At 69.0% G+C, this 115343-nt stretch carries 105 protein-coding genes and 4 pseudogenes (2 of these 109 running past the window's edge); 72 read left to right on the top strand and 37 right to left on the bottom strand.

Going from position 1 to position 115343, the window contains the following annotated elements; all coding sequences use genetic code 11:
* Both OG413_RS13420 and dacB read right to left on the bottom strand, forming a co-directional pair.
* Positions 1-929, bottom strand: partial view of a zinc-dependent metalloprotease gene (locus OG413_RS13420; RefSeq protein ID WP_266805400.1) — the 5' portion only. Its footprint begins 208 nt before the window's first position; the window shows 929 of its 1137 coding nt (coding positions 1-929); its start codon is at positions 927-929; its stop codon lies beyond the left edge, outside the window.
* A gap of 49 nt (positions 930-978) precedes the next feature.
* Positions 979-2478 carry a D-alanyl-D-alanine carboxypeptidase/D-alanyl-D-alanine-endopeptidase gene (gene dacB / locus OG413_RS13415; protein WP_266805398.1) on the bottom strand — a complete coding sequence of 500 codons (1500 nt, stop codon included), beginning with the start codon at positions 2476-2478 and terminating at the stop codon, positions 979-981.
* 86 nt (positions 2479-2564) lie between these two features.
* Here dacB and OG413_RS13410 point away from each other — a divergent pair, with 86 nt between their 5' ends.
* Complete coding sequence (locus tag OG413_RS13410) at positions 2565-3059, top strand: inorganic diphosphatase (protein WP_003968257.1); 495 nt, start codon at positions 2565-2567, stop codon at positions 3057-3059.
* Positions 3060-3274: 215 nt separating this feature from the next.
* On the top strand, positions 3275-5005 hold the full coding sequence (locus tag OG413_RS13405; RefSeq protein WP_266805397.1) for a threonine/serine exporter ThrE family protein: 1731 nt from the start codon (positions 3275-3277) through the stop codon (positions 5003-5005).
* A gap of 93 nt (positions 5006-5098) precedes the next feature.
* Here OG413_RS13405 and OG413_RS13400 read toward each other — a convergent pair whose 3' ends face one another.
* A complete protein-coding gene (locus OG413_RS13400; RefSeq protein ID WP_266805396.1) occupies positions 5099-5812 on the bottom strand; it encodes a DedA family protein in 714 nt (237 codons plus the stop codon).
* 146 nt (positions 5813-5958) lie between these two features.
* Between OG413_RS13400 and OG413_RS13395 the strand changes: the two genes are divergently transcribed.
* The 3 genes from OG413_RS13395 to OG413_RS13385 all read left to right on the top strand — a co-directional run bounded on the left by OG413_RS13395 (position 5959) and on the right by OG413_RS13385 (position 9402).
* Complete coding sequence (locus tag OG413_RS13395; protein WP_266805394.1) at positions 5959-6324, top strand: YbjQ family protein; 366 nt, start codon at positions 5959-5961, stop codon at positions 6322-6324.
* Positions 6325-6457: 133 nt separating this feature from the next.
* Positions 6458-7738 carry an ion channel protein gene (locus tag OG413_RS13390; protein WP_266805392.1) on the top strand — a complete coding sequence of 427 codons (1281 nt, stop codon included), beginning with the start codon at positions 6458-6460 and terminating at the stop codon, positions 7736-7738.
* 236 nt (positions 7739-7974) lie between these two features.
* On the top strand, positions 7975-9402 hold the full coding sequence (locus OG413_RS13385) for a glutamate decarboxylase (protein ID WP_266805391.1): 1428 nt from the start codon (positions 7975-7977) through the stop codon (positions 9400-9402).
* A gap of 76 nt (positions 9403-9478) precedes the next feature.
* On the opposite strand, the gene OG413_RS13380 is transcribed toward OG413_RS13385, so the two are convergent.
* The 5 genes from OG413_RS13380 to OG413_RS13360 form a co-directional block, all read right to left on the bottom strand.
* A complete protein-coding gene (locus OG413_RS13380) occupies positions 9479-10225 on the bottom strand; it encodes an ABC transporter permease (protein WP_266810117.1) in 747 nt (248 codons plus the stop codon).
* A gap of 179 nt (positions 10226-10404) precedes the next feature.
* Positions 10405-11355 carry an ATP-binding cassette domain-containing protein gene (locus OG413_RS13375; RefSeq protein ID WP_323137853.1) on the bottom strand — a complete coding sequence of 317 codons (951 nt, stop codon included), beginning with the start codon at positions 11353-11355 and terminating at the stop codon, positions 10405-10407.
* A 74-nt stretch (positions 11356-11429) separates the two neighbouring features.
* A complete protein-coding gene (locus OG413_RS13370) occupies positions 11430-12071 on the bottom strand; it encodes a PadR family transcriptional regulator (protein ID WP_266805390.1) in 642 nt (213 codons plus the stop codon).
* Positions 12072-12238: 167 nt separating this feature from the next.
* Positions 12239-13696 carry an aldehyde dehydrogenase family protein gene (locus OG413_RS13365; protein WP_266805388.1) on the bottom strand — a complete coding sequence of 486 codons (1458 nt, stop codon included), beginning with the start codon at positions 13694-13696 and terminating at the stop codon, positions 12239-12241.
* 58 nt (positions 13697-13754) lie between these two features.
* On the bottom strand, positions 13755-14636 hold the full coding sequence (locus tag OG413_RS13360; RefSeq protein WP_266805386.1) for a helix-turn-helix transcriptional regulator: 882 nt from the start codon (positions 14634-14636) through the stop codon (positions 13755-13757).
* Positions 14637-14973: 337 nt separating this feature from the next.
* Here OG413_RS13360 and OG413_RS13355 point away from each other — a divergent pair, with 337 nt between their 5' ends.
* Positions 14974-15516, top strand: a complete 543-nt coding sequence (locus OG413_RS13355) for an ATP-binding protein (protein WP_266805384.1) — start codon at positions 14974-14976, stop codon at positions 15514-15516.
* Between the two features lie 133 nt (positions 15517-15649).
* Here the strand turns inward: OG413_RS13355 and OG413_RS13350 are convergent, their stop codons facing one another.
* Positions 15650-15892, bottom strand: coding sequence for a DUF397 domain-containing protein (locus tag OG413_RS13350; protein ID WP_073719577.1), 243 nt, complete (start codon positions 15890-15892; stop codon positions 15650-15652).
* A gap of 251 nt (positions 15893-16143) precedes the next feature.
* On the opposite strand from OG413_RS13350, the gene OG413_RS13345 reads away from it, so the two are divergent.
* Complete coding sequence (locus tag OG413_RS13345) at positions 16144-16641, top strand: hypothetical protein (protein ID WP_266805379.1); 498 nt, start codon at positions 16144-16146, stop codon at positions 16639-16641.
* Between the two features lie 158 nt (positions 16642-16799).
* Here the strand turns inward: OG413_RS13345 and OG413_RS13340 are convergent, their stop codons facing one another.
* The 3 genes from OG413_RS13340 to OG413_RS13330 form a co-directional block, all read right to left on the bottom strand.
* Complete coding sequence (locus OG413_RS13340; RefSeq protein WP_266805378.1) at positions 16800-19100, bottom strand: FUSC family protein; 2301 nt, start codon at positions 19098-19100, stop codon at positions 16800-16802.
* Positions 19101-19136: 36 nt separating this feature from the next.
* Positions 19137-20324, bottom strand: coding sequence for a DUF2786 domain-containing protein (locus OG413_RS13335; protein ID WP_266805376.1), 1188 nt, complete (start codon positions 20322-20324; stop codon positions 19137-19139).
* A gap of 303 nt (positions 20325-20627) precedes the next feature.
* Complete coding sequence (locus OG413_RS13330; protein ID WP_266805375.1) at positions 20628-21542, bottom strand: NADP-dependent oxidoreductase; 915 nt, start codon at positions 21540-21542, stop codon at positions 20628-20630.
* 95 nt (positions 21543-21637) lie between these two features.
* On the opposite strand from OG413_RS13330, the gene OG413_RS13325 reads away from it, so the two are divergent.
* Positions 21638-23368, top strand: coding sequence for a bifunctional 3'-5' exonuclease/DNA polymerase (locus OG413_RS13325; protein WP_266805373.1), 1731 nt, complete (start codon positions 21638-21640; stop codon positions 23366-23368).
* A 21-nt stretch (positions 23369-23389) separates the two neighbouring features.
* Here the strand turns inward: OG413_RS13325 and OG413_RS13320 are convergent, their stop codons facing one another.
* The 4 genes from OG413_RS13320 to OG413_RS13305 form a co-directional block, all read right to left on the bottom strand.
* Complete coding sequence (locus OG413_RS13320) at positions 23390-24202, bottom strand: hypothetical protein (protein ID WP_266805371.1); 813 nt, start codon at positions 24200-24202, stop codon at positions 23390-23392.
* Between the two features lie 104 nt (positions 24203-24306).
* Positions 24307-24816 carry a SigE family RNA polymerase sigma factor gene (locus OG413_RS13315; protein ID WP_266805369.1) on the bottom strand — a complete coding sequence of 170 codons (510 nt, stop codon included), beginning with the start codon at positions 24814-24816 and terminating at the stop codon, positions 24307-24309.
* A gap of 167 nt (positions 24817-24983) precedes the next feature.
* Positions 24984-25826 (bottom strand): carbohydrate-binding protein, encoded by an 843-nt coding sequence (locus tag OG413_RS13310; RefSeq protein WP_266805367.1) that lies wholly within the window; start codon positions 25824-25826, stop codon positions 24984-24986.
* Positions 25827-26001: 175 nt separating this feature from the next.
* Positions 26002-27366, bottom strand: coding sequence for a carbohydrate-binding protein (locus OG413_RS13305; protein WP_266805365.1), 1365 nt, complete (start codon positions 27364-27366; stop codon positions 26002-26004).
* A gap of 277 nt (positions 27367-27643) precedes the next feature.
* Here OG413_RS13305 and OG413_RS13300 point away from each other — a divergent pair, with 277 nt between their 5' ends.
* Positions 27644-28429: a phosphotransferase gene (locus tag OG413_RS13300; protein ID WP_266805363.1), complete on the top strand. Its 786-nt coding sequence runs from the start codon at positions 27644-27646 to the stop codon at positions 28427-28429.
* A gap of 161 nt (positions 28430-28590) precedes the next feature.
* Here OG413_RS13300 and OG413_RS13295 read toward each other — a convergent pair whose 3' ends face one another.
* The 3 genes from OG413_RS13295 to OG413_RS13285 form a co-directional block, all read right to left on the bottom strand.
* Positions 28591-29475, bottom strand: a complete 885-nt coding sequence (locus OG413_RS13295) for a sulfurtransferase (protein WP_266810114.1) — start codon at positions 29473-29475, stop codon at positions 28591-28593.
* A 363-nt stretch (positions 29476-29838) separates the two neighbouring features.
* A complete protein-coding gene (locus tag OG413_RS13290) occupies positions 29839-32334 on the bottom strand; it encodes an ABC transporter permease (RefSeq protein ID WP_266805361.1) in 2496 nt (831 codons plus the stop codon).
* On the bottom strand, positions 32328-33062 hold the full coding sequence (locus tag OG413_RS13285; RefSeq protein ID WP_266805359.1) for an ABC transporter ATP-binding protein: 735 nt from the start codon (positions 33060-33062) through the stop codon (positions 32328-32330). The genes OG413_RS13290 and OG413_RS13285 overlap by 7 nt, the downstream gene beginning before the upstream one ends.
* Positions 33063-33432: 370 nt before the next feature.
* Here OG413_RS13285 and OG413_RS13280 point away from each other — a divergent pair, with 370 nt between their 5' ends.
* The 10 genes and pseudogenes from OG413_RS13280 (at position 33433) to OG413_RS13235 (ending at position 50431) form a co-directional block, all read left to right on the top strand.
* Positions 33433-34197, top strand: a complete 765-nt coding sequence (locus OG413_RS13280) for an alpha/beta fold hydrolase (RefSeq protein WP_323137852.1) — start codon at positions 33433-33435, stop codon at positions 34195-34197.
* Positions 34198-34499: 302 nt separating this feature from the next.
* Positions 34500-35786, top strand: a complete 1287-nt coding sequence (locus OG413_RS13275) for a sensor domain-containing protein (protein ID WP_266805358.1) — start codon at positions 34500-34502, stop codon at positions 35784-35786.
* Positions 35786-36430: a response regulator transcription factor gene (locus OG413_RS13270; RefSeq protein ID WP_266805357.1), complete on the top strand. Its 645-nt coding sequence runs from the start codon at positions 35786-35788 to the stop codon at positions 36428-36430. Before OG413_RS13275 ends, OG413_RS13270 begins: the two co-directional genes overlap by 1 nt.
* A 476-nt stretch (positions 36431-36906) precedes the next feature.
* Positions 36907-37851, top strand: a complete 945-nt coding sequence (locus OG413_RS13265) for an ABC transporter ATP-binding protein (RefSeq protein WP_266805356.1) — start codon at positions 36907-36909, stop codon at positions 37849-37851.
* Positions 37848-38816 carry an ABC transporter permease gene (locus tag OG413_RS13260; RefSeq protein ID WP_266805355.1) on the top strand — a complete coding sequence of 323 codons (969 nt, stop codon included), beginning with the start codon at positions 37848-37850 and terminating at the stop codon, positions 38814-38816. Before OG413_RS13265 ends, OG413_RS13260 begins: the two co-directional genes overlap by 4 nt.
* 45 nt (positions 38817-38861) lie before the next feature.
* A complete protein-coding gene (locus OG413_RS13255) occupies positions 38862-39266 on the top strand; it encodes a GntR family transcriptional regulator (RefSeq protein WP_266805354.1) in 405 nt (134 codons plus the stop codon).
* A gap of 192 nt (positions 39267-39458) precedes the next feature.
* Positions 39459-40823, top strand: a complete 1365-nt coding sequence (locus OG413_RS13250; RefSeq protein ID WP_266805353.1) for a deoxyribodipyrimidine photo-lyase — start codon at positions 39459-39461, stop codon at positions 40821-40823.
* 1261 nt (positions 40824-42084) lie between these two features.
* Positions 42085-47382: an ATP-binding protein gene (locus OG413_RS13245; RefSeq protein WP_266805351.1), complete on the top strand. Its 5298-nt coding sequence runs from the start codon at positions 42085-42087 to the stop codon at positions 47380-47382.
* A 34-nt stretch (positions 47383-47416) separates the two neighbouring features.
* Positions 47417-47605 (top strand): annotated as a pseudogene (locus OG413_RS13240) (IS5/IS1182 family transposase); the annotation flags it as partial.
* A gap of 1218 nt (positions 47606-48823) precedes the next feature.
* Positions 48824-50431: a DGQHR domain-containing protein gene (locus tag OG413_RS13235; protein ID WP_266805349.1), complete on the top strand. Its 1608-nt coding sequence runs from the start codon at positions 48824-48826 to the stop codon at positions 50429-50431.
* Positions 50432-50873: 442 nt separating this feature from the next.
* Here the strand turns inward: OG413_RS13235 and OG413_RS47110 are convergent, their stop codons facing one another.
* On the bottom strand, positions 50874-51707 hold the full coding sequence (locus OG413_RS47110; RefSeq protein ID WP_353962287.1) for a helix-turn-helix transcriptional regulator: 834 nt from the start codon (positions 51705-51707) through the stop codon (positions 50874-50876).
* 12 nt (positions 51708-51719) lie between these two features.
* Positions 51720-51908, bottom strand: a complete 189-nt coding sequence (locus OG413_RS13230; RefSeq protein WP_266805347.1) for a hypothetical protein — start codon at positions 51906-51908, stop codon at positions 51720-51722.
* Between the two features lie 885 nt (positions 51909-52793).
* Here OG413_RS13230 and OG413_RS13225 point away from each other — a divergent pair.
* Both OG413_RS13225 and OG413_RS13220 read left to right on the top strand, forming a co-directional pair.
* Complete coding sequence (locus tag OG413_RS13225) at positions 52794-52979, top strand: hypothetical protein (RefSeq protein ID WP_266805345.1); 186 nt, start codon at positions 52794-52796, stop codon at positions 52977-52979.
* 252 nt (positions 52980-53231) lie between these two features.
* The gene (locus tag OG413_RS13220; RefSeq protein WP_266810110.1) at positions 53232-54671 is read left to right on the top strand and encodes a DNA phosphorothioation-associated putative methyltransferase; all 1440 of its coding nucleotides are present in this window, start codon (positions 53232-53234) and stop codon (positions 54669-54671) included.
* A gap of 4 nt (positions 54672-54675) precedes the next feature.
* Here the strand turns inward: OG413_RS13220 and dndA are convergent, their stop codons facing one another.
* Entirely contained in the window at positions 54676-55818 is a 1143-nt protein-coding gene (gene dndA, locus OG413_RS13215) for a cysteine desulfurase DndA (protein WP_266805344.1), read from the bottom strand.
* Between the two features lie 77 nt (positions 55819-55895).
* On the opposite strand from dndA, the gene dndB reads away from it, so the two are divergent.
* From dndB to OG413_RS13175, 8 genes are all read left to right on the top strand, one after another.
* The gene (dndB, locus tag OG413_RS13210) at positions 55896-57023 is read left to right on the top strand and encodes a DNA sulfur modification protein DndB (protein ID WP_266805342.1); all 1128 of its coding nucleotides are present in this window, start codon (positions 55896-55898) and stop codon (positions 57021-57023) included.
* Positions 57020-58513: a DNA phosphorothioation system sulfurtransferase DndC gene (gene dndC / locus OG413_RS13205; RefSeq protein WP_266805340.1), complete on the top strand. Its 1494-nt coding sequence runs from the start codon at positions 57020-57022 to the stop codon at positions 58511-58513. The genes dndB and dndC overlap by 4 nt, the downstream gene beginning before the upstream one ends.
* Positions 58500-60491, top strand: coding sequence for a DNA sulfur modification protein DndD (gene dndD / locus OG413_RS13200; protein ID WP_266805338.1), 1992 nt, complete (start codon positions 58500-58502; stop codon positions 60489-60491). Before dndC ends, dndD begins: the two co-directional genes overlap by 14 nt.
* Positions 60481-60858, top strand: coding sequence for a DNA sulfur modification protein DndE (gene dndE, locus OG413_RS13195; RefSeq protein WP_266805336.1), 378 nt, complete (start codon positions 60481-60483; stop codon positions 60856-60858). Before dndD ends, dndE begins: the two co-directional genes overlap by 11 nt.
* A gap of 359 nt (positions 60859-61217) precedes the next feature.
* Entirely contained in the window at positions 61218-61688 is a 471-nt protein-coding gene (locus OG413_RS13190; RefSeq protein ID WP_266805334.1) for a hypothetical protein, read from the top strand.
* Positions 61689-62073: 385 nt separating this feature from the next.
* Positions 62074-63816, top strand: coding sequence for an ATP-binding protein (locus OG413_RS13185; RefSeq protein ID WP_266805332.1), 1743 nt, complete (start codon positions 62074-62076; stop codon positions 63814-63816).
* Between the two features lie 220 nt (positions 63817-64036).
* Positions 64037-66205, top strand: a complete 2169-nt coding sequence (locus tag OG413_RS13180; RefSeq protein WP_266805330.1) for a DNA sulfur modification protein DndB — start codon at positions 64037-64039, stop codon at positions 66203-66205.
* 270 nt (positions 66206-66475) lie between these two features.
* Positions 66476-67411 carry a DUF5655 domain-containing protein gene (locus tag OG413_RS13175; RefSeq protein WP_266805328.1) on the top strand — a complete coding sequence of 312 codons (936 nt, stop codon included), beginning with the start codon at positions 66476-66478 and terminating at the stop codon, positions 67409-67411.
* A 96-nt stretch (positions 67412-67507) separates the two neighbouring features.
* Here OG413_RS13175 and OG413_RS13170 read toward each other — a convergent pair whose 3' ends face one another.
* Entirely contained in the window at positions 67508-68254 is a 747-nt protein-coding gene (locus OG413_RS13170; protein WP_266805326.1) for a site-specific DNA-methyltransferase, read from the bottom strand.
* A gap of 578 nt (positions 68255-68832) precedes the next feature.
* On the opposite strand from OG413_RS13170, the gene OG413_RS13165 reads away from it, so the two are divergent.
* The 21 genes and pseudogenes from OG413_RS13165 to OG413_RS13065 all read left to right on the top strand — a co-directional run bounded on the left by OG413_RS13165 (position 68833) and on the right by OG413_RS13065 (position 91692).
* A complete protein-coding gene (locus tag OG413_RS13165) occupies positions 68833-69978 on the top strand; it encodes a C40 family peptidase (protein WP_266805325.1) in 1146 nt (381 codons plus the stop codon).
* Between the two features lie 86 nt (positions 69979-70064).
* Positions 70065-70373, top strand: coding sequence for a DUF6112 family protein (locus OG413_RS13160; RefSeq protein WP_266805323.1), 309 nt, complete (start codon positions 70065-70067; stop codon positions 70371-70373).
* Entirely contained in the window at positions 70373-71062 is a 690-nt protein-coding gene (locus tag OG413_RS13155) for a hypothetical protein (RefSeq protein WP_266805321.1), read from the top strand. The genes OG413_RS13160 and OG413_RS13155 overlap by 1 nt, the downstream gene beginning before the upstream one ends.
* A 27-nt stretch (positions 71063-71089) precedes the next feature.
* Positions 71090-72478 (top strand): ATP-binding protein, encoded by a 1389-nt coding sequence (locus tag OG413_RS13150; RefSeq protein ID WP_266805319.1) that lies wholly within the window; start codon positions 71090-71092, stop codon positions 72476-72478.
* Between the two features lie 143 nt (positions 72479-72621).
* A complete protein-coding gene (locus tag OG413_RS13145; RefSeq protein ID WP_266805317.1) occupies positions 72622-74094 on the top strand; it encodes an SCO6880 family protein in 1473 nt (490 codons plus the stop codon).
* Positions 74095-74128: 34 nt separating this feature from the next.
* Positions 74129-74581, top strand: coding sequence for a DUF6238 family protein (locus OG413_RS13140; protein WP_266805315.1), 453 nt, complete (start codon positions 74129-74131; stop codon positions 74579-74581).
* A gap of 26 nt (positions 74582-74607) precedes the next feature.
* A complete protein-coding gene (locus tag OG413_RS13135; RefSeq protein WP_266805314.1) occupies positions 74608-76107 on the top strand; it encodes an ATP-binding protein in 1500 nt (499 codons plus the stop codon).
* A 33-nt stretch (positions 76108-76140) separates the two neighbouring features.
* Positions 76141-76611: a hypothetical protein gene (locus OG413_RS13130; protein ID WP_266805313.1), complete on the top strand. Its 471-nt coding sequence runs from the start codon at positions 76141-76143 to the stop codon at positions 76609-76611.
* 91 nt (positions 76612-76702) lie between these two features.
* Positions 76703-77335 (top strand): hypothetical protein, encoded by a 633-nt coding sequence (locus OG413_RS13125; protein WP_266810108.1) that lies wholly within the window; start codon positions 76703-76705, stop codon positions 77333-77335.
* Positions 77336-78148: 813 nt separating this feature from the next.
* Complete coding sequence (locus OG413_RS13120; protein ID WP_266805311.1) at positions 78149-78919, top strand: hypothetical protein; 771 nt, start codon at positions 78149-78151, stop codon at positions 78917-78919.
* Positions 78920-79024: 105 nt separating this feature from the next.
* Entirely contained in the window at positions 79025-79246 is a 222-nt protein-coding gene (locus OG413_RS13115) for a hypothetical protein (RefSeq protein ID WP_266810106.1), read from the top strand.
* 193 nt (positions 79247-79439) lie between these two features.
* Positions 79440-80582 carry an AAA family ATPase gene (locus OG413_RS13110; protein ID WP_266810105.1) on the top strand — a complete coding sequence of 381 codons (1143 nt, stop codon included), beginning with the start codon at positions 79440-79442 and terminating at the stop codon, positions 80580-80582.
* The gene (locus tag OG413_RS13105) at positions 80579-82378 is read left to right on the top strand and encodes a hypothetical protein (protein WP_266805309.1); all 1800 of its coding nucleotides are present in this window, start codon (positions 80579-80581) and stop codon (positions 82376-82378) included. Before OG413_RS13110 ends, OG413_RS13105 begins: the two co-directional genes overlap by 4 nt.
* 208 nt (positions 82379-82586) lie before the next feature.
* Complete coding sequence (locus OG413_RS13100; RefSeq protein WP_266805307.1) at positions 82587-83078, top strand: hypothetical protein; 492 nt, start codon at positions 82587-82589, stop codon at positions 83076-83078.
* 59 nt (positions 83079-83137) lie between these two features.
* The gene (locus OG413_RS13095; protein WP_266805305.1) at positions 83138-83647 is read left to right on the top strand and encodes a hypothetical protein; all 510 of its coding nucleotides are present in this window, start codon (positions 83138-83140) and stop codon (positions 83645-83647) included.
* 115 nt (positions 83648-83762) lie between these two features.
* The gene (locus OG413_RS13090) at positions 83763-85040 is read left to right on the top strand and encodes a hypothetical protein (RefSeq protein ID WP_266805304.1); all 1278 of its coding nucleotides are present in this window, start codon (positions 83763-83765) and stop codon (positions 85038-85040) included.
* A gap of 5 nt (positions 85041-85045) precedes the next feature.
* Positions 85046-86305, top strand: a complete 1260-nt coding sequence (locus tag OG413_RS13085) for an MFS transporter (protein WP_266805303.1) — start codon at positions 85046-85048, stop codon at positions 86303-86305.
* Positions 86306-86375: 70 nt separating this feature from the next.
* A complete protein-coding gene (locus OG413_RS13080) occupies positions 86376-87608 on the top strand; it encodes an acetyl-CoA carboxylase biotin carboxylase subunit family protein (protein ID WP_266805301.1) in 1233 nt (410 codons plus the stop codon).
* A gap of 128 nt (positions 87609-87736) precedes the next feature.
* On the top strand, positions 87737-88402 hold the full coding sequence (locus OG413_RS13075; RefSeq protein WP_266805300.1) for a hypothetical protein: 666 nt from the start codon (positions 87737-87739) through the stop codon (positions 88400-88402).
* A 108-nt stretch (positions 88403-88510) separates the two neighbouring features.
* A pseudogene (locus OG413_RS13070) lies at positions 88511-90299 on the top strand (type IV secretory system conjugative DNA transfer family protein).
* 223 nt (positions 90300-90522) lie between these two features.
* Positions 90523-91692: a DnaB-like helicase N-terminal domain-containing protein gene (locus OG413_RS13065; RefSeq protein WP_266805298.1), complete on the top strand. Its 1170-nt coding sequence runs from the start codon at positions 90523-90525 to the stop codon at positions 91690-91692.
* A gap of 93 nt (positions 91693-91785) precedes the next feature.
* Here the strand turns inward: OG413_RS13065 and OG413_RS13060 are convergent, their stop codons facing one another.
* On the bottom strand, positions 91786-92061 hold the full coding sequence (locus OG413_RS13060; protein ID WP_266805297.1) for a hypothetical protein: 276 nt from the start codon (positions 92059-92061) through the stop codon (positions 91786-91788).
* A 16-nt stretch (positions 92062-92077) separates the two neighbouring features.
* On the opposite strand from OG413_RS13060, the pseudogene OG413_RS46925 reads away from it, so the two are divergent.
* The 11 genes and pseudogenes from OG413_RS46925 to OG413_RS13005 all read left to right on the top strand — a co-directional run.
* Positions 92078-92503: pseudogene (locus tag OG413_RS46925) on the top strand (hypothetical protein); the annotation flags it as partial.
* Between the two features lie 115 nt (positions 92504-92618).
* Positions 92619-92879, top strand: a pseudogene (locus OG413_RS13050) (DNA cytosine methyltransferase); the annotation flags it as partial.
* 294 nt (positions 92880-93173) lie between these two features.
* On the top strand, positions 93174-93518 hold the full coding sequence (locus OG413_RS13045; protein ID WP_266805296.1) for a hypothetical protein: 345 nt from the start codon (positions 93174-93176) through the stop codon (positions 93516-93518).
* 93 nt (positions 93519-93611) lie between these two features.
* A complete protein-coding gene (locus OG413_RS13040) occupies positions 93612-94211 on the top strand; it encodes a DUF4913 domain-containing protein (RefSeq protein WP_266805294.1) in 600 nt (199 codons plus the stop codon).
* Positions 94208-94975 carry a glycosyl hydrolase gene (locus OG413_RS13035; protein ID WP_266805293.1) on the top strand — a complete coding sequence of 256 codons (768 nt, stop codon included), beginning with the start codon at positions 94208-94210 and terminating at the stop codon, positions 94973-94975. The genes OG413_RS13040 and OG413_RS13035 overlap by 4 nt, the downstream gene beginning before the upstream one ends.
* Positions 94972-95448, top strand: a complete 477-nt coding sequence (locus OG413_RS13030; RefSeq protein ID WP_266805292.1) for a hypothetical protein — start codon at positions 94972-94974, stop codon at positions 95446-95448. Before OG413_RS13035 ends, OG413_RS13030 begins: the two co-directional genes overlap by 4 nt.
* The gene (locus tag OG413_RS13025; RefSeq protein ID WP_266805290.1) at positions 95445-96113 is read left to right on the top strand and encodes a hypothetical protein; all 669 of its coding nucleotides are present in this window, start codon (positions 95445-95447) and stop codon (positions 96111-96113) included. Before OG413_RS13030 ends, OG413_RS13025 begins: the two co-directional genes overlap by 4 nt.
* Positions 96110-96937, top strand: coding sequence for a large ATP-binding protein (locus tag OG413_RS13020; protein WP_266805289.1), 828 nt, complete (start codon positions 96110-96112; stop codon positions 96935-96937). Before OG413_RS13025 ends, OG413_RS13020 begins: the two co-directional genes overlap by 4 nt.
* Positions 96938-96960: 23 nt before the next feature.
* Positions 96961-97503 (top strand): hypothetical protein, encoded by a 543-nt coding sequence (locus OG413_RS13015; protein WP_266805288.1) that lies wholly within the window; start codon positions 96961-96963, stop codon positions 97501-97503.
* A gap of 56 nt (positions 97504-97559) precedes the next feature.
* On the top strand, positions 97560-98405 hold the full coding sequence (locus OG413_RS13010; protein ID WP_266805287.1) for a helix-turn-helix domain-containing protein: 846 nt from the start codon (positions 97560-97562) through the stop codon (positions 98403-98405).
* 713 nt (positions 98406-99118) lie between these two features.
* Positions 99119-99607 carry a hypothetical protein gene (locus OG413_RS13005; protein ID WP_266805285.1) on the top strand — a complete coding sequence of 163 codons (489 nt, stop codon included), beginning with the start codon at positions 99119-99121 and terminating at the stop codon, positions 99605-99607.
* A gap of 3 nt (positions 99608-99610) precedes the next feature.
* Here the strand turns inward: OG413_RS13005 and OG413_RS13000 are convergent, their stop codons facing one another.
* Positions 99611-99877: a hypothetical protein gene (locus OG413_RS13000; protein ID WP_266805283.1), complete on the bottom strand. Its 267-nt coding sequence runs from the start codon at positions 99875-99877 to the stop codon at positions 99611-99613.
* A gap of 219 nt (positions 99878-100096) precedes the next feature.
* Between OG413_RS13000 and OG413_RS12995 the strand changes: the two genes are divergently transcribed.
* The 7 genes from OG413_RS12995 to OG413_RS12965 all read left to right on the top strand — a co-directional run bounded on the left by OG413_RS12995 (position 100097) and on the right by OG413_RS12965 (position 102356).
* Positions 100097-100444, top strand: a complete 348-nt coding sequence (locus tag OG413_RS12995; RefSeq protein ID WP_266805281.1) for a DUF317 domain-containing protein — start codon at positions 100097-100099, stop codon at positions 100442-100444.
* 30 nt (positions 100445-100474) lie between these two features.
* Positions 100475-100735 (top strand): hypothetical protein, encoded by a 261-nt coding sequence (locus OG413_RS12990; RefSeq protein WP_266805279.1) that lies wholly within the window; start codon positions 100475-100477, stop codon positions 100733-100735.
* A 52-nt stretch (positions 100736-100787) separates the two neighbouring features.
* Complete coding sequence (locus OG413_RS12985; RefSeq protein WP_266805277.1) at positions 100788-101000, top strand: hypothetical protein; 213 nt, start codon at positions 100788-100790, stop codon at positions 100998-101000.
* A 91-nt stretch (positions 101001-101091) separates the two neighbouring features.
* On the top strand, positions 101092-101421 hold the full coding sequence (locus OG413_RS12980) for an esterase (protein WP_266805275.1): 330 nt from the start codon (positions 101092-101094) through the stop codon (positions 101419-101421).
* Positions 101422-101525: 104 nt separating this feature from the next.
* Positions 101526-101777 (top strand): MarR family transcriptional regulator, encoded by a 252-nt coding sequence (locus tag OG413_RS12975; protein WP_266805273.1) that lies wholly within the window; start codon positions 101526-101528, stop codon positions 101775-101777.
* The gene (locus OG413_RS12970) at positions 101774-102097 is read left to right on the top strand and encodes a hypothetical protein (protein WP_266805271.1); all 324 of its coding nucleotides are present in this window, start codon (positions 101774-101776) and stop codon (positions 102095-102097) included. Before OG413_RS12975 ends, OG413_RS12970 begins: the two co-directional genes overlap by 4 nt.
* Before the next feature lie 28 nt (positions 102098-102125).
* Positions 102126-102356: a hypothetical protein gene (locus OG413_RS12965; RefSeq protein ID WP_266805269.1), complete on the top strand. Its 231-nt coding sequence runs from the start codon at positions 102126-102128 to the stop codon at positions 102354-102356.
* A 73-nt stretch (positions 102357-102429) separates the two neighbouring features.
* Here the strand turns inward: OG413_RS12965 and OG413_RS12960 are convergent, their stop codons facing one another.
* The 9 genes from OG413_RS12960 to OG413_RS12920 form a co-directional block, all read right to left on the bottom strand.
* Positions 102430-102834, bottom strand: a complete 405-nt coding sequence (locus tag OG413_RS12960) for a hypothetical protein (RefSeq protein ID WP_266805267.1) — start codon at positions 102832-102834, stop codon at positions 102430-102432.
* A 107-nt stretch (positions 102835-102941) separates the two neighbouring features.
* Entirely contained in the window at positions 102942-104711 is a 1770-nt protein-coding gene (locus OG413_RS12955) for a relaxase/mobilization nuclease domain-containing protein (protein ID WP_266805265.1), read from the bottom strand.
* Positions 104711-105178 (bottom strand): MobC family plasmid mobilization relaxosome protein, encoded by a 468-nt coding sequence (locus OG413_RS12950; protein ID WP_266805263.1) that lies wholly within the window; start codon positions 105176-105178, stop codon positions 104711-104713. The genes OG413_RS12955 and OG413_RS12950 overlap by 1 nt, the downstream gene beginning before the upstream one ends.
* A gap of 194 nt (positions 105179-105372) precedes the next feature.
* On the bottom strand, positions 105373-105597 hold the full coding sequence (locus tag OG413_RS12945) for a hypothetical protein (protein ID WP_266805261.1): 225 nt from the start codon (positions 105595-105597) through the stop codon (positions 105373-105375).
* A gap of 101 nt (positions 105598-105698) precedes the next feature.
* Positions 105699-106760 (bottom strand): DUF2637 domain-containing protein, encoded by a 1062-nt coding sequence (locus OG413_RS12940; protein ID WP_266805259.1) that lies wholly within the window; start codon positions 106758-106760, stop codon positions 105699-105701.
* The gene (locus OG413_RS12935; RefSeq protein ID WP_266805257.1) at positions 106757-107323 is read right to left on the bottom strand and encodes a WhiB family transcriptional regulator; all 567 of its coding nucleotides are present in this window, start codon (positions 107321-107323) and stop codon (positions 106757-106759) included. The genes OG413_RS12940 and OG413_RS12935 overlap by 4 nt, the downstream gene beginning before the upstream one ends.
* A 117-nt stretch (positions 107324-107440) precedes the next feature.
* Positions 107441-108148, bottom strand: a complete 708-nt coding sequence (locus OG413_RS12930; protein ID WP_266805255.1) for an ATP-binding protein — start codon at positions 108146-108148, stop codon at positions 107441-107443.
* Positions 108148-109167 (bottom strand): hypothetical protein, encoded by a 1020-nt coding sequence (locus tag OG413_RS12925; protein ID WP_266805253.1) that lies wholly within the window; start codon positions 109165-109167, stop codon positions 108148-108150. The genes OG413_RS12930 and OG413_RS12925 overlap by 1 nt, the downstream gene beginning before the upstream one ends.
* Position 109168: 1 nt before the next feature.
* Entirely contained in the window at positions 109169-109495 is a 327-nt protein-coding gene (locus tag OG413_RS12920; RefSeq protein ID WP_266805251.1) for a transcriptional regulator, read from the bottom strand.
* A gap of 570 nt (positions 109496-110065) precedes the next feature.
* On the opposite strand from OG413_RS12920, the gene OG413_RS12915 reads away from it, so the two are divergent.
* Entirely contained in the window at positions 110066-110941 is an 876-nt protein-coding gene (locus OG413_RS12915; RefSeq protein ID WP_266805249.1) for a helix-turn-helix transcriptional regulator, read from the top strand.
* Between the two features lie 220 nt (positions 110942-111161).
* On the opposite strand, the gene OG413_RS12910 is transcribed toward OG413_RS12915, so the two are convergent.
* Together OG413_RS12910 and OG413_RS12905 are read right to left on the bottom strand one after the other, a co-directional pair.
* Positions 111162-111788: an HAD-IA family hydrolase gene (locus tag OG413_RS12910; RefSeq protein WP_266805247.1), complete on the bottom strand. Its 627-nt coding sequence runs from the start codon at positions 111786-111788 to the stop codon at positions 111162-111164.
* Between the two features lie 247 nt (positions 111789-112035).
* Entirely contained in the window at positions 112036-113271 is a 1236-nt protein-coding gene (locus tag OG413_RS12905) for an MAB_1171c family putative transporter (RefSeq protein WP_266805245.1), read from the bottom strand.
* Positions 113272-113611: 340 nt separating this feature from the next.
* On the opposite strand from OG413_RS12905, the gene OG413_RS12900 reads away from it, so the two are divergent.
* Positions 113612-113947: a hypothetical protein gene (locus OG413_RS12900; protein WP_266805244.1), complete on the top strand. Its 336-nt coding sequence runs from the start codon at positions 113612-113614 to the stop codon at positions 113945-113947.
* A 477-nt stretch (positions 113948-114424) separates the two neighbouring features.
* Positions 114425-114931 (top strand): restriction endonuclease, encoded by a 507-nt coding sequence (locus OG413_RS12895; RefSeq protein ID WP_266805242.1) that lies wholly within the window; start codon positions 114425-114427, stop codon positions 114929-114931.
* Here OG413_RS12895 and OG413_RS12890 read toward each other — a convergent pair.
* Entirely contained in the window at positions 114904-115062 is a 159-nt protein-coding gene (locus tag OG413_RS12890; protein WP_266805240.1) for a hypothetical protein, read from the bottom strand. The genes OG413_RS12895 and OG413_RS12890 overlap by 28 nt on opposite strands.
* Before the next feature lie 106 nt (positions 115063-115168).
* On the opposite strand from OG413_RS12890, the gene OG413_RS12885 reads away from it, so the two are divergent.
* On the top strand, positions 115169-115343 hold the beginning of the coding sequence (locus OG413_RS12885; RefSeq protein ID WP_266805239.1) for a hypothetical protein. The gene runs 341 nt beyond the window's last position; only the first 175 of its 516 coding nucleotides appear in the window; its start codon is at positions 115169-115171; its stop codon lies beyond the right edge, outside the window.

Below are 115343 nucleotides of genomic sequence, written 5' to 3'. Positions count from 1 at the left end.
AGGCGGCCCGCCCCGTTCGCCCTGCGCTGCTGGAACTTCTCGCGGATCTCGCCGACGGAGCCGACCACCTCGGGGCCGACACCGTCCATCACGAAGTCCGCGTGCCCTTCGAGCAGCGACATCACGGCGGTGAGACGGCCGAGGGTCTCGCGCTGACCGGGCGTCTGCACGATCTCGACGAGACTGCGTCCGCCCTCCTCGCCCTGCTCGCCCTCGGGGCGGCTGCCGCCGGACAGGGACTGGGCGGCCTCGCGCAGCCGCTCCAGGACGGTCACCGGGTCGACGTCGGTCTCGTCGAGGAACGACTGGATCTCGCCCCGCAGATGGTCGCGGAGCCAGGGCACACCGGTGAACTGGGTGCGGTGGGTCTCCTCGTGGAGGGCCACCCAGAGCCTGAAGTCGTGCGGGTCGACGTCCAGTTCGCGCTCGACGTGGACGATGTTGGGGGCGACCAGCAGCAGTCGGCCGCCGCCGGTCGCGGAGCCGGGCAGTTCACGGGTGGCCGGGGCGAACGTCTCGTACTGGCCGAGGATGCGGGAGGCCAGGAACGACAGCAGCATGCCCAGTTCGACGCCGGTCACCTTGCCGCCGACCGCGCCGAGGACGGCACCGCCGGGGCCGCCGCCGCGCCGGTCCTGCATCTTCTCCAGGAGGGGACGGAGCAGCTCGCGGAAGCCCGCGACGTTGGCCTTGATCCAGCCCGCCCGGTCCACGACCAGGACGGGGGTGTCCTCCGGCTGGGTCCCTTCCGGAATCATCCGGGTGAACCCGCGTACGTGTTCCTCCGAGGCCCTGGCATGCCGGCGCAGCTCCGCGACGACGGCGCGGGCCTCCTCGCGGCTGATGTCGGGGCCCGGCCGCACAAGTCGGGTCGCGGTCGCGACCGCGAGTTTCCAGTCGACCATCTCGGCACCACCGATGCTCGTCATGCGCCAACCGTACGTGAGGCGGGCGCGCGGTGGTGGGGTGTCGCACCGCTCATCGGGTCTTCCCGGTGAGCGCGGTGGCCAGGGCGTCGAGGGCCGGCTCGGCCTCGGCGGCGGACGGGGTGCCCGACGCCAGGAAGGCGAACGCGAGGAGCCGCCCCTGGTGGTCGAGGACCGTTCCGGCGAGGGCGTTGACGCCGGTGAGGGTGCCGGTCTTGGCGCGGATCACGCCGGTGCCGCGGTCGGTCGCGGAGTAGCGGTTGCCGAGCGTGCCGCTGAAACCCGCCACCGGGAGGCCGGTGAGGACGGGGCGGAGTTCGGGGTGGTCCGGGTCGGCGGCACGGGCCAGCAGGGCGGCGAGGAGTCCCGCGGTGACCCTGTCGGCGCGGTCGAGGCCGCTGCCGTCGGCGAGGCGGGCGCCGGTCACCGGCATCTTCAGCCTCTTGAGCTGCGCGGTGACGGCGCGCCGGGAGCCCTTGAAGTCGGCCGGTTCGCCCGCCGCGAGGGCGGTCTGCCGGGCGAGGGCCTCGGCGATGTCGTTGTCGCTGTTGGTCAGGGCCCGTTCGACGAGGGAGGACAGCGGGGCGGAGCGATGGGTGGCCACCGGCTCGGACGCGGCGGCCGGGCGCCCGGCACGGGGGGCGGACTTCGTCGCGACCCCGCCGTCGTCGAGATACCCGGCGAAGGCGCGCGCGGCGTCCCCGGCCGGGTCGGTGGTGCGCGGGGCCGGGCCGCGGTCGGTGCTGTCGAGCCGGCCCTCGTTGACCATCAGGGCGCTGACGGGGGCGATGTTCTCGTTGGGGCCGATGGGGTGCAGGGCGGGCCCGGAGTAACGGGAGGTGTCGTACGCCAGCTTGACGGAGGTGACGCCCTTCGCGCGCAGGGCCCGCACCGTGTCGGCGGCCAGCGCGCGCAGGGCGGCCTTGTCGAGCGTGGGATCGCCGCCGCCGACGAGGGTGAGGGTGCGCGCGTCGGGCGACGCCCGGACCGTCGTGGCGATGCGGTGGTCGGGGCCGAGGGCGGAGAGCGCGGCGGCCGCGGTGGCGATCTTGACGGTGGAGGCCGGGGTCATGGGGGTGGTGGCGCCGTGTCCGTACAGCTGCTTGCCGGTGGCCGTGTCGATCACGACGGCGGTGCTGCGGGTGCCGAGCGCGGGGGTGTCGAGCAGCTGGGCGAGGGTCTCCGGAAGACCGGACGCGCCCTCGGGGGCCGAACGGGGGACGGTGGAGCCGAGCGCGCCGAGCACGGCGGGCGCGCTGGGGGCGGGGTCCGCGCCGCCGGGCGTGGTCCGGCCGTGATGTGCGCCACCTGTACGATCCCCGACGGCGGCCCGGTCCCGCTCGGCCTTACGCTGACCGGAGTCCCAGGGACCGGCGGCGATGACGGCGCCGGCCGCGACGACCAGGCCGAGCACCGCGGAGCCTGCGACGAGCGGCCAGTTGTCCGACCCGAGTGTTCTCTTCGGGTCTTTCAGCTTGTCCTTCAGCGTGTCTTTGAGCCTGCCCCATTTGTTCAACGGCTGGATCGAGGGTCTTTCCACCGGCTCGGCCACCGTTGACCAGCCCCTTTCGCGAGCACACTTCTGCGTGGGGGACACTTAATCACCAGTCGTATGTGTTGATCATGGAGGAGCCACCCGTGGAGTTCGACGTCACCATCGAGATCCCGAAGGGTTCGCGGAACAAGTACGAGGTGGACCACGAGACCGGTCGGATCCGTCTGGACCGTCGACTCTTCACCTCGACCAGCTACCCCGCCGACTACGGATTCGTCGAGAACACCCTGGGCGAGGACGGCGACCCGCTGGACGCGCTGGTCATCCTGGACGAGCCGACCTTCCCCGGCTGCCTCATCAAGTGCCGCGCCATCGGCATGTTCCGTATGACGGACGAGGCCGGCGGCGACGACAAGCTGCTGTGTGTCCCGGCGTCCGACCCCCGGGTGGAGCACCTGCGCGACATCCACCACGTGTCGGAGTTCGACCGCCTGGAGATCCAGCACTTCTTCGAGGTCTACAAGGACCTGGAGCCCGGCAAGTCGGTCGAGGGTGCCGACTGGGTCGGCCGCGCCGAGGCGGAGGCCGAGATCGAGGCTTCGTACAAGCGTCTTGAGGCCCAGGGCGGCGCGCACTGACGTAGCTCTTCCGGTTCCGTTTGTGAGCCGGACGGCCGTACGGGAACGGGCGGCACACCCACGTGGGTGTGCCGCCCGTTTCGTGTGTGTCCGCCGTGTGTGCCCGCGGTGCGTGCCTGTTTCGCGCGCGGGCTGTCTCCGGTGCGCGCCCATGTCCGCGGCCATACTGGGCACACGAGCCGCCGAGGGTGTGCAGCGACGAGGAGCGAGGTCGAGTGGTGGCGGAACCGGGCGGTCCTGAGGACCAGAAGCCCCAGTCCGACGAGGCGCGCAGCGCCTTCGTCCCGCCTGCCGGGACCGGCCGGCCCGCCTCCCCGTCCGAGGACGACCAGCCGACGTCGGAATTCGCCGTTCCGCCCGGTCTGCATTCCGATGCGCCGGGGGGTTCCGGACCGGGTTCCGGTTCCGGTTCCGGGGGTGGCTCGGGCGGCGGGCCGGGAAGCGGCTCGAACTCCGACACGCTGAGTTCCGCCTTCGCCCCGCCCCTGACCTACAGCGCCCAGCATTCGCCGCCCGCGTTCACCCCGGCGCAGGGCATCCCAATGATCCGGCTGACCAAGGAAGCCCCCTGGCAGGACCGGATGCGCACGATGCTGCGGATGCCGGTGACCGAACGCCCGGCCCCCGAGAGCGTGCAGCGGACCGACGACGCGGGCCCCGCCGTGCCACGCGTGCTCGACCTGACGCTGCGTATCGGGGAACTGCTGCTGGCGGGCGGTGAGGGCGCCGAGGACGTCGAGGCGGCGATGTTCGCGGTGACGCGTTCGTACGGTCTCGACCGGTGCGAGCCGACCGTCACCTTCACCCTGCTGTCCATCTCGCACCAGCCGTCGCTGGTCGAGGACCCGGTGACGGCGAGCCGCACCGTACGCCGCCGGGGCACCGACTACACCCGGCTGGCCGCGGTGTTCCGGCTCATCGACGACATCGCCACGGAAGAGATCGACGTCTCGCTGGAGGAGGCGTACCGGCGCCTCGCGGAGATCCGCCGCAACCGGCACCCGTACCCGGGCTGGGTGCTGACGGCCGCCGCCGGGCTGCTCGCCGGTTCGGCATCGGTCCTGGTCGGCGGTGGTGTGCTGGTCTTCATCGTGGCGGCGGCCGGTGCGATGCTCGGGGACCGGCTGGCCTGGCTCTGCGCCGGGCGCGGGCTGCCGGAGTTCTACCAGTTCATGGTCGCGGCCATGCCGCCCGCCGCGATGGGCGTCGCGCTGACCCTGACCCATTCGACGGACGTCCGCCCGTCCGCGGTGATCACCGGTGGGCTGTTCGCGCTGCTGCCGGGGCGGGCGCTGGTCGCCGGTGTGCAGGACGGCCTGACCGGCTACTACATCACCGCGGCGGCCCGGCTGCTCGAAGTCATGTACTTCTTCATCGGCATCGTCACCGGGGTGCTGCTGATCCTCTATCTGGGGGTCCAGTTGGGCGTCGGGCTGAATCCGGAAGCGCGGTTCGTGCCCAACGACCGGCCGGTGCTGCAGATCCTGGCGTCGATGGCCCTCAGCCTGGCGTTCGCCGTCCTGCTCCAGCAGGAACGATCCACCGTGCTCGCGGTGACCCTCAACGGGGGCGTGGCCTGGATCATCTACGGGGCTATGGCCCGCACCGGCGGCATCTCGGCGGTGGCGGCCACAGCGGTGGCGGCCGGTCTGGTGGGCCTGTTCGGGCAGCTGTTCTCGCGCTACCGGTACACGTCCTCGCTGCCGTTCATCACGGCGGCCATCGGGCCGCTGCTGCCCGGTTCGGCGACGTACTTCGGGCTGCTGGGTGTGGCGCAGGGCGAGTTGGACACCGGGCTGGCCTCGCTGTCGACGGCGGTGGCGACCGCGCTGGCCATCGCGATCGGCGTGAACCTGGGGAGCGAGATCTCCCGGCTGTTCATGCGGGTACCGGGCGCGGTCGACGGCGCGAACCGCCGTGCGGCCAAGCGGACGCGCGGCTTCTGATACGCGTGACACGTGGCTCCCGTACGCGGACGGCGCCCCCTCCGGTGTCTGAGGGGGCGCCGTGCGTGGTGCGTCGTGCGTGGTGCGGGAGGCTCAGCGCTTGGCGTGACGGCCGCGGCCGCCGGAGGACGGGCTCCCGCCCGCCGACGGACCGCCGTCGCCGTCCTGCTGCTCCCGGGCGGCCTTCTTCGACTTGCTGCGGGCGCGCAGGACCTCGATCACGATCGGCACCACCGAGATCAGCACGATCAGGATGAGGATCAGCTCGATGTGCGCGTGCACGAAGTCGATCTTGCCGAGCATGGCGCCGAGCAGCGTGACGCCGACGCCCCAGAGGATGCCGCCGATGATGTTGTACGTGATGAACGAGCGGTAGTTCATCCGGCTCACACCGGCGATGATCGGCGTGAAGGTCCGCACGATGGGCACGAAGCGGGCCAGGACCAGCGACTTCGGACCGTACTTCTCGAAGAAGTCGTGGGCCTTCTCCACGTTCTCCTGCTTGAAGAGGCGGGAGTCGGGGCGCTTGAAGAGGGACGGGCCCACCTTGCGGCCGAAGAGATAGCCGACCTGGTCGCCGATGATCGCTGCCAGCGCCACCAGGGTGCAGACCAGCCAGAGCGGGTACTTCAGATCGCCCGTGGTCACCAGCAGGCCCGTGGTGAACAGCAGGGAGTCGCCGGGGAGGAAGAAGCCGATCAGCAGTCCGGACTCGGCGAAGACGATGAGGAGGAGGCCGGGAAGTCCGAAGGTGTTGAGCAGATAGTCCGGGTCCAGCCAGCTCGGGCCGAGCGCAAGCGTATTCAAGGGTCCGGGCTCCAGGATCGTTCGATGGCGGCTGCGTGGCCGCCCCAAGCTATCAACGCCCGGACACCGCTCCGGGTTCCAGTAGCGCCCGCGAAAATGCGCACCGTACGAACCGGGGCAAAGCTGTCCTCAGGAGGTGCCAACCCATGGGCATTGAGGATTACGGCGGCGGACAGACGGCCCAGGCCGACGTCCTGGTCGTCACGACGAACGACGTACCCGGCTATCAGGTCACCCAGGTGATCGGCGAAGTGTTCGGGCTGACCGTGCGCTCCCGCCACCTCGGCAGCCAGATCGGTGCCGGGCTGAAGTCGATGATCGGCGGCGAGCTGAAGGGGCTGACCAAGACCCTGGTCGAGACCCGCAACCAGGCGATGGAACGGCTCGTCGAGCAGGCGAAGGCGCGCGGCGCGAACGCGGTGCTGATGATGCGGTTCGACGTCACCGAGGCGGCCGACGTGGGCACGGAGGTGTGCGCGTACGGCACGGCGGCGGTGATCAGCAAGACCTAGCCCGGCCGGGGGCGGCGGGGTGGCCGGGCGCGGCGGGTTGCGGCTCGGGGGCGGCGGGCCGGGGAGTTCGCCCCGTGGCCGCACACGCGCCGACTTCGGCTATATGTGGCTTATACGCCGTTATGGTGACCCGATGGCCCCCGACTCCGCCGCCCCCACGCTCCCCGCGCCCACCCCCGCCCGGCGGCTGCTGCCGGTCGTTCTGCCCGCGCTGGTCGTGGGCGTGGTCTCCGCGCTCATTCTGCTCGGCGTCAGCCTCCTCGCGGAGCAGCTCCAGGACGTGCTCTGGAAGACCCTTCCCGACGCGCTCGGCGTCGGCCGGTACTCCTCGCTGTGGATGATCGTGATGCTCACCGCGACCGGCCTCGCGGTCGGCCTGGTCGTGCACACCGTGCACGGCCGCGGCGGACCCGACCCGGCCACCACCGGCCTGGTCGACGCCCCCATGGCGCCCGGCGTCATCCCCGGACTGCTCCTGGTGACCGTGCTGGCCCTGGCGGGCGGGGTGAGCCTGGGGCCGGAGAACCCGATCACCGCCGCCAACATCGCGCTCGCCTTCTGGCTCGGCCGCCGCGCCGCGCCCGGCGCGCCGGCCGAGCTGTGGGTCTCGCTCGCCGCGGCGGGCACCATCGGCGCCCTGTTCGGCACCCCGGTCGCCGCGGCCCTGATCCTCTCCGAGACCCTCGCCACGCGCCCCGGCCCGGGGGCGCTCTGGGACAAGCTCTTCGCCCCGCTCGCGGCGGGTGCGGCCGGGGCGTTGACCATGACGTTGATCGACCACCCGAGCTTCGACCTGTCGCTCCCGGACTTCGCGCATCCGGGGTGGGGCGACCTGCTCGCCTCCCTGGTGATCGCCTCGGCGGGAGCGCTGCTCGGTCTGGTGGCGGTGTACGTCTTCCCCGTGGCGCACCGGGCGTTCAGGGCCCTGAGGCACCCGGTCCTCGCGCTGACCGTCGGCGGGCTGCTGCTGGGGCTGCTGGGCGCGCTGGGCGGGCACCTCACCCTCTTCAAGGGGCTCGAAGAGGTGAAGGAGCTCGCCGCGGACCCGGACGGGTGGTCGGCCGGTGGTTTCGCGGTGATGGCGGTGGTGAAGACGGCCGCCCTGGTGATCGCGGCGACCTGCGGCTTCCGGGGCGGCCGGATCTTCCCGGCCGTCTTCGTGGGGGTGGCGCTCGGACTCTGTGCCCATGCGCTGGTCGAAGCGGTGCCGCCCGCCCTCGCGGTGTCCTGCGCGGTGCTGGGCGTCCTGCTCGCCATCACCCGGCAGGGCTGGCTGAGCCTGTTCACGGCAGCGGTGCTCGTCAGCGACATGGCCGTACTTCCCCTGCTCTGCGTGGCCACGCTGCCCGCCTGGCTGCTGGTGACCGGGCGACCCCAGATGCAGCTGCACGAGGACGGCACGCCGCTGCGGTGAGGGGACGCGCGCGCGAGGCCGGCGCCCTTCGTGGGTGCTGACAGGGCCCGGTGTCCGGCGCGCCGGTTGTGCGCGATGTCCGTATCGTCGCCTTCATATCGTTACGCCCGGCTTCATCGCCGACGCGGTTCGACGGAGGTCTCCGCATGCCCACGCCCGTCCACGTCGCCGTCATCGGGTTCACCCGGGCCATCACATCCGGCCCCGCCGCCGAGAACTGAGAAGGGTGCGACACCATGGCGCTCCACCGAGGTGCCCATCCACACCAGGACGAACCCACCGAGGAGCGGCGCAGGCTCGCCCTCAACCCGTTCTTCGGCGAGGCCGACCCGGCGGCGGGGATGGAGTTCGCGCCGCCCCGGCACCGGCTGCCGGACGGGCCGCTGCCGCCCTCGACGGCGTACCGGCTCGTCCATGACGAGCTGATGCTCGACGGCAACTCCCGCCTCAACCTGGCCACGTTCGTCACCACCTGGATGGAACCCCAGGCCGGGGTGCTGATGGGCGAGTGCCGGGACAAGAACATGATCGACAAGGACGAGTACCCGCGCACCGCCGAGCTGGAACGGCGTTGTGTGGCGATGCTCGCCGATCTGTGGAACGCCCCCGATCCGGTGGCGACCGTGGGGTGTTCGACCACCGGGTCGAGCGAGGCGTGCATGCTCGCCGGGCTGGCGCTGAAACGGCGCTGGGCGAACCGGAACGCCGACCGCTACCCGGCCACCGCGCGGCCCAATCTGGTGATGGGCGTCAATGTGCAGGTCTGCTGGGAGAAGTTCTGCACGTTCTGGGAGGTCGAGGCGCGACAGGTACCGATGGAGGGCGGCCGGTTCCATCTGGACCCGCAGGCCGCGGCGGAGCTGTGCGACGAGAACACCATCGGGGTCGTCGGCATCCTCGGCTCCACGTTCGACGGCTCCTACGAGCCGATCGCGGAGCTGTGCGCGGCGCTGGACGATCTTCAGGAGCGTACGGGGCTCGACATCCCGGTCCATGTGGACGGGGCGTCCGGGGCGATGGTGGCGCCGTTCCTGGACGAGGACGTGGTGTGGGACTTCCGGCTCCCCCGGGTGGCGTCCATCAACACGTCCGGGCACAAGTACGGGCTCGTCTACCCCGGGGTCGGCTGGGCGCTGTGGCGTTCGGCCGCCGAGCTGCCGGAGGAGCTGGTCTTCCGGGTCAACTATCTGGGCGGCGACATGCCGACCTTCGCGCTGAACTTCTCCCGGCCGGGGGCGCAGGTGGTGGCGCAGTACTACACGTTCCTGCGGCTGGGCCGGGAGGGCTACCGGGCCGTCCAGCAGGCGTCACGGGATGTCGCGAGCGGCCTCGCCCGCGCGATCGAGGAGCTGGGGGACTTCCGGCTCCTGACCCGGGGGGACGAGCTGCCGGTGTTCGCCTTCACGACGACTTCGGAGGTCAGTGCGTACGACGTGTTCGACGTGTCGCGGCGGCTGCGGGAGCACGGGTGGCTGGTGCCCGCGTACACGTTCCCCGCCAACCGGCAGGATCTGTCGGTCCTGCGGGTGGTGTGCCGCAACGGGTTCTCGGCGGATCTGGCGGAGCTTCTGGTGGAGGATCTACGGGTGCTGCTTCCGGAACTCCGTACACAGCGGCACCCGTTGAGTCACGACCGGCCGGTGCCCACGTCGTTCCATCACTGAGGAGCGCCGCCGGTGGCCGGGCTCCGGTTCCGGCCACCGGACGCGCCGCGGTTCAGCGGTTCAGCGGTTCAGCGGTTCAGCGGTTCAGCCGACTGAACCTCCGTACCGCCAGCGGGAAGAACACCGCGACCAGCGCCACCGGCCAGAGCACCGCCAGGAGTTCGGCGTGGCCGGCCGCCCAGGAGCCGGTCGCGCCGCCCGGATTGCCGAACAGGTCGCGTACCGCCGTGGCCGTCGCGGACATGGGGTTCCACTCGACCACGGCGCCCAGCCACCTCGGCATCGACTCCGGCGTCGCGAAGACGTTGGAGAGGAAGCCCACCGGCCAGACCAGGATCTGCACCGCCTGCACCATCTCCGGCCGGCCCGCCACCATCGCCAGCTGGATGCCGACCCACAGCATCGCGAACCTCAGCAGGAGCAGCAGCCCCACCGCCCCCAGTGCCGCGCCGAGTCCGTTGTGCCAGCGCCAGCCGACCGCGTAGCCGACGCCGATCATCACGGCCAGGGCCGCCACCGACTGGAGCATGTCCGCGACGCTCCGGCCGACCAGCACCGCGCCCGAGACCATCGGCATCGAGCGGAACCGGTCGATGACCCCCTTGCCCAGGTCCTGGGTGACCGCGAGCATCGTCGCCTCCAGGCCGAAGGCCATGGTGAGCGCGAGCATGCCGGGCACCAGGAACTCGGTGGTGTCGCCCTCGACGCCCCGGCCGCCGCCGACCAGGTAGTTGAACATCAGGAGCAGCATCACCGGGAAGACCAGGCCCACGACCACCTGGACCGGCTGCCGCGCCCAGTGCGCCAGTTCGCGCCGGGTCATCGTCCAGGAGTCGGCCAACGCCCAGCCGAGCCCGGCGAAGCCTGACGAGCCCGTACCCGAGGAGTTCCTGCCGGACGAGCCCGTACCCGAGGAGCCCGTACCCGAGGAGTCCTTGCCGGAGGAGTCCCTGCCGGAGGACTCATTGCCGACTGAATCCGCCGTACCGATCGCCGCCGCGCTCATGCCGCCACCTCCGTGTGGTCCGCGCGCCTGTCGGTGAGGGACAGGAACACCTCGTCCAGGGTCGGGCGGCGCACCGCGACGTCCTCCGCCTCGATGCCCGCCTCCTCCAGTACCCGTACGGTCCGGGTCAGCGTCGCCATCCGGTCCGGGGCCGGGGCGTTGAGCAGCCGCCGGTCCTCGTCCACGCGCAGGTCCGTGCCGCCCAGGAGCGCCGCCGCCTCCGCGAGCCGGGCCGCGTCGCGCAGGGTCACGTCGATCCGGTCGCCGCCGACCAGCGCCTTCAGTTCGTCGGCGGTGCCCTCCGCCGCCACCCGGCCGTTGTCGATCACCGAGATCCGGTCGGCCAGTTGGTCCGCCTCCTCCAGATACTGCGTGGTCAGCAGGACCGTGGTGCCGCCGCCGACCAGGGAACGGACCGCCTCCCACACCTCGGCCCGGCCGCGCGGGTCGAGGCCCGTGGTCGGCTCGTCCAGGAACAGCACCTCCGGTTCGGTGATCAGCGAGGCGGCCAGATCGAGCCTTCGGCGCATGCCCCCGCTGTACTGCTTGACGGCCTTGCGCCCGGTGTCGGCCAGCCCGAAGCGCTCCAGGAGTTCATCGGCGCGCGCGCCCGCCCGGCGCGCGCCCAGGTGGTACAGCCGGCCGAACATCTCCAGGTTCTGCCGGCCACCCAACTCCTCGTCCACCGCCGCGTGCTGCCCGAGCAGGCCGATCCTGCGCCGCACCTCGCCCGCCCGGTCCCGGACGTCCAGGCCCGCCACCTCCACCCGGCCCTCGTCGTGCCGCAGGAGCGTCGACATGATGCGTACGGCCGTGGTCTTGCCCGCCCCGTTGGGGCCGAGCACCCCGTGCACGGTGCCCCTGCCGACCTTGAGATCCAGGCCGCCCAGGGCGTGCTTGTCCCCGTACCGCTTGTGCACGCCCTCTACGACGATCGCGTCGCTCACAATCCCCCACCCTCGTAGTCAAACTTGACTAGATGGACAAAGGTAACCGGACGAGGGTCATTCGTCAAACTTGATTAGTGGTCGTCCCCCGGATCGGGGACCCCTGTCGCGTACGGGTTCTCCTCGCCCTCCGCGAGGACCCCGACGAACGGTTCGCCCTCACCCGAGAAGGTGTACGCCCCGCCCTCGATCCGCTCGATCAGCCCCCGGGTCCACTCGGCACCCGCGTCCGCCGAGTGCACCCACAGGTTCATGATCTCGCCGATGTGCCCGAGCGACTCGGGGCCGTCCGCAGGGGTGTAGTACTCCGTGACCGAGGCCCGCCACGCCTCGATGGCCGCGATCCGCTCCCGGAGCAGCGCGACCGCCTCGGCCCGTTCCAGGTCGACGATGAAGCCGACGGCCGCCGAGAGCACGTCCATCTTCTGGTCGTAGGCGGTGATGGCCGCGCGCAGCAGGGAGCGGTACTCCCGGACGCCCTCGTCGGTGATCTCGTACTCCGTGCGGGGCGGGCCGCCCGCCGTGGACGGGGCGGTCTCGTGCGCGAGCAGCAGTCCCTGCTTCGCCAGCTGCTTCAGGGCGTGATAGATCGACCCCGGCTTGGCGTTGGACCACTCGTGCGCGCCCCAGTACTCCAGGTCGTTGCGGACCTGGTAGCCGTGCGCGCGGCCGTGCTGCCGTACGGCGCCGAGGACGAGCAGCCGGATCGCGGACATGCCACCCGCCCTTCCTTCGTATTCAACTTTGACTACAGGACAGCCCTCAGCGTATCCCGCGTCGGGGCACGAAAAGTCGGGGCATGCAAGGTCGGGGCGGAAGTCGGGGCGGAAGTCGGGGCAGAAAGAGGGCAGCACGAAGGGCCGCGGCACGAGGAGCGGAAGCGTCAGAGCGGGAAGACCGTCCGGCCGTGCTGGATCGACATCCACTTCTGCGTGGTGAACGCCTCCACGACCGCCTCGCCGTTCAGCCGCCCGGCCCCGGACATCTTCTCGCCGCCGAAGGCGACCAGCGGGTCGTCCTGCACGGTGGAGTCGTTGACGTGGAACATCCCGCTGACGATGCGCTGCGCGAACCGCACCCCATGTTCGGCGTCGGCGGTGTGCACGGCGCCGCTCAGTCCGTACGGGCTGTCGTTGACCATCCGTACGGCCTCCTCCTCGCCGTCGAACGTCATCAGCAGCGCCACCGGGCCGAAGATCTCCTGCGTCAGCAGCGGAGAGTCGTCCGCGAGGCCGGTCAGGACGGTCGGCTCCACGACATTGCCGCGCGTACGGCCCCGTACGAGCGCGGTCGCCCCGGCCGCGACCGCCTCCTCGACCAGGGCGGCCAGGGCGTCGGCCTGGAAGGTGTTGATGACCGGGCCGATCCGGGTCTCCGGGTCGCGCGGGTCACCGGCCTTGAGCGCCGCCACCTCGGCGGTGAACCGCTCGGTGAACTCCGCCGCGACCCGGCGGTCCACCAGGATGCGGTTGGCGGCCATGCTGACCTGCCCCTGGTACAGGAAGCGGCTGAACACCGCCGCCTGGACTGCGTACTCCACGTCCGCGTCGTCCAGCACCACCAGCGCGCTGTTGCCGCTCAGCTCCAGGATGGTCCGCTTGAAGAGCCCGGCGGCGGTGGCGGCCACATGGCGGCCGGTCCGGTCGGAGCCCGTGAAGGAGATCACCTTGGGCACGGGGTGCGCGATGAACGCGTCGCCTATCTCGGCGCTGTCGGTGACCACGACATTGAGCAGCCCGGCCGGCAGCCCGGCGTCCTCGAAGATCCGGGCGATCAGCGCTCCGCCGACGATCGGAGCGTTCTGATGGGGTTTCACGACTACCGCGTTACCGAGCGCCAGCGCGGGTGCGACCGACTTCATGGTCACCAGGAAAGGGAAGTTGAAGGCGCTGATCACACCGATGACCCCGATGGGCAGCCGGTAGAGGCGGTTCTCCTTGCCGTCCGTCACCGAGGGCAGCAGCCGCCCGGTGGGACGCAGTGCCTGCCGGATCGCCTCGCTCAGGAATTCCCGCCCGCCGCGGACCTCGTACTCCGCCCTGATCCGGGTGCCGCCCAGTTCGTCGATGATCGCCTCGACGATTTCATCGGTGCGTTCCTCGGTGATACGCAGCGCGCGTTCGAGGACGGCTCGGCGCTCGTACGGATTGGTGGCGGCCCACCGCTGCTGGGCGCGTTCGGCGGCGCGGTAGGCCCGGTCGACCTCCAGCGCCGTGGCGACGGTGATGGAACCGAGTTTCTCACCGTTGTAGGGATTGAAATCGATGATGTCCCACGAGCCGCTTCCGGTCAGCCACTCGCCGTCGATGTACTGGTGGGCCAAGGCGTGGAAGTAGGACATGCAATCCCTTACTGCAGGCGTTCGCAGACTCCTGATGCGACGTCATCGTACTGATAAATCATGTCAGTTGGAGGAGTCCACGAAGGAGATCCCGGCTCTCCTCCGGTCCCGGACTGTCCTCGTGCAGCCGCGCCATGGCCTTTTCGTACTGCGCGACCTCCTCGGGTTTGTCCACATAGAGCGCACTCGTCAGCTGCTCCAAATAGACAATGTCCGACAGATCGGATTCCGGAAAACGCAGCATCGTAAATGAACCACTCTCGCCCGCATGCCCGCCAAAACTGAAGGGCATCACTTGGAGAGTGATGTTCGGCTGCTCCGACATTTCGATCAGATGCCGCAATTGTGCGCGCATCACCTCGCGTTCGCCGTACGGACGGCGCAGCGCCGCCTCGTCGAGCACGGCGTGGAAACGCGGCGCGCGCTCGGAGACGAGGGCTTTCTGGCGCTCCAGCCGCAGCGCGACCCGCCGGTCGACCTCGGCGGCGGGTGCGCCGCGCATGCCCCGGGAGACGACCGCATGGGCATAGGCCTCGGTCTGCAAGAGGCCGTGGACGAACTGGACTTCATAGATACGGATGAGCGAGGCCGCCCCCTCCAGACCGACATATGTCTGGAACCAGCCGGGCAGCACATCTCCGTAACTGTGCCACCACCCCGCCACGTTGGCCTCCCGGGCCAGTCCGAGGAGGGAGTCACGCTCCGCCTCGTCCGCGACACCGTAGAGCGTGAGCAGGTCCTCGACGTCCCTGGCCTTGAAGCTCACCCGTCCCAACTCCATGCGGCTGATCTTCGATTCGGAGGCCCGGATGGAGTAGCCGGCCGCCTCACGGGTGATGCCGCGCGACTCACGCAGGCGTCTGAGCTGTGAGCCCAGCAGGATGCGCCGCACCACAGATCCACTCGACTCGCCTGCCGACACTGGTCCGACCCTCCCCATCGCTTACCGGGCATCGAGGTCCCCCCGAACCCCGGAGCCGGATTCTGCCACCAAAACGCTTCAGCCCGTACTCATTCGATTACGGAAATGAGAAGCCGTCCTGAAAGCTCCGAAACTACCTGACGGAAGAAATACGGCAGAACCGGCACGCTATCGGGCAGGTCCGGCGCGTGCACGTGCATCTGCCCTTGCATCTGCCCTGCGCATTCGGAACCATGGTCCTCGCGCACCTGCGTGCTCGTGTTGTGCCGCTGTACCCCCCGCAGTACCGCTACAGGCAGTGCCGCTACAGCCGCGAATCCCGGGAGTGCCTCGTATGGGGACGAATGGATCCACGATGCTCGAGCCGTTACGGCAGGGGCTTCCCCCCATCGACCCCTCAGCGGTCGCCGGATCGGCATCCTGCATGCTGCCCGCCTGCTACGAAGCGGTGAGCGGGGCACGGAAGTTCACCAGAACGACGCTCGGCCAGTGGGAACTGACCGACCGTTTCGACGATGTCGCACTCGTCGTGTCCGAACTCGTCACCAACGCGCTGCGCCACGCGCTGCCCGCCGACGCCCCCCGGGACCCCCAGGAACCGCCGGTGCGGCTGCATTTGATGCGCTGGACCTCGCGGCTGGTGTGCGCCGTGCGCGACCCCAGCCAGGCGAGTCCGGTGGCGGGCGAGGCGGCGGACTCCGCGGAGTCGGGCCGTGGCCTGTTCCTGGTGGAGTCCTTCAGCGACAGCTGGGGCTGGCACCCCGCCCCCGCGCCGATCGGCGAGACCCCGTCCGGAGCGATGTACGGCAAGGTGGTCTGGGCACTCTTCCGGCTCTCGGACAACGAGCTGGCGGACAACGCGAAGCCGCAGGAACCCGCGGTCAGTTACGCGGAGTAGCACACGGTAACCAACAGTGCGGGCAGGGTGGGCGGGGCGGCCAGGAGCAGTGGTCAGAGGTCAGCGGTGCGGCATGCCCTGATGTCGCGCCCGCCGCGCCGTCCGCGCGAGCGGCCCCGGACGTGCGGACGTATCAGCCGCCGGACGCCAGATGGTCGAACTCCCCGTCCTTGACGCCGAGCAGCAGCGCCTCGATCTCGGCCGGCGTATAGACCAGCGCGGGCCCGTCGGGGTGACGCGAGTTCCGCATCGCCACATTCCCTCCGGGCAGTTTCGCGAACTCCACACAGGACCCCTGGGAGTTGCTGTGTCTGCTCTTCTGCCAGACGACTCCGCGAAGCTCTGTGGCCGCCATGCCGTTGTACACGTGGTGCACAGGACGCTCCCCGAGTTGCAAGGTGCAAGTGTCAACTAGCTCGGATCATAGCTGTGTTCATATGCCAATGCATGAGCAGATGCACGTGCACGCGGGGTGTTCCTTTGATTACAGCTTTTCCTCTGCTTCCCGCGTCCCGTAAGAGAGACGAACGGCACCCCTATTCCGCTCCCGCTTAACGGAGTTGATCCCGAAGGCCCTGGTAGCTTGGCGCGGTCTTTCGACCATGAATCAGCAAGGGGGAACTTTACGTGGACAGGTTCGTACGCACCGGCGCCGTCGTAGCCGCCGGTCTTCTCGCCACGATCGCGCTGACCGGCTGCGGTGGTGACAGTGACAGCGGCGGTGACAGCGACCCGGGCAAGGGGTCCGGTTCGGGCGCCGCGCAGAGCGAGAAGCCCGGCGGCGACGGCAGCAAGGACACCGGCTCCGGCGGCACGGACGCCGCCGCGCTGGAGGGCACCTGGGCGGGGCTGACCGACGGCAAGGCCGTCGCCCTCTCCATCGCCTCCGGCAAGGTCGCGCTCGTCGCCGACCAGGCCGTCTGCCAGGGCGAGGTGAAGGACATGGGCGAGGTGATGCTGGCGCTGACGTGCACCGACGGCACCAAGGGCCGCACGATGGGGTCCATCGAGTCCAACGACGGCAAGACCGTCGTCGTCTCGTGGCAGGGCGGGGCCAAGGACACCCTGGCCAAGACCGAGCCGGGCAAGATGCCGACCGGGCTGCCGGGCATGCCCACGCCGTGACGGACGACTGCCTCGGTTGCTGATGGGGAGGGCTCCTCGGTTGTTGACGGGGCAGGGCTCCTCGGTCGACGGACCGGTCCCTCGGTTGACGGACCGGTCCCTCGGTTGACGGACCGGTCCCTCGGTTGACGAGCGGGTCCCTCGGTTGACCAGCGGGCTCAGTCGGCGCGCGGGGTGATGTCCGCGCGTCTGCTGCCGCCCCGGTAGTCCAACGCCTGAGAGAACTCCTCCAGCGCTTCCAGGAGCAGTGCCGCGCCCTTGCGTACGACGGGGTCGGGGGCGGGGTCGGTCGCGGTGGCCGGTACGTCCCAGCGCGCCACCTCGTCGGCGACCGGCTGCCAGTCCGGGACCCGTCGCTCCCGTACCGCCTTCGCGCCCTTCTCCGTCGCCCGGCGCAGTGCGGCGGCCAGTTCGGCCGCGCCGGGCACGGAAGCGGCCGAAGCCGCCGGGAGGTGGGCCTCCAGCAGCATGGCGGACCGGCCGAGCTGGGAGAGCGCGTGCTGGGCGTCGTCGGCGGCCGCGCGGGAGATGCCCCGGTGGCGTACGGGTTCGTGCTGGGCGGTCGCCAGCGCCTCCTGCCAGGCGACCCGCGCCTCCCGGGTGGCGATCAGGGCGGCCCGCACGTCCTCGTGGCTCGTGGCCGTGGGATCGGCGTACTGCTCGATGACCGTGGCCGCGTACCGCCCGTCCGAGACCAGCCAGTCGGCGAGCCGGTTGCGCAGCCGCGGGGTCTCCCAGGCCGGGTAGAGGGCGTACGAGATCATCGCGAGCAGTCCGCCCACGAGGGTCAGCACCACGCGTTCGGTGACGGTCTGGGACAGGTCGTCGCCCGCCATCCCGAGCAGGAAGACGACGTAGGCGGAGACGCAGACCTGGCCGACCGCGTAGCCGGTGCCCATCAGCAGGTACATCAGCCAGGCGCAGAGCACCGCGAGGATCGCGGAGAGCGTCGCGTCCGGGTGCGCGGCCTGCACGATGCCGGTGGCGACCCCGACGCCGACCAGGGTGCCGCCGAAGCGGGCCACGGAGCGCGAGTACGTCTGCGAGAACTCCGGCCGCATCACCATGACGGCGGCCATCGGCGCCCAGTAGCCGTGGCCGAACGGCAGCGCGGTACCGATGAGGAATCCGGCGGCGGCCACCACGGAGACCCGGATCGCGTGGCGCAGGATCGGGGAGCCGTGGTGCAGTTCCCGGCGCATCGCCTTGAGGATCACCGGGATCAGCCGCAGGAGGGTGGGACGGTGCCGGCCGTCCGTGGCCGAGGGGGCGCGGTCGGCCGGGTGGGCGGGGTCGGCCGGGTGGGCGGGGTCGGCCGGGTGGGCGGGGTCGGCCGGGTGATCCGGGTCGGGTGGGTGTGACGGGGCGGGCTGGTGCGCCGGGTCGGGCCGGTGGCGTGGGTCGGGTTGGTGCGCCGGGCCGGGCGTCCGGGGCCGTTCGGAGTGATCGGCCCGGTCCGTCGGTTCGCGGGTGCCGGTGCCCTCGGCGATCTCGATGACGTCGGCGAGCAGCGCGTCGAGCCGGTCGGCCGCGCGGCGGGCCGGCCCGACGAGGATCACCTCGTTGTCGGGGGTCCTCAGGACTCCCAGGTCGGTCGGGGCGAGGTGGACGGGGTCACCGTGCCGTACCGCGCGGGCGGCGGCGTCCAGTACGGAACCGGCGGCGCCCAGCAGCTCGCGCACCCAGACCCGTTCCAGCCCTTCCGCGGGCACCCCCACCGCGGGGTCGGCCAGTGAGGCCAGCACCGGGCGCAGCCGCTCGGCGATGCCCCGGGCGCCGTGCAGGTCGGCGGGGCGGCGGCGGGCCTCGCGGGGGGTGACGGCGGCGGCGCTGCGGGCGGTCATCAGGGGCAGCGGGTCGAACGGCGCGACCGGGTCGTCGCGCAGCCTGCGGGCGTAGTCGGCCTCGGCGGCCAGGGCGTCGGCGAGCGCGTCGCGCTGGGCGCCCCATCTGCGTACCGGGAACAGCACGATCAGCGCCGCCTGGACCACCCCGCCGACCGCGATCATCCCGGCGTGCGCGGCGGCGTCCACGACCGAGGTGGGCAGGGTGACCGTCACCAGCATGATCGCGACGTTGGACGCGGCGATGATGCCGCCCGTCGGGCCCGCGGCCCAGGCCATCCCGGCGACGAACGTCCAGACGGCGAGCAGACACATGAACACGACGGTGTGGGAGCCGGTGAGATAGCCCAGGAACGTCGACACGGCGAGGCTGGCGCCGGAGACCAGGGCGAGCACGGGGCGCGGGCGCCAGCTGCGCTGGAAGGTGGCGATGGCCGCCTGGAACGCGCCGAACGCGGAGCTGGCGGCGATCGCCGGCCCGAACAGCGAGAGGCTGACTCCGACGACGAGGGCGAGTCCGGCCGCGCCTCGAAGGGCGATGAGAGGTTCCAGCCTGCGCCGCTCGATCGTCAGGCCCGCGCGGGCGGTCTCCTTCAGCGCCCGGAGCCAGCTCATGGCCAGAGCCTAGCCGGGATCACGGACAAGCCCCCCTTAAGGGGCGATTTCGCCTTCGCGTCTGCCCATCCGGGCGCGGTCGGCGGCGGCCGTGCCATGGGTCCATCCGGCCACGTCCGTGGCGCCCCGGACCCGGGTGGTGGTGGTGCGCGGGAACATCCGCTCCGCGGTGTCGGTGACCGCGACGTCCCGGGCGGCCAGGACGGGGAGCAGGCCGCCGGGGGTGCCCGTCGCGGTGCCGTTGCCGTTTCCGTCCGTTGTGCCGGCGTCCGCCGCCGCGGTGACCCGTTCGGTGTCGGCGGCGAGACGGCTGCCGAGGCGCTGGGCGTACGCCATCAGGAAGGACTGCCGGAACGTCTTGGTCCGCTTACGGCCACCGGCGCGCTGACCCGCCTCCGCCGCGGTCATCGCGGCCGTGCCCTGCACCAGCAGCGAGGTGAAGAGGAGTTCCACCGCCTCCAGGTCGGGCTCGAAGCCGACGACCGTGGTGAAGCCGAGGTCGCTGTTCCACACGGCCCGGCAGCGGTTCGCGGAGGCCACGGCGTCGAGCAGGATCGCCTTCGCCGTCTCGTACGGTGCGTCGACCCCGATCCGGCAGGCGCCGGGCGCCTGTGTGCTGTGGTTCCGGGCGGCGAGCAGCGCCTCGTCGATGCTGTGGCGGGCCATCAGCTCCTGCGCCTTGGTGGTCAGTGCCTCGGCCTCCTCCGGAAAATCGGTCGCCTCCGCCTTCGCCAGCAGGGCCCGGATACGGGTGAGCATGCGGGGCTCGTCGTGGGCGGGCGGCAGGTGCAGGTGGTCGGTGACCGTGCCGGGCAGCGGTCCGACGGGCTCGATCGAGGGCAGCCGCAGCAGTACGCGGTACAGCTCCAGCAGGCCGGCGGCGTACGAGAACCGGTCGGGGCGGTTGCGCGGTACGGGAGCGGGGAGATCGGCGAGCTGGGACCCCCAGCGGGGCGGGAGGGCGGCGTAGCGGGCGGTCTCGGCCGTGATCAGAGTGGCGGCGAGGGCGGCACGGCTCTCGTCGAGCTCGCGCCGGACGAAGCGGACGAGGTCGGCGGGGTGCCAGCCGCGGTCCCAGGCGCGGCGGACGAACTCCTCGCCGCGGTGGTGCAGGGCGTCGTCGGCGGTGGGGGCGGCGGCGAGGAGGGAGGCGCCGGTGTCGAGGGCGGGGTCGCCGTCGGAGTAGAGGGCTGCCGCGAATGCGTGGTCGATCACCGGTTCCATGCGGTCAGGGTAGGCGGGGGTGGGGGTAGGGGGTGGTGGGGCGGGTGGGGGTGGGTAGGGGGGCGGGGTGGGGTGGGGTGCCTGCGGCGGGCTTGTCCCCTACCCGCCCCTTCCCGAAACCGGGGCGCTGCCCCGGGCCCCGCTCCTCAAGCGCCGGAGGGGCTGGATTTGGGCGGCGCTGCCCCGGGCTCGGGGAAAGGATGCCCTCGATCGCCGGGCGGGCTGGAGTTGGGCGGAGCAGCTGGGGTTGGGTGGAGGGGCTGGGGTTGGGCGGAGAGGCCCCGGGGCAGCGCTGGGCGGGCTTCAGGGGAGGAGGACCAGTTTTCCTCGGACGTGGCCTGCTTCGCTCAGTTCGTGGGCTGCTCTCGCGTCGGCCAGGGGGAATGTCCGGGCCACCGGTACGCGTAGTTCGCCCAGGGCCGCGAGGCGGGCGTTGCGGGTCAGGCGGGCGGCGGAGGGGCCGGTGCCGCCCGCGGAGAACCTGACGCCCAGCTTCTGCGCGTCGGCGTCCGCGATGGTGACGATCCGGTCCGTCGTGCCGCCGCGCAGTTCGATGGAGTCGGGCAGCTCGCCGCGGCCCGAGGCGTCGAACACCGCGTCCACGCCCTGGGGTGCCAGCTCGCGGACCCGTTCGACCAGGCCGTCCCCGTACGCCACCGGGACCGCGCCCAGGACTCGCAGGTAGTCGTGGTTGGCCGGGGACGCGGTGCCGATGACCGTGGCGCCGCGGGCCGTCGCCAGCTGGACCGCGGCGGAGCCGACCGCTCCGGCAGCGCCGTGCAGCAGGAGGGTGTCGCCCTCGGCCACCGCGAGTTCGTCCAGTACGCGGGACGCGGTCTCGGTCGCGACGGGCAGCGCGGCGGCCTCCTCCCAGGACAGGCCGTCCGGTTTGGGCGCGAGGGAGCCGGCGTCGGCCAGTGCGTGGGTGGCGTAGGCGCCGGTGGCACTCCAGCCGAGGACCTCGTCGCCGGGCGCGAACGCGGTGACGCCCTCGCCGGTCTCCTCGACGACCCCGGCGAACTCGCTGCCGGGCGTCGCGGGCAGCGGCGTGGGGGAGACCGGCTCCATCCAGCCCTTCCGGATCTTGTAGTCGATCGGGTTGACCCCGGCCGCCCGGACCCTGACCCGTACCTGGCCGGGGCCGGGGCGCACCTCGTCCACCCGGGCCAGGTGCAGGACGTCGGGGCCGCCGAACTCTTCGTAAAGGATCGCTTCCATTTCTCGATCCTCGCGGCCGGGCTTCCGTCCGGCGACTCGGAGGTCCGGAGGTGACGGCCGGGCGACTGTCAGTGGTGGCTGCCAGACTCGGAGCCATGACCGAACGTTGGGCTCTGGCCACGGCAGGGGGCGGCGGTGCGCTTCTCGTGCCGCTGGAGCGGGACGGCACGCCCGCCGGTCCCGTCCTCGCCGAGCCCGACCTCGTCGAGGCGGTCCGGTCGCGGCCCGATGTGGCGCGCTGGGTGTGGCGGTCGACCGGCGAGATCTATCCCCGGCTGCTCGCCGCCGGGGTGCGGGTCGAGCGGTGTTACGACATCGAGTGCGCCGAGCTGCTGCTGCTCGGGCACGAGGGGCGGCTGGGCGAGCCCCGGTCCGCCGCCGCCGCCCACGCCCGGCTGAGCCGTCTTCCCGTACCCCCCGACCCACCGCCCCGTTCCGCCGAACCGGGCTCGCAGTCCTCGCTCTTCGAGCCGCCCTCGGGGACCGATGTGCCCTTCGAAGGGCTCCTGGCGGTCTACGCCGATCAGGTGCGACGCCATGACGCGAGCGCCCACCCGGAGCGGATGCGGCTGCTGACCGCATCCGAGTCGGCCGGGATGCTCGTGGCCGCCGAGATGCACCGGGCGGGCCTCCCCTGGCGGGCCGATGTGCACCGGGACGTGCTGAACGACCTGCTGGGCGAGCGGTACGCGGGCGGCGGAGAGCCCCGCAGACTGGCCGAGCTGGTGGACGAGGTGTCGGCGGCGTTCGGCAGGAGGGTGCGCCCCGATCTGCCCGCCGATGTCATAAAGGCGTTCGCGCAGGCCGGGATCAAGGTGAAGTCGACCCGGCGCTGGGAGCTCGCGGAGCTGGACCATCCGGCGGTGGAGCCGCTCATCGCGTACAAGAAGCTGTACCGGATCTGGACGGCGCACGGCTGGAGCTGGCTCCAGGACTGGGTGCGCGACGGCCGTTTCCGTCCCGAGTACCAGCCCGGTGGCACGGTCAGCGGCCGCTGGACGACCAATGGCGGCGGAGCGCTGCAGATCCCCAAGGTGATCCGGCAGGCCGTCGTCGCCGACGACGGGTGGCGCCTCGTCGTCGCCGACGCCGATCAGATGGAGCCGCGGGTGCTGGCCGCGATCTCCCGCGATCCGGGTCTGATGGAGGTGGCCGGTCATGACGGCGATCTCTACAAGGCCCTGTCCGACCGGGCGTTCCACGGCGACCGGGAGCACGCCAAGCTCGCCCTGCTCGGTGCGATCTACGGCCAGACGTCCGGTGACGGCCTGAAGAATCTGGCGGCCCTGCGGCGGCGTTTCCCGCGCGCCGTCGCCTATGTCGACGACGCGGCGAAGGCCGGCGAGGAAGGACGTCTCGTACGGACGTGGCTCGGCCGCACCAGCCCGCCCGCCGTCGGGGCGGACGACGACGCGGACGGCGAGGCCGGGATTCCTCAGGAGGAGGGGGACGGAGGAGGGGGAGGGGCAGAAGGAGGACGTGGAGGGGAACGCGACGGCGAGTTCACTCCCGGGTACGCCTCCTCCAACTCCCGTGCCCGCGGGCGCTTCACCCGTAACTTCGTGGTGCAGGGCAGCGCCGCCGACTGGGCCCTGCTGCTCCTGGCCGCCCTGCGGCGGACGCTGTCCACGGCCGGTCTCCGGGCCGAGCTGGTGTTCTTCCAGCACGACGAGGTGATCGTGCACTGTCCGGCCGAGGAGGCCGATACGGTCGTCGACGCGATCCGCGCGGCCGGGGAGCTGGCCGGGCGGACCGCCTTCGGGACGACGCCGGTGCGGTTCCCGTTCACCACAGCGGTCGTGGAGCGGTATTCCGACGCCAAGTGAGCGCCGGGCCGTGTCCGGGCGTTATTTCTGCTGGAGCTTCAGCCACTCGGTGTCTGTCGCCAGGGCGACGAGCTGCTTCATGGTCAGCGCGGGCTCGGAACGGGTGGCGAGCGTCGACTGCTCGCCGGAGTTGAAGGCGGAGACGACGACGCGCATGCCGTCCGGGCGCATCGTGTCGGCCGTCCACCAGACGACGCCCTCGCCGCCCTTCTCGCCTGGCTGCTGGGTCGTCTTGAGCTTCGTGCCGTCGGGCAGCGTCTCCGCACCGGCGTACAGCGCGTCGGCGGCGTCCCGCATGTCCCGCTGCACATTGACCTGCACCAGGGACCTGCCCTTGCCGTCGTCGGCGACGACATAGGCGTACTCGTCGCCCTCGTGCCGCTTCTCCACGATCGGGAGGCCCTTGGGCAGAAGCTTGAGGAAGGTGGGCATGAGCTTGTCGTAGTCGAGCTCCGGGGACGGGACGCCCGCGGGCCCCGAAGCGGAGAGGGTCGGGGCCAGGGTCGGCGTGGGGGTGGGCGTCGGGGTCGGAGTCGGCGTGGGGGTCGGGGTCGGGGTGGGTGAGCCGCCCCCGGCCCCCGCCGTCACGGTCCGCTGCCCGCTCGCCACGTCGGACGTGGTGCCGGAGCCGCCGAGCAGTCCGCCCGCGAACGCCCCGCCCGCGCCGACCAGGGCGAGCGCCAGCACGCTGCCGGTCACGGCGGTCGCCCGGCGGCGCCGCTGACGGCGAACGCCCGCTTCGAGCCCCCCGGCCACCACGGCGGGCCGGTTGCCGAGGTCGAAGGTCTCCCCCGTCCGGCGCAGTTCCTCGCTGAGTTCTTCTTCAAAGGGCATGGGAAACCACCACTTCTCGGTCTGAGTTGAGTGAATGTCGTACGGCGATACGGCGATACGGCGCCTCGGCGATCGGCGATTCGGCGATTCGGCGATCGGTGCGGTCAGCGGGACGCGAACTCCGTGATGCTGCCGCCCAGCAGTTCGCGCAGTCTGGCGAGCGCCCGTACACAGCGGGTTCGTACGGCGGCGGAGCTGACCTGGAGGGCCTCGGCGGTCTCCTCGATGCTCCGGTCCTCCCAGTACCTCAGCACCACCACCGCACGGTCCTTGGGGGCCAGTTGTGCCAGTGCCCGGAGCAGCGTCATCCGCAGAGCCGGGTCGTCACCCGCCGCCGCCCCGGTGTCGGGCAGCTCGGCCTGTGGTCGCTCGGCCGCCGACCGGCGCCGGCGGTGGGTCAGGAACGTCCGTACGAGCACGGTCTGCGCGTACGCCGCCGGGTTGTCGATGCGGTGGACACGGCCCCAGAGCAGATACATCCGCCCCAGCGTCTCCTGCACCAGATCCTCGGCCAGATGGACATCGCCGCTGGTCAGCAGGCAGGCCGAACGGTACAGATGGCCCGCGCGTCCCGCCGCGAACTCCTTGAAGTCATCCGTACGCGATGTCCTCATGCCCTCCCCGTTCGCCCGGCCCGGATCCCGTTGCCCCGCCTCCCGCACCCCTTCGACGCGACAGGTCCTCGGAAATGTTTCAGACGAACGGCGGAAGGGCCCCGTCCACGCGGAAATCCGCGTGGACGGGGCCCGTTGGGCGGTGGCGCGCACCCGCTGCCGCGTGTCTACCCGCGTTCCCACAACGCGGGGACGTTCGGCGGTTCCCAGCCCGCCATGGCCACATGGGCCTGCAGGCAGCGGTAGGCGACCCCGCCGTGGGTGACGCGGTCTCCCGCGCGGTAGGAGGCCCCGGCCGACCAGGTTCCGCCCGTGGGCGGGTCGGTCGGGGGATCGGTGGGCGGATCGGTCGGGTCCGGTGTCTGGGCGATGTCGAGGACGAAGTCGAACGTGCCCTGCCGCCCGTTCCCGGCGTCGCGCACGTTCATCAGCAGCGCCGGATCGAAGAGCGCGTCCGTGTTGTTGCGCGGCTCGTCGGGGAAGTACAGCTGTGTGGTCAGGACCGGGCCGCCCGGGGCCTGGACCTTCACATGGATGTGCCGGGTGCGGCCGGGGTAGAGGCCCGCCACGATCGTCGCGAGGCTGAACGCCCCGCCCTTGTCGGTGAACTGGTGCCCACGGAAGGCGAATCCCGACATGTCGTACGCACCGTTGGTGTCGGCCTGCCAGAAGTCGAGGAGGACTCCCGCGATGGGCTTGCAGGCTCGGCCGAACACATAGCCGCTGACGGTGAGCGGTATGCCGGGGGTGCTCGGTGTCACCAGGCTGGTGCGCAGCGGGGAGTTGGGCTTGAAGTACGGGCCCTCCATCTGCGGCGGCGTCGGGTCGTCCCCGTCGTCGCAGGCCGGGGTGGGCGTCAGCAGGGCACCGCCGGAGCCGGCGTCGCGGGCCAGCGCGACCCCTCCTCCGGCGAGCAGCGGGGCGGCACTCGCGACGAGCGCGGCTTTCAGGATGCTCTTACGGCTGATCCGGAGGCTGTTGGGGAGGTCGTCGCTTGCTTCTGGAGTCATGTCGGATTCCTCGGGGTTCCTCGGAACGGGGAGGGGCGGGAGACAGGAGGTGGGAGAGAGGAGGTCGGAGAGAGGAGGTCGGAGAGAGGAGCGGACGGAACAGGCGGCGCGACGTGCGCGGGGAGGCGCGGGGGGTGCGGGGAGGCGCAGGGGGCGCGGGGAGGCGCGGGGAAGGTCAGATCTGCTGCCAGAGCGCGGGGACGTTCGGCGGGGTCCAGCCCGGCTGCGCCTGGTGGCCCTGGAGGCAGCGGTAGGTAGATCCGCCGTACGTCACCGTGGCGCCGGTGGCGTAGGTCGTCCCGGCCGCCCAGGTGCCGCCCGGCTCGGTCGGCGGGTCGGTGGGCGGGTCGGTCGGCGTACCGCTGGTGACCAGCGTCAGCCCGTACGCCTGGAGCGCGGGGTTGACCGGCTGGAAGTACGTCGTACCGCCCTGGGAGCAGTTGCCGGAGCCGCCGGAGGTGACGCCCTGCGCCTGGCTGCCGGTGAGGAACGAGCCGCCGGAGTCGCCGGGTTCGGCGCAGACGTTGGTGCGGGTCACCCCGGAGATGGTGCCCTCCGGATAGGTGACGCTGGTGTTGAGCTGCTGGATCGTGCCGCAGTGCCAGCCCGTCGTGGAACCGGAGCGGCAGACGGACGAGCCGACGACGGCCTGGGTGGAGCCGGTGACGGTCACATCGCCGTTGCCGTACCCGTTCACCAGGGCGCGCGGCGTCCAGTTGGCGTTGGTGGCGACCCAGGAGTAGTCGCGGCCGGGGAAGGTGGAGCCCTGGAAGGAGCCCTGCGCCTGCTGGTTGTACCCGCTCGTGCTCACCCCGGGGGTGCCGCAGTGACCGGCGCTGACGAAGCCGTTCTGGGTGCCGCGCTTCACGGGGAAGCCGATGGAGCAGCGGCCGGAGCCGTTCATGTAGTACGCGTCGCCGCCGCGCAGATCCGCGTACGTACGGGGCCGCTCGGTGGACGCGGCGACGGTCACCAGATCGCGCCGGACCTCGGCCGCGGTGAGGAACGCGTCGGCGGCCGTGGGACTGGCGGCGTTGACGACGACCCGGTTGGCGCGCACGTCGACGTACCAGACGGGCACTCCCGCGGGCGCCTTGCGCAGGGCGACCGCGTCCAGCGCGGCCTTGGCGGCTTCGAGGCGGTCCAGGCTGTGGCCGACGACCTCGGCCCGCGCACCCGCCTTCGTGATGCCCGCCGTCTCGGAGGCGTCCGTGGTGGCGACGGTGAGCGTCGCCACCCTGTCGCCGCTGACCCTGGCTCCGGCGAAGCTGGCGCCGAGCGACTTCTCCAGCCCGGCGGCGACGGCCGCGGCCCGGTACTCGCTGCCGATCCGGCTCTTCGCCTCGTCGGCGTCGAGGCCCAGGTCGCGCTCCATGGCCCGGAGCAGACCGGGCGAGAGGCCGGCCGCGGCGGCCGGGCTCGCGGCGCCGGTGGGGTCGGCCGACGCGACACCGGTCAGACCGGCGAGACCGAGCGCGCCCACCGCGACGGTGGCGGTACAGACGGCGAGGGCGCGTCTTCGGAGCTTGGTGATGTCCACGTAACTCTCCTCGGTGTCGGGGGACTTGGGCTCGGGGGGTGGCGGCCCAAGGGGAGTTCCGGGCTCCCGGGTGGGGAACCCGGACTGTGCCGGACTCGGGAATTGCCGAAACCGTAGTCGCGCACCGGAGTGCCGAGGAGATCCCGTTCACCCCCTCACTTCGCGTTATGGGGCGGGCCCCGGAGCCCCCCGGCCGACCGGCGAATACGCGCCCGATCAGCACCGGGGACTTCCGGCGGGCTCCCTTTCGCGAGTACGCACGGGTAGGTTCGGCCCCATGCACACAGGCCAACTTCTGGGCTCGGGACGCACCGCCGATGTGTACGCACTCGACGGCTCCTGGGTCCTTCGCCGCTACCGCGACAGCACCGACACCACCCCCGAACTGGCCGTGATGTCCTATCTCTGCGCCTTCGGATTCCCGGTCCCCCGCATCGGCCCGCCCGCCGACGGGGCCCGCGCCACCGATCTGGTGCTGCAACGGCTGACCGGTCCGACGATGGCCGAGGCCCTGCTGACGGGCGCGCTGGAGGCGGCGGAGGGCGGCGCGCTGCTCGCCGGGCTCCTGCGCGAACTGCACGCCATACCGGCCCGCCTCTCCCCGGACCCGGAGGAGCGCATCCTCCACCTCGACCTGCATCCGGAGAACGTGATGCTGACGGACCGGGGGCCGGTGGTCATCGACTGGAGCAACACCGTGGAGGGCCCGCCGGGGCTCGACCGGGCCATGTCGGCCCTGATCCTGGCCCAGGTCGCCCTCGACCCGGCGTTCCCGGCGGCGGGGAAGGGGACTACGACGGCGACGGTGGAGGCAGAGGGGACGGAGGAGGCAGAAGGGGCGGCGACGGGAACGTCCGGGACTCCGGCAGCGCCCGCGGCCGGAGTCCCGGACGTCCGGTCACTGCTCACGGCGCTGCTGACGGAACTGGCCGCCGACGGCGGTGTGTCCGTCGCCGACCTGGCCCGCGCGCGAACCCGCCGGGCGGCGGACCCGCGGCTGACGGAGCCCGAGGCGGCGGCGCTGGACGAGGCGGTGGCGCTGGTACGGAGCCATGCGCCGTGACCCGGATACGGGGGGGAGGGGAGTGGCGAGGGGGAACGGGCACGCGGGTGGTGACCTGTGCCCGGTGACCGTAACCGGTGACCGGGACCCGCCGGTGATCCGGACCGCGACCGCTCACGCGCCGGGCGGGTCCTCACCGCTCCCCCGGAGCCCCCACACCCTCACGCGCCGGGCGGGCCCTCCGCCCCGCCCCGCTCCCGGACGACCGGGAGCGGGGACGGCAGGCCCCACTCGCTCCACGATCCGTCGTACACGGCCGTCCCGCGGTAACCGGCCAGCTCGGCCCCCAGCGCCAGCACGCAGGCGGTCACCCCGGACCCGCAGCTGACGACCAGCCGCTCCCGCTCCCCCACCAGGTCCCCGAAGGCGGCCCGCAGTTCCGCCGCCGGGCGCATCCGCCCCTCGTGCTGGATCTCCCCGAAGGGCAGGTTCACCGCCCCCGGCATATGGCCGCCGCGCAGCCCGGCACGGGGCTCGGGAGCGGCGCCCGAGAACCGTTCCCGGGAGCGGGCGTCCAGGACCGTCGTCCCCGGCTCGGCCAGGGCCGCCACCACGTCCGCGCTGCCGACGAACAGCCCCGCGCGCGGCCGCGCCGTGAAGTCCCCCGGGGCCGGTGCGGGACCGGGCGCGCCCTCCTCCACCGGCAGCCCGGCCCCCGCCCAGGCGGGCAGCCCGCCGTCGAGCACGGCGGCCCGGTCGAAGCCCATCGCGCGGAGCATCCACCAGGCGCGGGCGCTGGAGTAGACACCCGCCGCGTCGTAGACGACGACGGCGTCCGCGTCACGTACGCCGAGGGCGCGCATCTCCCGTACGAACCGGTCGGCGCCGGGCATCGTATGAGGCACCGGCGAGGAGGGGTCGGACAGCGCCCCGTCGATGTCGAAGGTCCGCGCGCCCGGGATGCGCCGGGCCGCCCCTCGGTGGGCGCCCACCGATGCGTCGAGCACCACCAGGCCCGGCGCCCCCAGGCGCGGCGCGAGCCAGCCGACACCGACCAGCGGTCCGGGCGGGGTCGCGGACCGGGGTCCGGGCAGGGCTGCGGGCAGCGGGGACACGGCGCCGCCGTTCGGACGGGCGTACGACGATTCGTCCTCGACCACGATCACTCCAGGCGTACCGGTCCGGGCAGGATCGGCGTCCGGGCCCGGGAACATCGTCCAGGCCCAGGAACATACAGCGCGTGCTCCCCGCGCCTTCCGGCACCGTACCCACCCCGCCTCACCCACCCCGCCTCACCCCGCCATATCCACCGGCCAATTACCACGCCGCGCGGGCGGACTCCGGGGAAGTTCCGGGCAACGACGGCCCCGGCCATTGCGCTGTACCGGCCGAAGCACCCGTGGAATCCGCACCAACAGCCGCACCAACAGCCCTTTCGGCGGCAACTGAGTCCGCCGCCGGAGCCCGGACTACTCGCGCATGCCGGCCAGTTCGACCGGCCGGACGCGCAGCGCGAAGGCGGCGGGCAGTACGGCGGACACGATGGCCAGTACGGCGCTCGCCGCGACGACCGCCCCGGCGGTCCCCCAGGGCACGACGACCGCCGACCACACGTCCAGCAGTCCCAGCGCGCCCCACACCCCGAGCAGGTTGAGCCCGGCTACGGCGCCGCCGATCACGGCCCCCACCGCGACCACCACCAGCGCCTCCACCGCGACCAGGCGCAGGACCTGCGCCTTGGTGGCGCCGGAGAGGCGGAGCACCGCGAGGTCGCGGACCCGGTCGGAGGTGGCCATCACCAGGGTGTTGGCCAGGGCGATGCCCGTGTAGACGAGGGCGATGCCCAGGATCATCAGGAGGCCGAGCCGGGTGTTCTCGCTGGAGCGCGGGTAGTGCTCGTCCACCCATTCGCTCTTCGTGAGCACCTCGGTTCCGGTGGCCGCGCCCGCCTCGCGCAGGGCCGCGGCGACGGCCTCCCGGTCGGCGCCGTCCTCCACCTTGACGTCGATCCGGTCGATGCCCGCGCCCGCGGCGTTGCGCGGGGTCAGATACACCCCGTTGCTGCCGGTGCCCGTACCAAGGACGGCGGCGACCCTGAGCGAGACCTTGCGGCCGTCGCCCAGCCAGACGGAAACCCGCTGCCCGACGGTCGTGGTCAGCCACTCCTCGTTGACGACGATGCCGCCGTCGTCGAGGTCGGTGAGCCGGCCCGCCACCACGGGCAGATCGGACACGGCGGCCAGCCCGGCCGGAGTGACCGCCCTGGCCTCGGACTTGACGAGCGCCGTGCCCTCTTCGAGCACGGTCACCCCGGTGGAGCGCGACGCGCTGACCGTGGCGCCCTCGATGTTCCGGGTGCGCTGGACGAACTGCGGCGAGATCGCCCGGCCTTCGCCCTCCGAGGCCACGACGAAGTCGGCGACGGTGTGGTTGCGCGCCTCGGTGGCCTTGGCCTCGTTGATGGTGGCCGTCGTCCCCATGAGCGAGGCGGCGAGGGCGACGGTGATGATGACGGGAGCGGCCACTGCCGCGGTCCTGCGCACTCCGGCGGCGGCGTTCTCCCTGGCCAGTACGCCGGTGGCGCCGGGCAGCTGGGCGGGCAGCCAGGTCAGCAGCCGGGTCAGCGGCCGCACCAGGACCGGGGCGAACAGGGCGAACCCGACGATCAGCAGCATCGGCTGGGTGATGTAGGTCTTGCGCTTGAGTACGTCCCCGGGGTCGGAGACCAGCGCCATGCCCAGCAGCCCGAGTCCGGTCAGCAGCACGAGCGTGGCCATCAGCCAGCGGCTCACCGGCATCGCCCGGCTGTCGACGGCCGATTCGCGCAGCGCCTCGGTGGGGCCGACCTTCCCGGCCCGGTAGGAGGAGACCAGTACCCCGGCCATCGCCACGAACAGTCCGGTCCAGAAGGCGGTGTGCAGCGGCCAAGTCTGGTCACCGATGGCGAACCAGTGCGGCGCGATCTTCACATCGACCATCCAGGAGGCCAGCCGCGGCGCTCCGGCGGCCCCCAGCCAGCAGCCCGCGGCCGAGGCCAGGACGCCGATGACGACGGCTTCCGCGTACACCATCCGGCGCACCTGGTCGGGGGTGGCGCCCGCCGTGCGCAGCAGGCCGAACTCGCGCCTGCGCTGGGCCACGGCGAAGGAGAACGTCGAGGCGACGACGAAGACGGAGACGAAGCCGGTGATGGCCGCCGCGGTGCCCAGCAGCGCGTTGACGGAGACCAGGGCCTCGTCGTCGCGGTCCGGGTCGGGGTCGGCGCGGCGCCGGTCGTCGCCGGTGAGGACGGTCAGGCCGGTCTTCTCGCCGGCCACCTCCCGTACCTTGCCGGCGGCGGCGTGCACCACCACGGCGTCGATGGCCGGGGAGATCCTGGCGGCCTCCGCGTCGGTGAAGAACACGGCGGTCTCGAAGCCCGCGGCCGCCACGGTGCCGACCACGGTCCTGGTGCCGGTGCCGGCCGGTGTGGCGACCCGGATCCGGTCCCCGGCCCGTACATCGGCCCCGGGCCCGGCCGTGACGACGACCTCGCCCGGCGACGAGGGGGCGCGTCCGCCGGAGAGCCGGTACGGGGTGGAGCCCGCGACCGACCAGGGGTGGCCGACCGTCGCCTCGACATCGCCGTCCAGGTTCGCGTCCTCGACGGTGACCGGGAAGGTACGGTCCTGGACCGTGCGGCCGAGTCCGGCCAGTTCGGCGGCCAGTTTCGCGGGCACCGGGCGGGGGTTGTCGAGCGGCTGGGTACGGATGCCGATCGGAGTGTCCACGCGGAGCCGGTCGGACGCCTGGACGACGACGGGGGCCTGGGCGAACCGTTCGGGGCCCCGGTCGGGGGCGCTGAAGGTGGCCGCGAGCGCGAGCCCGGTGGCCGCGATGAGCCCGACGCCCAGGGCCAGGGCGATGAAGGAGCCGACGAAGGTGACCCAGCGGGTCCTCATGCCCTGCAGTGCGAGGCTCAGCACGGGACCACCGCCGGCTTCGTCATGCGCGCGGCGACCTGCTCGGCGGAGGGCGAGTACAGCTCGTCCTCCACCACGCCGTCGGCGAGGAACAGCACCCGGTCCGCGTAGGAGGCGGCGACCGGGTCGTGCGTCACCATGATCACGGTCTGGCCGCCGTCCACCATCGAGCGGAGCATGGACAACACCTCCCTGCTGGTGGTGGAATCCAGGGCGCCGGTCGGCTCGTCCCCGAAGAGCACCTCGGGGCGGGTCACCAGGGCGCGGGCCAGGGCCACGCGCTGCTGCTGGCCGCCGGACAGTTCGCTGGGCCGGTGCCCGGCCCGCTCGCGCAGCCCCACCTGCTCCAGCACCTCCAGCACCTGGGCCCGCTTCGGGCGGCGCCCGGCCAGTCGCAGCGGGAGCGCCACGTTCTGCTCGGCGGTCAGCGAGGGCAGCAGGTTGAACGCCTGGAAGACGAACCCGATGCGCTTGCGGCGCAGCAGCGTCAGCTTCTTCTCGCTGAGCCGGGTCAGGTCCGTGTCACCCAGGAACACCTGGCCGCTGGTGGGCCGGTCCAGTCCCGCGGTGCACTGGAGCAGTGTCGACTTGCCGGAGCCCGACGGGCCCATGATGGCGGTGAAGGTGCCCTGGGGAATGTCCAGGCTGACCCGGTCCAGCGCGGTGACCGCACCGGCGTCCTTGCCGTAGGACCGGGTGACCGAACTGAGCCGGACGGCTGCTTGATTCATGGTGTCCACTCAATAGGGCCCGCGCTTCCGGCACATCGGAGCGGAGCGGAATCCTGGGGGTGGAGATAGCTCCACCTTCCTGCGCACGATGGCTGCACCGGTGCGGAAAGGGCGGCGGGCCGGAAGGCGGGAAGCCGCGCCGACAGGACCCTGCCCGCCCAAGGACGTCCGTCGGCCACACCGAGGCCGGATCATGACGTGGACGAGTGGGTCCCGAGGCCGGATCATGACGTGGACGAGTGGGTCCCGAGGCCGGATCATGACGTACACGAGTGGGACCCGAGGCCGGATCATGACGTACACGAGTGGGACCCGAGGCCGGATCATGACGTGCACGAGTGGGGCCGAGGCCCCGGAGGGGTGGGTTCGCGTGGCGGTCATCGACGCCGAAAACAGGAATCAGTGGTTCCGGACGTACCGGAGGGACGGGAAGGTCAGGGTCAGGCTGATCTGCTTCCCGCACGCGGGCGGCACGGCGACCCTTTTCCACCGCTGGCCGGGTCATCTGCCCGCCGATGTGGAACTGCTCGCCACCCAGTACCCGGGCAGGCAGGAGCGGTTCGCCGAACCGTGCGTCGAAACCATGGCCGAGCTGGCCGACCGCATCACCGACGCGCTGGAACCCGTGGTCACCGGCCCGCGACGGCTGCCGTTCGTCCTGTTCGGCCACAGCCTCGGTTCCGCGGTCGCCTACGAGGTGGCGCGCCGCCTCGACGAGCGGCACGGCATCGTCCCCGACCGCGTCATCGTGTCGGGACGCAGCGCGCCCCACGCCCCGCGCGGCAGCGCCACCTTGCACACCCTGGACGACGAGCGGCTCATCGCCGCGGCACGGCACCTGGGCAACATGGCCTCGTCCGTGTACGACGACCCCGATCTGCGGCCGCTGCTGCTGCCGTCCCTGCGGAGCGACTTCCGGGTGATCGAGTCCTACCGGCCGCACGATCCCGCCCCGCTCCGGGCGCCGGTCACCGCGGTGGGCGGGGACCGCGACCCGGGCTGCCCGGTCGCGGAACTGGAATCCTGGTCGTCGCTCACCACGGCCGGATTCGAGAGCCGGGTCTTTCCCGGCGACCACTTCTACTTGGTGCCGACGGAGGCGGAACTGCTGGCATTCATCGCCGAGCGCCTCTGAACCGTCCCGCTGCCCCGCAGCGGACGTGCCGCCGCCCCGCCACCCGTCACCCCGCCGCGAACCGGCCCCCGCGCCGCAGCGACAGGAGCGCGGGGAGCGAGGTGGTGACGAGCAGCGGCGAGCACATTGCCCGCCACCGCACCGAGCGCCGCGGTGGTGAGCGCACCGGCCGACGGACGCGTGCCGTGGTGCGCGGGCACCCCGCTCTCCACCGGAGCGGTCTCTCCGGGAGAGGCAGTGCCCACCCCAAGGGTGGAGCCAGCTGGGTGGTCCGCCCGCACGGCGTCTCATAGCGTGCCGTCATGCACTCCTCCAGCCTCTGGCAGGCACTCCAGCAGCGCCGCTATGTCCTCAGCGGTTGGCCGTGGCGCTCGGCGCTCTATCTGCTGACCAGCGTGCCGCTCGGTATCGCCACGCTGGCCACCCTGCTGCTGCTCGCCCTCGCGGGCAGCGTGCTCACCGTGGTCCTGGTCGGTGTGCCCCTGCTCCTCACGCTCGTCCTCACCGGCATCCCGCTGGCCGCCCTGGAACGCCGCAGGCTCCGGCTCCTGGACCGCGACCCGATCCCCGGCCCGCACCGCGAGCCGCGGAGCACGGGGCTGTACTCCTGGCTGCGTACGCGGCTCCAGGAGCGTTCCACCTGGCGGGAGTTGGGCTACGCGCTGCTGTTCGCCTGCCTGCTGTGGCCCCTGGAGGGGCTCGCCGTCGGCACCGTCCTGACCGTGTGCGGGGGCCTGATCGCCACGCCCGCGATGATGGCCGCGGGCGGCGACGAGGAGGCCCGCGTACTCAAGCTCTGGATCGCCGACTCCTACCCGGAGGCGTTCGCCGCCCTGCTGGCCGGTGTCCTGCTCCTCCCGCTGCTCGCCTATCCGCTGGGCGTGCTGGCCGCCGGACGCGCCGTACTGACACGGCAGTTGCTCTCCATCCCGGAGTCCGGGCTCGACTCCCGCATCCAGGAGCTGGGCCGCTCCCGGATGCGTCTGGTGGACGCCTTCGAGGCGGAACGCCGCCGTATCGAACGCGACCTGCACGACGGGGCGCAGCAACGGCTCGTCGCCCTCTCCATGACGCTGGGCCTGGCCAGACTGGAGAACCCGGCCGAGCCGCTCGGCAGCCTGCTGGCCAAGGCGCACGAGGAGGCGGGGGTGGCCCTGGTGGAGATCCGGGAACTGATCCGGGGCATCCACCCCCAAGTCCTCACCGACCGGGGCCTGGAGGCCGCCGTGGAGGACATCGCCGACCGTTCCGCGGTACCGGTGGAAGTGAGCTTCGACCTGCCGGGCCGGATGCTCGAAGCCATCGAGACCGCCGTCTACTTCGCGATCTGCGAGGCCCTGGCGAACGTGGCCAAACACAGCCGCGCGACCCGGGCGGAAGTCACCGGTCGGGCCGAGAGGGGCCGGCTGACGGTGGAGGTCGAGGACAACGGGATCGGCGGCGCCGACACGGTCGACGGCACGGGGCTCCAGGGCGTCGCCGATCGCCTCTCGGTGCTCGGCGGCCACCTGCTAGTGTCCAGTCCGCCCGGGGGGCCCACGGTGTTCCGTCTTCAAGTCCCCTGCTCACCCGCCCGATCGAGGACGTGATGTTGCGCATCGTACTGGCCGAGGACAGCGTGCTCCTGCGGGAGGGCCTGGTCGGTCTCCTGGAGCGGTTCGGCCATCAGGTGGTCGCCGGAGCGGGCACGGCCGAGGAGCTGACCGCGGCGGTGCTCGAACACCGCCCGGACATCGTGGTGACCGATGTACGGATGCCGCCCGGCTTCTCCGACGAGGGTCTGCGGGCCGCCGTCGAGCTGCGCGAGAAGCAGCCGGACCTGCCCGTCCTGGTGCTCAGCCAGTACGTGCAGCGCGCCTACGCCGAGGATCTGCTGGACTCATCGGACGGCACCGGCGTCGGCTATCTGCTCAAGGAGCGCATCGGTAACGTCGAGGAGTTCATCGACGCCCTGCACCGGGTGGCCGAGGGCGCCACGGTGGTCGACCCGGAAGTCGTCAGGCAGCTGATCCGGCACCGCCGCGATCCCCTGTCGCGGCTGACGGCCCGTGAGCAGGAGGTGCTGGCCCTGATGGCGGAGGGCAAGTCCAACGCCTCCATCGCCGCGGCCCTGACCGTCAGCGAAGGCACGGTCAGCAAGCACTTCGGCTCGATCCTCACCAAGCTCGACCTCAGCCTGTCCGAATCCACGAACCGCCGGGTCCTCGCCGTACTGGCCTACCTGCGCGGCTGAGAGCTGTCCGAGTAGACGCGTCCGACCCGCACCGACCACCCCTTCCTCCTCGTCCCGGTGGTCGGCGATGAGCCGTGCCACCGCGAGCTTGCCCCCGAAATCGTCTGCTGGAGTTTCAGCGATTCCCTTTCCTGGGACTGGACCAGCATTTTGAGTCCGAGTATCGGATAGCTCGACGAGCGCGGAAGGAACCCGGCCGACGGACCAGCGGAAACTGCTCCGCCACGGACCAGCCGAACCGTTCCGCCACGGACCATCCGAACTGCTCCGCCAGCACCTGCGCCTCTGCTGTCGGTTCTTTCAACAGGGTGCGACAGGCGTACTCCGCGTCCTGGCCGAGCCCGATCTCCTTGAGCGTGCCGCTCCCCTCCGTGCCACGGCGTTCCCCCACACCACGCGAGGCGACCCGCCTTGACACCCACTCACCCCACAGACAATGATTCCATTAGTTGACTAGTGGAATCGAGGCGAGGCGCGTGGCGGACACGAGCACCCCGAACGGGACTTCAGGCGCGTGGGCACTGGAGGCCCGCGGCCTGAGCAAGCGATACCGGCGCGGCTGGGCCCTGCGCGACTGCTCCTTCCGGCTCCCGGCCGGCCGGATCTGCGGTCTCGTCGGCCCCAACGGCGCGGGCAAGAGCACCCTGCTCGGACTGGCCACCCGGCAGGTGGAACCGACCGAGGGTGAACTCCGCGTCTTCGGCGTGCCGGTGGACGACCCCGCGGTGATGCCCAGATTCGCCTTCCTCGGACAGGACAAGCCGCTGTTCAAGCGGTTCACCGTGGCGGAGACGTTGCGCATGGGCAGCGAGCTCAACCCCGGCTGGGACATGGCCGCGGCAGAGCGCATCGTCCGCTCCGGCCACGTACCGATGCACGCCCGGGTCGGTACGCTCTCCGGCGGTCAGCGCACCCGCGTCGCCTTCGCGCTCGCCTTCGGCAAGCGGCCCGATCTGCTGCTGCTCGACGAGCCGATGTCGGACCTCGACCCGCTGGCCCGCGACGAGATGAGCACGCTGCTGATGGCGGAGGCCGTCGAGCGCGGCACCACCGTGGTGATGTCCTCACACATGCTGACGGAGCTGGAGGACATGTGCGACTACCTGCTGGTCGTCGCCGGAGGCCGGATCAGGATGGCCGGTGACGCCGACGCGCTGGTTCCGGCGCACACCCTGGTCACCGGGGTGACCGAGGACGGGGCGCTGCCCGCCGCACTCGCTCCCCACACGCTGATCGAGGCACGGATCCAGGGCCGCCAGTTCCACGCGATGGTGCGGCCGAAGGGTCCGCTGGGCGGTGCCTGGCAGATCACCGAACCCAGCCTCGAAGAAGTGCTGCTCGCCCATCTCCGCTCGCCGGACGCACCCGCGCTGTACACACCCGGCGCCCGTGTCGAGGCCGAAGGGACCAGGACCGCATGAGCACCACCCTGACCGAACCCCGTACCGGACGAGCCGCCAGGCCCCGGATGCTGCGCGGGCTGAACTGGCTGTTCGTACGCCAGCACCGTGCCACGCTGGGCGGCGTCCTCGCCCTGGTGGTGTTCAGCTCGGCCTGGATCCTCTACCAGCGCGCCGAGTTGGTCCAACTGCTCGACGCGGTGGGCTGGCCCGAGAAGAGCCCGGCCCAACAGCCCCTGGGACAGGGATACTCCTACCTGTCCACCGTGCTGAACTCGCTGCCGGTGGTCCTCGCCGTCTTCCTCGGAGCCCCGCTGATCGCGGCCGACCAGGAGCAGGGCACCGCCCAGCTGGCCACCACCCAGTCCGTGACGCGCCGGCGCTGGCTGGCCGTCAAGCTCACCTGGTGCCTCCTGGTGGCCCTGGTGGCCGGCGCGGTGCTCTCCGCGCTCTTCACCTGGTGGTGGAAGCCCTACCGCTCGGCGTTCTACAGTTCGTGGCTCGAAGGCTCCATCTTCGACAACACCGGCCCCATGCTGCCAGCGTTGTGCCTCTTCCTCACGGCAGCGGGCATCACCATCGGCGTACTGCTGCGCCGCGTGCTGGCCGCCATGGTGGTGACCTTCGTCTTCTCCGTCGTCGCGCAGGTCGCCTGGGGCGTGCTCCGGGTCCACCTGGCGCCGTCCCGGATGTTCACCTACCCCCTCAACGAGGACATCCCCGCCCGGCTCTCCGACGCACACGAGCTGGACCGCTGGATCGGGAGCGCCGACGGACAGCTCTACGGCTGGGGCGCCTGCGCCGAAGCGACCGAGAAGGCCACGAACGCGTGCATCAAGGAGAAGGGCATCGTCAACGACGTCATCGAGTACCTCGACTACGACCAGATGGCGGCGATGCAGTGGACCGGCGCCGGAATCCTGCTCGTCGGCACGGCGCTCCTCACGGCGTTCACCCTGTGGCGGGTCTCGCGACGCCCCCTGTAGGGCGCGCCCCCTCGTTCTACGTAAAATGTCGGCATCGAGCGGAAGGTGAAACCCGTGGTCGTATTCCGCATCGACCGGCGCAGCGGAGTCGCAACGTATCTCCAGATCGTCCACCAGGTCGAACAGGCCCTGCGGATGGGCGCCCTGGAGGAGGGTGACCGGCTGCCCACGGCCGCACAGGTCGCGGCGACCACCAAGGTCAACCCGAACACCACCCTCAAGGCGTACCGCGAGCTGGAACGCGCGGGCCTCGCCGAAGTCCGCCAGGGAGCGGGCACCTTCATCACCCGCTCCCTCTCGCAGCCCCTGACGGGCCCCGACTCCCCGCTGCACAACGCGCTGTCCGAATGGATACGCCAGGCGCGCGCCGAGGGGCTCAGCGGCCAGGACGTCACCGCCCTCTTCCGGGCCGCGTTCGAAGCCACGTACCCCTCCGACACGAACGCCTGACCCACCGGCACGTCCCGGTCCGGCTCCGCCGACCGTCCGATACGTTCCCACTCGCGCACCGATCCACCGCCTGGTCCGCTCCGGACCAGTGGATGAGGCACCAGCGAGAAGGGCCGGTCATATGACCGACAGGGAGTCGTACCGGACGGCCGGCGGAGATTTTCCGTTCCCCGGCCAGGGAGGCGTGCCGAAGTGAGCGTGTCCATCTGTCTGTTCACCGCCGATCTGCGGCTGCGTGACAACCCGGTCCTGACCGCCGCGCTGCGGGACACCGACCGGGTGGTGCCGCTGTTCGTCCTCGACGAGGGCGTGCACGCGGCCGGGTTCGACGCACCCAACCGACTGGCGTTCCTCGCCGACTGCCTGGCCGATCTGGACGCCGGGCTGCGGGAACGCGGCGGACGGCTGGTGCTGCGGGCCGGCGGGGTGGTCGAGGAGGTCTGCTCGGTCGCCGCCCTGTCCGGTGCCCGCGAGGTGCACGTGGCCGGGGGCGCCAGTGCCTACGCGCGGCGGCGCGAGGAACGGCTGCACGCGGCCCTCGCCGGACAGGGCCGCGCGCTCCGGGTCCACGACGCGGTGGTCACGGTGGTTCCCCCGGGGGCTCACGTCCCGCAGCGAAAGGACCACTTCGCCGTGTTCACCCCCTACCTCCGGCGCTGGCGTGAGACGGCCGTCCGCAAACCCCTGGGCGCCCCGCGGTCCGTACCGGTCCCCGAGCACATCGGCTCCCTGGACCTGCCCGTACGCCGGGCCATCACCGGGGTGTCACCGGGTCTCGCGACGGGCGGCGAGCGGGAGGCCCGCAGCCGCGTCACGTCCTGGCTTCGCGGCTCCCTGGACGCCTACGCCGACCGGAACTCCGACCTCGCGGCCGACGCCACCTCCCGGCTCTCCCCCCATCTGCACTTCGGCACCCTGTCCGCCACCGAACTGGTACACCGGGCCGACCGCCCCACGAACCCCGGCGCCGACGCCTTCGTACGCCAGCTGGCCTGGCGCGACTTCCACCACCAGGTCCTCGCGGCCCGGCCGGACGCGGCCCACACCGACTACCGCCCCCGGCACGACCACTGGCGCCACGACGAGACCGAGGCACGGGCCTGGCGGAACGGCCTGACCGGCTATCCGGTGATCGACGCGGCGATGCGCCAGCTGAGGCACGAGGGCTGGATGCCGGGCCGGGCACGCATGCTGACCGCAAGCTTCCTCACCAAGACGCTCTACCTGGACTGGCGCCTGGGCGCCCGGCACTTCCTGGACCTGCTGGTCGACGGGGACGTGGCCAACAACCAGCTCAACTGGCAGTGGATGGCCGGCACCGGCACCGACACCCGCCCCAACCGCGTCCTCAACCCCCTCACCCAGGCCAAACGCCACGACCCGCAGGGCGACTACGTACGCCGCTGGCTGCCCGAACTCACCGGCCTGGAGGGCGCCACGATCCACCAGCCCTGGAAACTCCCACCCCCGGAACGAGCCCGCTACGACTACCCGGCCCCCCTCGTGGAACTCCCCGACGCCCTGGCCCGATTCAGACGAGCCCGCGACCAGCGGTGACGCGGCACACTCCCGCCCCACCCCAAACACCAGAAAACCCCAGGTCAGGAACTGTCCGACCTGGGGTTTCTCTGAGCCGCCTTCGGGATTCGAACCCGAGACCTACGCATTACGAGACCGTGAGCGATCGTGCTGCGTGGTGCCTGATCGTGCTGCCGAGTGCCGTTTTGCCTGATCAGAGCATGTGCGACTGGCTGGTCTGTGCTACCTCGTATTACGTCGTTCAAAGGCGTCCGGCCACCGACCGGCCACCGGGGAGGGACACCTGGGGTGGCAAAGAGCCGGGGCACTGGGGTTGTCGTCTTCTCACAGACGGCGAGAATCCTGCGGGCAAGCGTCCGTCACTCGCGGCCGGCGACTACAGGTGGTGGCGGGCAACGGCTACCACCTGTACCTCCTCAGTCTTCCGACATCGACGTACGCATCGCCGTCCGCATCTGGGACACACCGCCCGCGCCCTCCGTCGATACCGAAGGGCACACTCCTGTCACCATCGAGTCCGCAACCGGCATCCTTGTAGCCCTGCCGCGCCCGGGTGTCTACGAGGGCTACGCAGGGCCGGACGTGAAGCCGCGTCCGCGTACTACGACGAGACCCTGCGCAGCATCACCGACGACTGGACCCCGGAACAGATCCAGCAGCCGGGAACGGTGCCCGGCCGATGAACGCTACGTCCTCGATCTGGCCTTCGTCCGGGACCCCGCCCCGGACGACGAGGATGAAGGTGAAACGACGCCTGACCGGCAAACATACGACAACGTCCCGAACAGAGTGCGAGTCAGATCCCGGGCGCTGTTCCGCAAAGGAAAGCGAGCCGCTGTCGGCGGCGGTTGGAATCAGCCGCCGCACCCTGAAGGTTTCCTTCCTGGCGTACGCCGACTCGACCAACCGGCCCCTGCTGGACCGCAAGCACGAGTTCCTTGCTCCAGACGCTCTAGATGTTCCCAAATGGCAACTGTTTATCCTTCGCGCTGAGAGTTGACCTGCTCCGCGAACGAGCTGGCTCTCTAGCACCCGCCTCTGACAACTCGGGCCGCCGAACGGCTTCTTTCAGTCGTCCCGCCGTTCACCACATCTGAGGGTGCCCGGACGTCGCAAGGGACGGAGCCGACCCCACCCCCTCTCGCATTGACATGCGAGCTTTCAAGGAATTGGCCGGAAAACGTGGCTGGTGCCCCCTTCCGGACACACTGATGAGCACGATTCCCGGCAGGCACGCACAGGCATGCCGGTTCAGCGAGGGGGAACGGCCATCACACCGATGAGGGGCAGCGGATCAGGAACGGGGTTCGGGGACGCGATCACCGCCCTGACACGCCGGCGGATCGAGATCTTCGACGGAGCGGGAGGAGACTGGCGCTTCGCCGAGAGCCTGAAGTCCGTCAGTGAGGACACGGCCCAGGAGTACGAGGGCCGCACGATCTTGGAGCTTATCCAGAACGGACACGATGCCCTGGCCGCGGGGGGCACTGGCAGGATCGCCGTGCTGGCGAACAGCCAGGGGGACGGTGGCGGCGTCGTGTACGTCGCCAACGAAGGAGCCGGATTCACCGAGGAGAACTTCAAGGCCATCACCGAACTGGCCCTCTCCAGCAAGGGGGCGGGGGAAGGGATCGGGAACAAGGGGCTCGGCTTCCGCAGCGTACTGCAGCTGACCGACTGGCCCGAGATCTACTCCAAGGCGTCGCCCGCTTCCGACTCGTTCGACGGCTACTGCTTCCGTTTCGCCCGGCCGGACGACATCAACGCGATTGTCGACGACACGGCCCTCGCGGCCCGAGTGATCCAGGACATCTCCCCGCTGGCGTTGCCGGTACCGGCCGAGGCCACGGATCCCGTGCTCAAGGAACTCGCCGCGGACGGCTTCTCGACCGTCGTACGGCTGCCGCTGCGCCACGACCACGCCTGGGGCCTTGTCGTGGCCCAGGCTGCGGAGGTGGTAGCCGACGAGGCGCCCCTGCTGCTCTTCCTCGACCGGGTACGGGAGCTGGTCGTGGAGATCCGTGACGCGGATGGCGGCGGCAGACGGCGTGTGCTGTCGCGTGCCCAGCGCCGCTCCGACCTGGTCGAGTCGCGGCCGGCGGACTGGATCAGCGAAGTCGACCTCGGCAATGCCGGGCGCTATCTGCTGGCGCGTCGAACCCTGGAAGCCGAGGCCCTGCGCGTGGCGATCGAGCGCAGCGTCGAGGTCCACGGGATCGACGCGAAATGGCTGGACTGGCAGGGCGATGCGTGGGTCGGTGTCGCGCTCCGGCTGGACCGGCCGCTGCCGCGGAGCGGCCGGATGTACACCTTCATTCCCATGTCCGCGGCGTCCTCCGCTCCGTTCCCGGGCCATGTGCACGCCCCGTTCTTCACCAAGCTCGCTCGTCTCGAGATCAGCGAGGCAGTGGCGCTTAACGACCTACTGCTCGACCAACTCGCTTGTCTCTGCGTGGACTTGTCCCACCGCCTGCGTTCCGAGACCGCACACGGCCGCGCGGGTGACCTCGTGCTCGACCTCATGTGCTGGGACACTCCGGCCCGCCTCGACAAGGCGGTGAACGGGCAGCTCGCCGCCGAGCCGATCCTCCCTCTGGAGGGCGGGGAGTCCTGGGGCACCCTGCGGGACACGTACGCCTGGCCGGACGGCAGGCGCCCCTGGCGGGTCCTCACCGCCGAGGCGCTCGCCCGGGCCGGAGCCCCTCTGCTGGCCACCTCCGTGGGCCAGGTCCGGCACGCCCGTGCCGACCGGCTGGCCAAAGCGGTCGTCTCCAGGGCCATGCGCCCCCCGCTGGTCAGCACCGCCGACTGGGTCGAGGCTCTGGCCGAGGAGATCCGGGCTGAGGGCGGCGAGTCGACGAGCCCTCGCTGGGCGGACTTCTACAACGACGTGGCCCAAGCCTTCGTCGGCCAGCACACCGCGTTGCGGGGCCGGCGAATCATCCTCGACCAGGACGGCGGCCTGCGACCGGCGCTCGGCGGTGCGGCGGAGCCCGGCAAGAAGGACAAGAAGGAAGGCACCGTCTTCTTCCATCCCGGGAACGAGCACGCCGACTCCGTCACCCGAGTTCCCGGTGACCTCAAGGCGCTGCGACGCCGTATCTCCTTCACCCACCCCGGCATCACCTGGGAGAGCTCGGGACGGGACTTCCTGCAGCGGGGTGGGCTGGTCCGCTCCTACCAGCTGGACCAGGTCCTCGACGCGCTGCACGACCTACTCAGGGCACGGCCCTCGGAGGCCCTCAGCCGTGACGCCCTCACCTTCGCCCTGCGGCAGTTCCCCGTGCTGACCCGGGCCCAGCGGGACCGGCTCTCGCGGGTCGCCTTCCGGGTCCCGCTCGCCGACGGCGCCTGGGCGAGGGCGGCACGCTGCTCGTTCTCACCGGGCTGGGGAACCGAAGGCGCGAGACGGCTGGAGAAGTTCCTCGAAGCGGGCGGCTCCCGGATCCCGGAGCTCGCGGCCCAACGGCGACGCTGGATCAGCGGCCCCGACGACTGGCCCGCGCCGGTGCGGGACCGCGAGGCGTACCTCGAATTCCTCACGGCCATCGGCGTGGCCGACGGCCTGCGGTTGTCCACCGTCGGAGATCGCCTGGGAGCCCACCACGGCAACGACCTCGCACCCCATGTCCTGGCCCTGCGGTTCGGGCTCGGTGACACCCTGGGCCAGGCGTGGGTGGCGGACGTACGGTCCCGGTGGACTAAGTTCGCCCACCCATGGACGCCCTACGTGTTCCAGCGGCCACCGGCTCATCTCCCGGGAGCGGCCGAGGTCGCGGGCCTCGGCCCAACGGCCCGGCGCGAGTTCGCGGAACTGCTCATCCTGGGGTTCCGTACCTGGCGGGACGAGGTGTTCGACGTCACCGTGCACCGGCCCGCGTACCAGTTCGAGGACGAGCGCTCCTGGCCCACTCCGTTCGCGTCCTTCCTCCGTCGCACGCCCTGGCTTCCGGTGGAGGACGCCGAGTCGGACGGCCCGGCCTTCGTCACCCCGGGCGAGGCGTGGTTCAGCACCGATGGGGAACTGCCCGGCTTCGTCCCCTCTTTGCCGCTGCAGACCCGGCGGCTGCTCGCCGACAAGGCCGCGGCCACGAGGCTCCGTCGGTGCGGGCTGCGGAGTTGGGAGGACACACGGCATGCCGGTGCGGCCGTCCAGCACCTCGGTGAGATCCTCCACCGGGGCGACGTGCCGTCGTACCTCAGCGTCTCCTTCAAGAAGCACTACGGGCGGGCGTGGTCGCACCTCGCGCAGAACTCCCGCTGGCCGTGGCTCCCCGGTGAGGAGGTACGGCTCGTGGTCAGTCGCGGCAACGCCCTCGGCACCTTCGTACCGGCGGCCGAGGACGTGCCCGTGCATGTCTGTGACGAGCAGGCGCCGCTGAAGGAGGCGCTCGTCGAACTGGCAGGCCATCCCGTCCTGGTCGCCGGACCGGAGAGCGGGGACGCCATCGTGGAGATGGCCGACGCGCACAGTATCCGCACCCTGCGCACGTCGGCGACCGATGTGCAGGTCCGCCACCGCGACGGCGAACCGATCACCCCCACCGGACACGCCGACGCGCTCATCGACGGCAGGGAATGGCTCGTCACGGTGGTGGCCCTGGCCGTAGAACTGAAGTCCGGGGCGTTCCTGCGCCGCAGCGAGCGCGGTGTGCGGGCCCTGCTGGAGCGGCTGCGCACCGTGCGTGTCGTCCGGGCCGACGAGGTGGAGGTCGTCATCTCGGGCGTGCTCACCGAACCACCGCCGACCACGCGCGCTCTGCCGCTGCCAGACGCCGACCATCCCACGGTCGTCGTCTGGCGCAGCGAGGAGGGTTGGGACGAACTGCAGGCGTGCACGTCCGCGCTCGCCCAACTGCTGGGCAGGCCTGGGCTGCAGGACGTGCTGGAGCTGGTCTTGGTCAAGTTGGAACGGCAGCTCGACACCCATGATCCGGAAAGGATCGACGACCGCACCCTGGCGATGGCACTGGACACGACCGAGGCCAAGGTCGCCGAGATCAGACGCAACCTCACGGGAGATGTGCACGACACGGTACGACTGCTGCGCCCGGCCCTGTGCTGTCTCCTCGGCTCCGAATGGGACGAGGAGAGCGCGCGGGCGCTCGACCGAGCGGCAGGCGAGAACGAACTCGTCCAGATCGTCGGCCGATACACCGTCTCGCTGCCCGTGCCGGCCGCAGAACTCGTCGCCCTCGCCCGCTCCTGCACCTCACCGGCCGAACTCCGCGACGAACTGGGCCTGGACTTTCAGCGGTTCAACGAAGCGCTCGCCACGCTCGGCCCCGGCTACGCCCCCTACTCCCACCCTGATCTCCACGAGCAGGCCTTCGGCGACTTCGTGCGCGGCATCGCCGGCACCCTGGTGGACCGGCTGCGGGAACGGTACGTGGCGGCGGCCCGCGACGGCGCGGACCTCTCCGCGTACGCCAGGGCCCGTCGACTGCACGACCTGCTGCCGGACTCCGACTGGCTGCCCCGGTTCGTCACCCCGCCCGAAGACGAGATGCGGACCAGGACACAGGCATGGCTGCGCTCGCACGGCGCCGACGACGATCTCGGCCGAACCACCGATCTGCCGCCCATCGACCGGCTCCACGAACTCAACACCGCCGCGCTGGACCCCCTGGTTCCAGCGCTGGCCCGGCTGGTGTCCGCCTGGTGCCGCCGGCACGGAGCACCCGTACCGACCGGCTGGCAGGGCGCGCCCCTGCTGGAGGCGCGGACCTTCCTCGACGGCTCCGGCCTGAGCGACCTCATCGAGCTGAGCGAGGGACAACTGCTCGACGTGGTGCGGCGCGGTGTGGGCTGGCCGACCGGCATGCCGCTCACCGCCGATGCGGGGCTCCTCGGCCTCACTCCCGCCGACCTGGCGCCCCAGACCGGGCCGGCGCAGGGCACCGCCGGATCACGCGGGGCGGGCCCGGCCACCATCATGATCGGCGAGAAAGAGGTCGCTGTGGGACGCGATCACTTCTCCGCCATCGCGGACCTGGCCTCCAGGACCGTCGACGAGGCTTTCCTCGCCCAGTCCGGCAAGCTACGCCTGGGCACGGTCGCGCCGGTGCCCCAGCCCGGGCGGGGCGGAAGTTCCGGCACGTCGCGGGTGGTCGTGGCCCGTCTGAACCAGGCGAGTGAGGACCAGCGGTCGGCCATCGGTCTGGTCGGGGAGGTCGCGGCACGGGCCTGGCTCCAGCGCCATTACCCCGAGGTGCGCTGGCGGTCGGGGTACGCCGCAGTCATCAACGGCGACCGGGAGGCATCGGACAGCCTGGGGTACGACTTCGAGGTCGCCTGGCGTGACACCACACGGCTGTACGAGGTGAAGGCGCTGAGCGAACCCGTCAGCGAGCGCGTGGAGTTCGAGCTCGGGCCGTCCGAAGTGAACGCCGCGCGCACCCACGCGCGTGGCGGTCGGTACCGGATCCTGCTGATCACCGCCGCCCTGGACCCGGAGCACCGTCAGGTGTTCGAGCTGCCCAACCCGTTCTCGGCGGCCGGTCGCGAGCGGTTCCGGATCGTGGGCAAGGGGTTGCGCTATCAATGCTCGCCGCTGCGGAACAGCCGACGGCCTTGAGCTGAAACGCACAATGTCCCACGTGCCGGGGAGCGGCCGGTCCTGCGGCGGCCTGATCTCCAAGATTCACCTTGCCTCCGACCGGCACTGCCGGCCGATGACGATCGTCCTGACCGCCAGGCAGGCCGCCGACAGCCCTCAGTTCGTCCCGGTGCTGAACAACGTGCGGGTCCGTCTGCCGGTCGGCCGTCCCCGCACCCGGCCCACCGCCGTGGCGGGCGACACCGGCGCTCTTCTCCGGAGGGCCTACCGGTGTCACGTCGGGGCGCAGTGGATGGAGACGCTCCTAGCGCTGTGCGACACCCCGCTGGCCAGGACTGCGGCAGATCGGCGCGGAGGCTGTTGCGCTCTGATCGCGTTCTGTCTGGCCGTGCGCGCGGCGGCGAGGCATCACGAGGCCGATGCATGGTTGGAGCCAGAAGCATGCCCTTCTCGAGGAAAAGCAGTCGCTCAGTGTGCCCGTGCTGACGCCAGACGGGAGCTCGATCCCTCAGCAGGAGTGAGTCGAGGTCGCCGGCCGGGAGACCGGTGCCGCGCTTTGACGGGCACCGGAACCATGGTCAAGACCATTACGGGCTGCAGTGGAACGACCAAGATGCCGTCGGCGTGATCCGCAACTTCTGGCGAAGCATTCCCGGACAGACACTGCTCGGCATAGTTAGGAGACTCATTGTGCAGGGCGCAGAGCACGTGCGGAAAGCATGGGGTCCCGAAGTGTCTCCTCGCGCCTGGGCACGAGGAGAAGACGCTGGCGGAGGTCGGATCGGCCACGACCGGACTGCGGCGCCTCCTGGCGGACCGTGGATGCAAGGGAAGCCGCACGCTCGCCCTGCTGCGATCCACCCAACGCAACGTCGCGACGCTGGACGGGCGCGGCTACCTGCCAGGCGTGGAACGGGAGTTAGGCGTCGGCTCACTCAGTCTGCCGTCAGACACATGTCGCTACCTTCGCTGACGAACCCCTGACTACACATCTAGTCTCAGCGAACAGGCCTCTGTCTCTAGAGACTTGACGCAGTGTGGGATGAATGCGAGGCTACACCCATGCCCTTCGCGGATAGTCTCAAAAAACTTTCCTGGCAGAGTGTGCGCTCGATCGCCCTCGCCCACCGCGTCGTACCGGACGTACCCGGGGTCTATGCGTTCTCCGAGACCACGGAACTGCATGGCCTGGTAGTGACCCTCGACTGGGTCTACGTCGGCCAGGCCGCATCCCTCCCGGCGCGGCTGGCTCACCACCGAGCGCGCACCGAGGCAAACCGACGCCTCCGAGACTGGCTCCACCGCCCGGGGGATCGCATGCTCTGGTACGCCCCTGTGGATTCAACCCTTTTGAATCAAGTCGAGAGGGACTTGATCGCGAGCCTGCATCCTCGATTCAACAGGACTCTCTACGCCCAGCACCTTCCGACTGTCTGATAACTCCCCAAGGAGATCGAAAATGCTCGAACAAGACGGACTTGCCGCAGATGAGCAGGAGCTGGCCGATCTTTCCGCTCTCATCGAGAAGCAGGACAAGGTCGTCACCAGAGTTCTCGACGAGGCTATTGCACGAGAAGGCTCCCTGTTCGCCGAAAGCGCGCACATGGGTGGAAGCCCATCCTATGTGGCCGCCACCACCCTTGACTGGATCAGGAATAACGTAGCGCTGGCCACAACAATGCCCCTGCTCAAGAAGAGCCTCGATCCCAAGACGCAAAAGCTTCAGATCGACGAAGAGAGTATCGACTTCATCTCACAGCGTCAGGTCGACTGGTCAAGGGAAGCGGTATTGGCAAAATATCTCATCGAAAGAGATAATCACAAGTTCCCACCAATTCTTGCCGTCCTATGTCCGCCGTGGGTAGACGACCCCAATAGTGGCACGTGGGACGTTGACGGGCGCGCCAAGGAGACCTCGGCAGACTTCGTCTCCCTCGACGGCAAAGGGCGCGTTGGCCTACTGCAGCTGAGCCCCGGTACGCGGCTCTACGCAGTGGATGGTCAACATAGGCTGATCGGCATCCAGGCTGCTTTGACTCTCATTACCTATGGGCGCCTCGACGTTCGGAATCGAGAGGGGGTTGTTAAGCCCGATGAGGTCCTCCTGATGGATGAGCTCATCGACGAACATGGCCTGGATGAGATTCATCTGCAGCAGCTTGGCGCCGAGCGGATGGGAATTGAAATCATCCCCGCTGTACTCAAGGGTGAGTCTCGAACTGATGCGCAGCGGAGGATCCGCAGCATCTTCACGCATGTAAATAAGCAAGCATCCAAGCTTACGCCCGGCGAAGTGGCGCAACTCGACGAGGACAACGGGTTCGCAATCGTTGCGCGCAGGATTGCTGTCGAGCACCCTATGTTTAAGGCCAGCAAGAGCGCCGTAAATTTCAAGAACAGCACCATCACGAAGCGTTCCGCACACTTGACAACCCTGCAGACGCTCACCGAAATGGCGCGCGAATATCTGCTCGCGGATAATCGGTATAGTCACTGGGCTACGAAGGGACGTGAGCTCGCCCGTCGGCCTAATGACGAGGAGCTCGCTGCTGGCCGCAAGGATTTCTCCGAACTGTGGGACCACATCAGCGAGTTGCCAACGTTCAAAGCAGTCTCAGCTGGCGACTCTGCCGCCCGGCACCGGCGCTTCCAACACGAGGTTGAGCGAAACAGTGGCGGAGGGTACGGCCACATGCTTCTGCGCCCCGTGGGTCAGCAGACTCTGGCAGAAGCCGTCGGCCTACTCAAGGCGGACGGCATGTCTCTCGACGACATTTTCCAGAAGCTGAGCGTGCTCGATGCCCAAGGCACCCTGCGCCTAGATTCTGTCGAGAACCCCTGGTGGGGGGTTCTCTATGACTTCAGCGGCCAGAGGATGAGCATCAAGGGAAGGGACACAGCGGCGAAAATACTGAGGTACGTGATCGGCGGGCTTCCCACAGAGAGGGAGCGACGAGCTCTCCGAGAGCTGATCGCAGATGCGCGACTGATCGGCGAGGGCGAGTACCGCGACTATGCGGGCAGCACAGTAGCCCGTAGCAAAATCGCGCTTCCCGCTCAAGTTTGACGACTGCTGGATTGGATCACGTGCGTTGGGCCGCTCGGTGCGGTGAGGGCGACGATCGCCGACGCGCCCATCGCACGGTCCGCCTTGTCCAGCATGCGTGATCGATGCCGTCACGTTCTCGCGGTGAACACCGCGGTCGTTGGCAGCAGCACATGCGGACGGGAGGCCCCATGTTCCACAGCGGGCATGCAGCGCAGCACCGACCACTCGGACGACCTACAGGTCACCTCGGTCAGCGATATGGTCGCCATCCGCCGGTCGGGCTCGGTGACCGGCAGAGCGGGGGTCTGCCTGCCGCCCTCACCAGAACCGGTGAGGGCGGCAGGCAGACGACCGAGCCGACAGTCGAGAGCACCATGGTCACGAATGGATCCACGCACCTTCCGCCCAACTCGACGCTCTGCAAACCGTATCCGCAGATCGCAGCCTCAGCGCACATGCGCTAGAACGACTCGCCCTGGTGCTCATGTTGGCCCGTCCAGAGGTGCCCACCCTCCCCTTGCCCTCCCCGGGTCGGCTCTAGTCCCCTACCACTCACATACCGCGGCGACTCGACGGCGCGCCTCCGCTGTCGTTCCCGCACCATGCTCGGGAGGTCGGCCACGTCCTCCAGCGTGGGCCCGCGAGGTGGACCGACGATCCGGGGCGCAAGCTCTGATTCGAGGGGCACGACCGGAGCGATCGTGTACCCGCTTCCTCTCGGAGACAGTCGCCGGCTCCTCGTGGCTCGGTCCGCTTGGTGCCAGGCATGGACCCACTCCGCGCATTGCCGCCTGTCGATTCCGCACGCTGCCACGAACGAACACAGTTGATGCAGGCGGGGAGGGTGCCTTCCCAAAAGGATGTTACTGATCGTGCTCTTGGTGAGAGGTTCACGGCCGGGAGCCAGGCGTGCCAGTTCCCTCAATGAGGGGGATCCAGCCAATGCTCTTAGCGCTTTCATCGCACGGCGTAGGTCATTGAAGTCCTGCACAAGGTCGAGCTGAACTTTGCGCCCCGATCCTCTGACAGCAGCCCGGGCTTGGATCCACATCCCTCTGGTTCGGGCAGCTTCCGTCTCGTGGATGTCGCACGCTTTGCCCCACGACTCGACGGTACGAAGGGTCGGAACGACCCTGCCACTTGTAGCCCGTGAGAGCGTCGCCTCGGAGCAATCACACTGCTCAGCCAATTCGCGAAGCGAGAGCCCGGCACGTCCGCGCTGCTCCCGAAGGCGCTGAGCGAGCACCAGTATCGGTCGTCGGGTGGCGATCACGGGCCCCTCGGGACGTCCCATTCGCGACACTCGTCACCGTGTTGGCCGGGACGCTGCCGTCCCGGGCATGGTGTGGAGCAGGTGGACAGCGAGCAGACCAGCGGCACCGAGCAGCTGCACCGCTGCAGGAGCAGCCATTCCACCGGCCACGAGTGCCGTGCCCAGGAACATCACCACCAGGATGAAAATGGCCTGCCGGCGGCCGAGTAGTGCGGGCTGCATGGCCGTGACGACACACGGGGCGACCGACTGAGGACGGCCTCCAAGCGGGTTGATGTACACGTGCTCTCCCAAGGTCGATCTGCGGGGGTGGAGCCGGAGCGCCGACGCTGCTCCGAGAACACGTTCACCTTGCCACCGCGGGGCCGGTGTCCGAAGATTGAAGGAACCGTTCTTGCACTTCTGTCCAGCCGCAGGTACGGCTGAATCCCGACCGATTGAACCATGTCCGTCCTGGTCACCGGCCCTCCCGGGCACAGTTCTTGCGCTGGGTGTCCAGTCTTCGCTCGCGTCCGTTTTCGCCGCTTACCTGTGGCGAGAGTTTTGATCACGACGATCTGGATGACGATGCGTTTGAGGTTGGTCGGCAGTGGAGCGGCGCCAGGTGTACCGCCCGGCGGCGTCGGGCCACCCCCTTCGGACCCTCGCTAACAGCGGCGATCCACTCTGGGTCACCCAGCCTGGTCCGGCGAGGGCCGTGGAAGAGTCTCGAACCCCTACCGTCTTCGCGGTGGGCGCGAGCATGGCCTTCCCGATGCGAAGGCGGAGCGAAGCGCCACGCGTTCAGCCGGCAAGGATGCGTACGAGGTCGAGTTCCACGCCAGCATCCCGTGCCTGCTTCAGGGCGACCTGGTTGAGGTGGCGTCCGCAAGCGTGGAACCAGTTTCGGTCCAGAGAGTCGCCTTTCCACCGGATCCTCCAGATCGGCCACGCTGGGCAGCTATGCGGCACCCCGCCCTCGCAACTCGGACGAAGACTCATTGGTCACCCCTTGCACCTGGTCAGAGGTCATTAATGTTTAACAAGAATGACCGAGCCCGCCTGCCTTGTCAATTCATCTACACAGGTGAGTGCTAGGTTCTGTTAAACAAAAATCGAAGGGGCGTCATGGTCGGCAGGCCACGCACAGGACAGACGAAGGTCATGGGCTTCCGCCCGCCCAAGCAGCTCCGCGAGGAGTTCGAAGCGCTCGCCGCGGGCGAGAAGCGCAGCCCGTCCGACGCGCTGATCGAGGCTATGCACGACTGGATTGCAAAGAAGCGCCGCGAGCGTCAGACCGTCAAGAAGGAATAGGCCGACGCGGTTCGGCTAACGGCGCACAAGATCGGAGCACTGGAACTGACCGAACAGAACGTCAGCCAGGTTGTGCCTATCCACCTGGGATGACGGCAGCAGCGCCAGGGCAGCCACTGCACAACTTGGTGGGACCGGCCCCGGCTGGTTCGGGATCACGCAGCTCATCCGTTGAGCTTTCTCCAAGAGCTTCTTGCTTTGGGGCAGCCACCGCTAACCTCGTTTGTCACCAAGTTGTGCGAGGGCGTGAGCATGGTAGAGAAGGCTTGGAGCAGTGACCGCAGACTGACTGCGATCAGTCGAGCAGGCGTCTCGGTGCCGGCCCGGCAGGCGATGATCGACAAACAGCTAGCCCCCGGGCGCACGGTCCTTGACTACGGTTGTGGCCGAGGCGGCGACGTACGCGCCCTCCAGCAGCTGGACGTTCAGATCGCCGGATGGGACCCGTTCTACCAACCCGGCACCGCGCTGGTGTCAGCAGACGTTGTGCTCCTCACCTACGTACTCAACGTCATCGAAGACCCACACGAGCGACGCAAGGCGTTAAGGGAAGCGTGGGACCTTGCTGGCAAAGTGCTCGTCGCTTCTGCGCGACTGACGTGGGAGAAGTCGAAGGTCAAGGGAGAGGCATTCGGCGACGGGCTGCTCACCAGTCGGCGAACATTCCAACACCTCTATGCAACAGGCGAACTACGATCGTACGTTGAGGCCGAAACTGGCGTGCGGACGGTCTCTGCGGCACCCGGGATTGTCTATGCATTCAAAGATGAGCGGGAACGGCTTCGCTACCTTGCTCAGCGCATCATCCCCGACGCGGAGTGGCTTGCCTCCGATGACACGACTTCGGCGATCGCTGCGGTTGTTGATCACGCTGAACGGCGAGGCCGCCTACCGCGCATGGAAGAAGTCCCCGAGCCGATGGCCCAGCTCCTCGGCCACCTGCGCCCAAACGAGGTCCGCCGGCTCGTTCGCGACTCCGCCAACCACGCCAAGATGCAAAAGGGCTCCAAGCGGACGACGCTGAACACGCTACTCTTCCTCGCCGTCGAACTCTTCAACGGCCGCTGCCCGTTCAGCAGCCTCCCGCTCAGCATCCAATTCGACGTCCGGGCATTCTTCGCCTCATACAAGGAGGCCTGCCAGCGATCCGATCGGCTGCTGCTCAAGCTGCGCGACGACGGATACATCCGCGGGGCCATGAACGCTTCAGCAGTCGGAAAGCTGACGCCGTCCGCGTTGTATGTACACCGGCGGGCTCTCGACCGCATGCCCACAGTGCTACGCCTCTACGAGCACTGTGCCTCGATCGCAGCCGGCCGCCCTCAAGCATGGACTCTCGCCAAGCTGCATCATCAGGGCCGGGCAGTGAGCTGGCTGGACTATCCGGACTTCGACCGCGATCCGCACCCCCGTATCCTGTCCTCCTACCAGGTGCAACTAAGAACCCTCGACGCGTCCCACACCTCCTACGCCGACTCCAAGAACCGACCGCTGCTCCACCGCAAGCACGAGTTCCTCAGCCACGACGATCCGGATGCGGATCGGTACAGGCGCTTGACAGCTGCAGAGGTGAGGGCGGGGCTGTACGAGCACCCTCACCTCATCGGCACAGAGGAAGGGTGGGAAGCAGAGCTCATCCGCTGCTGCCGCGCTCTTCGAGGGCATCGGCTGGTGCGCCGACCGTCAGATTGAAGTGTCAGACGGAGTCAGGCTGCATCCTCGCGATTCGGGCCGCCAGTTCCTCCACATCAAGGTCGACTGCTTGGCTCGGGAACCAGGACAGCCGGAGCCCATTCTCGGCCACCTCCTCGGGCAGCCCCATCGCAGTGAGAACATGGCTAGGGGTGTACGACGCGCTCGTGCACGCAGAGCCTGTCGCAACAGCTACCTGCTGCTTCAGCATGACGATGAGCGCTTCAGCGTCCACACCGTCGAAGGACAGGTTGAGGATGTGTGGAACGGCATGATCCTGGTCCCCGTTGATCCGGAATCGCGTCTTCGCGAGGGCCTCCAGAAGCCGGTAGCGGAGGCTCTCCGCGTTCCTACTCCACTCAGCATGACCCTTCTCGAAGATCTTCGCTGCTTCAGCAAGCCCCATGATCAACGGCACCGGCAAAGTCCCCGGCCGCAGCTTACGTTCCTGACCGCCACCAAACATGATCGGCTGCAGCGGCAGCCTCTCCCAGCCCCGGCGACGCATAACCAACATCCCCACACCCTTGGGAGCTCCGATCTTGTGGCCGCTGACGCTCATCATGTCGATCGGCGCGGTCAGATCTTGAGGGACCTTCCCGTATCCCTGCGCTGCATCCACATGCAGGTATGTCGGGGTCTCCCTCAGAAGCTCAGCAAGTTCGGCCACCGGTTGGACGACACCCGTCTCGTTGTTCACGTGCATCAGTGACACAAGGAGCGTGTCCGGACGCAGCCGCTCCATCACTGCCTCGACAGAGACCCGACCCGACGAGCCTGGCTTGATGAATTCGACCTCGAAACCGCGAGACTGCAGGTGCTCCAGGGGCTCGATCACCGCCTTGTGCTCGATTGCCGAGGTGATGATGTGACGCCGACCACTCTGCTCCCCGTGGGGGGCAAGGCCAAGCAAGGCGATGTTGTTGCTCTCGGTTGCCCCACTGGTGAAGATCAACTCGTCTGGTTCGGCACGTACGGTGCCGGCGAGGTACTCCCGCGCCTGTTGCACCGCACGCTTCGCGCGGGTCCCGTACTCGTGCGTTCGGGACCCCGCGTTACCAAAGTCCTCAGTCATCCAGTGCATCACCACGTCGGCCACACGCGGGTCCACACGCGTCGTCGCCGCAACATCGAGATAGGTCACCACGAGTCCCACCACACCTCTGCACGCTAATTGGGCACATCCTGTACGTCATTTACCTGACGTACGATACCGTTGCGCGTGTGGGATCATCCTCTTCGCAGCTCGCTGACACCGCCACCTCCGCTGGCTTTGACTACATCTTTCCGGCCATCCGGGGCGTACAGGCGGGGCGCGAGTTCTACGTGTCCATGTGCCCCTTGCGCCTCATCCCGAAAATTTTCCTCTTCGACGAGGACGAACTGGGGCCAGAGGTTCGTGCCCAGCGCACCCTGAACAAGGGGCGCCTCCCCGCGCTTACTCGCTACATCGTTGAGAATCCGGACGACTACGTCTTCAGCGCGCTCACCGCATCCGTCGATGGAGAGATGCACTTCGAGAGCATCTCCGACTCCGGCATGGGGATGCGCGCCGGCCAGGTCCGCATCCCCATGGCCGCTCGCTTCTTGATCAACGACGGGCAGCATCGGCGCGCAGCCATCGAGCAGGCGCTGAAGGAGAATCCCGACCTCGGCGAGGAGACGATCGCCGTCGTGTTCTTCCATGACGCTGGACTCGCCCGCTGCCAGCAAATGTTCGCGGACCTCAACCGGCATGCCGTGCGTCCACAGCGTTCAATTGGCGTTCTGTACGACCACCGCGATGAACTAGCCATCATGACCCGTTTCCTGGCCATGACGTCCCCAGTCTTCAAGGGGCACATCGACTTGGAAAACAGCAACCTCGCTCAACGTTCACGCAGGCTCTTCACTCTCAGCGCCCTCTGCTCTGCCACCCAGTCGCTCCTCCAGGGACTGGACGTCGAGAAGGACAAGGCCCGACAGCTGGCCGAAAAATACTGGGAGGCAGTCGACGCAGTCGTGCCCGAGTGGGGGATGGTGCGGCGCCGCGAGCTCGTAGCTCGGGAGGCACGCAAGGACTATATCCACAGCCACGGGATCGCCCTGCATGCCCTCGGGCGGATTGGTAACTCACTCCTGCGCAACTCCGACTCTCCCAAGGTGTGGCAATCGAAGCTGAAGCCCTTGACTTCGGTTGACTGGTCACGCACAAACCCGGACTGGGAAGGTCGCGCGATGATCGGCGGTCGCGTGTCGAAGAGCCATCAGAACTTGACCCTGACTGTGAACTACCTGCGTCATCACATGAAGCTCGAACTCAGTCCGGAAGAGCAGCGTGTAGAGGACGCATACCTGCAAGGAGTTTCATGAGCACCCCGAAGCCGACGGCGCCCTTCCAGGGGAAGGTCCTCGCTGAAGTAGTCAGTGAACTCACGGCAGAAATCCGTGAGCTCTATACAGCTGACGAAGTGCCTTGGGTCATCGGTTACAGCGGTGGCAAGGACTCCACTGCCGTGCTGCAACTCGTCTGGCTGGCCCTTCAGGGGCTGCCGGCTGAGCAGCGCACCAAACCAGTGCATGTGATCAGCACGGACACACTTGTCGAAAATCCCGTCGTGGCTGCCTGGGTCACTCAGTCTCTCGACACCATGGGGAAGGCCGCGTCGGAGCAGCAGCTCCCCATCGAGCCGCACCGACTGATTCCGGAGGTCAAGGACACCTTCTGGGTAAATCTCATCGGCCGCGGTTACCCAGCCCCTCGCCCCAAGTTCCGTTGGTGCACAGAGCGATTGAAAATCAAGCCGTCGAACGCCTTCATCCGCCGCGTCGTACGGCGTCACGGGGAGGCGATCCTGGTTCTCGGTATTCGAAAGACGGAGAGCCAGGCACGCGCCCGGTCAATGGAGAAGCACGAGAAGCGCCGGGTTCGGGACCGCCTCTCGCCCAACGGGAACCTGCCGAACTCACTCGTCTACAGCCCCATCGAAGCGTGGGGTACTGATGAGGTGTGGATGTTCCTGATGCAGTACTCCAACGCGTGGGGACATCGGAACAAGGATCTACTGACCATGTACCAGGGTGCCTCTGAGGACTCCGAGTGTCCTCTGGTTGTGGACGACACCACCCCTACCTGCGGTGACAGCCGCTTCGGGTGCTGGACCTGCACTCTCGTGGACAAGGACAAGTCCATGACTGCCATGATCCGCAACGACGAGGAGAAGGAGTGGATGCGGCCCCTGCTCGATCTCCGCAATGAGCTCGACGATGTGTCCAAGGAACGGGAGACCAGGGACTTCCGCCGTATGAACGGCAGTGTCCAGCTCTTCAACGACGGCGTCATCCACGGGCCCTACACGCAAGAAGCGCGACAGACATGGCTCAGGAAGCTTCTCGAAGCGCAGACTCTGGTGAGGCGGATCGCCCCAGAGAGCGTACGTGGCATCGAGTTGATCACGATGGAGGAGCTGCACGAGATCCGCCGCATCTGGGTCTTCGACAAGCACGAGGTCGAGGACACGTTGCCAGCAATCTATGAGAAGGCCACGGGTGAGACGTTCCCGGGGCGGCCCCTCGACGAGCAGCTTGTCCTTGGGGCAGAGGAGATTGACCTCCTCAAGGAAGTATGCGATGGCGACGATATCCACTTCACGATGACTCGTGAACTTCTCGCGGTCGAGCGGCAGCATCGAACGATGACTCGACGCTCGGGACTGTTCAAGGAGCTGGAGAAGACCATCAAGAAGGGCTTCTACGAGAACGAGGATGATGCCCTGGCGTTCGCGAAGCGTAAGCGGGAGATGCGTGAGACCGCCCCGACCTATCTGACGCTGAACGAAGAGATCACTGATGCACCTTCATAACATCGAACTCCGCGACTTCGGCGCCTACCGCGGCAAACAGTCCCTTGATCTGAGAGTTCAACCGGGGCGGCCGATCATCCTGATCGGTGGCCTCAACGGATGCGGCAAGACGACCTTGCTCGACGCCATCCAGCTGGTTCTCTATGGTCCGAGGGCACGCTGCAGCGGTCGGGGGAGTCGCTCATACGACTCCTACCTGCGCGAAAGCATCAATCGTAAGGCGGACGCTGCCGAGGGCTCGGAGATCGCTCTGGAGTTCTCCGTGGTCGTGGATGGCCACGAGAGGCACTACCGCGTAGTCAGGAGCTGGCGTCTGAGCGGCAAGCAGCTCAAGGAGCACTTGAACGTCCTTGTGGACGGCCAGTATGACCGGATTCTCAGCGATGGCTGGCCGGATCACGTCGAGGACATCCTCCCGCTAGAGGTGGCCTCACTTTTCTTCTTTGACGGGGAAAAGGTTGAGTCTCTCGCGGACCCCGAGCGTGCAGCCGCCGTGATCGAGTCCGCAGTCCATTCCCTCCTGGGCGTGAACACGGTTGAGCAGCTCCGCACTGATCTCCTGGCGCTACAGCGCCGACAGCGGTTGTCCAACGAGGACCAGGCCCTCATCGACCAGATCCGAGCCCAGGAAGCCGAGCACGAAGCGGCGACGGTGTACGTCGCGGACCTCACTCAGACGCTCGGCAGCACACGGTCCAGGTGCGATCGCCTGCAGGTTCGCCTTAACAAGGTAGAGAAGTCATTCATGCGGGCAGGCGGGAAGCTCTTCGAGCGGCAGAAGGAGCTGGAAGGTGATCGAGCAGCCGTGGCCGATCGCCTCACGTCAGAGCGCCAGGCCCTGCGCTCTCTTGCTCAAGGTCCTCTTCCTCTCCTCATGCTCCCGCAGCAGCTTGCCACGCTCCGGGACCAGGCAGAGCGCGAGAAGGAAGCTGACGATGCCACCCGAGTCGTCGGCGTTCTAGAAGAGCGCGATGCCTGGCTCCTTGACCAACTTCCTGCGTCCGTTCCGGCTGCTGCCCGCACGGCCTTGAAGCGGAAAATGACCGCTGACCGCAACAAGCGCGAGAGTTCAGCCGAGCTCAAGCACAGCCTTGACCTGCCCCCGGACACGCTCCAGCAACTCTCGGCGCTGAATGAAGCACTCACCCGAGACGCGTCCCGCGCGCGAGAGCTCCTCAGAGAGTCTGCAGGCACAGCCGATCAGCTTGACACCGCCGATCGCCTCCTAGCGAGTATTCCAGACCAGGGGCTCATCAAGGACCTTGTCGAAGAGCGCAGCGAGGCCATGGATGCGCTCGCAGTAGCCAAGGATGAACTCAGGCGCGGTGAAGAACAGTTGGCGGAGGCGAGGGGCCGACGCGATCGGATTGCCGCCGACCTGGAACGAGCACAGCAGAAGCGGATTAAGACGCTGATCGAGGTCGAGGAGCTGGAGCGCATCGTGACCTATGCCGACAAGGCACGGGACACACTGGAGAAGTTTGGCGCTGCTCTGCTGCGGCGGCACATCAGCCGTCTGGAAGTTGCCGTCCTTCAGAGCTTCAAGGCATTGATGCGCAAGACTGGCCTCATCCACGACCTGCGGATCGACACGGATAAGTTCAACCTCACTCTTGCGGACTCGGACGGAGAGGCCATCGACCCCGCACGACTCAGCGCCGGCGAGCGGCAGCTACTGGCCATCTCTCTCCTCTGGGGTCTGGCCAAGGTTGCCGGTAACCGGCTGCCGAGCGTGATCGACACGCCCCTGGGCCGCCTCGACAGCCGACACCGTCAACATCTGGTTGATCGCTACTTCCCCAACGCTGGACGGCAGGTGCTCCTGCTGTCCACAGACGAAGAGATCGATGAGAAGCTTCTGGCTCGATTGAAGCCGTCCCTCGCGCACACCTACACCCTTGTTCACGACGACACGACGTTCACCACCACCGTCGAGCCTGGATACTGGTGGACAGCAGGAGTCCCGCATGCCGCTTGAGACGGTTCGCCTTTCGCAAACCGCGAAAGAGCAGCTCATCTGGCTGAAGCGCAACACTGGTCTGACCCAGTGGAATGAGCTGTGCAGGTGGGCACTTGCCCTGTCACTACGCGACTCATCCACACCACTGGTCAAGGAAGTCACCACCGACTCCAACGTCGAGATGTCGTGGAAGACGTTCTCCAGTCCCTATGGAGACATCTACCTCGCTCTACTCAAGCAGCGGTGCCTGATGGACGGTGAAGAGCTGACGGACGAGGCGATCTCCAGGACGCTCACAGTCCACCTTCACCGCGGTGTCGGCTTCCTGGCCGGCCGTAGCGATCTGCGTTCCATCGAGCAGCTCGTCTCCACGGCCACAGGGTAGCCGTTCTAGGATGCATGCACGAGGGCCCGCTCTTCCGAGGTGGAAGAGCGGGCCCTCGTGCATGCATCCTGAGGAACTCCGCCAAAATCCGGCGGCTCCCACCAACTCAGATCTGCGATCAGCCCTCGCTGTAGCACCTCGCGACAGGGTGAAGAAAACTCCCCAGACCGCTGCAACAACGAGGACTGCCACCCGACCAATACAGATGAGGCGTCGTCACATGTGGTTCGTGACGCGTGGGTTCGCCCCCCGCTCGTCGGTGTCGTCGAGTATCCTCACAGGACAACTGCACAAGCACTGCTTCACCTTCGGACGCGAGCCACCGTATGGGGCTCGCCGCCAGACAAGACGGAGCGAACATGATCAGCCACCCTGTCGAGGGGGCCATTATTGCGCTGCAACTGCGCGCCCTCGGCACCTGCGATGCCTATCAGCTCGACAGGATCGACCGCGCACTCGACGAGCTTCTGCGCAACCCCTCTGACGAGTCCACGCCTGCGGAGTACCGCGTACGGTCAGCCATGGGTCATGCCTACGAGACGTTGGAGCGCCGCAAGGCCATCACCCCCTGCGTCGCCCTCGAAGGGGACTACTCCGAACATGGGGTCGTGGACCAGGGCTACCCAGTCGTCGAGTTCCGTGAGTGGCTCCGCATGGAGCCTGGCATCTCACCAGCCCACCGCGCCGTCCTCCAGGCCCTCGCGCAGGGAGATGACGCCGAGATCCTGGCCACTCGACAGGGGCTGCCAGTGACACGCATGCGGGAGAGAATCAGTCGTGCACGAAAGAGCGCCCGCCAGCTCTGGACCGCATCGGCGGGAGTAGCGTGAGGGCCCGACTCGTGCGTATGAGCCCCTGGCTCATACGGTCGCTCATCCCGGCCCGCGTAGTCGGCACCTACGTGCTCTACACGGCCACGGGTGTGCCCCGCTATGTCGGGCGCAGTGACACAGACATCCGGCGGCGCCTGCTTCGGCACTGCACCGATCGGACCGGGGCCTACTTCACCTACGACGTGCACCACAACCCCGCAAATGCCTTCGAGGTGGAGTGCGCTCTTTTTCATGCACTCTCACCCCAACTGGCAAACCGCATCCATCCGGATCGCCCCAACTTTCATGAGACCGCTTGTCTCTTCTGCCTGCCCACACGACGAGCAGCACAGAAATTTCGGTGTCTGCCCAAGACTGTCAACCTAAGGACTGAGGCTGCACGATGACGAATCCCATTTTCCTGGCGCCCGACAATCAGCGCGCCAACATCATCCAAATTGACCGCGCCCTGGAATCAATGCGCGATGCTGGCTTCGACCTCACGGCAGCTATCGGCGAACCGCTGGATAACTCGATCCAGGCCGAGGCAACACTGATGCGGGTTCTCCCGCTCTACGGACCGAAGAAGAAGTCGATCCACAGCTTCATCATCGCTGATAACGGCGTGGGAATCGATCCGTCGATCATGCACAATGTCCTGTCAATGGGCTACAGCGCCCGCTACAACCAGCGGGATGGTCTAGGTCGCTTCGGGATGGGCCTCAAGCTCGCCGGGCTCAGCCTGGGAGAGCGCATCGACGTCTACAGCAAACGTGCCGGCGACCCCCAGATCCATCACAGTTACATTGACCTTGAGGAGGTACGCGCCGGCAAGCAGCAGTACATTGCAACCCAGGAGGTCTCGGACTGGCCCGAAGAAGCGGGCAAGCTCATGGTCGGCCGGGATGGACGGCCGCTGGCCTCTGGCACTGTGGTCATTTTTGGCAAAGTCGACCGCCTGCAGAGCGGAGGAACCTACGGAACTTCCCTGGATGAGAAGCTCTCGGATCTGCGTAAGTTCATCGCGCGCGCCTATCGCACCTACATCGACACGGGGCGCACTTTCGAGCTTGAGAACAAGGTAGTCACATTGCACGACCCGCTGTTCCTCCGGGACAACCCTCGCATCATTTCCAGGTACAAGTCTCAGAAGCTTGACCCTCGTGGCCACCTTATCGAGGAAGGCGACCTGGACGTCGAGGGTCACAAAGTACATGTTTCCGTCGCGCTGGTTCCGGCAGAATTCCGCCCCTGGAAAGGCGCCGGTGGCGAATGCGACCACCGAGGCGAGGATATCCGAGAGTTCCAGATCAACGCCGAAAATGCGGCTAGGGTCAGCATTCTGCGCAATGGTCGGGAAATCTACTACGACGTCGTTCCGCGGCTTCTCGACTCAGTGAGTCGTAACGACAAGGTTGGCCGATACATCGGTATCGAGGTGACCTTCCCGGCCGACCTGGACGACTACTTCCAAGTGCGAAACGTCAAGCGTGGTGCCGAGCCTGTGACGAAGCTTCGCAACCAACTGCACGACTGGCTCAAGCGCCCGATGTCTCAAGCTCGCATGCAGATTCGCCAGTACTGGGGAGACGTTGAAGCTCGCGAGCGCCTCAGCAAGGGCGAGCACAGCAGCAGCATGGCCGTAGCCGAGCGCACGGATCCCAGCCTCCCCCGAGGTCTTGCAGGCCGGGACGTCACGGCAGAGCAGGAAGAGGAGGTTGTCCAGCACGCGGCGGAAGACATGGGCCTGAGCCCTGAGACAGACGCGGCCAAGATCGCTGAACTCCGAGAGCAGATCCGTACCAAGCCCATCACACTGCTTGACGGTAGCTGGCCCGGTAAGGAGTTCCTTGAGGTCCATCACCTCAACGGCAAGTCGGTTGTGAAGTTCAACCACCGGCATTCGTTCTTCCGCGATGTGTACGGACCGCTCAAGAAGATCGCCGACGATGGCGCCGAGGGCATGAGTCCGGAGGACGTCCTCGACCTGGCACGCCGAGCCGAGGCTGCGATCGACCTCCTGTTCATGGGCTACGCGCGTGCCGAAGCCCAGCACCCAAGCCCCGACGAGCAGTACAGCGAACTGCGCACCTACTGGGGCATGTTCACCGGTGCCATGCTAAAGGAAGAGTTGAAGGACGAGTGATTTGCGGTTCGCGCCGGGGCCCAGTTCCCCGGCGCGGCTGCGCCAAATCAGGCCGCCGTGGCTCGTTTTGCCAGCCGCACCAGCATCAATTGCTGTATCGAGCCCCATAAGAACCTCGTGACCTGCAAGATGTCGTCAGAAGACTTGACTTCACCCCATCGCGATCGGGCAGCCGAGGCTGCCGACGCGCAACTGGTACAGCGTAGGAAGGCAGTGAAGAATGTTCGGCTCGGGTAGCAGGCTCACGTTCCGTGATTACGTGCAGGGGACGTGGGGCAGCTTCGACACTCCTGCGGGACGAGTCGACTACATCATGACGAAGGCGCGTCTCGGCGGTGAAGCAGACACGCCAGAGCGCCAACTCACCAAGAGCCTCGCCCCCGTCCGCGAAGTCATGGACGCCGGCGACCTGGACTTCAACCAGCTCCTCCAGCGCGACCTCGACGATCATCGTGTGGCGGTTAACCTGATCCCCTACCTGCTCAAACCTCAGACGACAGGCCCCGCCTTCTTCCCTCCGATCGTGGCCGTTCTGCTTCCCTTCCGCAGTAAACGACCCACCTCCTTCCCAGCGCTCGGGGAGCTGGCGTCTGTCAACGCCGACGAAGCCAGCTGGCAGGAGCAACGCGCAGGCAGCGCCTTCCAAGTCCATCGCCTACTCGCCTCCGACGGACAGCCGCACGGTGCGAACGTGGGCAAACTATGGTGGAACCGTTCTGAGTCGAGCCTGGTTGTCCTTGACGGCCAGCACCGCGCAATGGCTCTCCTTGCGATTGAGCGCACTCTGACCAACTCATGGCAGGACACGTCTGCGGTCAAATACCGCTCCTTCTACGAGCATCAGGTCCGGCGAGTGCTGGAGCAGCACGGCGCCGGCGAGCCCGACCTCTCGAAGGTGGAGGTCCCGGTCACCGTGTGCTGGTTCCCGGAGCAGACCGGAGAAGGTTCCCGGCCTCACGAAGCTGCCCGAAAGCTCTTTGTTGACGTCAACAAGGAGGCCCGGCCCCCTAGCGAGTCCCGCATCATCTTGCTCTCAGATGCTGAACTCTCCAATGTTCTTACTCGGAGCATGCTCAGCGAGCTTCGAAGCCGCAGCGACGACTCTTACCTTCCCCTTTACGCCGTGGAGTACGACAACCCCGAAGTCAACAGCCACAGGCCCGCGCGGTGGTCGGTCCTCACAAACATCAACCTTCTCAAGATGGCCGTGAACCGCTGCATCTTCGGGCCCTCGAAGTACCTCACCAACGTCGCACAAGGCATCTCGGGTAAAGAGAGCGAACTGCAGCGCGACGAGTTCATGCGCAACCAGCTCGACCTCGCAACCCTTTTCGAGAGGTACTTCGAGGACGGCGGCATTCCCTTCGATCGGGACACTCTCGGGGACAAACAGTTCCCTCTCGGTAGGATGGAGGCGATCAGCGCACGATTCAAGGAGACGTGGGGCAGGGCAATCCTGACACTGCTCTCGAAGACTGCGCCCTATGCGGCACATGCCAGTGCCTTGACCAAGCTCAAGGACGACTGGCATGTCGCCGATACCTTTGCGGCGCTGGCTCACGATGCTCTGTTTGGTGGCGTGGGAGTTTTCTGGACGCTCCGAGACAGCCACGATCACTACCTGGAGCACAGAGATAACACTGAGCGCCGGCTACCCAAATCGGACGTCATCCGGGCCTGGGAGGCACTCAAGGGGAAAGAGGAGGACTTCGATCAATACCGTGCTCAGGAGTATCTGGCGTCGACTCGCCCTGAACGCGTCAAGCGTTGCAAGGATGCCTACAACGTGCTCAACACCCACGCGTGCCAACTCGGGCTTGTTATGACGATGGGCTCACTGTGGGAAATGCGGAAATCGCAGCCGGGCGGCGTGGATCTAAAGGATCTTCCAGCCTTCGCTGAATCTCTCGTAGACGCCTGGAACTCATTCTTCCAGATCGAGCACAGCCGCGCACGTGACCGAAAAGCCGCCTTCAACAAGACCGGCATCACAAACCCGATCAATCAGATCGGGAACATGGAGTCAGCTCAGGCTGTCTACTTTCGCTATTTCTGGATGCAGGCGTTGGCGGTTTCCACGGCATGGTCGCACGTGGCCTCGTGGGTACCGGACCGTGGCGAGTTCGACAGGAAGCTCGGCGAGGCCCGGCGCATGTACCTGGATCTATGTATTAAGCAGCAGCTCAGAGCCCTGAAGACGAACCAACCGACAGCGAAGGATGAAGATCTCCGCCCTGTTGCGGAGAAACACGCGAATACTGCACTGAAGAAGGCTCTCAAAGACTGGTTTGCCGTGTCGGACAACGACTTCGATGCCTGGCTCAGCCAGCCGATCCGCCGCAGTAAACAGGGGGAACTTAGCCTCGATGACGCGGTAGCTGGATCGTAGCGGACCTCTAGAAAGCCGGAGAAAATACAGGTGCGGTGGTTTACGGTCGGCACTGTTCTGCCGGGGGGCGGTGATCACGGCATCTACGCTGATTTCCGGGATACCGGTGCACCGCTGCTGGGTTACCGTCGATGCTGTCGACCAGTCAAAGGTACGAGCATAGGTCACTACGAAACTCATAGCGGCCACTGGCACTTTCGCCCCGGCCACGGAATATTCGCGGGCCGCCATCGATTGTTTCTCCTGTAGTGATCGCGGGAGGGGATGTCGGTGATTGACCTGAAGTTGTTTCGGCTGGATGCCGCTGGCCGGGACATCGAGCTTCGGAGCTCAACGGTGGCCCTGGAGGTGGAGCTGCAACGCCGCGTCGAGACTGGGATGGAGTCCATGCTCGGGATCCGCTTCCTGGCTTCGGAGTACCCGACGGGACCGTGGCACCGGGGGCGGATCGACACGTTGGGGTTGGACGAGAACGGCGCCCCGGTGGTGATCGAGTTCAAGAAGGGCTCCGACAGCGGGGTGCTGTCGCAGGCCGTCTCGTACCTGTCCTGGCTGGAGTCGGCGCACCACGAGTTCGAGGCGCTCGTGCGGAAGGTGCTGGGCGCGGAGGCCGCCGGGTCGATTGACTGGCGTCGACCGCGGATGGTCTGTATCGCGGCTAGCTTCTCCCACCACGACCGTGTGGCCGTGCAGCGGCTGCCCGAGCGGATCGATCTGGTGCGCTACCGGATCTTCGAGGGCGGCCTGCTGAGCTTGCTGCTCGTCGACTCCTCGCCCGGCTTCCCGACCGCCGCTTCGTCCCGGCGAACTCGGTTGCGGGAGACCACGGTCGACGTCGCGGCGGCGGTCCCGGTGGCTCCTTCGCCGACGGATGCCGGCCTGGTACCGGAGTGCCTGCGGGACCTGTACGCGGAGGTGGACGACGCGCTCACGGCGTGGGGCGAGGTCGAGGTGGCACCGCTGCGCCACTACATCGCCTACCGGCGGCTGGTGAACGTAGCATCGGTGATCTTCCGCCCCAAGCACGAGGCGATCCTGGTCTATCTCAGACTCGACCCGGACACGGTCGAGCTGGAGGAGGGCTTCACCCGGGACATGCGCGGCATCGGGCACCTCGGGACCGGGGACCTGGAGGTACGCCTCACTTCGGCAGCCGACCTGGAGAAGGCGGCCCCGTTGATCCGGCGGGCCTTCGAGGCGGCTTGACGCAAACAGAAGGGCGGCTGGAGCATCGGTTACTCGATACTCCAGCCGCCCTTTGGCGTCTGCGGGGCGCGGACCCCGGGCTCCCCGCTCTCATGCTCATGCCTCCGGACCGGCCAGCTCGAAGTCGTCCTTCGTCAGTTCGGCGCGCAGCCGCTCCTCGGCGACATCGGCGTAGTGCGCGGACAGCTCGACACCCACGAAGCGGCGTCCCTCGCGCAGGGCCGCGACCCCCGTGGAGCCGCTGCCGGTGAACGGATCGAGCACGGTGCCGCCCTCGGGGCAGACCTGGACGAGCTGCTGCATGACCCCGACCGGCTTCTGGGTGATGTGGACTCGGCCCTTGCGGGGCTGGGAGGCGATGTAATGACCCGGCAGGTAGAGGTCGCGGGTGTTGTCGAGGGATCCCTTGACGCCCCAGACGATGAACTCCGAGTCCTGCTTCGGCCCGCCCTTGCGGGGCCGGCTGGAGGGCTTGATCCACGGGATGGTGCCACTCCAGGTCCACCCGGCCATCTGCAGGGCGTCCGAGGTGGTCGGTTCCTGGCGCCAGTCGGTGAAGACCATGGCGACCGCGTGCTCGGTCGAGGCCCGGTACGCCTCGGTGAGCAGTTCGGTCAGCCAGGATCGGTAGGAGCGCTGGTCGCGGTTCTCTCCGGGGAAGTTCTGCAGGTCGTGCGCACTGTTGCTGGTGACGTACTTGGCTCGCGCGGTGCGACCCGTGCGGTCCGAGCTGGTACGTCCGCCGGAGTTGTACGGCGGGTCTGTGATGACGGCGTTGACGCTCTCGTCCGGCAGGGTCTTCAGCACGGTGAGGGCATCGCCTCGGTGCAGCGTGTAGCTCATGTGCGGGGCCTCTTTCAGGGCACGGTGGGACTGAACCCGCTCCGGACGTCGCTCAACAGCGTTCGTTTCGAGCGGGGTTGCGCCGGACGTTAACCGCGAATTCCGGCCGCACCTAACGAGCCGTGTCTCTGTCCGGGGCCGGGCCCGAGAGCCGTTTGGTGCGGCCGGATTCCCGGTCTACTGTCTCGCCATGTCACCGGGGCAGAGCAACGCTCCACCCCTGCTGACCTGTGCTTATCCGTGTTGTCCCGTCCGAATGGGCAGCACAGCGGGCCCGTTAGCCCTTCGTCCGAGAAGCCGTGAGGAGAACCGGTGCTCTGCCTGAGATTACGAGCGCGGCTGGCTGCCGCGCTTGACCCAAAACCGGCGTCCGGGAGCTACCAACTCCCCTGACCCGGGCCCGCCCTGAGAGGCGGATTCACATCGGTGCGGTGCCGACGGCTTTGCACGAGAAGTCGGCACCGCGCCTCCTACGAACTACGAGGAGCCGCTGCGATGCAGCATGCCCTGACACCCCCACGCCCCGACCCAACACCGCTGTCCGTCGGCCACCGCCGAACCGGTGAACGGCAGCGGCGATGAAGAAGACCACCGGAGCCGTCGTCGGTCTCTTCGCATCCGGCCCGCTGCTGCTGGCCGTTCCCATCCTCGCCATCGGTGCGGGTTCGGCTTCGGCCTCCTGCTCGACCGGCGGTGCACAGTCTGTGGATACCGCTGCCGTTGCTTCACAGGTGAAGGCCATCCTGGACGGTGGCGACAAGGGCGTGGTCTCCGTCGCGGGGCTTGATGACCCTGCCGACCAGGTCCCCAACGCCAAGACGATCCAGGCCACCGGCGTCGCGATGAACATTCCGCCCCGGGGGCAAGTCGTGGCCCTGTCAACCGCGCTACAGGAAAGCGGCCTGCGGAACCTGACCTACGGCGACCGCGATTCGCTGGGACTGTTCCAGCAGCGGCCGTCGCAGGGATGGGGCACGGCGAACGAGATCCTCGATCCGGTGCACTCCTCGACCAAGTTCTACGAGGGGCTGCAGAAGGTCTCGGGCTGGCAGTCCCTGTCCGTCACCCAGGCCGCTCAGGCCGTACAGAGGTCGGGATTCCCGGAGGCGTATGCCAAATGGGAGCCGCTGGCCACCGCCTTGCAGAAGGCCATCGCCCCCCTGCTGTCGAAGTCCGGCGGCGGGTCGCCGAGCCCGTCTCCGTCTGGCTCTGCTGCCACCGAGACCGCTCCGTCCGATACCGCGGGCGGTTGTACGGCCGGCGGGGACGGAACCGACTTCGGGACCATCCCTCCGGGCGCGGTGCCTGCCGAGTACAAGATCCCAGCCGATGCTCCGGCGAAGGTCCAGACGGCGATTCGCTGGGCCCTCGGCCAGCTCAAGACGCCGTACCAGTGGGGCGGGAGCTGCACCGACTCCCACGGGCCCGACCCCATGGGCCGGTGCGACTGCTCCTCTCTCATGCAGCAGGCGTACAAGGCCGCCGGAGTCACCCTGACGCGCACCACGTACACGCAGGTCAAGGAGGGCAAGGCGACGTCGGCCGATGCCCTCAAGCCGGGTGACCTCGTCTTCACCGAGGGAACGGCCGAAGTCCCCGAGCACGTCGGGATGTTCATCGGCCAGGGCCTGATCGTCAACGCCCCGCACACCGGTGACGTGGTGCGTATCGCGACGCTCGCGTCCTGGAAGTCGCAGATTCTCGCGGCCCGCCGAGTCGCCTGACCGGCGCTTCTCCCTCCCCCTTCTTCACGCTCCGCCGCTCCGCCCCCTCGGGCTTCAGCGTGCAATAAATCGAACTGGAGTTCGTAATGTATCTCGCCGACAAGGTCATCCAGCTCGCCTACGACCCCGGAATCAAGCCGAACGAGGGCGGGCTTCCTGGCCTCGCCGTCCTCAAGCAGGTGATGGGCTCGATCAACCTCTTCGGGATCATCGCCGTGGTCGGCGCGCTCGCCGTCAGCGCGGGCGTTTGGGCGTGGGGCCACCACTCCGGTGGCCACCAGGCCGAGGCCAACGGCAAGAAGGGTGTGCTGGTCAGCGCTGGCGCGGCCCTTTTGCTGGGCGCCGCGAACGGCGTGGTCGCGTTCTTCAGCACGCTGGGGACGCAGGTCCACTGATGCCCTCCCACTCCTCGAACCCCGGCGGCGCATCTCGCGTGCGCCGCCGGGCGCTGCTCGGCACCGCCGCTCTGGTGGTGCTCGTCGCCCTCGCCGGCCTTGCCGCCTACCTCACCCGCGACGGCAGGGGCTCCTCCAAAGCTGCGGCCCCAACCGCGAGTTCGCCCTCTCCTTCCTCCTCGGCCACTTCGCCGTCCGGATCGCCCTCGCCGAGGTCGCACCCTCACTCCCTCCCGACTCCACCGGGCACCCACGATCCGATCGCGTTCGGGAAGGCAGCCGCCGAAGCGTTGTGGTCGTACGACACCCGCGCATACTCCCAGGCAGAGCTGCTGACCGCCCTGCATGGGTGGTTGACCACCGAGACCAAGTACGCCGATCCCGCCTCGGTCGACGCGATCGTTCCCTCGCCCGTGCTGTGGAAGGAAATGGCCGCCAACGGCCAGTTCGCCACCGCCAAGGTCAACGAGGGTCACTTCCCGGACTCGTTCACCCAGGCCCTTCAGGCGAATCCCGGAACGATCACGCAGGCGTACGTATACGCCGTGACCGTCTCCGGCAAGCAGTCGATCGCCTGGAAGGGCTCGCCTGCCGGTGGTGCGGAGAACCGCGTCACCACCCTCGCGGTCCAGTGCCGCCCTTCCCACCCGTGTGCCCTGGCCGGCGTCATGCCGTCCGTCGCGCCCTGACCACCAACCCAGAAAGGAGGTATCGCCATGGGAGTCTGCGACTTTCCGCTGATGGACAAGGTGTGCGGTGCTGTCGACTTCGCCACCAACCCCGCCGGGGCCGTCACCGACGGCATCGGAGCATGGATCGCGAAGTCGGCGGGCGAACTGGCAGCCAGCGCTGCGGATCTCGCCGCGAAGGCCGTCAACCAGACCACCGCCATCGATCTCAACGCCGGATGGTTCCGGGACAACTACGAACTCCTGCTACCCATCGGGCTCGCCCTGACCGTCGGCACGTTCTGCATCCAGTTGATGTTCGCGGCCTGGCGGCGAGACGAACGCGCCCTCGCTCAGGCAGCCATCGGCACCATGACCGGCATCCTCTTCAGCTTCTGCGCCATCGCCTTCACGACCGTCGCCATCACCGTGGTCGACGCCCTGTCCGACGGCCTGTTCCAAGCAGCCAACAGCTCAGTCGACGATGCGATCCGCCGTGTGGTGAAGGTCAACGAACTGGGGGCGATGTACGGCCTCGGCTGGGGAGTCCCAGCCCTGGTCGCCCTAGGATGCGCGATCGGCGCGTTCATGTACTGGGGCGTCATGGTCGCCCGCAAGGTCGGCGTCCTGGTGCTGGTCGCTCTCGCCGTCTTCGCCGGAGCTGGCGGAGGCTGGGAGGTCGCCAAGCGGTGGCGACGTGGCTGGATCGAGGCCACCGCCACCCTGGTCGTCTCGAAACTCCTGATGACCGTGGTCTTCCTCATCGGAGTCTCGGCGATGGGCAAGTCGGACGCCCACGACGGCATGGCCGCACTGTCCGACGCGATGGCAGGCATCGTCGTGATGGTGCTGGTCCTGCTGTGCCCGTACGCCACGTACAAGTTCGTCCACTGGGCCAGCGACGGCGGGGGCCACGACGACCTGCACCGCACCGGCGTCGCGGGCATGGCAGTCGCCGCTGGAGCTGCCAAGACTGCGGGCAGTCTGGCGATGCGGGCCAGCAGCGGTGCACCGGCACCGCAGGGGCCGAGCCAGGTCCCCGGCGCGGGCAGCGACGGCGTTGCCTCCGGCATCAGCCCCTCCGGCGGCACCCTCAGCAAGGAGGGCATCGACTCCGGACCGCCCAAGCCGCAGACCAGCTTCCGGTACGGCGAAGACCCGAACGCCTCCGGCGACAAGGGTCGGGCCCTGATCCAGCGCCCCGGCATCCCGCCGCTCATCAACCGACCCGACGAGGGCGAATCGGGAGGCGCCGAAGGAGAAGCGGGCGGCCAGTTCGTTGCCGCTCAGGCTGGAGGCGGCAACATGACCCGCGCTGGCGCCGCGCCGCCGCCGGCCCCCGCTGCAGCGCCGCCGTCCTCCACGGGGCCTTCGGCAACCGGTTCCCCGACACCGACGAACTGGGTGTATCCCAGCCAGTCGCCGTCGGATTCCTGACACATCACATCCGGGGGCGGGCTGTTACGGCAGCCCGCCCCCCGCGCCCCGCGCAACCGATCCCCAGAAACGAGCCCCGCCATGACCTCCAGAAGAGCGTCGCGCGCCCCGCCCCCGCCCGCTCCCACCGTCTGGAACCCACCATGTCCAACAAGCACCAGGCCGAAGCCACCACGGCCAGCGTCAAATTTCCTCACCGCTCGCGGCGCGGCATCCTGCTCGGCCTGACCGCCTCGCAGTTGATCGTCGTCAGCCTCACCGGTCTTCTTCTGCTCGCCGTGATCCTCACCCGCGGCGTGGTCGGCGCCCTCGAACTCATTCCGGTCTGGGCGGCCATCGCCCTCCTCGTGTTCGTCCGCTACCGGGGCCGCGCCCTGGCCGACTGGGCTCCGATCGTCACCCGGTACGCCCTGCGCCGCATGCGGGGCCAGTTGGTCTGGCTCACCCGGCCTTCCCGCCGCCCGATCCGTGAAGGTCTGCTTCACCTGCCCGGCACAGCGGCGAGCCTGCGCGTGGTCACCGCTCCCGACCGTCGATACGGCGCGGTCCACAACCCCCACACCGGCACCCTGACCGCCGTCGTCAAGGTCTCCTCCCGCGCCTACGCGCTGCTCGACCCGGGCACCCAGAACGCCAACGTCAACGGATGGGGACGTGCGCTGGCCGCACTCGCCCGCACGGGCCAGGTTGCCCGGATCCAGGTGATCGAGCGCACCGTTCCGGACTCCGGCGACGCGCTGCGCCGGTACTGGGAGGAGCACGGCCAGCCGCATGCCCCCATGGCGGGTGCGATCTACAGCGAGCTGATCCAGAGCGCCGGCCCTGCTGCTGCACCGCACGAGGCGTACGTCGCGGTGTCCCTGGACGCCAAGGCCGCACGACGGCTGATCAACCAGGCCGGTGGTGGCCTCACCGGTTCCTTCAGTGTCCTGGCACAGCTCACCTCGACCTTCGATCAGGCCGCGCGAACGGCCGGACTCAACCCCACCGGCTGGCTCACCGCCCGCGAGATCGCGGCCGTCGTGCGCACCGCGTACGACCCCAAGGCCCTTGCAACGCTTGACCGTTGGTCCACGGCAGGGCATCCCGAGGCTGATCCTGCTGCTGCTGGTCCGGTCGTGGTGGTCGAGAAGGCCGACCACATCGCGACCGACTCGGCCGTGCACGCCACGTACTGGGTGGAGAACTGGCCCCGCACCGAAACGTCGGCCGGCTTCCTGCACCAGCTCCTGTTCACCGCCGGGGTCCGGCGCACGCTGTCGCTGTCGTACGAGCCGAAGGGACTGGACGCAGCCCTGCGCGACGTCCAGCGGAAGAAGTCCAGCGTGATCGCCGACGCTGCCGAGCGAGCCCGGCGGGGCCAGGTCGACTCCGAGGCGGACTCGATCGAGTACCAGGACATCAAGTCCCGGGAGCGCCAGCTCATCGCGGGCCACGCGGATGTCGCCCTGACCGGGCTGCTGACCGTCTCGGCCGACTCGGAGGACGAACTCCGCTCCGCCTGCGCGGTCGTGGAGACCGCGGCCGTCGGCGCCCAGCTCGACCTCCGGCCGCTCACCTGGCAGCAGGCCGAAGCGTTCACGGTCGCCGCCATGCCGCTCGCCCTCGCCGCCTGATGCCGGCCCTCCCTCCCCCTGAAAGAGCACCCCCATGTCCCGCACCGCCAGCCCGCCCGCGCAGGACTTCGTGCCCTTCGCCACCGCCGCGCTCGACTTCCACCGCTCGCTCAACATTCCGGGCGGCCCCCTTGTCACCACCCGGGCCGAACTGGACACCCTGCACGCCCACCTCGTCTCGCTGCACGGCCTGCTCGACGCGCATGCCGCCCGCACCGGCCAGCTCGTGCCGGTCGAAGGCGACCAGCTTCGCGCCACCAGCACCCGGATCTGGCAGGCCGCCGATCACATCCACGCCGCGTACCACGCAGCACCCCGGCCGGACTCCGGCGAGGTGCCCGAACGCGAGGGATGCCAGGCGGGCCTGCCCGAGGGGGCACCAGAGCTGACCATCTGCCAGCGCCACCAGCGCACTGCGCACCTGGTGCGCCGCCGCACCACCCCGGCCGACCTGCACTCGCCCTTCACGGGCCTCGTCCGCCGCTGACACGCCTTCCGTCTGGAGAAACGTTCATGCCCCGCACCCGCGCCAGCGCCTCCCACCTGTTCGTCCCCCGCAAGGCATCACGCGCCGAGCAGCGTGCCGCCCGCGAAGGCTTCGCCGAGGCCCGCCGCCAGGCCCGCCGCGCCGGAGCCCCGCCGAAGCACCGCGCCGAGGACGACCCGGAACTGCGGCCGATCTACCCGCCCTCCGGACGCCCCGGTCCCTCCTCGGCTCGGGGCGGCAAGCTCAGCCTCCCCGCCCACCGCATGACCACCGCAACTGTCAGCGGCGCCTATCCGTTTCTCGCCGAGGGCGGCCTGGGCGCCGAGGGGATCTTCATCGGACGTGACGTACACGCGGAGGCGGCGTTCTGCTACGACCCGTTCTCGCTGTACAGCAGCGGGCGGATCGAGGGCTTCACCAATCCGAACGCCGTCCTGGCCGGGATCATCGGCATGGGCAAGTCCGCGCTGGCCAAGTCGATAGCCACCCGGGCGATTGCCCACGGCTACCGCATCTACGTGCCCTGCGATCCCAAGGGAGAGTGGACGGCCGTCGCCCAGGCCCTCGGCGGCTACAGCATCGCGCTCGGGCCGGGGCTTCCGGGTCGGCTGAACCCTTTGGATGCTCCGGCCCGGCCCGCTTCGGTGAGCGAGGGCGACTGGTCGACCGAGGTCCGCAAGCGCCGCCTCCTTCTCCTGGCGGCCCTGGCGCGCACCGTGCTGAAGCGCGATCTCCTGCCGATGGAACACACCGCCCTGGACCTCGCTCTCGACCTGGTGGTCGCCGAGGCCGACGCCGGGGGCACGGTGCCGCTGCTCGGCGAGATCGCGCACGCCCTCGGCTCGCCCGAGCGCCTCGACCGGGCCCTCGGCGACCAGGCCGGACATATGGGACCGGCCGCACAGGACCTCGCGCACGCCCTTCGCCGACTGGTCCACGGCGATCTGAGCGGCATGTTCGACGCCCCCTCGACGGTGGCCTTCGACCCGACCACGCCGATGCTGTCCATCGACCTTTCCCGCCTCGGCGGCTCCGGCGACGACACCGCCTTGGTGCTGGCAATGACCTGCGCGTCGGCGTGGATGGAGTCCGCGCTCGCCGACCCGGACGGAGGCAGGCGCTGGGTGATCTACGACGAGGCGTGGCGGGTGATGCGGCACGTCGGCCTGCTGGAGCGCATGCAGTCGCAGTGGAAGCTCTCTCGCGGGCTTGGCATCGCGAACCTGATGGTCATCCACCGCCTCAGCGACTTGCTCAGCGCAGGCGATGCCGGCTCGCGCGGCCGGGTGCTGGCCGAGGGCCTGCTGGCCGACTGCTCCACTCGCATCATCTACCGGCAGGAACCCGACCAGCTCGCTGCTGCCGCTTCGCTGCTCGGCCTGACCGGCGTCGAGACCCAGGCGGTGTCCGCCCTGACCAAGGGCCGGGGCCTGTGGAAGGTCGCGAGCCGGAGCTTCATCACCCAGCACATCCTGCACCCCGCCGAGCGAGAGCTGTTCGACACCGACGCCCGAATGTCGGCCTAGCTCAACCGGCCTATAGGTAAAGGGAGTTGAGCAATGTCGTCAACCGTACCGCGACCAGACCTCCGAGGCTACGGGGGAGGCGCCGCCTCGGGCCTGAGCCCGCGCACCGCGGCATCGGCCAGCAACTGGATCGACCGCCTTGCCGCCGCCCATCCCGAGGAGTTCGCCGGGCTGTTCCACGAGGCACTCACGGACGACCTTGGCGCGGTGGCCCGGCTGCACCAGCTCCTCGAAACCGCTTCGGAGTGGTGCCGCACACACGAAGCCCGTGACAGCGCCTCCGAGTTGGACGCCCTGGCGGAACGCCTGACCGATCTTGGCGAGGAGCTGCACCTCGTGGGGGAGGGCCTGGACGACGAGATCCACTCCCGCTCCCGACGACCGGCAGCGGCGGCTCGCGTCTCCCCGGCCGTGGCACTCAGCGGGCTTCCCGGCGATCGGCAAATCCCGGCCCCTGCCCCCATCCCGCCCTCCGCCGTCCGCGCACTGCCGCGCTCGCGATGAGCAAAGGCACAAGCACACGAAGCAAGAAGGATCTACCGTGCCCGAAATATCCGCACCCCATGAAGACCAGCCATCCTCGACCTCCGATCACCTGGCGTGGCGCCAGCACATCCCGGCCCTGGCTGCTGCCGCCGCCGGCATCCGCCAGGCGTCCGACGACTGGGATGCGGTCTCGGATTCCTTCTGCGACCGCGACGGCTGGCCCATCGATGACGGCTACGACGACGGCAAGGTGAAACGTGACGCCGAAGCGTGGAAACACGTCGAGGTCTTCCTCGCTCACGGCCCCGAGGTACTGGCTGGTGTGCGGGCCGCCGCCGTCGGTGCCGACTACGTCGAGGGGCCGATCAGCGAGGACCTCCGGCGGCTGCGCGGCATCGACACCAACCTGGAACGAGCAGGCCAGATCCGGCACGAGTGGGATGACGTGTTGGCGCTCATGGACGCCTCGCAACCCGGTTCGCGAGAGCTGTACGTGAGCCGCGCGGAGGAGATCCGCAACGCCGACGGCTGGCACTACGCGGACGAATTGTCATACCAAGGTCCGGCGCTCGCGCGGGCTGGCGACTACTTGGTCCGGCGGGCGGACACCGACCAGTCTCCGCAGACCGAACGCACTCAGGTAGCCCTCACGCGGTCCTCACCGGGCAACCGCAGCACTCCTGCTGCTTCGCCTCCTGCACCGCCCGCTCCGAATCCGCCTCCCGCGCATCGTTCTCGCTGACGCCGCTAACACAGAGTTCCGGCGACGCCAAACCGGCCAATCTCCGGATCCTCGTGGAACACCAATACTTCTGCCGTCCCACGGTCTGCGGCTCGCGCCGTCGGCTGCTGGGGCGCCGGGCCAAGGAGAGGTCCATGCAATCCGACCAGCCTTTGGTCTCCCTCGAAAGCGAGAGCACTCGCATCACCGCGCGCGCCAGCGATCCTCCTCTGCGTTTCACAGCGGCATCCGTGGAACGGGAGCACGGGTACGGGCACGTCACCGTTCCCCTTCGGCAGCGCGGCCTGGAGTGCACCGTCGAGTACGGCCTCAGCGACTACATCGTCCACGTCGGGCTGCCTGACGGTAGTTCGCTGATCATCTCGCCACCCCAGGAGCCGTCCACCGAGCATCCACCCGGGCATCCGGAGAGCTGGTTGGTGACCCGTGGGCATCCTGACGACTCCGCAATCCACGAAGTGATCTACGACTCGGAGCCGGACGGCCCCCACGCACGACACGGCGGCAACGTTCCAAGTCTGCTCGCCGCGATCGACTCGCGCCTTGATCAGCTCGGCGTGACTCCGCGGGCGGGCGCTGCCTCACCACGAGCGAGTGCCGCTCGCGCACTCTCGCCAACAGCCCAGCGCACGACGCCGACACCACAGCCAGCCGCGTCGGCCATACGCCCGGCGCTGCCACCCGTTCGTCGCTCCTCGTCTGTACCCGGTCGCTGACCGCTTCCCGCCTCGGAGTCCGCCATGGCCCACCCCACCAGAACCATCCCGACCCTCGACCGCGCCGGCCCCCGAGCTTCCACCGGATGGATCTGCTATGCCCACCCACTACGACTCGCTCCCCGACATCGCAGTCGGCCGCCACCCCGACTACGGCATCGTCGCCGCGAACCCAAAGCAACTCGCCGCAAGCACATGGATGTTGAAGGGCTTCGACTTTCACCCCGTCCCGGACCAGCCGACGCTGTACGCACTGGCCGACCAGCAGCGTGACGGACAGGGTCGCGCCACCCGGGCCGTCGCACTGCTACGTAAGTCCGGCTACCAAGTTGACGTGGATGCCGCGTTCGACCCCTCGCTGGCCTCCGGTGCGGCTCCGGCCCGTGAGCGCCCTCTACGCATAGATCCCGACGTCGCCTTCGCCGAGCATCCGCGTCTAGGCATCGTCGCGGCCACCAACGACCACTCCTCTGCGCTCGGCGGCCGACTCATCCTGGAGGAACACGGCTGGCGGCTGAACCCGGACCTGGACATCTACACGCTGCCGATCACCTCCGACCGCAGCGAAGCCCTGGAAAAGGTCGCCAGCGCCGCGATGACGATGCACCGATCCGACCTCCAGGTCGCGGTGCAGCCACGTCTCGCCCAGGACGTAACAGCCCGCCGCCCTCCTGCACCCGCGCCACCCGCACGCCACGAGCACAGCCAGGGCTTGGCCACCCACAAGTTCCCCATCAGCGCTGCCGCGCTCGCCGCCAGCCCAGCCCGCGCCGGCCTCCCGGGCAAGGCGCCGGTTCCCGCTCCCGCCGCGTCCGCTCCGGCGGCCCGGCCGGTAGACCCGCGCATCGCCTTCTCCCGCAATCGCTGACCCCTAAAAGCTCCGGGCCCTCCTCGCCTTCGCCCAACACCCCACCGCTTTCCCGCCAACACCGATAGGAGTTCCGCCGTGCCCGACGCACCAGCAGAGCCGTTCGTGCCGATCCGGCACTCCATCACCGGGGAGATCACCACCACCGGCTACAACGCCGCCGCCCGGCGAATCCTGCTCCAGGACGGCTTCGAAGAGACGCCCGGCTGCGCCTGCCGAGCGACGGAACCCGGTACGGAGCGGACGCACGGGCCTGCTCGCCAGCCGACGAGCTGCTCGTCGCCGGCCATCCCCTGCCGCTGGACCGCGCCCTCGGTCGGCCGGTGAGCGCCGACGGTACGCCTCGGTTGGCCCGGTCGCCGATGTCGGCACAGTCCGTGATCCGCTCCGAGACCGACCAGCCCCTCCAGCCCATGCCAACCCCGCCCGCCGCCCTACCTGTTGAAGGAGCCTCGTTGTGACCACACCCGGACCGCCTACCAGTCCAGCGCGCACCAAGGGCGGCGAACTACGGGCCAAGGTGGCCCGTCTGCTGGCCGACCGGCCGGCAGATGCGCTCACCATCGGGGGCATGGCCCGGCAGCTGGGCCACTCCCACGGCGCCGTCCGCAACGCGGCCCTGACCCTGGTGCGGCGCGGCGAGGCAGACCAAGGCGGCAGCGGACAGCCGGAGTTCCGCGCGAACGCGAAGACTGCCGCAGCCGCGCAGACCGCTGTGATCAGCCCACCGGGCACCCACGCTCCCCGCGCTCAGGCGGCCATGGCCCGCACGACCATTACCGCAGCGGCCACGCCGAAGCAGACCGGCCCGATCCGCCGCGCGGGGGGCCAGCTCTACCACCCCCGGGAGCTGGCCGATCTGCCCGATGTCGAGGCGTTGAACCGTCTGCGCGACGCCGACGTGCCGGTGCTGCTCTACGGCCCTCCGGGCACCGGCAAGACGTCGCTGGTGGAGGCGGCGTTCCCGGACCTGCTCACCGTCGCCGGTGACGGCGACACCACGGTCGGCGACTTGATCGGCGAGTACACGCAGGCTGACAGCGGGGGTTACGTCTTCCAGTACGGTCCGCTGGTCACCGCGATGACCGAGGGCCGTGCCCTGCTGATCGACGATGCCACCTTGATCTCGCCGAAGGTGTTGGCGGCGCTGTATCCCGCGATGGACGGGCGCAGGCAGATCCAGGTCAAGGCCCACAAGGGCGAGACCATCAAGGCCGAGCCGGGCTTCTATGTGGTGGCGGGCCACAATCCCGGCGTCCACGGGGCTGTTTTGACGGAGGCGCTGTCGTCCCGGTTCAGCGTGCAGATTCAGATCGGCACGGACTATGACCTCGCCCTGGCCTTGAGGATCGATGCCCGGGTGGTCCGGGTCGCTCGACACCTCGCCCGCCAGGTCGAACTCGGCGAGCTGGGCTGGGCCCCCCAACTGCGGGAGCTGCTCAGCTACCAGAAGACCGAGGCCGTCCTCGGCACCAATGCCGCGCTCGCGAACCTGGTCGGCATCGCTCCTGTGGAGGATCGCGACGCCGTCGCCGACGCCGTCATCAAGACTGTCGGCGTCAAGAAGATCGCACCCCTCACCCTCGGCAAGCAGCTCCCCGCCTCGGCCGTCCGGCAGCCCCCGGGCAGCACCGGCTCCGCACAGCAGGGCCGCTCGCGATGAGCGCCCACCACCACGTCCAGTCCCCCGCCGTCACGCCGGACGTCGACGCCGACCTCGCGCGATGGGACGACGACGGCGCCCCGCCCGCGCAGCCCCGTTCCTCCCCGGCCGCATGGCTGCGCGTGGGTGCCGAACTCGGCGACCGGCTGGTCGCCCTCTCCGGCCGCCAGGACCTCCTCGTCACCTGCCGTCCCGGCACGCGCAGCGGCGCACCGGCCGCGTTCTTCCCCACTTTGGGCGAGGTCGAGTTCGACGCCGCCCTGTTCTCCCCGCTGAAGGCCCACGAGATCCATCCGCGGATCGTGGGCGACGAGGAGCGGTATCCCGCCGCCTGGGGAGTGTTCGTCCACGAGGCCGCGCACGCGGCCCACTCCGTCTGGACGGCGCCTACCGGAGCCAACCCCCGTGTCGTCGAGGCCGCGCTCCTGCTGGAGGAGAGCCGTGTCGAAGGCGCACATCTGATCACGCGGCCCACGGACCGCACGTACCTGCGTACCAGTGCTCGCACCCTGGTCATGCCCGACATCGCCCACCCCACCCTTCAGGGCATCGAGCACGCCGCCGGAGTGGCGGCCCTGGTCCTCGGCCGCCGTGACGTCGGCATCCTGGACGCCGGCGAGACCCGGGCCGTCGCCGATCTGTGCGAAAAGGTGCTGGGCGCAGACCTGTTGGCCACCCTCACCCGCCTCTGGACCGCAGCCCATCAGTGCGCCGACCACGATGCCACGACCATGCTCGGGCACGCTCAAGAATGGTGCGACGCTCTGGACGCCGCTGCCCCCGGCCTGCCCGTGCCCGAGAACCTCACCGATCTGCTGTCCGGCGCCGTGGGGGTCGTCATGGACAGCACGGCCGCCACTGACGCCGCCGACCTCGAGGCACAGGCCGCAGCGACCAACGCCGTGGCCGCGAAGTCCAAGGCGCAGACTCAGGACCGCGCCCAGCGGGCCGGCCAGCGACGTCAAGCCGCCGCCACCGCCAAGTCGGTCTTCAACACCCGTGGCACCACCGTCAACCCCGACGGCACACCGGCGCCCTACGGCAACCCGGTCACCGGCACCCGCAGGCCCACCGCCGCCGAGCAGAGTGCCGCCGCGCGCCTGAGCCGTGCCCTGCGTGCCGCCGCCTACCGCGAGCGGACCGAGGAGCGGACCACCAGCCCCACCCCACCCGGCCGCCTCAACATGCGCGCGGCCCTCGCCCGCGACGCCCAGCGCGCGGCCGGGTCGGTCCCCACCGCGGAACCGTTCACACACACCCGCCGCCGCAACTCCCCCACCCCGCCGCTGCGTGTGGGTATCGCCGTCGATGTCTCCGGCTCCATGCGCGCCGCCTGCGCACCAGTCGCGTCCGCTGCTTGGATCGTGGCACGCGCAGCAGCCCTGACCGACCCCGACTCCCTCACCGCCACCATCGCCTACGACCAGCACCTGACCGCGTTGACCCGACCCACCCACCGAGCACCAGAGCGCGTGACGACGTTCGATGCCAACGGCGGCCACCACAACCTCGGCGACGCCATCGACGCACTCGACCACGGCCTCGAACTCAGCCGCCCCGGCGCCGGCCGCCTCCTCGTGATCGTCACCGACGCCCATTACGGCAGCGACGAAACCGCTGCGGCCGTCACCCGCGTCAAGCAGCTCACGACCGCCGGCTGCGCCGTACTCCAGCTCACCGTCACCGCGGAGTCCCGCCACTTGCCGGGGACCACCTTGCTGCACCTGACCCAGCCCTCCAGCGCTCCCGCCGCCATCGCCACGGCGGCCACAAACGCCATTCGCAGGACGCGCTGAGACGACGCAGAAGGCGGAAGCGTCCCCGAGACCACCGCCAAGCAGTCCAGACCACCTCCGTCCGCCGCATGAATCGTGCATCTGATGCACGACCCTCCGCAGCGACGCAGGCCACCACCCCAACCGCCAACGAAAGGCACTCGATATGAAGCCCCAGACCAGCAGCCCGACCTCGAACGTAACGCCCATCAAACGGAATTCCCCGGGGGTGGCGACCATCTGGCAGATCACCCACTCCTGCGGCCACTCGGCCGAGCGCGACCTGTCCGACCGCGCAGCCGACCGTCGCGCGGGCTTCGCCGAGTGGCTCGCCAAACAGGAGTGCACCGACTGCTGGCGGGCCGCCAAGGAGGGCGACGAGCAGGACAAGGCCGCTTGGCTGGAGGCCAAACGGGCCGAAGAGCAGGCCGAATCCGAAGCCTGGTCTCAGCAGTACCGGATGCCTCCTCTGGAGGGGACCGAGCGAGCGGTCGCCTGGGGTGTGCGCTGTCGCCACCAGGTCCTGGCGGCTGCCTACACCGCCCTGGTCCTCGAAGGCGAGACCAGCGAGACGGAGTGGGAGGAGATCGAGGCAGCCGCTCGCGCCATCACCCGTGCCGGGTGGTGGATCGACCAGCGCTCCTCCGAGCCCGACGACCTCACGGAACTGCTCCAGGCAGCCACCGAAGCCGACCGGCCGACCGAGAACCCCCACTTCTGACCGCACGGTGCCCCGCCTCGGCGGGGCACCGGCTCCTATTTCAAGGACCTTGATACCCCATGCCCGAGTACCCCCTGCGCTGCGATGTCCGGCGCACCGAGAGCACCACGGACCTCCTCGGCCACCTCCACCGCAGCGAGCCAGGTTTTGCCCCCTACCTCCTCACCGCCTGGTCCTCGGAACTGACCGCCCAGGAGACCGTCGTCCTCCCGCACCTGGCACTGCTGCTCGACGAACCCGTCGCGCTGCGGAAACCGCGGACCGGGCACACCGCGTCCCAGCGACTCACCTGGCACTGCGCCATTCGCAACACCACCGACGTGGAACTCAACGACGGCGACTGGTTCGAGCTGACGCGCGAGGTTCTCGACGCCACCGGCATAGAGCCGGACGCCGATCCGGCGGCCTGCCGGTGGGTGGCCATGCGTAACCAGGCCAGCGGGCTCGACATCGTCGCGACCGTCATACGCCAGGACGGCCGCTGGGCCCGGTTGCACAACGACGCCTACTTCGCCCGCGCCGCCTGCGCGAATTTCACCTACGACCACGACCTCGACACCCCGGGATGAGCGGTGGCTTCTACCGGCAATCTCCGGCCGCGCCAAATCGCGAATCCTGCGGATCCTCTCCCTGACAGCCCGGAGACCGGGCTCCTGTTCGCCACTCCCCTTCGAGGTAGCCGCCGTGATCGCCCACCTGCAGCGCGCCAGCAACACCGCTGGCCTGCTCTCGTACCTTTACGGGCCCGGCGAGCGCGGTAGTCACACCAGTCCCCGGCTGATCGCGGGCGACGGCCACGGAGCCCCGATCGACCTGCTCGCCGAAACCGGCTCGCCGCCCTACTTGGCCAGCGCCCTCGACGCTCCCCTGGAACGTCTCGGGGTCCGCGCACCCGAACAGCCGGTATGGATCTGCTCGGTCCGCTCCGACCCTGGCCGACCGGACCTCACCGACTCCCAATGGGCCACGGTCGCCCGCCGCCTCGTGGCCGCTACCGGTGTCGCTCCAGAAGGCGATCCGGATGCCTGCCGGTGGATCGCTATGCGCAACCAGCCTCGGCAGGTGCACGTCGTGGCCACCCTCGCTCGTGAGGACGGCAGCCTCCACAACGGCTACCGAGATGCCTTCCGCCTCCAAACGGAGTGCCGCCGAATCGCCGCCGAGCTGGGTCACCTGCCCACCACGCCAGAACCGATATCCCGAGCCCCGGAGACCAACGTGCCCGCCCCCTCCATCACCATCACCGCCGAGCCCAGCGGCAGCGTCTCGGCGAAGGGCGCCAGCGACGACCTTTCCGCCACGCTCCTCAAGCACGCCGGCTTCCAGCAGATCGAGGACTGGTACGGCCGACGCCATCGCCTGCCCACCACGACCCCGGCCGTCGACCGCGCGGCCATCGCCACCCACGCGGCCGAGATGCTTCGTGCCGCCCGCTACGGAGTCGACCTCGACCCCTCCCTCGACTCCGGCCGCGCGGCCACCCCGGCAAACCCGCTCGGGCCCTACATCGCCGGAGCGGAACTCCTCCGGCTCACCGACCAGATCAGGTCTGCCGAGAACGGTGACGACCTTCGACGGGCAGTCGACCACCTCCTCCACCCCGAACACGGCGCGCTGGAGCGTGTGCGGGAGGCGCTGGAGGCGGCAAGCGAGCAGATCACGGACCTCGACGACGAGGCGTATCAACTCGCCGACCGGTTTGGGTTCGCTGCTGAGTTCGTCAGCTCGGCGCAGTCGGAACTCCACGACTCGGAGGTCGAGTTGCTCGGCGTCGGCCGCACACAGGAGTCGCAGGCCGAGGCACGGAAGCCGTTTCCGAGGCTCCCGGGCCCCCGAGCCGCCGCTCTCGCCACTTCGCCCGCAGCGGCTAAGGCCAAGGTCTCCTCGGCCTTCGGTGGTGGGGCATCAGATACCAGCGCGGCTGTGCGCCCCTCACAGGCCCCCGGCCCTCGGGCGCGGTGACCCAGATGATCTCAACCGCTCCCGTCGCCGGGCTGCAACGCACCTATCTCATGCGGGTCACCGACGCTCTGGCCAGCGCAACGGCCACCTACGCCGTCCCGCTCTTGGTCCTGGTCACCACCGGCTCCACCGCCTTGACCGGCCTTGCGTTCCTCCTCGAATGGGCACCTCGGCTGGCGGCCTTCTCCTTCGCCGGATCGATGGTCGACCGGTGGGGTGCCGGCCGTGTCTTCCGGATGTCCAACCTGGTGCGTACTGCCGTGGTCGCCCTGGCCGGTGCCGTGCTGTTTGTCCTGCCCGGCACCGGGACGATGACAACGAGTGTTGTCCTGACTTTCGGTGCTGTCTCCGGGCTGCTCGCGGAGGTCTCCTTCGTCGCGATGGAGACGCTCGGTGCTGAAGCCAGCCGCCGGTTGGGCAACGAGGCCCATCGGGTACAGGCCGCGCAGACCGGGATCGACCAGTGCGCGATGCTCGTCGGTCCGCTCTTGGGCGGCCTACTGCTTCTCGCCGGCCCGACGTTGCTCCTGACCGCGGTCGCCCTGTTGGCTCTGACCGCTGCCGCGACTGCATCCAGCGCTGGAGGCGTCCCGGGGCACAGCTCAGCGCCCAGCAGTCTCTTGACCGGGTGGGCAACCCTGCGCCGCACCCCAGCCCTCCCGTGGTTGGTCGGCGGCCTGGCCGCCTCCAACTTGGCCACGGGCGTACTGCAGGCCGCCGCCCCGATCACCGTCATCCACCACTTCCACTACTCCACCGTCGCCGTCGGCTCGGTCTGGAGCGCGGCAGCAGTTGCCTCGTTGATTGCCGTGTGGACCAGTCGCCGTGCGATCGACCGCTTCGGTATCTGGCCGGTCGGCGCGGTGACGGCTGCCATTTCAACGGCGGCGTGTCTGGCGACCGCCCTCGCGCCGAGCTTCGCCACGTACACCGTGGCGGTGGCGGCGGTCATGGCTGGCGAAGGCGCGATGACCGTCGTCCTGCGAACCCTGCGGTCCCGTCTCATCCCGGCGCAGGCGTTCGGCTCCACCCTGGCGGTGACGATCATCCTGGTACTGCTTCCGCTTCCGCTGGCCGGAGTCCTGATCGCGCTCGTGCCCCCTGCTGACATTCCGCACCTGCTCCTGGCGTGCGCCGCTCTCCAGGGCCTGGCGCTGACCGCGTGCTTCGCCGGTCTGCGACGGCACCGCGCCGCCTGCGACCTCTCCGAGCCGCAGGTTCCTGCACTCCACAAGGAGCCCGCCCCAGCGCCGGATGCCGTGTGAACGGTCGCTGAGCGCCCCAGTGCACCTTGTCCTTCCTCCTCTTCCCACCACCACCTCACGGAGGCTCTCCATGTCCCGAACCACTCGCCCGCTGCTGATCGTCGTCGGCGGCACGGATCCCGTCTATCGCGGCTACTGCGTCGAGCAGGTCGCCGCCGCGTACCCGATCGCGCTGATCGACACCAAGCCGCCTTCCTGGCAGCAGCACCTGGTGGTCGACCACGAGGTCGCCGACACCCACGACCCGGAGGCCGTGGTCGCAGCCGGCCTGGCCCTGGCAGCTCGTCACTCCATCGCCGGAGTCGTCACCTGGGACGAGTACACGCTGGTGCCCACCGCTGAACTCGCCGCCCGTCTCAACGTGCCCGGGAACAGCACTGCGGCGATGACTGCCTGCCGGGACAAGGCGACCAGCCGCCGCCTGTTCGACGAGCACAACGTGCCTTCGGCCACATCCACCCGCGTCGACAACCTGACCGCGGCGGAAACAGCCGCCCTCCGCACCGGTTTCCCGGTCGTCCTCAAGCCTTCCTCCCATGCCGCCAGCATCGGCGTGGTCCGCGTCGATACGCCCGAGGAACTGCCCTCCGCCTGGGAGTTCGCTGCCGCCGGAGCCGGTGAGCAAGGCCCGGAAGGCAGCGGTGTGCTGGTCGAGGAGTACCTGGCCGGTCCGGAGATATCGGTGGAGTGCGTCACTCAGCATGGTGTCACCACCGCGCTAGCCGTGACCCGCAAGGAGGTCGCCTTCCCTCCGTACTTCGAAGAGGTCGGCCACACCGTGAGTGCCGGCGACCCGCTCCTGCCCGAGGTCGCCCCCGTCGCCGTCCAGGCAGTGCGGGCGCTGGGCGTGACAGCTGGCGTCCAACACGTTGAGATGCGCCTCACCGCGTCCGGTCCACGGATCATCGAGGTCAACTCCCGTATCGGCGGCGACCTAATCGGGCAGCTCGTCCGCCTCGCCACCGGCCTCGATCTGCCCCGTATCGCGGCCGATATCGCCTGCGGACAGATTCCCGACCTGACGCCCACGGCGCACAGCACTGCTGCGATAAAGATCGTCTATCCCCCGGCCACCGGCACCCTCTCCGCACGCGACCTGGCGATCCACCCTGGTCCGGAGTCCCCGTGGCTGCATCAGGTGACATGGCTCCGCGACGTCGGAGAGCGGGTCGTACTGCCGCCGGCGGGCAACCTCGACACCAGCCGGGTCGGCTTCCTCATCGTCACCGCAGACAGCGCCGAAGCGGCCCAGGGCTCTCTCTCGTCTCTCGCCGACGCCCTGACTCTGTCGGTGGCCCCGTGAACCTTCCCACTGCCCTCGGACGCCACAGATCCGAAACGCAGACCTGTGACCGTCCATCCGGGTGGGGAGCACGTCGGTCTCGTGCCCCCACCCAGCCCGGAAGTCCAGTACATGATCGAGGAGCAACCGTGCCCGAGTTCTACCCGAGCATCGGCGAGGCCATCGGTGCCGCGATGCAGCACAACATCCGGCTCGCCCACGGCAGCGAGACGTCGGGCTCCGACAAGCCGCTGCAGGTCCGCCACCTGCCCCATCCTCCCTCCGACCCGTACTCCGTTCCCGGGATGATCGCCCGGCTCACCGAGACCGCAGAGCCCAACGAGGTCGCCGGAATCGTCGAGGAGATCAACGGTGCGCTGGTCGGCGCTCTCCCGCAGCTGACCGAACTCGTCGCCGCCGCCGCCGACTGGACCCGCGTCCGCCTGACGTTCGACGACCCGAACCACAACCCCGCCTTCGAGACCTGGACGCGGCTGGCCGCCGCCCACGGCATGCTCCTGGACGTCCAAGAGCAATTGGAGGTCGCCGAGGACGGGATCGCCGCGTGCCCTGCCGAACGCACCGACCCCAGGCACCACGAGATGGTCAATGTCCTGCGAACCAGGGAGCTGCTCAGCGATGTCCTCGGTGCTGGTCCGGTACCGCCGACCCCCGATGGCACTGCGGAAACGAATCGGCAGCGCGCTGCCCGTACCTCCTCACCGAAGGCTGCCACCCAGCGCACGACGTCACCGGTCGGCTCCGCAGACGCTGCGCCGAGCACTCCGCCGCCCCGAGCCCCTCGCACTCGATAGCCCCGGCCGTCGACTCCCTTCCTGAACAGGAGCCTCCTCGATGATCAGCAGAAGAGCGCCGCGTGCCCCGCCCTCATCAGTCGCCTGCGCTTACTTCCAGGACTCACCATGCCCGCACCGCGTACCAGCGCGCCCTCGACCACCACCGGGTCGGACGCGCTCCTCTACCTCCTCTTCGGCATACTCGGCATCGCGCTAGCCTTCGGTTCGCTGGCCTGGCTGAGCGGTTCCCTCACCAACTCCTTCTTGGGAGCGGGCACTTGGCCTCCGTTCAGGGCCACTGACGCACTGCTTCATCCCGAGGTGCTGTGGCCGCACCTGAGCCCCACCGCCCTGCTGGTCGGCGCGCGGATCATCCCCGGCCTGCTGTCGGCCTGCCTCACCGTCCTCGGCCTGGTGCTGTGGATGCGCCTGCGCGGCGGCACGAAGACCGGCCTTGCCCGGAAAGCCGACCTTGCCCCGCTGCTGGACAAGGAGATCACCGCCAAGGCCAGGAGCCTGCGGCCGTCCTTGAGCGGCCGGGAGTGTAAAAGAGGTCGCCCCTGCCGACCGCGGAATCCTTCTCGGCGCCCTTTCCCCGGGCCGGGCCCCTGTCCGCGCGTCCTGGGAGGACGTGATCGTCGCGATCATGGCTCCGCGCTCTGGAAAGACATCCGGGCTCGCGATCCCCGCGATTCTCGCGGCACCCGGCCCGGTCCTGCTCACCAGTAACAAAGCCGCGAACGACGCCTTCACCGCGACGGTGGACGCTCGGGCCGAGGTCGGTGCGATCTGGACGCTCGACCCGCAGCAGATCGCCCACCACCCGCGCGAGATGTGGTGGGACATCCTGGCCGACGCTCGCGACCTGGCCGGGGCGAAGCGTTTGGCCGGGCACTTCGTCGCCGCCAGCGTGGACGATTCGAATGGCTCCGACTTCTGGTCCACCGCCGCGAGCAACACGCTCGGCGCGCTGTTCCTCGCTGCCGCCAGCCACCGCCGCCCGATCACCGACGTCCTTGCCTGGCTCGCCTCCCCCGCCGACCGGACCCCGGTCGACCTGCTCACCGATGCCGGCCACGACGCGGTCGCGGCCCAGCTCCAGGGGACCGTCTCCGGTGCGACGGAAACGCGCGACGGAATCTTCGAGACGGCGCGGCAGTACGCGAGCTGCCTGCTCGATGCGGACGTCGCAGCGTGGGTAACCCCCGCCAAGGGTCTCCCTGAGTTCAAGCCCTTCGCGTTCGCCACGTCCCGCGACACCTTGTACCTGTTGAGCAAGGACGGCGGCGGCAGCGCGAGCGCGATCATCGCCGCAGCGGCTGACGCCGTGATGCGCGCGGCCGTGGTCGTCGCCGAGCGCTCAGGCGGACGGCTGGACCCGCCCGCGCTATGCGTCCTCGACGAGGCCGCGAACGTGTGCAAGATCTCGGATCTCCCGGACTTGTACAGCCACTTGGGCAGCCGGGGTGTCATCCCGATGACGATCTTGCAGTCCTACCGGCAGGGTCAGCGGTGCTGGGGCGAGGCCGGCATGGACGCGCTCTGGTCTGCGGCCACCGTCAAGATCATCGGAAGTGGCATCGACGACGCGGACTTCGCCGACCGGCTCAGCAGGCAGGTCGGCGACCACGACGTCCAGACCACCTCGGTGTCGACCAGCGACGGCGGCAAATCCACCTCGGTCAGCATGCGCACCGAGCGGATCCTGCCGCCCGACGCGATCCGCGCCCTGCCCAAGGGCAAGGCTCTGCTCCTGGCCACAGGTATCCGGGTTGCCATGCTTGACCTCCGACCCTGGTACAAGGAGCCGTCCGCCAAGGTGGTCGGCCCTGCTTCGGACCGTGCGACGAAGGCGATCACCGAACGGGCCCTCGCGAAGCCCAACGCCCTTGACGACTTCGGGTTGTCGGCATGACCGCGCCCACGCCGCGTCCGGGGCGGCTCGTACGTTCGCCGGTCGTTCTGCGCGACGGACAGTGGTGGTTGGTCAGCGGCGCCGGTTCGATACTCGCCTCCGATCCCACGTTCACCCGCACTCTGGACTGCCTCGCGCAGGCGATGGCCGCTGCGGACCAAGCGGTCGCCGATCTCCGTGCCCGGGAGGGCGAGCCTCCTGCTTCTGACGCAGGGGGCCAGCGATGAACCCGCTGCTGGGCGCGGAGCAGGCGGTGCTCGGTTCCGTGCTCCTCGACCCGGGCCAGCTCTCGCACCTTGACTGGCTCGCGCCGGATCACTTCTACCGGCCGGTCCACCAGGCGCTGTTCGCCGCGTTGCGCAAGCTCCGGGACGACGGTCACCCCGCGTTGGCCGAAGAGTCCGTACCGCTGTCATGGGTGACCGATGCGGTCGCCGAGGCCAGCACCCACGTACGGGGGCTGACCGCGGTGTACGCCCACACCCTGATCTCGGCCTGCCCGCGTCCCGCGCACGCTCCGGTGTACGGCCGCATGGTGCTGGAGGGCGCGATCCATCGCAGCATCACGGAACACGCGATCCGTCTGCACCAGGTGGCCCGTGCCGACGCCCTACAAGGCGAAGTCGAGGGAGCCCTGCATTACGCGGACGTCCTGACCGGCGTGCTCAGCGATCTCGCACAGCGGTGGGGTACCGAACCGCGCCCGGTCGCGCCTGCTACTCCACCGGCCACCGTCCCGGTCACGCCACCTCCGGTTCGGGCCGAGCAGGTCGCCGAGGACGAGCGGTTCCTTCTAGCCGTCCTCGCCGAGCAACCGAAGGCCATGGACGAGGTAGTCGGCTGGCTGCGGCCCGGCGACTTCGCCGACCCCGCCCACGGGCAGCTCTACCGCTGCCTCGGCGCCCTGCACCACCGGGGTGAGCCCATCGATCGGGTCACCTTGCTCTGGGAGGCCCAGCGGCGTGGGCTTCTGGCCGACGGGACGCTGTCCGGCGATCAGCTCGCCGCCATCTGCGATGGCGTGGGTCCAGGCAGCGCTGAATGGCTCGGCGAGTTGGTGATGCGCTCGTCGGTCACCCGCACGGCGGCGACCTCTGCGCGGACCATCCGGGCCTTGGCGGAGAACGAGGCTCTGACCCCCGGGCGGCTCATCAATCACGCGTTGCACGCGCTCGGTCCCCTCGATGAAGTGCGCTCCCGCTGGCAGGCGGTGAACGGCCGCCCCGCACCGACGCCGACGGCCCCGACTCGCTCGGCGACCGGGCCGCCCCCTGCACAGGTGCACGCGGCACTCGCCCGCAGCGCACCGCGCCCAGCCTCGCCATCCTCGGCACGGCCGGGGTCTGCCCCCAGCCTGGCCGCCCTGCGACCGCCATCTCGCGGGCACGGCTGACCCTCCCTCCCCTTACGTCGCTTGTCCCTCCCTTTGGAATTCACCATGAAGAACACCCCGGTCTCCGACGCCCTGGCCCTGCGCGCCACGGCGTCAGCATTCGATGCCCAGCGCGGCAAGCTCCCGGTCCCCGGAGACCCTCACCGCTCGCCGAACAGCGTCGCCGTCGCCCGGCAGATCTCCGAACTCGGCGCGTTGATAACCGGTTTGGGCGACGAGGTCCTCTTCCGCGCCGTCGACCAAGACCAAGAGTCCCGCAGTGCGCGGGTCATCACAGGCTTCGCCGCCGCCGTTGGCCCCGCTGGCGAAGCGGCATCCGCGCTCGGGGCAGTAGCCCATCAGCTTGCGTTCCTGAACCAGACCGAGCACCTTCGCGACCAGCCCGATGCCCGGGACGCGCGGGAGACTGCGGTGCGGGTTACGGAGGACGCGCTCGGTGTGGCGGACGCAGCCCTACGCGAAGCAGCCGATTCCCTTCACGCCGCGTCGGCGACGGTCTCGCCCCCGTTGGTTCGGCTGCAGGCAGCCCGTAGCCGGTCCGCGACCGCGGGACTCGCATCCGCTTCGCCTTCGCCTGCCGGCCCGGGAGCACCAGCTCCTGCGGACCAGATCACTCGGGGCCGGTGACATGCAGACCGCTATCGCGCTCCCTCCGCTGATCGGCTCGCTCTGCTCGGGGTACGGCGGGCTGGACCTCGGTGTCCAGTCCGCGCTCGGCGGCACGCTGGCCTGGCACGCGGAGGTCGATCCGAACGCCTCGCGCATCCTGGCCCGCCACTGGCCCGGTGTCCCGAACCTGGGCGATATCACGACCGTCGGCTGGTCCGCCGTGCCCCGGGTGTGCGTCCTGACGGCGGGCTTCCCCTGTCAAAGACGTCTCGGTCGCCGGCCGTCGGGCCGGACTCAACGCCCAGACCCGCTCCGGGCTGTGGCTGCACGTCGCCCGTGCGGTCGAAGCCCTCCGACCTTGCCTGGTTGTGATCGAGAATGTGCGCGGCCTCCTCACCTCACCCGCCGGTTCCCCTGGCGACGTGGAATTCTGCCCGTGGTGTCTGGGAGACACCCCAGGTCAGCCTCCTCTGCGGGCACTCGGTGCCGTACTCGGATCCCTGGCCGACCTCCGGTACGACGCGAAGTGGCTCGTGCTTCGCGCCTCCGACATCGGAGCCCCGCACCGTCGCGAGCGCACGTTCCTCGTCGCCTGGCCCGCCGAACACCCTGTTCAAGACGCCGACCAGCAACATCGCGAAGAACGGCGGCTCGCAACACCCTTCCAAGAGGAAGAGCGGCGGACACGGCCCGAACCTGGCCGACGAGGTGGAGTGGCTCCTGCCTACTCCGAAGGCGTCGGACGGAATCAAGGGCTCGCCCAACCAGCGCCACGGCAACGGGGACATGACCCTGCCGAGCGCAGCGGCGTCCCTGCTGCCCACACCGCGGGCCAGCGACACGGGCACGCCGGGACGCCGACCGGGCAAGGGATGGCGTCCTCCCCTGTCAGCAGTGGTTCTGCCGCTCTGGACGGAATCGGCTCCGGACACCGCAGGGCCGACCAGCGATGGGGGGCGTACGCAGCCGCCATCGCCCGATGGGAGATGCTCACCCGCCCCGCGCCACCGCCCACCGATGCGGCCGGACGTCTTCGTGCCGACTTCGTGGAGTGGATGCAGGGCCTGGAGCCCGGCTGGGTCACCGCCACCCCGGGGCTCGGACGACCGGCTCAACTCACCGCACTCGGCAACGGCGTCGTGCCTCAACAGGCCACCCGAGCAGTGCAGTTGCTGTCCCCGCCCTTCCCGCGCTGCCCTCGCTGCGCGACGGCGTAACACCCCATTACCGGGTTTTCCCGGCCGGACCAAATCGCGGTTCCTCCGGATCCTCTTCCTCATGTCGCCGTCTCACAGATGGAGCACGCCCCCATGTCCGACACCAGCACGACCGCCCCCGACCCGGAGCCGTTCCGCGTCCCCGACGGGGACCTCGACGACCTCGCCAGCACCCTCGCCAAGACGATGGCCGAGGTCAGGCAGCACGGCGTCATCCTCGACCGCCTGGGCTCCGAGCCTGCTCCCGCTTCCGCCGAGCTTCCGCCGCCTGACGGCGTTCCGGCCGCCCTGGCCGCCTCCACGCAGGTGGATGGCCCCACTTCGGTGTTCATCCTCGCCCTGGGCGGTGAGGCGTACGCGATCGAGATCGCCGCGCTCAGCGACTGGGTGAACTACCTATTCCTCCCGGTGTACGGCCGGGAGATCAGCACCAGCCGCCCGTGGTGCGAGCAGTGGCACGAACACCCCGAGGCTGTCGCCCGTCTCCACGCCCTCTGGCTCGCGTGGCAGCAGCTCACCGACGCCGAGGCCGGCCTGTCCGGTCCTTCGACGTGGCACCGCGACCACCTGGACCAGACGCTGGCCCATCTGCGCGCTCCCGATGGCCCCTTCGCCGCGTGCACGACGAGCGCGACCCGGCCCAACCATCGCGTGCTGGCCACCCCCGCACCGCAGTTGGGGCTGGCGGCATGAGCAACGAACTCGACTTCCGCCTGGAGGACTTCGAGCCCGCTGACGCGGATTCGGAGTACGCGGAGCATCGGTTCTGGGGCAGCGACTTCAGCGTCATGGCCGAGCATCACACCACGCCCAACGGCTCCCACAGTTTTGTCGTCGCCCACGACAGCTCGGTCACCTGGGGTGTACCGGGGGAACCCCAGATCGCTGCCATCAAGGTCGCACGGGATCTCAGCCTGAACACCTTCACCTTCGAGTCGACGTATCACTCCTCGGTGTCCTTCGCTCAGAACTGGCTGATCGGGCAAGGCTGCCCGCCCGAGCAGATCTCCCAGATCAGCGACGGCTTCACACAACCAGCCGATGACCTGTCGACCCGTATCGAGCAGCAGATCCGCTCCTCGGGAAGCCGGTACGAGGTGTTGGAGAGCGACACCACTGACTACGGCCCGGCCGAGAACTGGACGATGGTCCAGGACTCTGCCGCAACCCAGGCCCCGATCCGGGTCTTCCTGGAAGAGGCGGGCCTCGAAGCAGGCACCTACACGGTGCGCGAAGGCGCCTTCGCCGACGAGGAAGCCGCCCAACACTGGCTGGAAACCCGCGACAGCCCACTGCCGCAGCCAGCGGAATACCGTAGCGACGCCGCCGCCCTCCGGACCCGTGCTGCCCTCACCCGGTCGGCCGGTGCCTCCGCGCTACCGAAGGCCGGCCCCGATGCCCAGAGTGCGCCGTCGGTAGCACCGGCACAGCGACCGAGCCCCGGGCGGTCGATGTGAGCCGCGCCCGCTTCGCCTTCGCCGCGCACCCCGACGCCATCGCAGACCTCCGGGAACTTCCCGACGAAATGCGCGACTTGGCTCTGCTGGAGCTGCAGAACCTGGTCCACGGCAGCGACGACTGCCTACCGCTGAAAGGTCGCCTCGCGGGCTTCCACAAGGTCTACGTCGACCCGTCCGTCTCCTACCGGATGGTCATCCAGTTCCGCCCGGCCCCTCCGACCTCACACCACAAGCGCGAGATCTATCTCGTCGCCGCCGGGAGCAGGAAGGACTACGCGGTCTACCGCGCTGCGCACCTGCGCACCGGCCCCCACCAGGGCACCGAGACAGCCTCTGCCTCCGAGGCGCGCGTGCAGGCAGCTCGCTCTCGCTCTCCCCACGCGGTCGACCAGCCGACCGCGGTCCCGGCAACTCCTCCCGCAGCAGTACAACCCGCTGCTGCCGCTTCTCGAAAGGTTCCCCAGCGATGACCGCCGACCGCACCCCCCTGGCCCGTACCGAGCTGGCTGGCCTACTCACCGAGGTTGCGCACAGCGTCTCCGGCATCCTCACCGCTGAGTACCCGACGGCCGCTAGCCGCTCCTACCTGCACCCCGTGCTCGGTGCACTGTCCGGCGGGCCCCAAGTCGTCTGCGAGCTGAGCGACCGGCTCGAAGGCTTCGTGGCCGACGATCCGCTCCCCACCACGCCAGCAGGTCTGTTCACCCTGGCCTCCTACGCCTCGGCGCTGGGATGGCTCACCGAGTCACTCGCCGAGCTGACCTCCTCGGTCGACCGCATCTGCACGCGCGTCGGCATCCCCACGGAGCCACCGGACCCGGCCTTCGCCGCAGCGGCCAGCGTGGAGCAGAACAGCGAGTTCGACTTCGCCTTCAGCGCACTGGAGTTGGCCGCGATCCGTACTGCGGCCGAGGCCGCCGGCCTCGCGCCGGTCGACTACGTCGAGGTGCTCTCCGAGTCCCTGCTCGCAGCTTCCCGGATCACCGACGCTTGCATGGAGATCTCCAGCGGCCTTCTCGAAGACGCCGCGTATGTCCTCGGTGAGGCGACCGACCACGTCTGGATCGGCGACGGTCCCGAGAGCCTGCCCACTCTGGTCCGCTCCCTGCTCGCCCGGATGGAGGCGACGGAGTGAACGCGCAGAACGTCACTGCGCGGCCCGGCGCGGACCTCGTTGCCGAGCTGCTCGGCGTCGAGGACTTCTGGATGCTGAACATCGCGTATCGACCAGGAGAGCCGCTGTACGGTGCCGCGACGCGCGTCATCGGGGCTGCACACGAACTCAACGAACTGCACGGTCGAGTTGCCCGTGCGGCTCAGGCTGCCGTTGAGGTTCTCGGACCCGTCAGCCGAGGCGAGTCCAACGGTTCGGCGCGCTCGTACGTACCACTGCGGTCTGCGGTCCAGCAGATCGGACAGCTCGTCTCGCGGCAGAACGAGGCTTACGAGCAGCTCAACGAGTCCATCTTCGCGTACCGCCAACTTCTGTCCGAGTCGAACAGTTCCCAGGTCACGCAGGTCAAGACCCATGAGCTGGACAACGATCACGGTGCCGGCCGGGACGATGACTGGACCGTCTCGGGCGACCTCCGCCTCCGGGCCCTCGAAGCCGTCGACGCCGTCGAACTGCGAGTCCGCCAGAGCGCGATCTACGGCTACACCTACCTCTCTGACGGAACGGGCCAGCGCCCCAACCCGGAGGTCTGGCCCGAAACCGTCCAGCGGCTGGTCGCCGACGGGCTACTGGCCCAGGACACCAGCGAGGGGCTGTACCGGCCTGGACAGCTCCTCTCACTGACACCACAGGGCGAGACGGCGCTTCGTGACCTCCGTACGGCCGCGCCACGCGTGTCCGCCGCTCTCAGCCGCAGCGACGCTGCAGCGATCTCCGGCTCCGACGCCGGCCCATCCCCAGCACCTGCGACAAGCCCGACCGCCAAGCCGCTCCGTTCCCGCTGATATCCATCGAAAGGACTCCCCTCATGTCCGCCGCGATCTACACCCGCCGCCTGGTCGAGCACCGGTACGGCCGCCCGCTGGAGAAACTGCAGCGCGGCAACGCCTCCGCCCGTTCCGACGACCCCGTCCTGCCCATTCTGCTGCGACGGCTCGACGGACTCACTCAGACCGGCGCCGCCGCCCAGTCAGCTCGCCGTCACCTCGAAGCAGCCTGGAGGGGGCACCGCGCCGGTGGACCCGACCGCGACGATCTGGTGCTGCTGTACGCGACCGAAGTCGTCGACCTCGAACGCCAGGAACAGAGCGAGGCGGAAGCGGTCTGGGATCTGCTGGATGTTCGGCTCCTCCTGGACCGCGCTTCCGCTCGGCGGCCGTCAGCTCATCAAGTCGCCCCTGCTCCGGACGATCAGGATTTGCTGGACATCGCCCGCGAGGTCGCTGCCGGCCTGCACCGCCTCAACCGCGAGGCACTGCGGCGGGGCCTGCGTGAGCGCGGCGTCCCCGTCAGCAACCGCCGCCTCGGCGTTGTGCTCCAGAGGCTCCGAACCGAGAGCACCTCCCGCTGAGCGCTCGGTCGCGTCAAGAGTCCGCAACCCCCCTTTGTCTCAATGGAGTTCGTCCCATGCCCGCCACCTCTCCGTCCTCCGCTACCTCGATCGGCTCGGTCGATGCACGGCGTGTCGAGGACGCGTTTTCCCTGATAGCACCGAAGTGGACCACCTGGTCGGCGCAGACCCTGGCGCAGCAGAGCAGCCCCATGCGTGTGCGTGATGTCGCCGCCAGGCTTCCCTTCGTCAGCGAGCAGCTCGTCGGCAAGCGGCTGGCCCAGATGCACGCCGATGGATTGGTCACCCGAGTCGGCGACCGCCACGGGGCTCCGTATCAGCTCAGCGCCTTCGGCGAATCCCTGTCTCGGGTGCACGACACTCTTGCCGACTGGTCCCAGGCCCACCTCTCGCTAGGCGGCCGGGTAGCCGGTGCCGAACGCATCGAGGACGCCGTGCGGCGTCTGCACCTGCGGGATTCGACCGCCGTGATCCAGGCCCTCGACACGGGCGGCCCCATGCGGTTCGTCCACATCGCCGAGGAGGCCGGCCTGGACAACGGCTGGACCCGGCAACGACTCAACCGGCTTCAGGTAGACGGCTTGGTCGCCCGTACCGGGCCCCGCCACGGCGACCCGTACGTCCTGACCGACGCCGGGCGGGCGCTCGGCCCCGTATACACAGCCGTCGAGCACTGGAGTGACCCCGTCGCCACGCGGCATCGCTCGGCACCGCCGCCCCCTGTTGCGGCGGCCACCCGGACCCACACCGGCGTGCCGCTGGCGTCGGACAACATCCGCACTGCAGCGGCCCTGCGCCGGAGCGCCGCCGCGCCGAGCGCCCTGTTCAGCCACGCGCCGCAGCCGCAACCGCGGGTGCCCGCAGTCGTCACCGCCCAGTCGACGCCCTCTCGGGGCCGGTGATCCGGGTGGCGCCGAGAGCCAGTTACGTCTCCGCATCGCCACGGCGCCCGCGTGCAGTCAAGCAGCCCCTTCCGCTGCGCACGCGGGCGTCTGGGCCGACGCTGTTCGGCCGCTGACCGATGCTGGCTGGACTCGTGACAGCGGCGCCGAGCTGGGCACCGTCGAGATCCTCGCGCCGGACGGACAGGCAGGCGTCCTCCTCGACAACCGCCGCTCCCGTCCGGACGACGAAGCCGTAACGCTCTGGGCGGGTCCACCAGGGTGGGGCACTCGCGCGGAGGCGATCTTCTCGGCCCGCACTCCCTCCACCTGATCGCCGCAACGGCAGCGGCCATGGCCGATCCAGCCCCGGCGGTACGTGAGCGGCACATGATCCATCGCGAGGTTGAGCACTTGGTCTCGCTCACCCCCGTCAGCCCGTCCGTCCCCCAGGTTCCTCGGGCTCCCACCCCTCTTGACGTACGCCGTACCGCGCTCACTCAGGCCGTCCAGCGCGCCGCACGTTTTCCTCGGACCGCCGCAGACCTGCGGGTCATGGCCGCGCGCAGTCGTACGGGGGCCTCGGCACAGAACCGGTCGAGCAACCCGGCGCCTGCTGTGGGGTTCAAGTCGCCGGCCACCCCGACGCCCTCACGCCATAGCCGCTGACGGTTTCGGTCCCTCTGCGACAACCCCTCCACCCGAAGCACCATTTCGAATGCCGGGAGTTCACCATGCCTGACGCAACCGCGCTCGATCAGGCCACGGCCATGATCGAGAAAACCTGGGGCCGCCCAATCGAGGCTCTGGAATCCCTCGCGGTCCGCAGCCCCAGCGAAGACCCCCTCTTGCGCTCGGTCATGCACATCCGCTCGTCCTTGGTCGTCACCGACAACGCCGTGGCTGTGCACCAGGACCGTCTGCACGCCCTTTCTCGGCCCGGCCGTGTGCCGGCCTTCTACGACCTGGAACGGATTACCGGCTCAGCAGCGGACCTTCGCGTCGCTCAAGCCGAGAGCCGGACTTCCCTTCAGGCCATCAGCCACGTGATCGAAGCGCGTGAATCCGCCGCGACCGCGGGCCGGGCCCCGGCAGCTCGGCTGGCCCAGGCCGCTGTCGCCCGCTCGGGGCACGCTCCACGCGCCCTGGCCCAGTCACCCGATCAGCCAGCCCCTTCGGCTGCTTCCGGCCCGTCGGTGGCCGCGCTGGGGCCGCACCGCTGATCGTCAGCTGAGGTCCTCGTCGCGGTGGGCGTCCCAGATTCGAGAGCCCACCGCGCGGGCCAGTTCTTCCAACGTCAACGCGACGCGGCGTCCATCCGCGATCCGACCCTCCGCCGTGGCGTCCTCGTCTCGCCGTCCGTCGGGCTGGACACCGACAGCCCACTGGCCGTCAGCGACCATCGCGATGTCGCCCACCGTCCACGGCCGCCCGGCAGCGCGGATCTTGCGTTCCAGCCCGGCCCCGTCCCAGTGTCTGCTCGGCTCCGACATCCCTGCTCCCCCTTCGATCTTGTGCGGTCCGACGCCGCAACCCAGTTACGACAACCGCGTTCACCGATCCATTCCCAGCGCCAGCGTCGCCCGCCCACGGCCGCCAGTTCGCCCACGGCAGACACCGCCCTCCGGGAAAGGACTACGTACTTCGGGACACTGCATGTCAACGTACGGGTGTTGGGAAAAACCGCAGGTCAACGAAGGGATCGTCCAACCATGAACACCTCCCCCGCTCTCCTTCCCGCCGTCGTCCGCCCGGCCGTGGAAGACCGTCCGTGGCTCTCCTCCGACCACTGCGCAGGCCCGGTGCTCGACCTCCTCGACGCCCTCGGCTGGGCGATCGTGGACACCCCGGAAGCCAACGTCCACGCGACGAGCCCGGACGGCCGGGTCTACGTCGGCTGGCTCCCCGAGGACCCCGCCGCCTGGCAGCGCGACATCGTCTGGCAGGTCCGAGTGCAGCCCACCGAAGGCGGCCCGTGGATACAGGAGTTCGGCCTCTACACCCCCTCCGAGGCCGTTGCCGGATTCCTCGCCGCGCTCATCGCCAGCCCCACCAGCTGACCGCTACCGACCCCGACTCGGAGAAGCCCCGTGGCACACCGCGCCCCGCTCACCAACCACCACGCCGACGGCACTCTCTGCCCGGCGGACCACAAGCACACCAGCTCCGGCAAGCCGCTCCACCCCGACTGTCCTGGCCGCGCGTACACGCAAGCCATCTGCTCCTGCGGCGGCTGGGACATGAAGCAGTCCGGCAAGGGCTACGTCAACGAGAGCCGGAAGCGGCACCTCGCCAGCCACTCCCAGGGGCAGCAGGTCGTTCGCGACCTGCTGCGTCTCGACGTGCCCTGACCCTCACGCACCAACCCCGCACTACCAGTCCGCACCGCTCTCGGAGGATCCCGTGCCCCATTACCTGACCGTCGGCCACCTGCTCCGCCAACTCCAGGACCTTGACCCCAGCCTGCCGATCCGTCTTGCCATCAACCCGGACTTCCCCTTCACCCACTATCTCGGGGCAGAGGTCATCGTTCGGGACGGCAGGGCGTTCATCGCCGACGACGGCCAGGAGGGCTACCTCCCGACGGCGGTCAGCGACGCCCTTGCCTGGGCCTGACCTGTTCCACCGAGAAGACCTGGAGGCTCCGATCTCGTCGCAATCCCGCCCTTCGCACGTCCTTCCTCTACATGGCCTCGCCATACGTCCGATGCCGAGCACCACGCGCGGCGCGCTGGTCCAGCGCGTCTCCGCACTGCCCGACGGGCCGCTCGACGTCACCTGGCTCGACCTCGAAGCCCCGAGACTCCCGCTTGGCCGCATCCGCCTTCACTGGGAGCCCGCCCCCCTCGCAGGCTGGGACGTCACCGCCCACCTGGGCCTGGCCACCACCGAGGTGCATCTCGCCACGTGGCCCGCTGCCCCGGACGACTGGCCGCGCCTGGTCCGCCCGACCCTGCACGAGGTGCTTGGCCTCTGCGCCGCCCTCGCGGTCGCGACCGCCGCCCTCGACCTCTCGAACCGCCTCGCCCAGGTCTGACCGAACCGCAGAAGGCCGCCCCGTGCCAATCAGGCAGGGGCGGCCTTGCCGTACGCCCAGCCGCGTGTTGCGTACGCTCATCACCGACGAACGAGGAGGACACGATGGCCGACGACCAGGAACTCTGGGGGTACCCCGAGGTCGCCGCTCACCTGGGCATCAGCGTCGGGGCTACCCGTAATCGCAAGAGCCGAGGAAGCCTGCCCGCTCCCGACGACACCACCGTGCCGGACCGGCCCCGCTGGCGGCCCGCCACGTTGCAGAGCTGGACGCCGGTCGGCCGGGGGTTTCGCAGCGATCTCCATGGCGATTCGGCCTCTGATGCTCCTCCGGCGTCCGCCGGAGGAGCATCGTGAACAGACTCGTTGTCGCGTCCGCCTTGGTCGCTTCCGCTGGAGCGGTCGCCGCAATCGCCGCCGCTGTTCAGCACAACTACGGCGTCTGCAGCATCGCCTTGTTCGCCGTGGCGGCCGGTGCCTCCGGCGTCTACCTGCTCCGCCGGTCTCAGGACGCCGCGAACGACCGCACCGTCCTCCACCGGCTACGAGTTCGGCCCCAGCTCACCGTCGACGCCCTGGCGAACGAACTTGGGCTTAACCGCGCCGCAGTCCAGCTCAGCATTCACCGTCTGGCCCGTTCCGGCGAGCTGCCCCCGCCTGCCGATTCCGCTGAATGACGGATAGGTTCGCCCCTAGTCTCAAGGCATGACCGACTCACCTATGCCCGCCCCACCGTTCCCTTCGCCTGACAATGCTGCGCTCCGGGTGGTCGTCGGCAACGCTCTCGCATCAGTCCGCAACGGCGAAGCCTCCGTGGAGGACGCGATCCTCCACGCCGCCGTCCACGGCTGGTATGAGGGTCACATCCAGGGCGAAGACGAGTGCCCCGGCTGCGACTTCCGAGGAGGACTGCCGAAGAACGGGAACCGCGGCTGACCATCGCGCAACGCCGAGGAGCGCCACCGACGTATCGGTGGCGCTCCTCGGCGTTCGGCACGCCGCCGCTCGACTAGTCCAGGTAGGTGCCGGCGAAGGCCCCGTCGAAGCCGAGCGCGGTCAGGCCCTGCTCGACGCTGGAGTAAGTCGTTCCGTCCGGGATGGCGATCAGTGCGTCGAAGTCGGCTCGGCTGATCTCCGGTTCGAGCCACTGGTTGCTGCAGCGGCAGCAAACCCAGACGTTCCGTCCGTGGTTGATGAGTAGCCAGTCGCGGCGGGCGCGGCAGGCCGTGCACATCACCGGGATGCCACGAAGGGCCAGGGCACTCGGGTGGCTGAGGCAGCGCGTCGCGCCGGGGCCGCTGGGCGGCTGCGTCTCGTACTCGAGTTGCAGCAGGGGATCGGTGCCGGCGGGGAGGACGGGCAGCACGGGTGTCGGCTCTGCGGGGCGGTCGGTGGTTCTGAGCACGAGCTTCATCTCCCGGTCGAGGTACTTCTGTTTCCATCCGTAACAGCCGGTGGAGCTGCTTGTCCAGGGGTTTCTCGAAGGCCGGCGGGCCGGTCACCCGGCCCGCCGGACCCTCGTCAGCGGCGCGGTGGGCGGTTGCCTGGGTCGGAGGTGGTGGGGCGAGCTGCTGCCGTGGGTGCCGTCCGGTAGTTGGTGCGACTGGCCGGGGCCCTTGTCTGGCTGGTGCCGGCCTGCGGGCGGCGCGTCGCTTCACCCGGGTGAGCGGGAAGCTGGGCAAGGCGGCGCAGTCGCCAGACGAGCACGTCGTTCACGTCGTCAGCCGTGTCGAGTTCGCGCATCTCGATGGCCTGCTGGAGGAGGGCCTTGGGGTCGTGGCCTGCGTGCTCGGCCTGGGCAAGTGTGGCGGTCAGGGCATCGGCCGTGGACGAGCTGTCTGCTCGCATCACCCCGTCGGGCAGTGCTGCGCGGATGGTGGCCTGGTGGGCGCGGCGTTCGGCTTCCGGTAGAGCGCGACCTTGGTCGTGTAGGGCCTGCATGGGCGTGGCAGCGGCCTGTCGGTAGGCGGCTCGCAGATGCTCGGCGGTCTGTCGGGAAGCGTGAGCCTGCTGGGCGTGTCCCCGGGCGGAGTGCCAGCGGGCAGCGGCGATCGTGACCAGGACCAGGGTGGAGAGGAGCATGGCGGTGGTGCCACCGTCCTCGCCACGTCCGAGGGCGCTGCCAGCCTGGATGATGCCCCGGGCCGCCGAGCGGATCGCCCGCGTGTCGGCATGCTCCGCTCGGACGTGGCTGCGGGTGGCACGCTCGAAGGATCGGGCGGCGGCGCCCAGCTCGGCGCGGGTAGCGGCCGGGGAGGTCTGTGTCACCGCGTCCAGGAGTTCGCCGATCCCCACCAGTTGACCTGCGGCTTCGTCGTGGTCGCTGTCGAGCAGGACAGCGGCGCGCTCGGCGATATCGGTGGCGTTGCGTCGTTCCCGGGCGGGCGGGGACCAGTCCGTTCGGCCGCTGGTCGACGCCGGGTGCGTCGTCTGGTCAGCGCCCCCCTCGGCCAGTCGGCGGCGGATCTTGGGGAGTGAGAGGTCGGGGGCCAGCTTGGAGCCGGGGTACCAGATCGGTGCGCCGTCGCGGTTGCGGTCACCGGGAAGCGCGACGTTGTAGCCGATGGCGTCGCCGGACGGGGCGTTTCGGATCTTCACGCGGAGGCCCGCCTCCCGGAGCCTGGCGAAGAACTCCTCTTCGGTGGCCGTCCCGGCGAGGGCTTGGCGCACGGCTTCGCGGAGACTCTCGCGAGGGGCCTCGGGACGCCCAGTTCGCTCGGCCTTGAAACGCTCTGCGCTGGTGGGGGACTTCGCTCCGGTGCCGTCGCCGGGCCTGAGCTGGCGGAACCCCATCTCCTTCTCGATGCGGCGGCATTCGGCCTGGGCCTTCTTGAAGTCGTAGTTCATCCTCGGACGGCGCAGGTCGCCTCGGACCATGGTGGCCACGATGTGGATGTGGTCGTCGGCGTGCCGTACGGCGACCCAGCGGCAGCCGTCGGGATCGCCTTCTGGGGCGAGGTTGACGGCGTGGACCAGGCGGCGGGCGACGGTGTTCCATTCGGCGTCGGTCAGGCGTCGGTCGCCGGGGTCGGTGCGGACCGAGCAGTGCCAGACGTGCTGGGCCGGTGCCGTGGTGCCGGCCTGCTTGACCCGCAGGTCCAGCGCTGCGGACAGGCGGGCGAGGGTGACCTTGGGGTCGGGGTCGGGGCTGGTGTCTCGTCCGGGGTCGGGGGCGAAGCCGTCCCAGCTCCCGACGAGGTGCGCGTCGGTGTGTTCGTCGCGTTTGCCGGGGCCGTACAGGTAGACGAGCAAGCCGTGGGTTCGTGAGCCGCGTCGGATTTTGGGGACCATCAGAGTCGCTTCTTCACCAGGGTGTCGGCCACGTCGTCAATACGGGCCAGGAGTCGGGTCAGGGTTGTGAGGGCGTGTTCGAGTTCGCCGGGCCTGGGCTGCCCCCCGGCGTTGTGGACGTAGGCGATCTGGTTGATGTTGTTGCCGACCCGGGAGAGGGCGGTGCGCAGGGCGGCCAGCTCGTCGATGGCGTCGTCGAGCTGTTCGTTGGTGTGCAGGGTGGTGGAACCGCGGGCGGCGGCGAGGCCGGCGGCGGCGAGGAAGCGCGCGACGGTGACGCTGCGCTGCGCGGCGGCGGCGACGATCTCGGCTTTCTCTGTGTCGGAGAGGCGGGTGGTCGTCTTGCGGGTGCGCTCGGTCGGGTTGCGGCTGCGGCGACGCGGCTTGCGGTCGGGGAAGGGGGACGCGCTCGGGCTCGGCTGCTCTCGGTCGCTGTGGCGATCTGCTTCTCCCCCCGCGTCCGGCACCCCCTGGTGCCGGACGTCCGGTTGGTTCCCGAGCGCCCTCGCTCGGGAACCAACCGGACTTCCCCCGCCCCCCTGGGCGGGGGCAAGTGCGTACGACGGGCCGTAGGACCGTCGTACGCGACAACTTGCTCCGCCAGGAGCCGTCGTGGGGTCACGCTGCTGTCCGGCGGTGGTAACCACCGGATCGTTGGCGGTCACCGACGTGTCTCCGGGTTTTCCTGCCGCAGTTCGCGGACGAGTTCCTCGATCCAGTCCATGGCCAGGACCGGGTGGTGGAGGGTCCAGGGGCGACTTTCCCGGGCCCGTTGCACGATCCAGGTGTTGTCGGGGCCGGATTGGGCGCGGTGCAGGTGGCCGCGCTGGTGCAGGACGGTCAGCCAGGAGTTGACCTCAGCGGGTGTGGCCGGGTGGGTGCGCATGGGTTGCTCTCCGCTTCGCTTCGGAAGGATGTGGGGCACGGGTCCGAGGGCGGGTGACCGGCCGTGGTGTCCGGCTCGGTCACCCGCCTCGTGCTGTCCTGTCAGTTCCGGCCGGAGGTGACCGGCTGTCCGTGCTGGGCGCGGAGCTGGGCCATCAGGGCGGTCAGGGTGTCGCTGGACAGCGGGATCTGCTGACCTCGGATCGCCTGGGCGACCACCTTGCGGGTCAGCTTGTCCTCGGCCCTGACCGCTGACCGGGCGATTTTCAGCAGCTCCTCGGTGTCCGGGTCACTCCGTCGGTCAGTGGCTGTCCGGGTGTCCCGGTCAGTGACCGGCGAGGTGACCGGCCGGTCGGTGTCCGGCGCGTGGCTGTCCTGATTGCCGGTGACCGGCTCGGTGCCGACCGCGCGGTCAGTGACCGGAGGCGCGGTGTCCGGCTGTCCGGGCAGGTCAAGGGCCTTCTGCGGCTGCTCACGGTCACCGGTGACCGGGCTGCTGTCCGTCGGGGCACTGTCCCCGGTCAGTGACCGAGGACTCGGGGCCTGCTTGTTCAGGGACGATCGGGGCCGGTCAGTCAGGGCAGTGACCGGCTGCCCGGCGCTGACCTGACCGGGCTGCGGCTGCTGCTGACCGACCCGGTCAGCCCGGGTGACCGCGATGCCCTCGGGCCGGTCAGCCTGACCGAGGTGACCGGCCTGACCGAGGTCCTCCCGGTCACCCTCCTTGACCGGGCCCCGGGCGATCAGGATGTAGAGGTGGACCGCTCCGGCCAGCGCGAGGGGGGCGATGGTGGACAGTACGGCGACCACCGTGTCCCCGAGCCGGAGGCCGGTGCCGGCGACCCCTTCGTCGTTGAGCCGGACCGCGTGGAGGGCGTTGGCCCAGATGCTGGCGGCGGTGGCCGTGCCGAAGAGGGCCCAGACGTAGAGCCGGGCGCGCAGCGGCGCGTCGCGCAGGACCAGCAGGGCACGGATGCCGTAGGCGATGAAGCCGTCGATCACCAGGGGGAAGAGGTAGGTCAGGAAACCGCGGACGTGGATGGCGACGGCCATCTGCTGGAGGGCGTCGTACGACAGGGCGCACCCCGCGCCGCCCAGGGCGATGACCACCGCGCGGTCCCAGCCGGTGATGTGCGCCGTCTTCGGCGCGCTCGCGGTGCTCACGCCGCCGTCCCGAAGTCGTCGCGGCCCAAGCGCTCGCCGTCGGTCTCGGGGGGCGGGGTGGTCTTCGTGGTCTGCTCCAGGTCTCGGTTGCGCAGGGCGCGGCGGGTCTCGCGGTAGAGCTTCTGAGCGTGCTCCTCGGTGATCTTCAGGAGCCAGGCCAGGCGCTGCTCGGTCACCCCGTGGCGGTAGGCGGCATGGACGACCGCGCGGCGCTCCGCCTTGGTGAGGTGGACATCCCGTCCGGCGACGGTGGCGTTGACGCGGCTGTAGTCGAGGCGGTTGGCGAGCTTTTCGTGCAGCGGCCCGCGCTCCTCCTCTGTGAGTCCGCCCCGGATGCCGTCGGTGTCGCCGCTCTCCAGGGCCGCGTCCAGGCAGGTGCGGCGGACCGGGCACTGGCCGCACAACGACTTCGCGGCGGTGATCTTGTCGGTCTCGTCGGGCTCCGGGAAGAAGATTTCGGGGTCCACCGGGTTGTACTCGGTGCTCTGGCAGACGGCCTGGTCCTGCCAGGTCTGGTCGCCGAGCGAACGGTGGCGGGCAGGGCTGATCGTCGTGGTGGTCATGCGGGTTGCTCCGATCGCTCTCCACGCGCAGGGGCGTCGGCGGAGAGGTGCGCTGGGTCGGGAGGTGCATGGGGCGGCGCGCGGAGGGCGCGGCCCGGCGGGGCGGCCTGCGGCGGATCAGGCTGCGGCGCGGTGGCGTCTGCGGTCGACCGGCTCGAACTCGACCCGAGTGGTCATCTGCGCAAGGCGGGAGGCGATGCGGTCACCGACGTAGGCCCGGAGGTCTTTGATCGCCAGGTTGGTGGTGATCAGGGTCGGGAGTTCGTAGTTGTACCGGCGGTTGACCAGCCGGTATGTCACTTCCTCGACCCACTCGCTGGCCTTGGCCGCGCCGAGGTCGTCGATGATCAGGAGCGGGCAGCGGCTGACGGCCGCCAGCTCCCGCTCGCTGTCCACCCCGGGCCGGGGCCGCAGGTCGGCGTACAGGTCGGCGGCGGTGGTCGCGCGCCAGCGCACGCCGACTCCGCTCTGTACCAGTCGCCTGACCGCCCCGTACGCCTGGTGCGTCTTGCCCGCGCCGACGACTCCGGCCATCAGCAGGCTGGGGCCGGTGGTGACCTGTCGCCGGGCTCCCACGCTGGGGGCGATGGCTGCCTCGGCGACGTCTCGGGCCCAGGCCAGGACCTGGGGGTGGTCGGCGACAGCGGCCTGGTAGCGCGGCGGCATCCCCGCCAGCAGGGCATCCAGCGGAGAGAACGGCTCGGGCTCGTCGACCACTGCGGCGACGGCGGCCGGGTCGATGTTGCGCGCGGCCAGGATCCGGGCCATCCGGTCCAGGGTGCCCTCGCTGCCGATGGTCTGCGGTTCGCGGGTACGGGTGCGCATCACAGCTCCTCGGCGTAGGCGGCGGCAGCGTTGGCCGGGTTGGTCCACGCCTGGTGAGCGGGCACGTTAGGCCGGATTCCCGGCCGCGCCAAACCGCCCGAGCGTGCGTTCATGGCCTCGTTGACCATGCTGGTCAGGACGCTCGGGTGCTTGGGGTTGGCTGCGAAGTTCTGCAGTCCGGCCCGGATGTGCTCCGGGGCGATGCCCTCGCCCAGGAGCTTCTTGGCGATCCGCCCGAGGTGCCCGATCACGTCGCTGGGCGGACGCTCGTCGCAGGCAGCGATGTACTCGCCGACGAGCTGGTTGGCTGAGACGGTGGCTGCGGGCGCTGTGCGCCCCGTAGGGATAGAAGATCCAGGATCCAAGATCCTAGATCCAGGCGCCGAGCCCTCTCCGAGGTTTCGGGGAAGGTTCGGGGAAGCCTCGGAGAATGCCGCCTGACCTGCGCTTTTGGAGTCAGGGGGGCTAGGAGCGCCGACCATGTCGTCGAAGGCGTCCTGCTGGATGGTGGGAGCCCGGTCGGCGTTGGTGTGAGGTGTCACGAGGGGCTGCGCGGGCAGATCGAGGGCTCGGGGAGCGTACGGCGAAGCCTCGGCGAGCCCTCGCGTAGGGGTGGGCGACTCCTCGGCCCGCTTGGTGCAGGTCCCCTTGCAGGGCGCGCACCGGTCGGCACCGTGGTGCTGCGGGCAGGTGGGCAGTCGGGACTGGCTCGGCTTGTCGATCTTCTGGTGCGCGGACCAGGTCACGATGTGGAGGTAGCGGCGGCCGTCACAGCCGGTGTACCGGCAGATCAGGCCAGCGGTCGCGAGCTGGTGGAGGTCGTCTTCGACGTGGACCGAGGTGTGCTCGGCGCGCAGGGGCCAGAGCAGCCCGGCGATGATCGCGGCGTTGTCGCGGTGGCGGCCGTGGTCGTCGGCCTGGGTGAGCAGGCCGAAGAAGGTGCGCTCTGCCTCGACGCTCACTTCGGCGAGCGACTCGGAGACGAACGCCTCCGGCTTGATGGTTCGTATCCGCGCCATGTCAGCGGCCCCGACCGGCGGCGATCAGGTCGCTGCGGGTGAGGGTCGCGGAGGCAAGGTCGAAGGTGTGCGGCCGTGTCCAGTCCGCCTCCGGCCAGACCCGCAGGATCCAGCGGGCTGCGACCCTGGCGGTCGTCCGCCCCAGCTCCAGGGTTTCCCCGGCCGCGTCCTTGACGATGGCGTGCGGGTGGGGCCACGCCTCCTTCGGGTCGTTGAGGCTGACCCGGATGGTGGCCGCGCCCGGAATCATGTCGGCGAGCTGGGCGGCAAGGCGGCAGTGGCGGTCGGTGTCCGGGCAAGCCGGGGTTCCGCTCGGCATGGCGAGCATGCGATACTCCGTTGTTCGTAGGAGCGCGGTGCGGCGGTTCTCGTGCAAAAGCCCCGCCGCCCGCGAGATGTGAATGGCGCCCCTCGGGGTGCCGGCCCGGCGCTTGGGAGTTAGTAGCTCCCGGGCGCCGGTTTTCTCTGTTGCGCTACGTCACGGACCGTGCGCTCGCATTCGCACCACCTCCTCCTCCTTGCCTTCCACCTGCTCGTTTCGCCCCTCCCCGGGTCGCTGCCCGGCGGGGGGACGACGAACATACGTAGACACCCGCGGACAAGTCCATCCCTGTTTTTAACCCATCGCACAGGGCTGGCGACGGCCGGTATTTGGGCAGGCGCCCCCCCGCATCCGGTCGGCAACGACTGGGTACCGAATGCGTCGGGGCGTTGCGCGAGTGACCGCGACAACGCAACATGCATAGGGCTCTCCCAGGGGCTGGCACACTTGAGGTCGGGGCCGATCAACAGGTGCGATACAGGAACGTACGTTAGTTGTGCGGATGTATCAAGCCTGGATTACAGTTGTCCCAGACACCGCCCCAACCAGCCCGACCGCCACGCCGCAGGAGTTCATGTGCCCCCACGTCAGTTCGACGGCAGTCGCGTGCGCGCTGTCCGGCGGGGCAAGGACCTTGGCCAGAAGGAGTTGGGGGCCGAGGTAGGCGTCACCGGCCCCGCTGTCGCGCGGTGGGAGAGCGGTCAGGATTTCCCCAAAGGCGAGAAGCTCCCCGCGATTGCAGCGGCGCTCGGGCAGCCGCTGGATGTCCTCTTCCCCCACGACGGTCCGCCGGACCTGCAGCTCCTGCGGTGCGACGCCGGCCTCAGCGTGGCGCAAGCTGCTGCGATCATCGGCACGAGCCGCACACCAGTCAGCAACGCCGAATCCGGTCGGCGCAGACTCGCCGACGCCTACGTGCAGCCGCTCGCAGCGGCGTACGGGGTGACCGAAGCAGAGTTGCTGGCCGCTCAGGACTGCTCGTTCGGACACCGCCCCAGGACCTCGCGTGACGACCAGGTATCCGCGCCCCGCACTATCGGAGAAAAGATCAACTATCTCCTGGAGCACGGGTACGTGAGCCAAGAGGCACCCTCTGACGAGGAAATCGCGCGGGCCGTCAATGCCCACGCAGGCGGGACAGCCGTCACCACGGACGACATCGTCGCCCTTCGCACGGGTGCAGCAACCGAGGCTTCCGACGTAGTACGCGCCGGCCTAGCCGATGCGCTTCAGGTCGACGCCGCCCTCTTCCAGGACGATGCCGAGGTCAACCCTGCGGCCCGCGAACTCCTGGAAGCGATCCGCTTCCTCGGCTCGATTCACCGAGGACAGATCCTTGGCCTGGCTGCCCGCGGCAACGGTGGGGGCCTGTCGGCCGAGATGATTGCCAACATCAACGACCTCGTCGGAGAGCTGAAGCACAAGCTGCCAGAGGTGCCGGACGGGGATTGACGGCACCCGCGAGCTCGCGCAGCCCGGACGTTCTCTGCCCGGCAGGCTGCACGTCTGCTGCGGCCCGCCGTCCGAGCGTGGCAGGTCCGCTCAAGCTACGCCACAGCTAAGTAGGAGCCGACATAGCGAAGGGACTACGGCGTCGCCCCATGATGGGGCGACGCCGTAGTCCCTTCGCGGTCCTCTTCGCAGAGGACAGGTTTGCGGGGCCGAGTCCGGGCTACGACGCGGCGAGATCCACGCCAAGCAGCTCGGAGAGAGCGGCGACCGTCTGCTTGGGGTCCTTGTTGTGCACCCCGGCGAGGCCGAGCTGCTCCGCTGCCTGCACGTACGCTTCGGTGTCATCGACGAAGATGCACTGCTCAGCGGGCAGATCCATGAGCTTGAGCGTGACCTCGAAGAGGCTCGGGTCAGGCTTGCGCATCAGGTGCTGCTCGGAGATCACCACGACGTCGTACAGCGTCTCCAGCTCGTAGCCCTGATACAGGTCCCACGGGGCCAGTCCAACACTGTTCGACAGGATGCCCACCTTGATCCCGGCCCGCCTCGCCGCCGCAGCCGCGTTGATCAGCAGCGGCTCAGGGCGGAGGTCACCGAAGATGCGACCCATCAGGTTGTCGGGGGACACGCCCAGCATCTTGCCGGCGAAGTCGTTCCACTCAGACTGGGAAACCGCTCCGCGCTCAAGATCGCTCGTGATCCGGACGCCTTCGTCGTCCTTGTACAGGGCCGTGAGGCAGGCTCCCTGCGGAAGGCCCTCGCGCTGCTCGAAAGCGAGCACAGCAGGCAGCAGGGGGGTGGTGAGCACGCCTCCGAAATCGAGGATGAGGCCGGTGCGGTTGGACATTCGGGAACTCCATTGCTGAGATTTCGGACGCCCATCCAGACCGGACAGCGTCACGGACTCGCCTGCATACGGTGACGACAGCACGGTGCGTCACGAGGCCGAAGTCCATTCATCATTTACTGGGCGGAGCAGGGCCTATCAGTCCGCTCAACCCACGGTACCAGCCCGGTTCGCTCAGTCGAGGGTGCCGAATCTCACTCACAAGGCACTCGCTCAAGATCAATATGCCGATAGACCCCGAGCGCAGCTATCGATCCACTTCGGATTCCACTCCTGTGGAGTGCAGGAGAAGCCTCTGCGCTTGATCCGTCGTGATGTGCGAGTAAGCGGTGCTAACTCGCACTAGCCACGCCGCTTCGCTGTCGGTATCGACGAACGGTTTATCTCTCAGAGGCGCGGCGGCATGCGGAAGGACTGGTGTGGTGTCCGCAGCCAGGAGTGCCGCCTTAATCCATTGCGCTTCTGCGGCCGGCTCAGAATCAGAGTGCGAGGCGGTAATGTCCTCAGCAGCGAACATCAGATTCCGTGGAGCGTAATGCCGCAGCTTCTCGCAAGCGTCCGCAATATCTTGAGTCCATCGGTCCAGGCGGACGTCTATAGGGACTCTTATATGCACGAGTTCCGCAATGCGCCGCCCAGGTGGGTACAGGCTTGTCCCAGGGAAAGCCTGCACCAGGTCAAACCAGAGCGGATAAATCCTGTAGAGGGTTTGCCATGTCTTCCACCGGGCTACCGCGGCACGGGTGGTGGGAATACTCGCCCCTGCGGCGACGATCAGGAAGAGCACGTCCATCCAGATCGATGTGGCGTCCACAAGAAACTGTACTGTGGAGGGACTTAGAGGGAAGGCCACTGCGACCCAAAGGATGGCGATACGGGCGACTGTATGAATCAGCCCCATCCACATCGAAATTCCCATCAAACCCAGTCCGATGCGCATGCTTGTGCTCTCGGCCTGTCGCGCCGCCCTCGTCCATTGGTAGCCACAAACTGCGGTCGTGATGAGCGGGAAGAAGTAGAAGACGGTCATGTAGACCGCGACTCCCCATTCTCCCGCATGGTCGATGAGGAAATTTTGGCTGGGCCTCTCGCGATCCACCACGGTAAAGAACAGGATCGTAAGAAGAATTACGCCTACCGCCCCCGCCTTATATGATGCGCGGGCAATCCAGCGTGAGACCGCGACATGCCGAGGCACGACCGCCGCCGTGCTCTTTCCGTAGCTGGTGGCGACGTAGGTCAGGGCGGCCATGATCGCTGCAGTACTGGCAAAGTGCCTGAGCAGGGCGCTCAGGTCCACCACAGGAATACGGTCGACCGCATCCATTGCCGCTGGCGTGTAGAGGCATAGAGCTACGGCAAACCCCGCATAGCCGCCCCAGAGGGCCCGGCGGTGAGAGTCGCCATACCGAACCGCAGGAAATCGCCAGATGGCGATAACGGTCATGACTGCCGCAGTCAGGTATTGAAAGTATTCGAACACGGAACCAGTGGATCTCTACGCGGGCTGCATTTTGTCGACCCGCAAGGTCGGTTGAGTGCAGACTGGACTGCCGGGGGAATGCGAGGAGAATCGGGAGCCGCTAGGCCGGAATTTCACCTAGGGGCTCGCCGAGCCCTCGCGGCTACACTCGACGCCGTGGAGGAGCCACAGGGTGAGCAAGGGAATTCTCTAGAAGGCTTACCATGTCATCTCCCGTGAACGACTGGCGACGCGCCAGTCGCTTTATCAGCGAGGCCGACAGCTCGGCTTGCTTTTCCTCGGGGCTATCAAAATCTACTCGGCCTTGGACCAAAGTCGACGGAAAACGCCGGAGGACTTCTTGGCGGATTCGTTCAGGGACGTATCGCTCGATCTCGGCGGCCGTCAAGCAAGTCCCATGGTCCAGCCATTCGTGCACAAGCTCATGGAGAATGATGTGCTCGGTTTGATTTCGACTCGAACGACGGCGGTAGAGAATAATCGTGAAGTCCGGCGCTTTTACCCGAAGGCCGCACGCTGCGCCGAGACCTCCGTCGGGGTCGTCCAGTGGCACAAGCCGAATCTGGCGGCCCAGCAAGACTTCCATATTCCGCACCAGGGCCTCAACACTGAAAGGGGTGGGAATAGGGAGACCCACGAGCAGTCTCTCGCATTCCTTCACGAAGGCGCGCTGTGAAGGGCCTCGACGCCAACGCATAGTCGCTCCCTAGAGATTCCGCTGATATTCGCCGCCAGCTCAATCCCGATACTCGTACGCGAGGCGCTGGTAGCCAGGAGCTTGCGTTTTGGGTGCGTGGTGGTTGGCCAGCACACCCGTCTGCGCCTCACCCTACAAGCCGGAAGCCTTGATCCACATGGGAGGTATGTGTAGCGAAGGTCACCTAGGTGCGATAGGCCACAAAGTGAGTACCAAGATCGAAATTGGGTGACGACCCTTAAGTGATCTTCAAATAGCTCTGGGGCGAGACTCCGACTGCCTCGCTTTGTCAGGTGCATTTAACTGGACTTTGTCAGGTCCATTTCGGTTGCAGCACGCGCCTATCGAAGGGATCACGCCTCGGTCCGCACACCTCAACCGCCTTTCTGAATACAACTCAACTCCTTTATAAGTTGGGCCACTGGGGTTGTCAGACCCACGGGATACAGTCAACGCATGGGCAGTGTCATGTACTTGAGGAGCGCCCCGGGCGCTGACGGGCACACCGATTGGCGCGGCTTCGAGGAAGTCGTGACCAGGCGGGTGGCAGACCTTGACTCGGCGGCGACGGTCACTCACAACGCACGCCTCAAGGGGCGGTTGAGCGGCATCGAGCGGCAGATCGACGTCTTGGTGACCGGAAAGCTGGCCGGGACGCAGATCAAGATCGTCTTCGAGTGCAAGCGGTATGAGAGGTCGGTAGGACTCGTGACGGTCGAGGAGTTCATCGGCAAGCTCCACGACCTCGAAGCAGATCGGGGTGCGTTGTGCGTCTTCGGCGGCATCACAGCTCCCGCCCTCTCACGCCTCGCTCACGCGGCGCATCCGCAAATCGACCTCTACCTCTGGGAACGGCCGCGCCCCCGATGGGAGGATCTGGAGGAGGACTTCGAGGAGGCCATCCTCAGCCGGGCCCCTGCCACGCGGCGGCTGCTCTACGTGAACCCCAAGGCCGGTTTGTAGTCAGCGGCGGCGAGCACTGCGGCCGACTGCTGCTCGGGCCCAGGCTCGTGCAGTTCGATTCGCACGCAGCGCCGGCACCCCTCGGCGACGAGGACTTCGTCGAAGGCGAAGTCGTTCGTCTGGAGCGCCACCGGCTGGGTTCCTCTGCACTGCGCTCTGGCGGGCCGCCGGGCCAGGTGCCTGTCGATTTGAAGGAGGGCCGGGCATGCTCGGCCCTCCTTCGGCTTCAATGGGGCCATGGACAGTGCAGTGGTCGGGTTAATCGGGACTGTCGTGGGCGCGGTCAGTGGCGTGCTGGGGACGCTGGCCACGACCCGCCTCGGTGGTACGGAACAGCGGCGCACGCAGCGCGGTCAGTCCGAGAGGGAAGGCAGATCGATCGCCTATTCAAACCTCGTCAATGAGTGCAGCC

Source organism: Streptomyces sp. NBC_01433, assembly GCF_026340105.1.
Taxonomy (GTDB): domain Bacteria; phylum Actinomycetota; class Actinomycetes; order Streptomycetales; family Streptomycetaceae; genus Streptomyces.
The sequence above is the reverse complement of the archived record's forward strand: the minus strand, read 5'-3'. Positions and strand labels throughout refer to the sequence as shown.

Excerpts from the sequence above, each read along its gene's own strand:
- OG413_RS13390 (WP_266805392.1), top strand. The coding sequence starts at position 6,458 with ATGGCCCCCGACTCCGCCGCCCCCACGCTCCCCGCGCCCACCCCCGCC.
- OG413_RS13385 (WP_266805391.1), top strand. The coding sequence starts at position 7,975 with ATGGCGCTCCACCGAGGTGCCCATCCACACCAGGACGAACCCACCGAG.
- OG413_RS13005 (WP_266805285.1), top strand. The coding sequence starts at position 99,119 with ATGCCTGACGCAACCGCGCTCGATCAGGCCACGGCCATGATCGAGAAA.
- OG413_RS12995 (WP_266805281.1), top strand. The coding sequence starts at position 100,097 with ATGAACACCTCCCCCGCTCTCCTTCCCGCCGTCGTCCGCCCGGCCGTG.
- OG413_RS12895 (WP_266805242.1), top strand. The coding sequence starts at position 114,425 with ATGGGCAGTGTCATGTACTTGAGGAGCGCCCCGGGCGCTGACGGGCAC.
- dndC (WP_266805340.1), top strand. The coding sequence starts at position 57,020 with ATGAGCACCCCGAAGCCGACGGCGCCCTTCCAGGGGAAGGTCCTCGCT.
- OG413_RS13160 (WP_266805323.1), top strand. The coding sequence starts at position 70,065 with ATGTATCTCGCCGACAAGGTCATCCAGCTCGCCTACGACCCCGGAATC.
- OG413_RS13395 (WP_266805394.1), top strand. The coding sequence starts at position 5,959 with ATGGGCATTGAGGATTACGGCGGCGGACAGACGGCCCAGGCCGACGTC.
- OG413_RS13275 (WP_266805358.1), top strand. The coding sequence starts at position 34,500 with ATGCACTCCTCCAGCCTCTGGCAGGCACTCCAGCAGCGCCGCTATGTC.
- OG413_RS13230 (WP_266805347.1), bottom strand. The coding sequence starts at position 51,908 with ATGCAGCCCGCACTACTCGGCCGCCGGCAGGCCATTTTCATCCTGGTG.
- OG413_RS13130 (WP_266805313.1), top strand. The coding sequence starts at position 76,141 with ATGTCGTCAACCGTACCGCGACCAGACCTCCGAGGCTACGGGGGAGGC.
- OG413_RS13035 (WP_266805293.1), top strand. The coding sequence starts at position 94,208 with ATGAGCAACGAACTCGACTTCCGCCTGGAGGACTTCGAGCCCGCTGAC.
- OG413_RS13365 (WP_266805388.1), bottom strand. The coding sequence starts at position 13,696 with ATGTCCTACTTCCACGCCTTGGCCCACCAGTACATCGACGGCGAGTGG.
- OG413_RS13370 (WP_266805390.1), bottom strand. The coding sequence starts at position 12,071 with ATGTCCGCGATCCGGCTGCTCGTCCTCGGCGCCGTACGGCAGCACGGC.
- OG413_RS13095 (WP_266805305.1), top strand. The coding sequence starts at position 83,138 with ATGCCCGAGTACCCCCTGCGCTGCGATGTCCGGCGCACCGAGAGCACC.
- OG413_RS13185 (WP_266805332.1), top strand. The coding sequence starts at position 62,074 with ATGACGAATCCCATTTTCCTGGCGCCCGACAATCAGCGCGCCAACATC.
- OG413_RS13380 (WP_266810117.1), bottom strand. The coding sequence starts at position 10,225 with ATGACCCGGCGCGAACTGGCGCACTGGGCGCGGCAGCCGGTCCAGGTG.
- OG413_RS13165 (WP_266805325.1), top strand. The coding sequence starts at position 68,833 with ATGAAGAAGACCACCGGAGCCGTCGTCGGTCTCTTCGCATCCGGCCCG.
- OG413_RS12930 (WP_266805255.1), bottom strand. The coding sequence starts at position 108,148 with ATGCGCACCCGTACCCGCGAACCGCAGACCATCGGCAGCGAGGGCACC.
- OG413_RS13225 (WP_266805345.1), top strand. The coding sequence starts at position 52,794 with ATGGTCGGCAGGCCACGCACAGGACAGACGAAGGTCATGGGCTTCCGC.
- OG413_RS47110 (WP_353962287.1), bottom strand. The coding sequence starts at position 51,707 with ATGGGACGTCCCGAGGGGCCCGTGATCGCCACCCGACGACCGATACTG.
- OG413_RS12910 (WP_266805247.1), bottom strand. The coding sequence starts at position 111,788 with ATGTCCAACCGCACCGGCCTCATCCTCGATTTCGGAGGCGTGCTCACC.
- OG413_RS13105 (WP_266805309.1), top strand. The coding sequence starts at position 80,579 with ATGAGCGCCCACCACCACGTCCAGTCCCCCGCCGTCACGCCGGACGTC.
- OG413_RS13235 (WP_266805349.1), top strand. The coding sequence starts at position 48,824 with ATGCTCGAACAAGACGGACTTGCCGCAGATGAGCAGGAGCTGGCCGAT.
- OG413_RS13010 (WP_266805287.1), top strand. The coding sequence starts at position 97,560 with ATGCCCGCCACCTCTCCGTCCTCCGCTACCTCGATCGGCTCGGTCGAT.
- OG413_RS13045 (WP_266805296.1), top strand. The coding sequence starts at position 93,174 with ATGGCGTCCTCCCCTGTCAGCAGTGGTTCTGCCGCTCTGGACGGAATC.
- OG413_RS13025 (WP_266805290.1), top strand. The coding sequence starts at position 95,445 with ATGACCGCCGACCGCACCCCCCTGGCCCGTACCGAGCTGGCTGGCCTA.
- OG413_RS12935 (WP_266805257.1), bottom strand. The coding sequence starts at position 107,323 with ATGACCACCACGACGATCAGCCCTGCCCGCCACCGTTCGCTCGGCGAC.
- OG413_RS13015 (WP_266805288.1), top strand. The coding sequence starts at position 96,961 with ATGTCCGCCGCGATCTACACCCGCCGCCTGGTCGAGCACCGGTACGGC.
- OG413_RS13000 (WP_266805283.1), bottom strand. The coding sequence starts at position 99,877 with ATGTCGGAGCCGAGCAGACACTGGGACGGGGCCGGGCTGGAACGCAAG.
- dndD (WP_266805338.1), top strand. The coding sequence starts at position 58,500 with ATGCACCTTCATAACATCGAACTCCGCGACTTCGGCGCCTACCGCGGC.
- OG413_RS12925 (WP_266805253.1), bottom strand. The coding sequence starts at position 109,167 with ATGGCGCGGATACGAACCATCAAGCCGGAGGCGTTCGTCTCCGAGTCG.
- OG413_RS13335 (WP_266805376.1), bottom strand. The coding sequence starts at position 20,324 with ATGGAACCGGTGATCGACCACGCATTCGCGGCAGCCCTCTACTCCGAC.
- OG413_RS12945 (WP_266805261.1), bottom strand. The coding sequence starts at position 105,597 with ATGCGCACCCACCCGGCCACACCCGCTGAGGTCAACTCCTGGCTGACC.
- OG413_RS13155 (WP_266805321.1), top strand. The coding sequence starts at position 70,373 with ATGCCCTCCCACTCCTCGAACCCCGGCGGCGCATCTCGCGTGCGCCGC.
- OG413_RS12920 (WP_266805251.1), bottom strand. The coding sequence starts at position 109,495 with ATGCTCGCCATGCCGAGCGGAACCCCGGCTTGCCCGGACACCGACCGC.
- OG413_RS13285 (WP_266805359.1), bottom strand. The coding sequence starts at position 33,062 with ATGAATCAAGCAGCCGTCCGGCTCAGTTCGGTCACCCGGTCCTACGGC.
- OG413_RS13085 (WP_266805303.1), top strand. The coding sequence starts at position 85,046 with ATGATCTCAACCGCTCCCGTCGCCGGGCTGCAACGCACCTATCTCATG.
- OG413_RS13310 (WP_266805367.1), bottom strand. The coding sequence starts at position 25,826 with ATGACTCCAGAAGCAAGCGACGACCTCCCCAACAGCCTCCGGATCAGC.
- OG413_RS13260 (WP_266805355.1), top strand. The coding sequence starts at position 37,848 with ATGAGCACCACCCTGACCGAACCCCGTACCGGACGAGCCGCCAGGCCC.
- OG413_RS13245 (WP_266805351.1), top strand. The coding sequence starts at position 42,085 with ATGAGGGGCAGCGGATCAGGAACGGGGTTCGGGGACGCGATCACCGCC.
- OG413_RS13120 (WP_266805311.1), top strand. The coding sequence starts at position 78,149 with ATGCCCACCCACTACGACTCGCTCCCCGACATCGCAGTCGGCCGCCAC.
- OG413_RS13065 (WP_266805298.1), top strand. The coding sequence starts at position 90,523 with ATGAACCCGCTGCTGGGCGCGGAGCAGGCGGTGCTCGGTTCCGTGCTC.
- OG413_RS13360 (WP_266805386.1), bottom strand. The coding sequence starts at position 14,636 with ATGGGGAGGGTCGGACCAGTGTCGGCAGGCGAGTCGAGTGGATCTGTG.
- OG413_RS13315 (WP_266805369.1), bottom strand. The coding sequence starts at position 24,816 with ATGAGGACATCGCGTACGGATGACTTCAAGGAGTTCGCGGCGGGACGC.
- OG413_RS13150 (WP_266805319.1), top strand. The coding sequence starts at position 71,090 with ATGGGAGTCTGCGACTTTCCGCTGATGGACAAGGTGTGCGGTGCTGTC.
- OG413_RS12965 (WP_266805269.1), top strand. The coding sequence starts at position 102,126 with ATGACCGACTCACCTATGCCCGCCCCACCGTTCCCTTCGCCTGACAAT.
- OG413_RS13355 (WP_266805384.1), top strand. The coding sequence starts at position 14,974 with ATGCTCGAGCCGTTACGGCAGGGGCTTCCCCCCATCGACCCCTCAGCG.
- OG413_RS13190 (WP_266805334.1), top strand. The coding sequence starts at position 61,218 with ATGATCAGCCACCCTGTCGAGGGGGCCATTATTGCGCTGCAACTGCGC.
- OG413_RS13320 (WP_266805371.1), bottom strand. The coding sequence starts at position 24,202 with ATGCCCTTTGAAGAAGAACTCAGCGAGGAACTGCGCCGGACGGGGGAG.
- OG413_RS13340 (WP_266805378.1), bottom strand. The coding sequence starts at position 19,100 with ATGAGCTGGCTCCGGGCGCTGAAGGAGACCGCCCGCGCGGGCCTGACG.
- OG413_RS12960 (WP_266805267.1), bottom strand. The coding sequence starts at position 102,834 with ATGAAGCTCGTGCTCAGAACCACCGACCGCCCCGCAGAGCCGACACCC.
- OG413_RS13170 (WP_266805326.1), bottom strand. The coding sequence starts at position 68,254 with ATGAGCTACACGCTGCACCGAGGCGATGCCCTCACCGTGCTGAAGACC.
- OG413_RS12955 (WP_266805265.1), bottom strand. The coding sequence starts at position 104,711 with ATGGTCCCCAAAATCCGACGCGGCTCACGAACCCACGGCTTGCTCGTC.
- OG413_RS13040 (WP_266805294.1), top strand. The coding sequence starts at position 93,612 with ATGTCCGACACCAGCACGACCGCCCCCGACCCGGAGCCGTTCCGCGTC.
- OG413_RS13220 (WP_266810110.1), top strand. The coding sequence starts at position 53,232 with ATGGTAGAGAAGGCTTGGAGCAGTGACCGCAGACTGACTGCGATCAGT.
- OG413_RS13325 (WP_266805373.1), top strand. The coding sequence starts at position 21,638 with ATGACCGAACGTTGGGCTCTGGCCACGGCAGGGGGCGGCGGTGCGCTT.
- OG413_RS13330 (WP_266805375.1), bottom strand. The coding sequence starts at position 21,542 with ATGGAAGCGATCCTTTACGAAGAGTTCGGCGGCCCCGACGTCCTGCAC.
- OG413_RS13140 (WP_266805315.1), top strand. The coding sequence starts at position 74,129 with ATGTCCCGCACCGCCAGCCCGCCCGCGCAGGACTTCGTGCCCTTCGCC.
- OG413_RS13300 (WP_266805363.1), top strand. The coding sequence starts at position 27,644 with ATGCACACAGGCCAACTTCTGGGCTCGGGACGCACCGCCGATGTGTAC.
- OG413_RS13135 (WP_266805314.1), top strand. The coding sequence starts at position 74,608 with ATGCCCCGCACCCGCGCCAGCGCCTCCCACCTGTTCGTCCCCCGCAAG.
- dndE (WP_266805336.1), top strand. The coding sequence starts at position 60,481 with ATGCCGCTTGAGACGGTTCGCCTTTCGCAAACCGCGAAAGAGCAGCTC.
- OG413_RS13270 (WP_266805357.1), top strand. The coding sequence starts at position 35,786 with ATGTTGCGCATCGTACTGGCCGAGGACAGCGTGCTCCTGCGGGAGGGC.
- OG413_RS13145 (WP_266805317.1), top strand. The coding sequence starts at position 72,622 with ATGTCCAACAAGCACCAGGCCGAAGCCACCACGGCCAGCGTCAAATTT.
- OG413_RS12980 (WP_266805275.1), top strand. The coding sequence starts at position 101,092 with ATGCCGAGCACCACGCGCGGCGCGCTGGTCCAGCGCGTCTCCGCACTG.
- OG413_RS12975 (WP_266805273.1), top strand. The coding sequence starts at position 101,526 with ATGGCCGACGACCAGGAACTCTGGGGGTACCCCGAGGTCGCCGCTCAC.
- OG413_RS13080 (WP_266805301.1), top strand. The coding sequence starts at position 86,376 with ATGTCCCGAACCACTCGCCCGCTGCTGATCGTCGTCGGCGGCACGGAT.
- OG413_RS13180 (WP_266805330.1), top strand. The coding sequence starts at position 64,037 with ATGTTCGGCTCGGGTAGCAGGCTCACGTTCCGTGATTACGTGCAGGGG.